This window comes from Methylomonas montana, assembly GCF_030490285.1.
Classification (GTDB): Bacteria; Pseudomonadota; Gammaproteobacteria; order Methylococcales; family Methylomonadaceae; genus Methylomonas; species Methylomonas montana.
Genome location: NZ_CP129884.1, coordinates 113,259 through 228,601, shown reverse-complemented (window position 1 = coordinate 228,601; position 115,343 = coordinate 113,259). Strand labels below are relative to the sequence as shown.

Annotated in this window: 106 protein-coding genes; 57 read left to right on the top strand and 49 right to left on the bottom strand. The window is 53.6% G+C overall.

What is annotated here, in order from left to right; all coding sequences use genetic code 11:
* Positions 1 to 219: 219 nt before the first annotated feature.
* Complete coding sequence (gene rep, locus QZJ86_RS01085) at positions 220 to 2,226, top strand: DNA helicase Rep (RefSeq protein ID WP_301935835.1); 2,007 nt, start codon at positions 220 to 222, stop codon at positions 2,224 to 2,226.
* A gap of 1 nt (position 2,227) precedes the next feature.
* Here the strand turns inward: rep and QZJ86_RS01080 are convergent, their stop codons facing one another.
* Positions 2,228 to 3,577, bottom strand: a complete 1,350-nt coding sequence (locus tag QZJ86_RS01080; protein WP_301935834.1) for a DegQ family serine endoprotease — start codon at positions 3,575 to 3,577, stop codon at positions 2,228 to 2,230.
* A gap of 143 nt (positions 3,578 to 3,720) precedes the next feature.
* Between QZJ86_RS01080 and QZJ86_RS01075 the strand changes: the two genes are divergently transcribed.
* Positions 3,721 to 5,052, top strand: coding sequence for a cyclic nucleotide-binding domain-containing protein (locus tag QZJ86_RS01075; protein WP_301935833.1), 1,332 nt, complete (start codon positions 3,721 to 3,723; stop codon positions 5,050 to 5,052).
* Between the two features lie 53 nt (positions 5,053 to 5,105).
* Here QZJ86_RS01075 and rpmG read toward each other — a convergent pair whose 3' ends face one another.
* Positions 5,106 to 5,261: a 50S ribosomal protein L33 gene (rpmG, locus tag QZJ86_RS01070; RefSeq protein ID WP_196434738.1), complete on the bottom strand. Its 156-nt coding sequence runs from the start codon at positions 5,259 to 5,261 to the stop codon at positions 5,106 to 5,108.
* Positions 5,262 to 5,272: 11 nt separating this feature from the next.
* The gene (rpmB, locus tag QZJ86_RS01065) at positions 5,273 to 5,509 is read right to left on the bottom strand and encodes a 50S ribosomal protein L28 (RefSeq protein ID WP_301939065.1); all 237 of its coding nucleotides are present in this window, start codon (positions 5,507 to 5,509) and stop codon (positions 5,273 to 5,275) included.
* A 139-nt stretch (positions 5,510 to 5,648) separates the two neighbouring features.
* Between rpmB and gshB the strand changes: the two genes are divergently transcribed.
* The 18 genes from gshB (at position 5,649) to QZJ86_RS00975 (ending at position 29,124) form a co-directional block, all read left to right on the top strand.
* Complete coding sequence (gene gshB / locus QZJ86_RS01060) at positions 5,649 to 6,599, top strand: glutathione synthase (protein ID WP_301935832.1); 951 nt, start codon at positions 5,649 to 5,651, stop codon at positions 6,597 to 6,599.
* A 1-nt stretch (position 6,600) separates the two neighbouring features.
* Positions 6,601 to 7,494, top strand: a complete 894-nt coding sequence (locus QZJ86_RS01055; RefSeq protein WP_301935831.1) for an energy transducer TonB — start codon at positions 6,601 to 6,603, stop codon at positions 7,492 to 7,494.
* A 16-nt stretch (positions 7,495 to 7,510) separates the two neighbouring features.
* Complete coding sequence (locus tag QZJ86_RS01050) at positions 7,511 to 8,077, top strand: YqgE/AlgH family protein (protein ID WP_301935830.1); 567 nt, start codon at positions 7,511 to 7,513, stop codon at positions 8,075 to 8,077.
* Positions 8,070 to 8,516: a Holliday junction resolvase RuvX gene (gene ruvX, locus QZJ86_RS01045; protein WP_301935829.1), complete on the top strand. Its 447-nt coding sequence runs from the start codon at positions 8,070 to 8,072 to the stop codon at positions 8,514 to 8,516. The genes QZJ86_RS01050 and ruvX overlap by 8 nt, the downstream gene beginning before the upstream one ends.
* A gap of 101 nt (positions 8,517 to 8,617) precedes the next feature.
* A complete protein-coding gene (gene pyrR / locus QZJ86_RS01040) occupies positions 8,618 to 9,139 on the top strand; it encodes a bifunctional pyr operon transcriptional regulator/uracil phosphoribosyltransferase PyrR (protein WP_301935828.1) in 522 nt (173 codons plus the stop codon).
* Positions 9,136 to 10,101 (top strand): aspartate carbamoyltransferase catalytic subunit, encoded by a 966-nt coding sequence (locus QZJ86_RS01035; RefSeq protein WP_301935827.1) that lies wholly within the window; start codon positions 9,136 to 9,138, stop codon positions 10,099 to 10,101. Before pyrR ends, QZJ86_RS01035 begins: the two co-directional genes overlap by 4 nt.
* 70 nt (positions 10,102 to 10,171) lie before the next feature.
* Complete coding sequence (locus tag QZJ86_RS01030) at positions 10,172 to 11,461, top strand: dihydroorotase (RefSeq protein ID WP_301935826.1); 1,290 nt, start codon at positions 10,172 to 10,174, stop codon at positions 11,459 to 11,461.
* A 67-nt stretch (positions 11,462 to 11,528) separates the two neighbouring features.
* The gene (locus QZJ86_RS01025; RefSeq protein WP_301935825.1) at positions 11,529 to 12,233 is read left to right on the top strand and encodes an LOG family protein; all 705 of its coding nucleotides are present in this window, start codon (positions 11,529 to 11,531) and stop codon (positions 12,231 to 12,233) included.
* 66 nt (positions 12,234 to 12,299) lie between these two features.
* Positions 12,300 to 13,286, top strand: a complete 987-nt coding sequence (locus QZJ86_RS01020) for an AAA family ATPase (RefSeq protein WP_301935824.1) — start codon at positions 12,300 to 12,302, stop codon at positions 13,284 to 13,286.
* A complete protein-coding gene (locus QZJ86_RS01015; RefSeq protein ID WP_301935823.1) occupies positions 13,286 to 14,203 on the top strand; it encodes a DUF58 domain-containing protein in 918 nt (305 codons plus the stop codon). The genes QZJ86_RS01020 and QZJ86_RS01015 overlap by 1 nt, the downstream gene beginning before the upstream one ends.
* An 18-nt stretch (positions 14,204 to 14,221) precedes the next feature.
* Positions 14,222 to 18,355, top strand: a complete 4,134-nt coding sequence (locus tag QZJ86_RS01010; protein WP_301935822.1) for an EAL domain-containing protein — start codon at positions 14,222 to 14,224, stop codon at positions 18,353 to 18,355.
* A gap of 27 nt (positions 18,356 to 18,382) precedes the next feature.
* Positions 18,383 to 18,850, top strand: a complete 468-nt coding sequence (locus tag QZJ86_RS01005; RefSeq protein WP_301935821.1) for a DUF4381 domain-containing protein — start codon at positions 18,383 to 18,385, stop codon at positions 18,848 to 18,850.
* The gene (locus QZJ86_RS01000) at positions 18,847 to 19,833 is read left to right on the top strand and encodes a vWA domain-containing protein (protein ID WP_301935820.1); all 987 of its coding nucleotides are present in this window, start codon (positions 18,847 to 18,849) and stop codon (positions 19,831 to 19,833) included. Before QZJ86_RS01005 ends, QZJ86_RS01000 begins: the two co-directional genes overlap by 4 nt.
* Positions 19,830 to 21,635 (top strand): vWA domain-containing protein, encoded by a 1,806-nt coding sequence (locus tag QZJ86_RS00995; RefSeq protein WP_301935819.1) that lies wholly within the window; start codon positions 19,830 to 19,832, stop codon positions 21,633 to 21,635. The genes QZJ86_RS01000 and QZJ86_RS00995 overlap by 4 nt, the downstream gene beginning before the upstream one ends.
* A gap of 92 nt (positions 21,636 to 21,727) precedes the next feature.
* A complete protein-coding gene (locus tag QZJ86_RS00990) occupies positions 21,728 to 23,026 on the top strand; it encodes a hemolysin family protein (RefSeq protein WP_301935818.1) in 1,299 nt (432 codons plus the stop codon).
* Positions 23,027 to 23,163: 137 nt separating this feature from the next.
* Positions 23,164 to 24,300: an efflux RND transporter periplasmic adaptor subunit gene (locus tag QZJ86_RS00985; RefSeq protein ID WP_301935817.1), complete on the top strand. Its 1,137-nt coding sequence runs from the start codon at positions 23,164 to 23,166 to the stop codon at positions 24,298 to 24,300.
* 3 nt (positions 24,301 to 24,303) lie between these two features.
* Positions 24,304 to 27,429, top strand: coding sequence for an efflux RND transporter permease subunit (locus QZJ86_RS00980; protein WP_301935816.1), 3,126 nt, complete (start codon positions 24,304 to 24,306; stop codon positions 27,427 to 27,429).
* 12 nt (positions 27,430 to 27,441) lie between these two features.
* A complete protein-coding gene (locus QZJ86_RS00975) occupies positions 27,442 to 29,124 on the top strand; it encodes a BatD family protein (RefSeq protein ID WP_301935815.1) in 1,683 nt (560 codons plus the stop codon).
* Between the two features lie 62 nt (positions 29,125 to 29,186).
* Here the strand turns inward: QZJ86_RS00975 and nudE are convergent, their stop codons facing one another.
* Both nudE and QZJ86_RS00965 read right to left on the bottom strand, forming a co-directional pair.
* Positions 29,187 to 29,738, bottom strand: a complete 552-nt coding sequence (gene nudE / locus QZJ86_RS00970; RefSeq protein WP_301935814.1) for an ADP compounds hydrolase NudE — start codon at positions 29,736 to 29,738, stop codon at positions 29,187 to 29,189.
* 94 nt (positions 29,739 to 29,832) lie between these two features.
* Entirely contained in the window at positions 29,833 to 31,344 is a 1,512-nt protein-coding gene (locus tag QZJ86_RS00965; RefSeq protein ID WP_301935813.1) for a methyl-accepting chemotaxis protein, read from the bottom strand.
* Between the two features lie 190 nt (positions 31,345 to 31,534).
* On the opposite strand from QZJ86_RS00965, the gene yrfG reads away from it, so the two are divergent.
* Entirely contained in the window at positions 31,535 to 32,191 is a 657-nt protein-coding gene (gene yrfG, locus QZJ86_RS00960; protein ID WP_301935812.1) for a GMP/IMP nucleotidase, read from the top strand.
* Here the strand turns inward: yrfG and rhlB are convergent.
* A complete protein-coding gene (gene rhlB / locus QZJ86_RS00955; RefSeq protein WP_301935811.1) occupies positions 32,130 to 33,470 on the bottom strand; it encodes an ATP-dependent RNA helicase RhlB in 1,341 nt (446 codons plus the stop codon). The genes yrfG and rhlB overlap by 62 nt on opposite strands.
* A 101-nt stretch (positions 33,471 to 33,571) precedes the next feature.
* On the opposite strand from rhlB, the gene trxA reads away from it, so the two are divergent.
* The 5 genes from trxA to QZJ86_RS00930 all read left to right on the top strand — a co-directional run bounded on the left by trxA (position 33,572) and on the right by QZJ86_RS00930 (position 38,774).
* Positions 33,572 to 33,898, top strand: coding sequence for a thioredoxin TrxA (gene trxA / locus QZJ86_RS00950; protein WP_320415835.1), 327 nt, complete (start codon positions 33,572 to 33,574; stop codon positions 33,896 to 33,898).
* 177 nt (positions 33,899 to 34,075) lie between these two features.
* The gene (rho, locus tag QZJ86_RS00945; RefSeq protein WP_301935809.1) at positions 34,076 to 35,332 is read left to right on the top strand and encodes a transcription termination factor Rho; all 1,257 of its coding nucleotides are present in this window, start codon (positions 34,076 to 34,078) and stop codon (positions 35,330 to 35,332) included.
* Positions 35,333 to 35,568: 236 nt separating this feature from the next.
* A complete protein-coding gene (locus QZJ86_RS00940) occupies positions 35,569 to 37,239 on the top strand; it encodes an ABC transporter ATP-binding protein/permease (protein WP_301939064.1) in 1,671 nt (556 codons plus the stop codon).
* A 22-nt stretch (positions 37,240 to 37,261) separates the two neighbouring features.
* On the top strand, positions 37,262 to 38,383 hold the full coding sequence (locus tag QZJ86_RS00935) for a glycoside hydrolase family 5 protein (protein ID WP_301935808.1): 1,122 nt from the start codon (positions 37,262 to 37,264) through the stop codon (positions 38,381 to 38,383).
* Positions 38,384 to 38,513: 130 nt separating this feature from the next.
* A complete protein-coding gene (locus tag QZJ86_RS00930; protein ID WP_301935807.1) occupies positions 38,514 to 38,774 on the top strand; it encodes a hypothetical protein in 261 nt (86 codons plus the stop codon).
* 4 nt (positions 38,775 to 38,778) lie between these two features.
* On the opposite strand, the gene QZJ86_RS00925 is transcribed toward QZJ86_RS00930, so the two are convergent.
* Complete coding sequence (locus QZJ86_RS00925) at positions 38,779 to 39,234, bottom strand: molybdenum cofactor biosynthesis protein MoaE (protein ID WP_301935806.1); 456 nt, start codon at positions 39,232 to 39,234, stop codon at positions 38,779 to 38,781.
* Position 39,235: 1 nt separating this feature from the next.
* Entirely contained in the window at positions 39,236 to 39,469 is a 234-nt protein-coding gene (locus QZJ86_RS00920) for a MoaD/ThiS family protein (protein ID WP_301935805.1), read from the bottom strand.
* A gap of 53 nt (positions 39,470 to 39,522) precedes the next feature.
* Here QZJ86_RS00920 and moaC point away from each other — a divergent pair, with 53 nt between their 5' ends.
* Complete coding sequence (gene moaC / locus QZJ86_RS00915) at positions 39,523 to 40,020, top strand: cyclic pyranopterin monophosphate synthase MoaC (protein WP_301935804.1); 498 nt, start codon at positions 39,523 to 39,525, stop codon at positions 40,018 to 40,020.
* A 122-nt stretch (positions 40,021 to 40,142) separates the two neighbouring features.
* Here moaC and bamC read toward each other — a convergent pair whose 3' ends face one another.
* The 8 genes from bamC to QZJ86_RS00875 form a co-directional block, all read right to left on the bottom strand.
* Complete coding sequence (gene bamC / locus QZJ86_RS00910; RefSeq protein ID WP_301935803.1) at positions 40,143 to 40,718, bottom strand: outer membrane protein assembly factor BamC; 576 nt, start codon at positions 40,716 to 40,718, stop codon at positions 40,143 to 40,145.
* Positions 40,719 to 40,723: 5 nt separating this feature from the next.
* Positions 40,724 to 41,542 carry a carbon-nitrogen hydrolase family protein gene (locus tag QZJ86_RS00905; protein ID WP_301935802.1) on the bottom strand — a complete coding sequence of 273 codons (819 nt, stop codon included), beginning with the start codon at positions 41,540 to 41,542 and terminating at the stop codon, positions 40,724 to 40,726.
* 97 nt (positions 41,543 to 41,639) lie between these two features.
* A complete protein-coding gene (locus QZJ86_RS00900; RefSeq protein WP_301935801.1) occupies positions 41,640 to 45,437 on the bottom strand; it encodes a YhdP family protein in 3,798 nt (1,265 codons plus the stop codon).
* Positions 45,438 to 45,446: 9 nt separating this feature from the next.
* On the bottom strand, positions 45,447 to 46,904 hold the full coding sequence (gene rng / locus QZJ86_RS00895; protein WP_301935800.1) for a ribonuclease G: 1,458 nt from the start codon (positions 46,902 to 46,904) through the stop codon (positions 45,447 to 45,449).
* Entirely contained in the window at positions 46,901 to 47,476 is a 576-nt protein-coding gene (locus QZJ86_RS00890) for a Maf family protein (protein ID WP_301935799.1), read from the bottom strand. The genes rng and QZJ86_RS00890 overlap by 4 nt, the downstream gene beginning before the upstream one ends.
* A gap of 4 nt (positions 47,477 to 47,480) precedes the next feature.
* Entirely contained in the window at positions 47,481 to 47,945 is a 465-nt protein-coding gene (gene rlmH, locus QZJ86_RS00885; protein WP_301935798.1) for a 23S rRNA (pseudouridine(1915)-N(3))-methyltransferase RlmH, read from the bottom strand.
* A gap of 6 nt (positions 47,946 to 47,951) precedes the next feature.
* Complete coding sequence (locus QZJ86_RS00880) at positions 47,952 to 50,102, bottom strand: putative bifunctional diguanylate cyclase/phosphodiesterase (RefSeq protein WP_301935797.1); 2,151 nt, start codon at positions 50,100 to 50,102, stop codon at positions 47,952 to 47,954.
* Positions 50,103 to 50,855 (bottom strand): oxygen-binding di-iron domain-containing protein, encoded by a 753-nt coding sequence (locus QZJ86_RS00875; protein ID WP_301935796.1) that lies wholly within the window; start codon positions 50,853 to 50,855, stop codon positions 50,103 to 50,105.
* A 201-nt stretch (positions 50,856 to 51,056) separates the two neighbouring features.
* Here QZJ86_RS00875 and QZJ86_RS00870 point away from each other — a divergent pair, with 201 nt between their 5' ends.
* The 9 genes from QZJ86_RS00870 to QZJ86_RS00830 all read left to right on the top strand — a co-directional run bounded on the left by QZJ86_RS00870 (position 51,057) and on the right by QZJ86_RS00830 (position 64,551).
* Entirely contained in the window at positions 51,057 to 52,529 is a 1,473-nt protein-coding gene (locus tag QZJ86_RS00870; RefSeq protein WP_301935795.1) for a complex I subunit 4 family protein, read from the top strand.
* Between the two features lie 325 nt (positions 52,530 to 52,854).
* The gene (locus QZJ86_RS00865) at positions 52,855 to 56,052 is read left to right on the top strand and encodes a DUF2309 domain-containing protein (RefSeq protein ID WP_301935794.1); all 3,198 of its coding nucleotides are present in this window, start codon (positions 52,855 to 52,857) and stop codon (positions 56,050 to 56,052) included.
* A gap of 1 nt (position 56,053) precedes the next feature.
* Positions 56,054 to 57,625, top strand: coding sequence for a proton-conducting transporter transmembrane domain-containing protein (locus QZJ86_RS00860; RefSeq protein WP_301935793.1), 1,572 nt, complete (start codon positions 56,054 to 56,056; stop codon positions 57,623 to 57,625).
* Positions 57,622 to 59,160: a complex I subunit 4 family protein gene (locus QZJ86_RS00855; protein ID WP_301935792.1), complete on the top strand. Its 1,539-nt coding sequence runs from the start codon at positions 57,622 to 57,624 to the stop codon at positions 59,158 to 59,160. Before QZJ86_RS00860 ends, QZJ86_RS00855 begins: the two co-directional genes overlap by 4 nt.
* The gene (locus tag QZJ86_RS00850; protein WP_301935791.1) at positions 59,153 to 60,724 is read left to right on the top strand and encodes a complex I subunit 4 family protein; all 1,572 of its coding nucleotides are present in this window, start codon (positions 59,153 to 59,155) and stop codon (positions 60,722 to 60,724) included. Before QZJ86_RS00855 ends, QZJ86_RS00850 begins: the two co-directional genes overlap by 8 nt.
* Positions 60,725 to 60,837: 113 nt before the next feature.
* Positions 60,838 to 61,470: a carbonate dehydratase gene (gene can, locus QZJ86_RS00845; RefSeq protein ID WP_301935790.1), complete on the top strand. Its 633-nt coding sequence runs from the start codon at positions 60,838 to 60,840 to the stop codon at positions 61,468 to 61,470.
* A gap of 32 nt (positions 61,471 to 61,502) precedes the next feature.
* Positions 61,503 to 63,062 carry a SulP family inorganic anion transporter gene (locus QZJ86_RS00840; protein WP_301935789.1) on the top strand — a complete coding sequence of 520 codons (1,560 nt, stop codon included), beginning with the start codon at positions 61,503 to 61,505 and terminating at the stop codon, positions 63,060 to 63,062.
* 268 nt (positions 63,063 to 63,330) lie between these two features.
* Complete coding sequence (locus QZJ86_RS00835; RefSeq protein WP_301935788.1) at positions 63,331 to 63,888, top strand: DUF2799 domain-containing protein; 558 nt, start codon at positions 63,331 to 63,333, stop codon at positions 63,886 to 63,888.
* Positions 63,889 to 64,011: 123 nt separating this feature from the next.
* Positions 64,012 to 64,551: a copper resistance protein NlpE gene (locus tag QZJ86_RS00830; RefSeq protein WP_301935787.1), complete on the top strand. Its 540-nt coding sequence runs from the start codon at positions 64,012 to 64,014 to the stop codon at positions 64,549 to 64,551.
* A 77-nt stretch (positions 64,552 to 64,628) separates the two neighbouring features.
* Here QZJ86_RS00830 and QZJ86_RS00825 read toward each other — a convergent pair whose 3' ends face one another.
* From QZJ86_RS00825 to QZJ86_RS00810, 4 genes are read right to left on the bottom strand one after another with little or no spacing between them, the layout of a single operon-like run.
* Entirely contained in the window at positions 64,629 to 65,690 is a 1,062-nt protein-coding gene (locus QZJ86_RS00825; RefSeq protein WP_301935786.1) for a phosphotransferase enzyme family protein, read from the bottom strand.
* On the bottom strand, positions 65,687 to 66,274 hold the full coding sequence (rdgB, locus tag QZJ86_RS00820) for an RdgB/HAM1 family non-canonical purine NTP pyrophosphatase (RefSeq protein ID WP_301935785.1): 588 nt from the start codon (positions 66,272 to 66,274) through the stop codon (positions 65,687 to 65,689). Before rdgB ends, QZJ86_RS00825 begins: the two co-directional genes overlap by 4 nt.
* A gap of 5 nt (positions 66,275 to 66,279) precedes the next feature.
* Positions 66,280 to 67,029: a ribonuclease PH gene (rph, locus tag QZJ86_RS00815; RefSeq protein WP_301935784.1), complete on the bottom strand. Its 750-nt coding sequence runs from the start codon at positions 67,027 to 67,029 to the stop codon at positions 66,280 to 66,282.
* A 60-nt stretch (positions 67,030 to 67,089) separates the two neighbouring features.
* Positions 67,090 to 68,001: a serine/threonine protein kinase gene (locus tag QZJ86_RS00810; RefSeq protein ID WP_301935783.1), complete on the bottom strand. Its 912-nt coding sequence runs from the start codon at positions 67,999 to 68,001 to the stop codon at positions 67,090 to 67,092.
* Positions 68,002 to 68,056: 55 nt separating this feature from the next.
* Between QZJ86_RS00810 and QZJ86_RS00805 the strand changes: the two genes are divergently transcribed.
* Positions 68,057 to 68,908: a YicC/YloC family endoribonuclease gene (locus QZJ86_RS00805; protein ID WP_301935782.1), complete on the top strand. Its 852-nt coding sequence runs from the start codon at positions 68,057 to 68,059 to the stop codon at positions 68,906 to 68,908.
* A 320-nt stretch (positions 68,909 to 69,228) separates the two neighbouring features.
* Here the strand turns inward: QZJ86_RS00805 and QZJ86_RS00800 are convergent, their stop codons facing one another.
* Positions 69,229 to 69,474, bottom strand: a complete 246-nt coding sequence (locus QZJ86_RS00800; RefSeq protein ID WP_301935781.1) for a hypothetical protein — start codon at positions 69,472 to 69,474, stop codon at positions 69,229 to 69,231.
* A 401-nt stretch (positions 69,475 to 69,875) separates the two neighbouring features.
* Here QZJ86_RS00800 and QZJ86_RS00795 point away from each other — a divergent pair, with 401 nt between their 5' ends.
* Positions 69,876 to 70,547: a zinc ribbon domain-containing protein gene (locus QZJ86_RS00795; protein ID WP_301935780.1), complete on the top strand. Its 672-nt coding sequence runs from the start codon at positions 69,876 to 69,878 to the stop codon at positions 70,545 to 70,547.
* An 85-nt stretch (positions 70,548 to 70,632) separates the two neighbouring features.
* Here the strand turns inward: QZJ86_RS00795 and QZJ86_RS00790 are convergent, their stop codons facing one another.
* Positions 70,633 to 71,163 carry a flavin reductase family protein gene (locus QZJ86_RS00790; protein WP_301935779.1) on the bottom strand — a complete coding sequence of 177 codons (531 nt, stop codon included), beginning with the start codon at positions 71,161 to 71,163 and terminating at the stop codon, positions 70,633 to 70,635.
* A gap of 120 nt (positions 71,164 to 71,283) precedes the next feature.
* A complete protein-coding gene (locus tag QZJ86_RS00785) occupies positions 71,284 to 71,550 on the bottom strand; it encodes a hypothetical protein (RefSeq protein WP_301935778.1) in 267 nt (88 codons plus the stop codon).
* Positions 71,551 to 71,805: 255 nt separating this feature from the next.
* On the opposite strand from QZJ86_RS00785, the gene QZJ86_RS00780 reads away from it, so the two are divergent.
* The 9 genes from QZJ86_RS00780 to QZJ86_RS00740 all read left to right on the top strand — a co-directional run bounded on the left by QZJ86_RS00780 (position 71,806) and on the right by QZJ86_RS00740 (position 79,740).
* Positions 71,806 to 73,692 carry an ATP-binding cassette domain-containing protein gene (locus tag QZJ86_RS00780; RefSeq protein WP_301935777.1) on the top strand — a complete coding sequence of 629 codons (1,887 nt, stop codon included), beginning with the start codon at positions 71,806 to 71,808 and terminating at the stop codon, positions 73,690 to 73,692.
* Between the two features lie 2 nt (positions 73,693 to 73,694).
* Positions 73,695 to 74,207, top strand: a complete 513-nt coding sequence (locus tag QZJ86_RS00775) for a hypothetical protein (RefSeq protein WP_301935776.1) — start codon at positions 73,695 to 73,697, stop codon at positions 74,205 to 74,207.
* A gap of 8 nt (positions 74,208 to 74,215) precedes the next feature.
* On the top strand, positions 74,216 to 74,659 hold the full coding sequence (locus QZJ86_RS00770; RefSeq protein WP_301935775.1) for a universal stress protein: 444 nt from the start codon (positions 74,216 to 74,218) through the stop codon (positions 74,657 to 74,659).
* On the top strand, positions 74,652 to 75,179 hold the full coding sequence (cobU, locus tag QZJ86_RS00765) for a bifunctional adenosylcobinamide kinase/adenosylcobinamide-phosphate guanylyltransferase (RefSeq protein WP_301935774.1): 528 nt from the start codon (positions 74,652 to 74,654) through the stop codon (positions 75,177 to 75,179). Before QZJ86_RS00770 ends, cobU begins: the two co-directional genes overlap by 8 nt.
* Positions 75,180 to 75,185: 6 nt before the next feature.
* Positions 75,186 to 76,226 carry a nicotinate-nucleotide--dimethylbenzimidazole phosphoribosyltransferase gene (gene cobT / locus QZJ86_RS00760; protein WP_301935773.1) on the top strand — a complete coding sequence of 347 codons (1,041 nt, stop codon included), beginning with the start codon at positions 75,186 to 75,188 and terminating at the stop codon, positions 76,224 to 76,226.
* Positions 76,227 to 76,402: 176 nt separating this feature from the next.
* Positions 76,403 to 76,816 carry a TM2 domain-containing protein gene (locus QZJ86_RS00755; protein ID WP_301935772.1) on the top strand — a complete coding sequence of 138 codons (414 nt, stop codon included), beginning with the start codon at positions 76,403 to 76,405 and terminating at the stop codon, positions 76,814 to 76,816.
* Positions 76,817 to 76,818: 2 nt separating this feature from the next.
* Positions 76,819 to 77,538 (top strand): adenosylcobinamide-GDP ribazoletransferase, encoded by a 720-nt coding sequence (locus tag QZJ86_RS00750; RefSeq protein ID WP_301935771.1) that lies wholly within the window; start codon positions 76,819 to 76,821, stop codon positions 77,536 to 77,538.
* Positions 77,538 to 78,239 (top strand): 5,6-dimethylbenzimidazole synthase, encoded by a 702-nt coding sequence (bluB, locus tag QZJ86_RS00745; RefSeq protein ID WP_301935770.1) that lies wholly within the window; start codon positions 77,538 to 77,540, stop codon positions 78,237 to 78,239. The genes QZJ86_RS00750 and bluB overlap by 1 nt, the downstream gene beginning before the upstream one ends.
* The gene (locus tag QZJ86_RS00740; protein ID WP_301935769.1) at positions 78,229 to 79,740 is read left to right on the top strand and encodes a cobyric acid synthase; all 1,512 of its coding nucleotides are present in this window, start codon (positions 78,229 to 78,231) and stop codon (positions 79,738 to 79,740) included. The genes bluB and QZJ86_RS00740 overlap by 11 nt, the downstream gene beginning before the upstream one ends.
* Here QZJ86_RS00740 and QZJ86_RS00735 read toward each other — a convergent pair.
* From QZJ86_RS00735 to QZJ86_RS00725, 3 genes are all read right to left on the bottom strand, one after another.
* Entirely contained in the window at positions 79,711 to 84,339 is a 4,629-nt protein-coding gene (locus QZJ86_RS00735; protein ID WP_301935768.1) for an EAL domain-containing protein, read from the bottom strand. The genes QZJ86_RS00740 and QZJ86_RS00735 overlap by 30 nt on opposite strands.
* Positions 84,340 to 84,405: 66 nt before the next feature.
* A complete protein-coding gene (locus QZJ86_RS00730) occupies positions 84,406 to 85,095 on the bottom strand; it encodes a tetratricopeptide repeat protein (RefSeq protein WP_301935767.1) in 690 nt (229 codons plus the stop codon).
* 230 nt (positions 85,096 to 85,325) lie between these two features.
* Positions 85,326 to 85,802, bottom strand: a complete 477-nt coding sequence (locus QZJ86_RS00725; protein WP_301935766.1) for a CYTH domain-containing protein — start codon at positions 85,800 to 85,802, stop codon at positions 85,326 to 85,328.
* Positions 85,803 to 85,926: 124 nt separating this feature from the next.
* Between QZJ86_RS00725 and sodB the strand changes: the two genes are divergently transcribed.
* Positions 85,927 to 86,508: a superoxide dismutase [Fe] gene (sodB, locus tag QZJ86_RS00720; RefSeq protein ID WP_301935765.1), complete on the top strand. Its 582-nt coding sequence runs from the start codon at positions 85,927 to 85,929 to the stop codon at positions 86,506 to 86,508.
* Positions 86,509 to 87,043: 535 nt separating this feature from the next.
* Here sodB and QZJ86_RS00715 read toward each other — a convergent pair.
* Positions 87,044 to 87,694 carry a glutathione S-transferase family protein gene (locus tag QZJ86_RS00715; protein WP_301935764.1) on the bottom strand — a complete coding sequence of 217 codons (651 nt, stop codon included), beginning with the start codon at positions 87,692 to 87,694 and terminating at the stop codon, positions 87,044 to 87,046.
* 113 nt (positions 87,695 to 87,807) lie between these two features.
* On the opposite strand from QZJ86_RS00715, the gene QZJ86_RS00710 reads away from it, so the two are divergent.
* Together QZJ86_RS00710 and QZJ86_RS00705 are read left to right on the top strand one after the other, a co-directional pair.
* On the top strand, positions 87,808 to 88,383 hold the full coding sequence (locus QZJ86_RS00710) for a TetR/AcrR family transcriptional regulator (protein ID WP_301935763.1): 576 nt from the start codon (positions 87,808 to 87,810) through the stop codon (positions 88,381 to 88,383).
* Positions 88,384 to 88,522: 139 nt separating this feature from the next.
* The gene (locus QZJ86_RS00705) at positions 88,523 to 90,001 is read left to right on the top strand and encodes an oligosaccharide flippase family protein (protein WP_301935762.1); all 1,479 of its coding nucleotides are present in this window, start codon (positions 88,523 to 88,525) and stop codon (positions 89,999 to 90,001) included.
* A 5-nt stretch (positions 90,002 to 90,006) separates the two neighbouring features.
* Here the strand turns inward: QZJ86_RS00705 and QZJ86_RS00700 are convergent, their stop codons facing one another.
* From QZJ86_RS00700 to QZJ86_RS00640, 13 genes are all read right to left on the bottom strand, one after another.
* Positions 90,007 to 90,237 (bottom strand): DUF1289 domain-containing protein, encoded by a 231-nt coding sequence (locus QZJ86_RS00700; RefSeq protein ID WP_301935761.1) that lies wholly within the window; start codon positions 90,235 to 90,237, stop codon positions 90,007 to 90,009.
* Positions 90,238 to 90,242: 5 nt separating this feature from the next.
* Positions 90,243 to 91,178 (bottom strand): bifunctional riboflavin kinase/FAD synthetase, encoded by a 936-nt coding sequence (ribF, locus tag QZJ86_RS00695; RefSeq protein WP_301935760.1) that lies wholly within the window; start codon positions 91,176 to 91,178, stop codon positions 90,243 to 90,245.
* A gap of 141 nt (positions 91,179 to 91,319) precedes the next feature.
* Entirely contained in the window at positions 91,320 to 91,592 is a 273-nt protein-coding gene (locus QZJ86_RS00690; protein WP_301935759.1) for an oxidative damage protection protein, read from the bottom strand.
* Positions 91,589 to 92,641 carry an A/G-specific adenine glycosylase gene (gene mutY, locus QZJ86_RS00685; protein WP_301935758.1) on the bottom strand — a complete coding sequence of 351 codons (1,053 nt, stop codon included), beginning with the start codon at positions 92,639 to 92,641 and terminating at the stop codon, positions 91,589 to 91,591. Before mutY ends, QZJ86_RS00690 begins: the two co-directional genes overlap by 4 nt.
* A 37-nt stretch (positions 92,642 to 92,678) precedes the next feature.
* On the bottom strand, positions 92,679 to 92,798 hold the full coding sequence (locus QZJ86_RS00680; RefSeq protein ID WP_301935757.1) for an addiction module protein: 120 nt from the start codon (positions 92,796 to 92,798) through the stop codon (positions 92,679 to 92,681).
* 8 nt (positions 92,799 to 92,806) lie between these two features.
* Complete coding sequence (locus QZJ86_RS00675) at positions 92,807 to 93,304, bottom strand: hypothetical protein (protein ID WP_301935756.1); 498 nt, start codon at positions 93,302 to 93,304, stop codon at positions 92,807 to 92,809.
* 59 nt (positions 93,305 to 93,363) lie between these two features.
* A complete protein-coding gene (locus tag QZJ86_RS00670) occupies positions 93,364 to 93,657 on the bottom strand; it encodes a hypothetical protein (protein ID WP_301935755.1) in 294 nt (97 codons plus the stop codon).
* A gap of 189 nt (positions 93,658 to 93,846) precedes the next feature.
* Positions 93,847 to 94,191, bottom strand: coding sequence for a hypothetical protein (locus QZJ86_RS00665; protein ID WP_301935754.1), 345 nt, complete (start codon positions 94,189 to 94,191; stop codon positions 93,847 to 93,849).
* 87 nt (positions 94,192 to 94,278) lie between these two features.
* Positions 94,279 to 95,862 (bottom strand): glutamine-hydrolyzing GMP synthase, encoded by a 1,584-nt coding sequence (guaA, locus tag QZJ86_RS00660; protein ID WP_301935753.1) that lies wholly within the window; start codon positions 95,860 to 95,862, stop codon positions 94,279 to 94,281.
* 70 nt (positions 95,863 to 95,932) lie between these two features.
* Positions 95,933 to 96,892 (bottom strand): class I SAM-dependent methyltransferase, encoded by a 960-nt coding sequence (locus QZJ86_RS00655; protein ID WP_301935752.1) that lies wholly within the window; start codon positions 96,890 to 96,892, stop codon positions 95,933 to 95,935.
* A 77-nt stretch (positions 96,893 to 96,969) separates the two neighbouring features.
* Complete coding sequence (gene guaB, locus QZJ86_RS00650; RefSeq protein WP_407081628.1) at positions 96,970 to 98,436, bottom strand: IMP dehydrogenase; 1,467 nt, start codon at positions 98,434 to 98,436, stop codon at positions 96,970 to 96,972.
* A gap of 95 nt (positions 98,437 to 98,531) precedes the next feature.
* Positions 98,532 to 98,999, bottom strand: a complete 468-nt coding sequence (locus QZJ86_RS00645; RefSeq protein ID WP_301935751.1) for a hypothetical protein — start codon at positions 98,997 to 98,999, stop codon at positions 98,532 to 98,534.
* The gene (locus tag QZJ86_RS00640) at positions 98,999 to 99,595 is read right to left on the bottom strand and encodes a CPBP family intramembrane glutamic endopeptidase (protein ID WP_301935750.1); all 597 of its coding nucleotides are present in this window, start codon (positions 99,593 to 99,595) and stop codon (positions 98,999 to 99,001) included. The genes QZJ86_RS00645 and QZJ86_RS00640 overlap by 1 nt, the downstream gene beginning before the upstream one ends.
* 89 nt (positions 99,596 to 99,684) lie before the next feature.
* Here QZJ86_RS00640 and QZJ86_RS00635 point away from each other — a divergent pair, with 89 nt between their 5' ends.
* The 6 genes from QZJ86_RS00635 to QZJ86_RS00610 all read left to right on the top strand — a co-directional run bounded on the left by QZJ86_RS00635 (position 99,685) and on the right by QZJ86_RS00610 (position 105,024).
* A complete protein-coding gene (locus tag QZJ86_RS00635) occupies positions 99,685 to 99,957 on the top strand; it encodes a YcgL domain-containing protein (protein ID WP_301935749.1) in 273 nt (90 codons plus the stop codon).
* 85 nt (positions 99,958 to 100,042) lie between these two features.
* On the top strand, positions 100,043 to 101,065 hold the full coding sequence (locus tag QZJ86_RS00630) for a DUF2333 family protein (protein ID WP_301935748.1): 1,023 nt from the start codon (positions 100,043 to 100,045) through the stop codon (positions 101,063 to 101,065).
* Between the two features lie 7 nt (positions 101,066 to 101,072).
* Positions 101,073 to 101,375: a DUF4389 domain-containing protein gene (locus QZJ86_RS00625; protein WP_301935747.1), complete on the top strand. Its 303-nt coding sequence runs from the start codon at positions 101,073 to 101,075 to the stop codon at positions 101,373 to 101,375.
* 6 nt (positions 101,376 to 101,381) lie between these two features.
* Positions 101,382 to 102,470, top strand: coding sequence for a DNA polymerase IV (dinB, locus tag QZJ86_RS00620; RefSeq protein ID WP_301935746.1), 1,089 nt, complete (start codon positions 101,382 to 101,384; stop codon positions 102,468 to 102,470).
* A gap of 319 nt (positions 102,471 to 102,789) precedes the next feature.
* A complete protein-coding gene (locus tag QZJ86_RS00615; RefSeq protein ID WP_301935745.1) occupies positions 102,790 to 103,860 on the top strand; it encodes a hypothetical protein in 1,071 nt (356 codons plus the stop codon).
* 606 nt (positions 103,861 to 104,466) lie between these two features.
* Complete coding sequence (locus QZJ86_RS00610; RefSeq protein WP_301935744.1) at positions 104,467 to 105,024, top strand: C40 family peptidase; 558 nt, start codon at positions 104,467 to 104,469, stop codon at positions 105,022 to 105,024.
* On the opposite strand, the gene QZJ86_RS00605 is transcribed toward QZJ86_RS00610, so the two are convergent.
* The 8 genes from QZJ86_RS00605 to QZJ86_RS00570 all read right to left on the bottom strand — a co-directional run bounded on the left by QZJ86_RS00605 (position 105,021) and on the right by QZJ86_RS00570 (position 113,695).
* On the bottom strand, positions 105,021 to 105,692 hold the full coding sequence (locus QZJ86_RS00605) for an NAD(P)H-dependent oxidoreductase (protein ID WP_301935743.1): 672 nt from the start codon (positions 105,690 to 105,692) through the stop codon (positions 105,021 to 105,023). The genes QZJ86_RS00610 and QZJ86_RS00605 overlap by 4 nt on opposite strands.
* A 4-nt stretch (positions 105,693 to 105,696) precedes the next feature.
* Positions 105,697 to 106,449: a DUF5765 domain-containing protein gene (locus tag QZJ86_RS00600; protein ID WP_301935742.1), complete on the bottom strand. Its 753-nt coding sequence runs from the start codon at positions 106,447 to 106,449 to the stop codon at positions 105,697 to 105,699.
* 174 nt (positions 106,450 to 106,623) lie between these two features.
* Positions 106,624 to 108,828 (bottom strand): primosomal protein N', encoded by a 2,205-nt coding sequence (locus QZJ86_RS00595; protein ID WP_301935741.1) that lies wholly within the window; start codon positions 108,826 to 108,828, stop codon positions 106,624 to 106,626.
* 383 nt (positions 108,829 to 109,211) lie between these two features.
* The gene (locus QZJ86_RS00590) at positions 109,212 to 109,709 is read right to left on the bottom strand and encodes a disulfide bond formation protein B (RefSeq protein WP_301935740.1); all 498 of its coding nucleotides are present in this window, start codon (positions 109,707 to 109,709) and stop codon (positions 109,212 to 109,214) included.
* A complete protein-coding gene (locus tag QZJ86_RS00585) occupies positions 109,690 to 110,394 on the bottom strand; it encodes a potassium channel family protein (RefSeq protein WP_301935739.1) in 705 nt (234 codons plus the stop codon). The genes QZJ86_RS00590 and QZJ86_RS00585 overlap by 20 nt, the downstream gene beginning before the upstream one ends.
* The gene (locus QZJ86_RS00580) at positions 110,391 to 111,995 is read right to left on the bottom strand and encodes an NAD-binding protein (protein WP_301935738.1); all 1,605 of its coding nucleotides are present in this window, start codon (positions 111,993 to 111,995) and stop codon (positions 110,391 to 110,393) included. The genes QZJ86_RS00585 and QZJ86_RS00580 overlap by 4 nt, the downstream gene beginning before the upstream one ends.
* 6 nt (positions 111,996 to 112,001) lie before the next feature.
* Positions 112,002 to 112,715: an SDR family oxidoreductase gene (locus tag QZJ86_RS00575; RefSeq protein WP_301935737.1), complete on the bottom strand. Its 714-nt coding sequence runs from the start codon at positions 112,713 to 112,715 to the stop codon at positions 112,002 to 112,004.
* The gene (locus QZJ86_RS00570) at positions 112,703 to 113,695 is read right to left on the bottom strand and encodes an SPL family radical SAM protein (RefSeq protein ID WP_301935736.1); all 993 of its coding nucleotides are present in this window, start codon (positions 113,693 to 113,695) and stop codon (positions 112,703 to 112,705) included. The genes QZJ86_RS00575 and QZJ86_RS00570 overlap by 13 nt, the downstream gene beginning before the upstream one ends.
* Positions 113,696 to 114,152: 457 nt before the next feature.
* Between QZJ86_RS00570 and QZJ86_RS00565 the strand changes: the two genes are divergently transcribed.
* Positions 114,153 to 114,749 carry a globin family protein gene (locus tag QZJ86_RS00565; protein ID WP_301935735.1) on the top strand — a complete coding sequence of 199 codons (597 nt, stop codon included), beginning with the start codon at positions 114,153 to 114,155 and terminating at the stop codon, positions 114,747 to 114,749.
* Positions 114,750 to 114,794: 45 nt separating this feature from the next.
* On the opposite strand, the gene QZJ86_RS00560 is transcribed toward QZJ86_RS00565, so the two are convergent.
* Positions 114,795 to 115,244 carry a hypothetical protein gene (locus tag QZJ86_RS00560; protein ID WP_301935734.1) on the bottom strand — a complete coding sequence of 150 codons (450 nt, stop codon included), beginning with the start codon at positions 115,242 to 115,244 and terminating at the stop codon, positions 114,795 to 114,797.
* Positions 115,245 to 115,343 lie beyond the last annotated feature (99 nt).

Here is a 115,343-nt window from a genome sequence, read left to right as displayed (position 1 = left end):
TTATTGTGCGGCAAAAGGGATTAGCTCTTACAAAATAACACTGGCTACCGATGGGCTACTGCTCAATGTGATTCCGATTCTACGGAAAAACTAAAATATAACGCAACTCCCTATTTTCGTTTTAACTGGTTTCTTAGAATGCCCCCAAATGGCCTCAGCATAAAACCCGTTAGCCTGAGATAATAAGCGCCTCGTTATTTGTGTTCAGCAGCCGTCATAGTGTCCACCAAACTCAATCCCCAACAACAAGCTGCCGTCAAAATCATCGATAGACCTTTGCTGGTACTCGCCGGTGCCGGCAGTGGCAAGACGCGGGTGATCACAGAGAAGATCGCCTATTTGGTACAGCAAGGCATCGCCGCACGTCATATCGCAGCGGTGACTTTTACCAATAAGGCGGCCCGGGAAATGAAGAGCCGGGTCGGGCGTTTGCTGGATGACAAGCAGGGGCGTGGCCTCAGGGTGTCCACCTTTCATTCCTTGGGTTTGGATATTTTGCGCGCCGAGCACAAGGCGCTGGGTTATAAGGCCGCGATAACCTTGTTCGACGAGCAGGACCGGTTGACCTTGCTGCGTAATTTAATCAGCCACGGCGTCGGCGGTTGTGATATCGATCAGGTCGAACAGTACAATTGGCAAATCGGCCAATGGAAAAACGCTTTTATCACACCACTGCAAGCGTTGAGCCAATCCGATGCCAACAGCTTGCCGGCTGCGCTGCTTTACGAGGCCTTTACCCGCAGCCTGAAGGCTTATAACGCGACCGATTTCGACGATCTGATTTTGTTGCCGGTGCTGCTGTTCCAGGAACACCCAGCTGTACTGGAAAAGTGGCAGAACAAGATTCGCTATCTGCTGGTGGACGAATACCAGGATACCAATATCACCCAGTATCAATTGGTCAAACTATTGGCCGGTAATCTCGGCCGTTTCACCGTGGTCGGCGACGACGACCAATCGATCTACGCCTGGCGCGGCGCGCAGCCGGAGAATCTCGGACAGCTGCAAAAAGATTACGGCCGTTTGCAGGTCATCAAGCTGGAACAGAATTACCGTTCCGCCGGGCGGATTTTGAAAGTGGCCAACCAATTGATCGCCAACAACCCCCATGCCTTCGAGAAAAAATTATGGAGCGAATTGGGCTATGGCGACCCGCTACGGGTGTTGAGTCATAAGAACGACGTTGCCGAAGCCAAGCAAGTCACCGCCGAGATAGTCCATCACCGCTTCAAAGTCGGCGGCAACTACGGCGATTATGCGATTTTGTATCGAGGCAACCATCAGTCGCGGCTGTTCGAGAAGGAATTGCGCGAGAACAATGTGCCCTATTTCATCAGCGGCAGCGCCTCGTTTTTTTCCTATGCCGAGATCAAGGACGTATTGGCCTATCTGCGCTTATTGGTTAATCGCGACGACGACGCAGCGTTTTTGCGGGTGATCAACACCCCGCGCCGCGAGATCGGCCCGACCACATTGGAAAAACTCGGCGCCTACGCCAACGAACGGCATATTAGTTTGTTTGCGGCCTGCAGCGAGTTGGGCCTGCAGCAGCGGCTGGCGGAAAAATCGGTGCAACGCTTAGCCAAGTTTTGCGACTGGTTGAAAGAGACGGCGATCAGAATAGAGCGCGAAGATACCTTTGTCGTGATCAACAAGATGATCGACGAAATTAATTATTCGGCTTGGTTGCAGGAGAACAGTAAAACCCCGGCCTCGGCCGAGCGCAAATTGAAAAACGTCTATGAGTTGATCGAATGGCTACAACGCATTGCCTCCAAGGATCAAGGCGAGGATAAGTCCTTAGCCGATGTGATCGCCAAGGTGATGCTGTTGGATATTTTGGATCGCAATCAAGAGCAGGAAGCCGGCGATCAGGTCAGCCTGATGACTTTGCATGCGGCCAAGGGTCTGGAGTTTCCGCATGTGTTTTTGATCGGCATGGAGGAAAACCTGCTGCCGCATCAAAACAGCATCGAGACCGATAATATCGAGGAAGAACGGCGGCTGGCTTATGTCGGCATCACTCGCGCCCAACAGACTTTGACCTTTAGCTATTGCACCCATCGCAAACGCTACGGTGATCTGGCCGAGTGCGAACCCAGCCGGTTTTTGAACGAATTGCCGGAAGAGGATCTGGAATGGGCCAACAAAAAGCAGTTGGCTCCGGAAGAAATCAAGCAGCGCGGCAAGGCCAGCCTTGCCGCGCTGAAAACCATGTTGAATTAGCTTATTGCAACACCACGAAAAACGCCTCGCCGCCGCGTTGCAGATTGACCAGCAACGGGGTATTCGGATTGACCACTTGCTTGATCTCGTCCAGGTTTCTGACGCGGTAGCGATTGGCGGTGACAATAACGTCGCCCGGCCGTAAGCCGGTTTTCCAGGCTTTGGAGTTCTGTTCGACTTTTTCGATCATGATGCCTTCCACCTGATCCTTGGGCGTGACGCCGAGCACGGCGCCGCTTAGCGTCGGATGCAGTTTGCCGCCGTCCAGTTGCGGCCTTTTCGGCTTGCCTATAGTAGCTTGCAAGGATTTACGTTCCTCACCGCGCATCACTTCCAGCGTGGCGGTATCGCCGATTTGCAACAAGCCGACCGCATTACGAATCTGGCTACTACCGCCTTTGACATCCTGACCGTTGATAGCCAGGATAATATCGCCCGGTTCCAGACCGGCTTTTTCGGCGGGCGAACCGGCTTCGACTCTACTCACGACCGCGCCGTGTTGGCTTTTCAAGGCAAAGGCTTTCACCAGTTCCGGCGTCAAATCCTGGGTAGTGACGCCGAGCAGGCCTCTACGGACTTCGCCGTGCTGCACCAAAGACTCCATCAGTCTGACCGCCATATTGGACGGAATCGCGAAACCAATACCGACGTTGCCGCCGCTCGGTGCCAAAATCGCGGTGTTCATGCCAATGAATTCGCCACGCAAATTGACCAATGCACCGCCGGAGTTGCCCGGATTGATCGAGGCATCGGTTTGGATGAAGTCTTCGTAGCCTTCTATGCCCAGTCCGGAGCGGCCCAAGGCGCTGACGATACCTGAGGTTACGGTTTGACCGAGGCCGAAAGGATTTCCGATCGCCACGACGAAATCGCCCACCTTAAGCTGGCCGGAATCGGCGATTTTCAGCGCGGTCAGGTTGTCGGCAGGGATTTGAATCACCGCCACGTCCGCCTCGGGATCGGTGCCCAACAGTTTAGCGTTGAGCTGGCGGCCGTCGGCCAGCGTTACAGTGATTTTGTCCGCCTTGTCGATCACATGATTATTGGTCAACACATAGCCTTGATCCTTATCGATAATCACCCCAGAACCAAGGCTATTGCGTTGTTGCTGCTTTGGGTTATTGGGAATGTTGAAAAAACGCCGGAATACCGGATCGTTCATCAACGGATTTTCCTGTACCCGCACATTGGTGGAGGTAGAAATATTGACGACCGCCGGCATGCTTTGCTCCAACATCGGCGCCAGGGACGGCAAGGGTGAACCGTCGACTTGTCCTGGCAATACCGCATTGACCTGCCAACTGCTCAGGCTAAACAAAATAATCAGGAATAGTTTGCTTATGTTCATCATGGTTTTGCATTCTAGGCAGTTAAGTTGCCAGCATGGACATGCTGGGTGACAAAATGTTTCACTGAGAGTTTACTTAATAATCGACTATCATAGATCAAGTTTTCTTGTTGGATTCCTTTCACTTTTTTATCTGCAACGAGTACGTGGCTGTCGACATCCATTCTGCTGAAGGCCGTGCCATCCGGCAATTAATTCCGTTATCCACTTTGCCTTTCAATAAATTTGAGGCGCTATGCGCGCAAATCAAGATTGAGGAAGCGGAAACAGGCCAATTTTTATTCAAGTGTGGCGACGAGCGCAATGATTTGGTTTATCTGATAGACGGTAGCGTAACCTTACAAACCGACGCGTTAAAAATCGAGACGATTAAATCCGATAGCCCTTCCGCGCGCTTTGCGCTGGCTCATCAAATCCCCAGAAAAGTGAACGCGGTCGCTAATAGCAGAATTCGTTTTTTGCGATTAAATGCTGATATGATGAAATTCGCTCAAGATGTTCCGTATGAAGAAACCGAGAGTTATATGGTAGTTGACGACGCAGAGGGCAATGACGATTGGATGACGACTTTATTGAAGTCGCCAGTATTTCGAGCGCTGCCTCCAGCCAATTTGCAAAAGATTTTGATCGGCATGGAAGAAGTTAGCGTGGATGCCGGCGAGATCATCGTTAACCAAGGCGATGCCGGCGACTTTTTTTACATCATCAAAAAAGGTCAATGCCTGGTTAGTAGAAAGCCGTCCGCTAATGCCAAGGAAATCAAGCTAGCACAATTGACGGATCAAGATACCTTTGGCGAGGATGCCTTGATCTCCGGGGAACCTCGGAATGTCTCTGTTACCGCTTTGACGGACATGACCTTGCTGCGTTTGGGTAGAGAGCAATTCCTGACGCTGATCAAAAAGCCAACCCTGAAATATATCAGCTATCAAGAAGCACAAGATCTGGTTGCCAAAGGCGCCGATTTAATCGATGTCAGAGAGCCTGACGAATATAAGCCCAGACACCTGCCGATGAGCATGAATCTGCCGTTTTTTTCGCTTCGGATGCAGATCAAAACCTTGAATCGCCAACATCCGATTGTGGTGGTTTGTCAGAATGGCAAAATCAGTGAAACAGCGGCATTTATCTTGATGCGGCATAAATTCAATGCGTTGATTTTGCAAGGCGGGATCAACGCCATTAGTCCCGACCAATTGAAAGCGCCTTCGTCGTTTCAGATCGATGACGGCATCGAAACCAGCAATTTTAGAGAAGTTATCAGCGAAACCGCTAGCACCCAAGTGTTGTCTGAACAACCTTCGGCCCAAGACGATTTAGAGCGTTTGCGTCGTTTTCTTCAGCAACTTAAAACCAAATACAATATTTTGGAAGCTGAAAAAAAGGCTTTGGAGATGAAGTATTTAGCGCTTGCCAAGTATACAGAGTCGCTAAAGGCGGAACTGGAAGCGATCAAGAAAGCCGATGGCAGCGGCTAGCCGGACAAATCCGCTAGCCCGCCAACGCCTTAAAGCAGATCAATAACGCAGAGTTATTTGATTTTGGCTTCTTTGTAGATTACATGTCTGCGAACCACGGGATCAAATTTTTTGATCTCCATTTTTTCAGGCATGGTTTTTTTGTTTTTGGTGGTGGTATAGAAATGGCCGGTGCCTTCGCTAGAAACCAGTTTGATTTTGTCACGCATTTTCAGTCTCCTTAAAATTGTTCGCCGCGTTTGCGCATATCGGCCAATACGGCATCGATGCCGTTTTTGTCGATGATACGCATGCCTTTAGACGATACTCTCAAACGAACCCAACGGTTTTCGCTTTCCACCCAAAATCTGTGGTGATGCAGATTAGGCGTAAAACGTCTTTTGGTTCTGTTCATCGCGTGTGAAACGTTGTGCCCGCTGATCGGGCGTTTACCTGTTACTTGGCATACTCTGGACATGACTACCTCAATGCGAGCTTTTAATTCAAAATAGCCGCGCTTTATATCAAAAAAACTTTTGTTGGTAAACAACAGCCTGGAAAATAAATTTGATAAAATCGCTTTTATTTCCACTTGCTTCGGATATTACAGGACTTTAATGGCTATCAAACTCGGCATGGTCATGGACCCCATCGACCAAATCAACATCAAAAAAGACACCAGTTTCGCGATGCTACTGGAAGCCCAGGCGCGCGGTTGGGAATTGCATTACATGGAACTGTCTGACCTGTTTATGCACAACGGCGGCGCTTACGCCCGCACGCGCTTGCTGGAAGTGCAACGCGACGAAAAGCAATGGCACCGTTTTCTCGGCGAGCAGCAAATTCCGCTGGCCGAGCTCGATGCGATCATCATGCGCAAGGACCCGCCTTTCAACCAGGAATATATTTACGCCACCTATATGCTGGAGCAGGCCGAGCGCCAAGGCGTTTACGTGGTCAATAAGCCGCAATCGCTGCGCGACGCCAACGAAAAAATGTTCACCGCCTGGTTTCCGCAATGCTGCACCGACACGCTGGTGGCCAGAGATCCGCAAAAAATCCGCGACTTTCTACAAGAACACAAGGAAATCATCCTCAAGCCGCTGGATGGCATGGGCGGCGCATCGATCTTTTACGTTCGCGAAAACGACCCCAACCTCAGCGTGATCCTGGAAACCATGACCCAGCACGGCACCAGCTTCATCATGGCACAGAAATATTTGCCAGCCGTGAAAGACGGCGACAAGCGCATCCTGGTGGTCAACGGCGAGCCAGTGCCTTATTGCCTGGCGCGGATTCCAGCCAGCGGCGAAAGCCGCGGCAATCTGGCCGCCGGCGGGCGCGGCGAAGGCCGCGAATTGAGCGAACGGGACCGCTGGATCGCCGAACAAGTCGGCCCGACCCTGCGCGAAAAAGGTTTGATATTCGTCGGCCTGGATGTGATCGGCGATTATCTTACCGAAGTTAACGTCACCAGCCCGACTTGCGTACAGGAACTGGATAAGCAGTTCGGTATTAATATCAGCGCCCAATTAATGGACCACATCGCCGCCAAGCTACACGCCTAATATGCATGCACCGGAATTGACACCTACTCCGCTATCGCAGGGCGATTCGTTGTTAACCGCTCTGTTCTTGGCTGCGGTCGTGCATGTGTTTATTTTGCTGGGTATCAACTTCACCGCGCCGCGGCCACCCAAGGCCAACCGTTCGATCGAGATCACCGTCGCCCACGCGCCAGTCAAAAAGGCGCCCAAAGAAGCGAAATATCTAGCCGCCGAACATCAGATCGGCGCCGGCGCGGAAACGCACAAACCGGAACCGCCCCAGCAAAAGCTGGCGAGCCAGGAGCAACAGCTCAGTCCGCCAGTAAAAAAAGTCGTGCCTCAGCCAGTCGCGGCGCAAGCCAAACCGGTCACCGAGAAAATTCTTACCCAAGCCAAGGCTCCCGTTAAAGTGGTGGCCGAACCCGAACAACCCGTAGAATTACAGGAAGCCGTTGAAGTTCAGGAATCCGCCCCCAAGTTATCGCCGGAAGCCCTGCAACAACAAATCTCCCAACTTGGCGAACGTATCCGCAATAGCCAACAAAGTTCGCAGGACACCAAGATCAAATTCGTCAACTCGATCAGCACCCATAAATATTTGGCGGCACAATACGTTAAGGATTGGGAGGACAAGGTTGAGCGGACCGGTAATCTGAACTATCCTGAGGCCGCGCGCAAAAAAGGCGTTTCGCAAGCCTTGACCCTGGACGTCGGCATCAACGCCGATGGCAGTATTTACAGCATGCGTATCGTCAAGTCCTCCGGCAATACCGCGTTGGACGAAGCCGCTAAACGTATTGTGAAGATGAGTGCGCCATTTGCCGCGCTACCCGATGACTTGTTGCGAGAAGTGAACGTTTTGGTGATTACCAGGGTCTGGAAATTCTCAGACGAAACCGGCATGACTGCCCGCTAGCCCTTACCGTACTCCAATGACAGACGTAACTTATTTAAATAACCAGTTTTTGATTGCGATGCCCGGCTTGGCAGACCCGCATTTCTTTCACACCGTTACTTATCTGTGCCAGCACAACGAAGAAGGTGCGCTCGGCATCGTCATCAACCGGCCGACCGGCATGAAACTGCGCGATATTTTCGAGCAAATGGGCATCAAAACCGAGCTGGAAAACGTGCTGGAAACCCCGGTATTCGCTGGCGGCCCGGTGCAGCAGGAACGCGGCTTCGTGATCCACGATCACTGCGAGCAGCGCTGGGACTCCAGCATCAGCACCGCCGACAATATCACGCTGACCAGTTCTCGCGACATTCTGGAGGCTATCGCCGAAGGCAAGGGCCCCAACCACTATTTGATCGCGCTCGGCTATGCCGGTTGGGGCAGCGGCCAACTGGAAAAGGAAATGGTCGAAAACGCCTGGCTTAACACGCCTTGCGGCGAAGCGATACTCTACGAGACACCGATCAGCCAGCGCTGGAACGCGGCAGCCGGCCAACTGGGTATCGACATCAATCGATTGACCACACCTGCGGGCCATGGTTAAGGCCGATCCGCTGGCGGCAAAATTCCGCGGCGATGCCTATCTGGGTTTCGATTTCGGCAACAAGAAAATCGGCGTCGCGGTCGGTTACGCCGATACCGGCATCGCCAGCCCGCTACAAACCATCCGCTCGCTGAACCAAACCCCCGACTGGCAAAAAATCGGCCAGCTAATCGACGAGTGGCGGCCCATCGGCTTGGTGGTCGGCATCTCTCGGCAAGACGACGGCTCCGACAATATTGTCACGCCCAGAATGCAAAAATTCTGCCGGCAACTGAATGGCCGATACAATCTGCCGGTGCATCAAGTCGACGAAACCCTAACCACGTTCGCCGCCAAACAAATGCTGTTCGACGACCTAAAAGTCAGCGCTGCTAAACTATGGGCCGTACAAGATCAACTTGCCGCCCAGTTAATTCTGCAAAGTTGGTTTGATAAATAAAAAGACGACAGATAGTTTAGGGCGATAATCCCTTCCTCTTGCCTGTTTCGCCTGGCCTCTGAACTTTATACCAAAAACAAGACTGCAAACTGTTACTCGACATGCCAACCGCCTCACTCAACATCGACATCCTGCTCGACAACCTGGAATCGGCGATTCGCCAGCAGATTGTCGATAGAAAATTACATAGCCCTTTACTGATCGGCATTCATAGCGGCGGCGCCTGGATCGCCCGCCATATGCACCAACGCCTGGGAATCACTGAAGCGTTGGGTTTACTGGACATCACTTTTTACCGAGACGATTTTTCGCAAATCGGCATGCATCCCAAGGTCAAGACCAGCGAACTGCCACCGCATCTGGAAGGCCGCGACATCATTCTGATCGATGACGTGTTTTACACCGGCCGCACCATTCGCGCCGCGCTCAACGAGATTTTCGACTACGGCCGCCCCAGCCAAGTGGTGCTGGCGGTATTGATTGAACGCAACGGCCGGCAAATTCCACTCCAACCCGACTGCCACGGCATCCGCATCGATTTGGCCGGCGACCAACGTATCAAACTCACCGGACCCGATCCTTTGGGCATCGAGATCCAATCTCCGCAAGTGGTGGCGGCATGACCCGGCATATTCAGCTGACCGAGCAAGGCAAGCTCAAGCATTTCCTGACTATCGAAGGTCTGGATAAAGAACTGCTCACCGAGATATTGGATACCGCCGAATCGTTTGCCGGCATGTCCGAACATCAGGTCAAGAAAGTGCCGCTGTTGCGCGGCAAGACCATCGTCAACCTGTTTTTCGAGAACAGCACCCGCACCCGCACCACCTTCGAACTGGCAGCCACCCGGCTGTCGGCAGACGTGCTTAGCATGAACATCGCCACTTCCGCCACCTCCAAAGGCGAAAGCCTATTGGATACCATCCATAATCTGGAAGCGATGCATGTCGATATGTTCGTGGTCAGGCATGCACTGAGCGGCGCCGCCCATTTCATTGCCCAGCATACCGCGCCGCACATCAGCGTGATCAATGCCGGCGACGGTCAGCATGCCCACCCGACCCAGGCCATGCTGGATATGTTCACGATCCGCCAGCATAAAAAACAATTCGAGAGTCTGAAAGTGGCCATCGTCGGCGACATCCTCCACTCGCGGGTGGCACGTTCGCAGATTTTAGCTTTAAACGCATTGGGCGTTGCCGAAGTGAGGGTGATCGCCCCGAAGACGCTGCTGCCGGCACAAGTGAAAACCATGGGCGTGACACCCCTACACGATATGGACGAAGGTTTAACCGATGTGGATGTGGTCATCATGCTGCGTTTGCAAAAAGAACGCATGAACTCGGCGTTTCTGCCCAGCGAGAGCGAGTTTTTCCGCTGCTTTGGCCTGACCGAAGCCAAGCTGAAACGCGCCAAGCCAGATGCCATCGTGATGCATCCTGGGCCGATCAACCGAGGCGTGGAAATCGCCTCCAGCGTCGCCGACGGCCCGCAATCGGTGATCCTGCAACAAGTCAGCAACGGCGTCGCGGTCAGGATGGCGATCATGTCGATGGCCATGCACAGCCAGGGAGGTGCGGCATGACAAAATTTCAGGACAGCAATTTTGCACCGCCAGCGGCGGCCCGTAAGGGTGACGCACACGGAGGTGCGTCATGAGCAAAATTTTGATTAAAAACGGCCGCGTCATCGATCCAGCCAACAACGTCGACGCCATCGGCACTGTCTGTATTGCCGACGGCAAGATCGTCTCGGTACTGGAGCAGGCGGCCGATTTCACGGCCGAGCAAATTATCGACGCCACCAACCAAATCGTTTGTCCCGGCTTCATCGATCTCAGCGTACGCTTGCGCGAGCCCGGCCATACCCAAAAAGGCAACATTCAATCGGAAACCCGCGCCGCACTCAGCGCCGGCGTCACCTCGCTGTGTCTGCCGCCCGACACCAAGCCCTGCATCGATAGCCCGGCGGTGGTCGAGTTCATCAAGGACAAGGCCGAAAAGGCCAATTACCCGCAAATCCACAGCATAGGCGCATTGACCCAACGTCTTGCCGGTAACGAACTCAGTGCGATGTTCGCGTTGAAGCAGGCTGGCTGCATTGCCGTCAGCAATGCCAGCGAACCGCTCGGCAACCTGTTGATTTTGCGGCGGGCAATGGAGTACGCCAGCAGCCATGATTTATTGCTGATGTTCCGCGCCAATGAAGCAGCCTTGTCCGGCAAGGGTTGCGCCCACGAAGGCGCAGTCGCCAGCCGTTACGGTTTGCCTGGGATACCGGAAGCCGCTGAATCGATTGCCTTGGCCCAATGCCTGGAACTGGCGGAATTGACCGGTTGCCGCGTACATATCAGTCAGGTCAGTTGCAAACAATCGGTCATTAAATTGCAGCAGGCCAAGAAATACGGTTTGAATGTCACGGCTGATGTTGCGATTCATCAGCTGCATTTGACCGAGAACGACATTACCCCGTTCGACAGCAACTACCACGTAATACCGCCGCTACGCAGCACCATCGACCGCCAGTATTTACGCGAAGGTCTGGTTAACGGCACCCTGGACGCGATTTGTTCCGATCACCAACCGCACGATCTGGACGCCAAACTCGGTGCGTTTCCGGAAACCGAGCCCGGCATAGCCTCATTGGAAACCTTACTCCCGCTCAGCTTGGCGCTCACTGAACAACATCGCATCGGACTGTCGCAAGTCATCGCGGCGCTGAGCTGTAAACCGGCGCAAATTCTGGGCCTGACCAGCGGGGCGTTGACGCCGGGTTTTAACGCCGATGTCTGCATTTTCGATCCTCGCGCCAACTGGCAAGTCAACCGCGCCACCTGGCACAGCGCCGGTTGCAACACGCCCTATTGGCAGCAAACCCTGACCGGTCGGGTGACCCATACCTTGCTGGCCGGCAACGTTGTTTATCGTTTGGCGGAGGCGTCGTGAACAAGTTTGGATTGCCCGCCATCAAGCTCTGTGCATAGAGCATCGCATGCTCGTTAAGGAATAAACCATGAGTTGTATCAAAAACCGCCGTGGCGACGGCTCGACTTCGTCCAGCATCATCGACGACCTGAAAGGCGACCAATCCTGGCGGATTTTTCGGATCATCAGCGAATTTACCGAAGGCTTCGACGAATTGTCCGGCTTGTGCGACGCCATCTCGATTTTCGGTTCGGCGCGTTTGCCGCCCGAGCATTTTTATTATCAAAAAACCGTGGAACTCGCGGAAATGCTCAGCAAGGAAGGTTTTGCGGTGATCAGCGGTGGCGGTCCGGGTGTGATGGAAGCCGCCAACAAAGGCGCCATCCTGCACGATCAACCGTCTATCGGTTTGAACATCGAATTGCCGATGGAACAAAAGCCCAATCCGTACCAGAATATTTCGCTGAATTTTCGCTATTTTTTCGTCCGTAAGGTGATGTTCGTGCGCTACTCGATCGGCTATGTCTGCATGCCCGGCGGTTTCGGCACACTGGACGAGTTCTTCGAAGCCTTGACGCTGATGCAAACTCACAAGATCTACCCGATTCCGCTGGTATTGTTCGGCACCGATTTCTGGAGCGGCCTGATGGGCTGGATGAAAACCAAGATGCTGGAATACGGCACAATTTCCGAGGAAGATTTAGCCTTGATCACCGTCACCGACGATCCGCAAAAAGTGGTCGACATCATGATTGCCCATCGCGAGTGGAAAGACCTGCAACGCAAAAATTAAGCGCCGCGCAACTTTCAAGGCCCAACTCAGTCACAGACCCTTCAAACATAAGGATTTTTTATACACATGACTGCGACAAGTCCCAGCCCCAGCCAAACCGCCCTGCAACCACTCAAAGACCACATCAACACCCAAATCATCGGCCAGGAAGTGCTGGTCGAACGGATGTTGATCGCCTTGCTGGCCGACGGCCACCTGCTGGTGGAAGGCGCGCCCGGTCTGGCGAAAACCAGGGCCATCAATGTACTTAGCCAGGGTATAGAAGCCGATTTTCATCGGGTGCAATTCACCCCGGACCTGTTGCCGGCCGATTTGACCGGCACCGAGATTTACCGGCCGCAGCAAGGCAGTTTCGAATTTCAAAAAGGCCCGCTGTTCCACAATCTGATCCTGGCCGACGAAATCAACCGCGCCCCGGCCAAGGTGCAGGCCGCGCTACTGGAGGCCATGGCGGAACGGCAGATCACGGTCGGCAAGGCCACTTATCCGCTGCCCCCTTTATTCATGGTGATGGCCACCCAGAACCCGATCGAGCAGGAAGGCACTTATCCGCTGCCGGAAGCGCAACTCGACCGTTTTTTGCTGCATGTCAAAATCGATTATCCCAATGCCGAGCATGAGCAGGCGATTCTGCATCTGGCCCGCGCCGAAGCCAAGGGCTCCTTGCTACACACCGGCAATGCTTTCCAGAAAATCAGCCAGCAAACCGTGTTTGCGGCGCGCGCCGAAGTGCTGGATTTATATCTGGCCGAAAGCCTGGAACAGTATTTACTGCAAATCGTGCTGGCCACCCGCAATCCGGCTGCTTACGGCGCCGACTTGGCCGGTTGGATCCAATACGGCGCCAGTCCGCGCGCCAGTATTGCACTGGATCGCTGCGCGCGCGCCAAGGCTTGGCTGCAACAGCGCGATTTCGTCGATCCCGGCGACATTCAGGATATGGCTTACGACGTATTGCGCCACCGCCTGATTTTGTCTTACGAGGCCGAAGCGGAAGGCATCACCCCTGATCACGTGATTAAAGAGTTGATCGCCAGAATTGCCGTACCGTAATGACTAAACCGCTAGCGGCCGACAACCCACGGGTTGCGGTTACCCTGAAAGCCCTGGTCGACCTGGCCAAACCGGCCGGCATGCTCAACCTGGGCCACGCCAATATCCGCGCGGCCCAGAGCGGCAATTATCTGTCGCATCTCAAGGGCCGCGGCATGGCTTTCGACGAAACCCGCCTCTATCAGCCTGGCGACGATGTGCGTCGAATCGACTGGCGAGTCACGGCCCGCACCGACAAACCGCACAGCAAGATTTTCAAGGAAGAACGGGAAAGGCCGTTGTTTATCGCGGTGGATTATCGTTCGACGATGGCATTTGCCACGCGTGGCGTATTCAAATCGGTACAGGCCGCCCGGCTGGCCGGTTTGCTGGCCTGGGCCGCCTTAAAGCAAGGCGACCGAATCGGCGGGCAAATTTTCAGCGACAACGGCTGCCAGGAGTTGAAACCGCAGACCGGCAAATCGGCCCTGTTGCGTTTCTTCAATGCGCTGGCCCATCCGCTCTTGAACGGCGAGCCGGTGACCGGACTCGATAAGCCACTGGCCAGATTGCTGCATCACGCCCATCCCGGCAGCCGAGTGTATATCCTTAGCGATTTTCGCGGCCTGAATCAACTCGCCGAAAACCATTTGGCCAATTTGGCCCGGCATTGCGAAGTGGTGTTGGTGCATATCGCCGACCCCTTGGAAAGCCAATTGCCTAACCACGGCCGTTATCGTTTCACCGACGGCTGGCGCGACGTATTGATTGACAGCGGCGACAAACAGCGCCTGCAAGCCTATCGCCAGCAATTTCAAGATCGGCGACTATATTTACAAAAACTCGCCAGCAAATTGCGTCTGCTGCTGATACCCTGCAGCACTCAACAAACCCCTCTGGAAACGTTAAACGGCACCCGCTCTGGTCCGGTTGCCTAACGTTTCATGACTCAGGCCATGCGCAACTCAAACTTAATCCACCCAGCAGACTTGTCACAAGCGCAAAGCACGGACCAGCCGTTCGCGCCGATTAGCTGGCCGGCCCTGTTAATCCGTATTGGCTTATTGGGTCTGGTGATGTTCGCTGGCGGCTGGTTGGGCATGGAAATGGCAATTCCGCCCGGTTATGCCAGTCCGCTGTGGCCCCCGGCCGGCATCGCGCTGGCCGCTCTGTTGCAGTGGGGACGTCAATTATGGCCGGGCGTATGGTTGGGTGCGATGCTCAGCAATTTTTTGGCGGCAATCGAGTTTTCCGGCCACTTAACGACTAGTGGCATGCTTTCGGCTTTTATTATTGGCGGCGGCAGTACCTTGCAAGTATTGGCCGCCCTGGGTTTATCCGGAAGATACCTACACCCTGGCTTACCCAAACTGGATAGTCCTGGTTCCATCCTGTTGTTCTTCGTATTGGTCGGGCCATTGGCTTGCTTGGTAGCACCCAGTGTCGGTATCGGCGCTTTGTGCTTGTTGGATATGATGACATCGAAGGAACTCTGGATTTCCTGGCGCAACTGGTGGATAGGCGACAGCTTGGGCGTGATTATCGTTTCGCCCTTGCTGTTTTGCTGTTTCGGCCGGCCGAGCGAACTTTGGCGAGCTCGGCGGCTGAGCGTGGCCCTGCCGCTGTTAGGTACGCTGCTGGCACTGGTATTGGTGTTTCTGCAAGTGTTTCAAGCCGAACGCGCTCGAATTCAGCAGACTTTCGATAGCCAGGCCGGGACAATCGATAGGCTGTTGGTGGAATATGCTGCCAACGCGATCGACAGCAGTCTGGCACTGAGAGATGTATTTCTGGCCTCTGACAAAGTGGATAGAAATGAATTCTCCGTATTCTCTCGGGGCATATTGCAACGTCATCCGGAAATCCAGGCGTTGGAATGGCTACCGCGCATAACCCGCGACAATTTACCCGCCTTCGAAAAAAAGATCCGTAGCCAAGGTTATCCGAATTTCCAGGTGACCGAGCGCGACAACCAGGGGCTTGCGGTTCCAGCCGCATCAAGGCCGGAGTATTTTCCTGTTACGTTCGTGGAGCCTATGGCCGGCAATGAAAGCGCCTTTGGTCTGGATTCCATCTCTAACCCGCTCAGCCGACAATCCAAGGAAATAGCCCGCCGCACCGGCAAACCCAGTGCTTCGCAAGGGCTACAACTCATGCAGCGCCCGGATTCACAGCCGGGCATTTTGGTTTCGATTCCGGTGTATAAAAACAGTACCGACACACCTGAACTTAGCGGTTTTGTCTCGACGGTCATTCTACCGGTCCGTATGGTGGAAATCGTCACCAGAGGCCTGAATACCCAAAGTCTGGGTATCGCCATCCGCGACCTCAGCGCTTCCAGTGATACCTCCTTATTATTTTCAAAACCGCTACGCAACACGCTCGCCCTCAATTACGGATTAAAAGAATGGCAACGCAGCTTCGCGTTTGCCGACCGCCACTGGCAAATCACCATTGCTGCGGATAGCCTTTTCGTCATCGAGCAAGGCTCTTCCCTACCCTGGATTACCTTGACCGGTGGCTTGTGTTTTACTAGTTTATTGAGCATTTTGCTGCTGACCATCAGCGGCCGGACCGCCTCGGTGGAAGCCCTGGTGGATGAACGTACCAAAGAGCTGGAAAAAGCGGTTGCCGAGCTGGAAACCTCGGCCAGTATCGCCCGAGAATCGGAATTGAAGCTGCGTACCGTCGTCGAATCCGAACCGGAATGTGTGAAACTACTGGCCCGCGATGGTAGCCTGTTGCAGATGAATCGTGCCGGATTGGAGATGATGGAAGCCGATTCTCTGGAACAGGCCCAACAAGGCCGGCTTGAGGACTTGATTGTGCCCAAGTATCTAACGGCATTCAAAAAGTTGACTAGACGGGTATTTGCCGGCGCCTCCGACACATTGGAATTTGAAATCGTCGGTTTGAAAGGCGGTCAGCATTGGCTGGATACCCATGCGGTACCGATGCGGGACGCGGAGGGCAATATCACCGCACTATTGGGCTTGACCCGTGATATTACCGTCCGCAAACAAGCCGAGGAACATCTCAAACTGGCGGCAAGGGTATTCAGCGAAGCGCACGAAGGCATTCTGATCACCGATGCTGCCGCGATCATCATCGATGTCAATCCGACCTTTTGCGAGATCACCGGCTACAGCCGCGAAGAAATCATCGGCAAAAACCCAAGAGTGTTGCAATCCGGCAAGTACGACTCGGCCTACTATGCCGACATGTGGCGGTCACTAAAGACCGATCAGCATTGGCTTGGCGAGTTGTGGAACCGGAAAAAAAATGGCGAACTGTACGCGGAGAGGCTGACGATTTCGGCGCTGTGCGATGGCGACGGCAACCTCACCCACTACATCGGTTTGTTTTCCGACGTCACCCACGCCAAACAACAGCAACAGTTATTGGAGCTGATCGCTCATTACGATCCGTTGACCCGCTTGCCGAACCGGATCTTGTTCGCCGACCGTTTGAATCATGCCATTGCCCACAGCAGGCGGGAAAAATCCCTGCTGGCAATCTGTTTTCTGGATCTGGACGGCTTCAAGCCGGTCAACGATCAATTCGGCCACGACGCCGGCGACCGGGTGCTGGTTGAAGTAGCCGAACGCATCAAAAATGCCATCCGCGAAGAAGACAGCGTGTCCCGGCACGGCGGTGATGAATTTGCGCTATTGCTGGGCGACATCGAGTCTATCGAGCACTGCGAACAAGCCATCATGCGCATCCATCTGGCGATCGCCCAGCCTTACTACATCGAAGGCCAGCCGGTCACGGTCGGCGCCAGTAGCGGTTACACGCTGTATCCCTTGGATGATGCCGACCCCGACGCGTTGTTGCGGCATGCCGATCATGCCATGTATCAGGCCAAACTGTCCGGCAAGAACCGTTGCCAGTTGTTCGACGCCAGCCAGGATCAGCAGATCATGCATCGCCACCAGCAATTGCGCAACATCGAAGAAGCGTTTTTGAACGAGCAGATGTGCTTGTACTACCAACCCAAGGTCAACATCAAAACCGGCCAGGTTAGCGGCGTCGAAGCCTTGATCCGCTGGCAGCACCCGCAACGCGGCATGGTGCCGCCCCTGGAGTATTTGCCAGCCATCGCCTCGACCGATTTGGAAATCCGCATCGGCAACTGGGTGATCTCTCAAGCCTGCCGGCAAATGGCGGCTTGGCAGGACCAGGGCTTGCAATTCGCGGTCAGCGTGAATATTTCCTCCTATCACCTGCTCTGGCCAGGCATTCAAGAATATATCGAAACTACGCTAAGCCAGTATCCCGAAATAGCCTCCCAGTATCTGCAATTGGAAATCCTGGAAAGTACCGCGCTGGACGATTTAACCGCAGTGAATGGCATCGTCAAAAGCTGCCGGGAACAACTCGGCATCAGCGTGGCGCTGGACGACTTCGGCACCGGCTATTCCTCGTTGACTCATCTGCGGCACTTGTCGGTGGATACCGTCAAAATCGACCAGACCTTTGTCCGCGACATGCTCGACGACCCCGACGACTATGCCATCATCGAAAGCGTCATCGATCTGAGCCAGGCATTCAATCGCGAGGTGGTGGCTGAAGGCGTGGAAAGCCAGGAACAAGGCATCGTGCTATTACTATTGGGTTGCCACTTGCTGCAAGGCTATGCCATCGCCCGGCCAATGCCGGCCGAAGCGATTGCCGCTTGGGTGCTAGCTTATCAACCTTTTGCCGATTGGCGCTTTTATGCCGATGCCGAATTATCGCCCGAGCAAGCCACTATTGCGATTCGACGCTTCGACACCCGCCGCTGGCTGCAACGCGTGCAAGCCTGTCTGTTTGCGGAACAGCATGACTACGCCAGAAACTGGCCCATCATGGATCAACGCCGTACCCATTTGGGCCGCTGGCTAAAGCAAGCCCAACACGACAGACAATATGCCCACGACTGGCTGGAAGGCATCGAACAGTTGCAACACCGGTTGCATGCGCTAGCCGAGGAGCTCAGGCAACAGTTCGATGCCGGTCAGATTGAAGCGGCACGGGTTGAATTCGCTAGTTTGCAAGCCATCCAGCAACAGATCGACGATCAACTGATTTTGTATACCCCACTCTAAGGTCTGTATGCGTAGAGAACACTAAGCATGGAAACACTGCCTTTAAAAGATATTCATCTGCCCAGCCCGATCAACTTCTGGCCACCGGCGCCCGGTTGGTGGTGCTTGGCGATATTGCTGCCGCTGCTGGCCGTTTTGCTTCGGACTGTTTATAAGCGCATCCGCCGACGCACAGCCGCCAAGACCGCCGCCAAGCTGCTATCCGAAATTCGCCGGGATAACCCGTCCGATATCAAACAGACCCTGGCGGCGTTGTCGGCGCTGTTGCGGCGGGTGGCGATCAGCACCGCGCCGCGCCAGGATGTGGCCAGTCTGCGCGGCGAGGCTTGGCTGGCTTATCTGGACCAGTCGCTAGCCGATGCGCCGTTCAGCCAAGGTCCTGGCCGCTGTTTGGCCGATGGCCATTATCGGCAAACGCCGCCGGCCGAAGCCGAGCTGGAGGCGTTGTTCGAACTGTGCGAACGCTGGCTCAAACAACAGGCGAAGAAACCATGATCGAACTGGAATGGCCCATATTGTTATGGTTGCTGCCGCTGCCGGCGCTGTTGCGTTGGTGGCTGCCGGCGCGGACCGTTGCCGAACAAGCGGCACTGAAAGTACCTTTTCTGGACGATTTCGGCAGCGGCGAAAGCCGGGTGGTCAGCCAGCCTCGCCGCTGGCCGCTATGGCTGGCCGCGTTGGCCTGGACCTGTCTGGTATTCGCCTCCGCCCGGCCGCAATGGCTAGGCGAACCCTTGGAGCAAGCGGTCAGCGGCCGCGACTTGATGCTGGCGGTGGACGTATCCGGCAGCATGCAGGAAGAAGACTTCATCCTCGACAAGCAACGGGTGGACCGTCTAACCGCCATCAAACAAGTGGCCGGCGAGTTTATTCAACGCCGAATCGGCGACCGGCTAGGCTTGATCCTGTTCGGCACTCAGGCTTATCTGCACGTACCGCTAACCTTCGACCGCAAGACCGTACAAACCCTGCTCAACGAAGCCTTTATCGGCATTACCGAGGACGAACCGAAAACCTCGATCGGCGATGCGATCGGCCTGGCAATCAAGCGCCTGCAAGATCAAAAAGACGCCAGCCGGGTCTTGATTCTGCTGACCGACGGCGCCAATACCGCCGGCGAATTAATGCCCTTGAAAGCCGCCGAACTGGCCGCCGAACATAAGCTCAAAATTTATACGATAGGCATAGGCGCCGACGAAATCCTGGTGCGCAGCCTGTTCGGCACCCGCCGGGTCAACCCGTCCGCCGACCTGGACGAAAAAACCCTGACGGCAATAGCCGATACCACCGGCGGCCATTACTTCCGCGCCCGCAATACCGAAGAACTGGACAAGATTTACCGGATGCTGGACCAATTGGAGCCGGTGGAAAAGGACAAACAATATTTCCGGCCGCGTAGCGAGCTGTTTCACTGGCCGCTGGCGCTGGCTTTGCTATTGACGGGCTGGTTGACGCTGGCCCGCTTGAGGTGGTCATGAGTTTTTCTGATTTTCATTTTCTGCGGCCCTGGTGGTTGCTGGCTTTACTGCCTGCCGCTCTGTTACTGGCCGCGCTGATCAGGCACCGGCAAGGACGCGGTAACTGGAGCGAAGTCTGCGACGCGGAATTGCTGCCTTTCATTTTGCAAGACAAGCCGCTGCAACAATCGCGCACTCATCTGTTCGGCGCCGGCCTCGCCGCCCTGCTGACGATAGTTGCATTGGCCGGCCCGACCTGGCAGCGTTTGCCCAGCCCGGCTTTTAGAAACGATGCGGCCTTGGTGATTGCTTTGGATTTATCCAAATCCATGGATGCCGCCGACATCAAACCCAGCCGCATCGCCAAGGCCCGCTACAAGATCGCCGACTTGCTGAAACAGCGCAAGGACGGCCAGACCGCATTGCTGGTCTACGGCGGCGATGCCTTTACCGTGACACCGTTGACCAACGATACCGCCACCATCGACAGCCAGCTGGTGGCGCTAACCACCGACATCATGCCCAGCCCCGGCAGCAACACCGGAGTGGCATTGGATAAAGCCGCGGCCTTGCTGCGCCAGGCCGGTCTGGCCAAGGGTCATATTTTGCTGGTCAGCGATGGCGTCGATGCCGACGTCGCCGAGCAAGCCGAACACTGGCTGGGCGATTACCGGCTCTCGGTGCTGGCGCTTGGCACGCCGGAGGGTGCACCGATACCCGTGCCGGGCGGCGGTTTCGTGAAAGACAACCATGGCGCTATCGTGGTCGCCAAGCTGGACGAATCGGCTCTGGCCACGCTGGCCGAGCATGGCCGGGGAATTTATCAGCCGGTGGCGGCCGACGACGAGGACGTCGAGAATCTCGGCCGTTTATTCAATGCCGCCGACACCGGCACCGAGAATCAAGACGGCAATTTATTGCTGCAACAATGGGACGAAAAAGGCCCGTGGCTGCTGTTGCTGGTGTTGCCGTGGGCGGCCTGGCAATTCAGAAAAGGCTTATTGTTGTGGGGATTGTTGTTTTTATGGCCCATCCCCCAAGACAGCTATGCGCTGGATTGGCAAAGCCTCTGGCAAACCCCCAATCAACGCGCCCAACAGGCCTTCAACCAGCAACAATACCAGCAAGCCGCCGATCAGTTCGATAACCCGGACTGGCGCGCCGCCGCGCAGTACAAGGCCGGCCAATACCAACAAGCCGCCGAAACCCTGAAAGACACCCAAAATGCAGAAGGCCATTACAATCGCGGTAATGCGCTAGCCCAGGCCGGCCAGTTGCAGGAAGCGCTACAAGCTTATCAGCAGGCACTGAAACTCGATCCCGGCCATCGGGATGCGCAATACAACAAGGATATCGTCGAGAGGAAACTGAAAGAGCAGGAACAACAGCAGCCGCCCAACAATCAGCAGCAGGACAATCAACCACAAGACCAGCAACAAAAAGATAAAACGCAATCGTCCGAACAACAGCAAAAACAACAGGATCAACAGCCCGGCCAGTCCGATGCCGACCAACAGCACGAGCAAAAGCCCGAAGACAGCCAGCCACCCCAAGCCCAGCAGGACGCCGAGCAAAGCAAAGCTGCCGAGGATAAACAGTCTTCGGAGGCGGAAGCCAAGCAGCCAGCGCAGCCGTCCAAGCCAGAAAAAGATGAGTCCGAGCCAACGAAAGCCGCCGAATCTGCCGAGAAAAACGAAACCGAACGCGCCAACGAACAATTGCTGAAACGCATTCCCGACGAGCCGACCGGACTGCTGAAGCGCAAATTCAAATATCAGTACAACCAGCGCAGACAACAATCACCGTCGGGCCCAACTTGGTAAGCAAATACGACAGCCGGGCTGATTTCGCGCCATCCTCGCGTTTCGTGCGGTTATGGCGCTCCCCCATTCAAGACAACTGAAACGATGACACGATGGATATTGGCCTGATACTGATTTTAATCCTGATCAACGGTGTGTTCGCCATGTCGGAAATGTCGCTGGTGTCTTCCCGGCTGGCCCGCCTGCAAAAGCTGGCCACCGAGAAACGCGCCGGCGCCCGATCGGCCTTGAAACTGCACAAAGATCCGTCCCGCTTCCTGTCCACCGTCCAGGTCGGCATCACCTCGGTGGGCATCCTCAGCGGCGCTTTGGGCGAGGAAACCTTGAAAGAGCCGCTGTATCGTCAATTACAGAACATCCCCTTGCTGGCACCCTATGCGGAGACCATCGCGCTGATTTCGACCGTGTTCCTGATTACCTATTTTTCGGTGGTGGTCGGTGAACTGGTGCCCAAACGCCTGGCGCTGCTGCATCCGGAAAATATCGCGGTGGTCATGGCCCGACCGATGAATACTCTTTCCCTGATCACCAGCCCGCTGGTCTGGCTGTTATCGTCTTCCAGCACGTTGCTCCTGCGCATCTTCGGCGCCCACCAACCGCCGCAGACGACGATCACTAACGAAGAAATCAAGCTCTTGATGGAAATCGGCGCTGAAATTGGCGTATTTCATGCTAGCGAAAGCCACTTAGTCTCCAATGTCTTGAGACTGGACGAACAACGGGTCGGCGCGGTGATGACGCCCAGACAGCAAATTTTTGCGATCGATCTGAGCAGCGACGAGGCTAAGGTACATACCGAAATCGCCGACTGTCCGTATGCGCGGGCGGTCATTTGCCGAGACGGTTTGGAAAACGTGGTGGGCATCTTGCAGCGCAGCGAATTGTTGAAACCGGCCATGTCCGGTGCGGCCATCGACATTATGCCTATCCTGCACGCGCCGCTGTATGTGCCGGAATCGATCACGCTGCCCCAATTGCTGGAATATTTTAAGGAAAAACGCACCGATCTGGCGCTGATCGTCAACGAATACGGCGACATCGAAGGTTTGGTGACGCTCAGTGATGTGTTGAAAGCCATCGTCGGCCATTTGCCGAGCGAAGGCAATCTGGATATCGATGTGATGCAGCGCGCCGATGGCTCCTGGCTAGTGGACGGCGGCCTGTCGATTCAGCGCATGAAGTCGGTGATCGGCATGGACGGCCAGTTACCCGGCGAAGCCGACAACGACTATCACACGGTCGGCGGCTTTATCCTGTTCTACTTGGAAAAAATTCCGCAAGTCGCCGATGCTTTCGAATACCGGCAATGGCGTTTCGAAATCGTCGATATCGACGGCATTCGCATCGATAAGGTGCTGATCAGCCAAAAACCGGCCGACGAGGCGGTGTAAGCCTTCTCGAGCGGCGACCCCCGGACCGGACGTCCGTCATCGTCCTTATGTTGGCTTAAACAGGAAACTATTCAGACTGTGGGAGACTCGATCACTGGATAGTTATGAAAAGATTACCGTTCATTATAGGAAATACCATGAAAGCGAAGCGCTTTACTCTCTGCCGCCCCAGGCTGTTTTCGAAAGGGCTGCTGTTACTGAGCTTTACACTGCCCGCCGCCGGCGCGGAAATGAAACCGTTGCTGGAGGCCTCACCGGCCTTGTTGAAGTTGCTCGACGTGGCGGAAGTGAAACCCAGCGAAGTCAGCGAGTCGTTGAATCTATCGGCCAGGGTGGAACTGGATCAACATAGGGTGGCACGGATCGGCGCGTCCGTGACCGGCCGGATTACCGAAATCAACGCGATGCTGGGTCAAAACGTCAAGAAAGGCGAACGTCTGGCCTTGTTGAACAGTACCGAACTGAGCCAGGCGCAATCAGATTATTTAAAAGCCACTTCGCAGGTCAATTTGCGGCGCATCACCGTCAAACGCGCCGAACGGCTATTGGAAAGCGGTGTGATTGCCGAAGCCGAATTGCAGGAACGCCAAGGCGTGTTGACCGAGGCCGAAGTCGATTTACGCGCCGCCAGCGACCGTTTGCGGGTGATGGGCATGAGCGAAACCGATTTGAAACGGCTGGACAAGCAACGCAGCATCCATTCCTTTTCGCCGGTCACTGCCAGCATCGACGGCGTGGTAATCGAGCGTAACGTCGCCATCGGTCAGGTAGTACAACCGGCCGACAGCCTCTATACGGTGGCCGATTTATCGCAGCTGTGGCTGGTCGCGGAAATTCCCGAACAGCAAGCGCATTGGGCGCGGCAAGGCGATAAGGCGCTAGCCGAGGTACCTGCATTGCCGGGCCAGGAAGTCAGCGGCAAGCTGATTTATGTCGCCGACCTAGTCGATGCGGACACCCGCACCGTCACGGTACGGATGGAACTGGCCAATCCGCAACGCTTGTTCAAACCGCAGATGCTGGCCACCTTGAAGATCAGCAAACCCGGCTCGCAAACCTTAACGGTGCCCAGCCAGGCGGTGGTACGCGATAACGACAAGGACTATGTGTTCGTGCAAACCGCACCGACCAATTTCGAACTGCGGCCGGTGCGGCTGGGACGCGAGGAAGCCCAAAAACGACCGCTGCTGGAAGGCTTGAAAGCCGGCGAGAAGATCGTGGTCAGCGGCGCGTTTCACTTGAATAACGAGCGCCTGCGCGGCACATTGGAGTAAACAATGATCAATGGACTGATCCAAGCGGCCCTGCAACAACGCATCCTGGTCGCGGTGCTGGCAGTAGCCATTACTTTATTCGGCGCCCGCGCCGTGCAGCAATTGTCGGTGGATGCGTTTCCGGACGTCACCAATATTCAGGTACAAATTGCCACCGAAGCCACCGGCCGCTCGCCGGACGAAGTCGAACGCCTGATCACCGTGCCGCTGGAAATCGCGATGGCCGGCCTGCCCGGTTTGGAAGAAATGCGCTCGATGAATAAAAACGGGCTGTCGTTGATCACGCTGATTTTCACCGACAGCACCGAAGTCTATTTCGCCCGCCAATTGGTGATGGAACGGCTGATCGAAGTCAAACAGCAGATGCCGGACGGCGTGAATCCGGTATTGGGTCCGGTATCGACCGGTTTGGGCGAGGTTTATCAATACACGCTGGATCGCGACGACGACGGCCAGAAGGCCTTGACCCAGGAAGAATTGCAACTGCGTCGCGAAGCTCAGGACTGGGTGGTACGGCCCCTGCTGCGCGGCATACCCGGTGTCGCCGAAATCAACTCCCAAGGCGGTTACGTCAAGCAATACCAAGTCTTGGTCAATCCCAACCGCCTGCATCATTACCGGATTTCCTTGAACGAGGTGTTCGAGGCTTTGGCTCACAATAACGCCAACAGCGGCGGCGGCGTGCTGCCGCATTATGCCGAGCAATATCTGATTCGCGGCGTCGGCTTGATCAACGACGTCAACGACATCGGCAATATCGTCTTGAAGGAAGAAAACGCCGTGCCGGTGCATATGCACGACGTTGCGGAAGTGAAGATCGGCCACGAAGTGCGAGTCGGCGCGGTGCTCAAGGACGGCTATACCGAATCGGTCGGCGGCGTGGTGATGATGCTGCGCGGCGGTAATGCCAAGGAAGTGGTGAGCCGGATCAAGGAGCGGGTGGCGGAAATCAACGACAAAGGCATGCTGCCAAATGGCTTGAAAATCGTTTCTTATTACGACCGCAGCGACCTGGTCGATGCCGCCTTGCATACCGTCACCAAGGTGTTGCTGGAAGGTATCGTGCTGGTGGTGATCGTGTTGTTCCTGTTTCTGGGCGATGTGCGCTCCAGTTTGATCGTGGTCAGCACCTTGATCGTCACGCCCTTGGTGACTTTTATCGCGATGAATCAGCTGGGTTTGTCGGCCAATTTGATGTCCTTGGGCGGCTTGGCGATTGCGATCGGCTTAATGGTGGATGGCTCCGTGGTGGTGGTGGAAAACGCCTTCCGCTTGTTGGGCGAACGCAAGGGCCGCGCCACCAGCCGAGTAAAAGTGGTGATGACCGCCGCCCAGGAAGTAGCGACACCGGTCCTGTTCGGGGTCGGCATCATCATCCTGGTGTTTTTGCCCTTAATGACCTTGCAAGGCATGGAAGGCAAGATGTTCGCGCCGCTGGCCTATACCATCGCCATTGCCTTGTTGATTTCGCTGGTGCTGTCCTTGACGCTGTCGCCAGTGCTATGCGCCTTCCTGCTGGAAGGCCACGACGGCGAACACGATACCCTGCTGATCGCCTTCATCAAACGCTATTATCTGCGCATGCTGGATTGGGCAATGGCCAATCGGCTCAAGGTCGTGGGCGGCGCGGTGGCGGTATTTGCCGCCACGCTGGCTTTGTTGCCCCTGCTGGGTACTTCGTTTATTCCGGAAATGAAGGAAGGCTCCATCGTGCCCGGCATTAACCGGATGCCGAATATTTCCTTGGAAGAAAGCATTCATGTGGAAATGCAGGCGATGAAAATGGTGATGGAGATTCCCGGCGTCAAAACCGTGGTCAGCGGCGTCGGCCGCGGCGAAAGTCCGGCCGACCCGCAAGCGCAAAACGAATCGACGCCCATCGTCACGTTGAAGCCGCGCGAAGAATGGCCGAAAGGCTGGAATCAGGACGATATCGCCGACGCGATGAGCGCCAAACTCACCGCGAACCTGCCGGGTATGCAAGTAGTGATGGCTCAACCGATTTCCGACCGGGTCGACGAAATGGTCACCGGCGTACGTTCCGACGTGGCCGTGAAAGTATTCGGCGACGATCTGGCGGAGCTGAAACGGCTGGCCGACGAGATTGCCGGCGTCGCCAACAACGTGAACGGCGCCCGCGACATTCGCGTCGAACGGCTGACCGGCCAGCAATATTTGAATATCACTGTCGATAGGCAAGCCATCGCCCGCCACGGCTTGAATGCCGCCGATATTCACGACGTGATCGAAACCGCGATAGCCGGCAAGGTGGCTACCGAGATTTATCAGGGCGAACGGCGCTTTTCGGCGGCGGTACGTCTGCCGGCGCAATTTCGCAATAATACCGGCGCCATCGAAGCTTTGATGCTGACTTCGGCAAACGGGGCGCGGGTGCCGTTGGGCGATGTCACCAAGATCAGCCTGAACGACGGCCCGGCCTTGATCAGCCGAGAAATGGGTAAGCGCCGCATCGTGGTAGGTATTAATGTTCGCGACCGGGATTTGGGCGGTTTCGTCGCCGAGTTGCAAAAAGCCGTGGCCGACAAGGTCAAATTGCCGGAAGGCTATTATCTGCAATGGGGCGGCCAGTTCCAGAACATGGAACGGGCCTTGGGTCACCTGAAAATGATCATTCCGGTCACCATCGCGGCGATTTTCTTTTTGTTGTTCATGCTGTTTAAATCGCTGCGCTTCGCCACCTTGATTATTCTGGTGCTGCCGTTCGCGTCGATAGGCGGCATTATCACGCTGTTTCTCAGCGGCGAATATCTGTCGGTACCGGCCTCGGTCGGTTTCATCGCCTTGTGGGGGATCGCAGTGCTGAACGGCGTCGTGCTGGTCTCGTATATCCGTTCGCAGCGCGAGAGCGGCTTGAGCCTGGAATATGCAATTCGGCGCGGCTGCGAACAGCGCTTTAGACCGGTGATGATGACCGCCACCGTAGCATTGCTGGGCCTGGTGCCGTTTTTGTTCGCCGTAGGTCCCGGCTCGGAAGTACAAAAACCGCTGGCCATCGTGGTAATTGGCGGCTTGGCTAGTTCGACGCTGTTGACGCTGTTGGTGTTGCCGGTGTTATACGGCTGGTTCGACAATCGTCATGACACCCATAAACCTTTTTCAATGAAGTAGATGATCAACTTTATGCATAGACATTATTGCTCGCGGATTCTGTTTAGCCTGTTAATGTTGTTGGCGAGCGCAATCGACGCGGCGGAAATTGAAGTGACGGTGGACCGCAATCCGGTCGGCCTCGGCGAATCGTTTCAGATCACCTTCACCGCCAGCGAGGAGCCGGACGGCAGCCCGGATTTTTCGCCCTTGCAGGACAATTTCGAGATCATCAATCAGCAGCGCAGCAGCAGTTCGTCGTGGGTCAACGGCAAAAGCAGCCGTAGCGAACAGTGGATCGTCAATGCGATGGCCAAGCAAGCCGGCGAGTTATTGATTCCGCCCATCGCTTTCGGCGCCGACAACAGTAAGCCCTTGAAACTGACCGTCAGCGAAAACACCGTGACGCCGCAGAGCAACGACGAGATATTTCTGGAAGTCAATGCCGCACCGGAAAAGCCTTATGTGCAGTCGCAAGTGCTATGCACGCTGAAGCTATTCCGTAAGGTGCAGATCACCCAGGCCAGCCTCAGCGAACCTGAGATCAAGGATGCGCTGGTCGAAAAGCTGGGCGAGGACAGTACTTACGCCACCCAAGTCAAGGGTGTCGATTATTGGGTGACCGAGCGCAAATATGCGATTTTTCCGCAGCAAAGCGGAGTGTTTACCATCGCACCCTTGATCCTGAACGCCGAATTTGTCAGTAACCAGCAGCAGCGGCGCTTCAACGGCTTTTTCAACCGCCCCAGCACCGAAAGCCGTCGCATAGCCTCGAAAGCGATTACATTGAACGTGCAGGCGGTACCGGCCGGCTTTAAAGGCCCGAATTGGCTGGCGGCCGAGGCCTTACAACTCAGCGAAACCTGGTCCGACACCAGTCTACAAGTCAAAGTCGGCGAACCCTTGACACGCACTTTGACACTAAGCGCCAAGGGTGCCACGGTTGGCCAGCTGCCGGAACTGTTGGGTAAAACCGCCATCGACGGCATCAAGACCTATCCCGATCAACCGCTGCTGAAAGAAGACAAGCAAATCGACGGTCTGACCGCGCTGCGCGAGGAGAAAATCGCCTTCATTCCGTCTAAGCCCGGCGACTACACCTTACCGGCACTGGAAATCGCCTGGTTCAATACCCAGACTCAAAAAACGGAAGTGGCCAGTTTGCCCAGCGTGAAGATCAAGGCTTTGGCCAGCGGCGCTGCAACCCATCCAGCGCCAGCAACGGCCACCGCGCCGGCCGAACCGGCGTCCGACAGCATCGCCAGTACGCCGATTACCGTGGCCTCCGACAGCGACACCCGCATTTGGCAGGCGGTATCGGCGACCTTGGCGGCCGGCTGGTTGCTGACCATTGTGCTGTTCTATCGGCGACCGGCGGCTAAACCATCAGGACCGAAGTCCGGCACGGCAGCATCGGAATCCTTGTTGGAAAGGACGCTGAAACGCGCGTGCTGGGAAAACAATCCGCAAGCCGCTAAGCAGGCTTTATTGCAATGGGGCAAGACCGAATTTGCAACCGGGAGCCTAGGCAGCCTGGCGGCGCGCTGTCCGGCTGCGCTAGGCGAGGAAATCCTGGCGCTGAATCGCTTGTTATATTCCGGACAACATCAGGACTGGCAAGGCCAAAATCTATGGCAGGCGTTTTCCGCTAAACCATTGGCGGAAAACGCCGACAGGAAAAGCGACGACGGTTTAGAGCCCTTGTTCAAGATTTAACAATCAAAAAGCTGTAGAGACGTAAAATCTTGCGTTTCCAGCGATGCGGTATAAGTGGCGCTTTAGTCGCGGCCGTTCAGATGCGCCAAAGCCATATACAACGCGGCAATCGAACGAGCCTCACTACATTCGCAGCTAGCCAGCAAGGTGTCTATGCGCCGCAACGGCCACGGCACCACTTGCAGCTCTTCCGGCTCGTCACCGACCAGTTTTTCCGGATAAAGCTCCTCAGCCAGAATGATGTCTATGGTGTGTTCCAAATAGGCCGGCGCCAACGAGACTCGATGCAAATGCCGCAACTTGGCGGCGCCGTAACCGATTTCCTCTTTCAGCTCCCGATTCGCGGCGGTCAACATATCTTCACCGGCATCGAGCTTGCCCTTCGGTAAGCCCAATTCGTAACGATGGATACCGGCCGCGTATTCCCTGACCAGCAATACCGTCTCCGGATCCAGCATCGGCACGATCAGCACCGCGCCGCTGGAAGCGTTGCGGGCCAAGCGCTCGTATTGACGGCGCTCGCCGTTGCTAAACTCTAAATCCAGCGCCTCGATGCGAAACTGGCGAGTTTGGGCGACGACGGTCTGTTTCAGAATTTTTGGTCTATTGGACATCGGCTGGCTCGACAATGCGGGTTATCGGATGAACACACTATAACCCAGCCACCAGCCAGTCTGGCAAGAAGTTGCTGGGCCTAACGCGGCCTGCTCAGCGTTTATCCAAGGTAAAAAAACCGACAACCTGTTGCAACTGTTCGGCTTGGCCGTTCAACTCTTCGGCGGTTGCCGCCATTTCCTCCGAGGCTGCGGCATTTTGTTGAGTCACCCTATCCAGCTGACGCATGGCTTCGCCGATTTGTTTGATGCCTTCAGCCTGCTCGTTGGAAGCGGCATTGATCTCTTGCACCAGATCGGCGGTTTTATCGATGCTAGGCAACACATTGCCGATCAATACCCCGGCTTTTTCGGCAATCGCCACGCTGTTGGAGGCCAGTTCGTTGATTTCCTCGGCGGTGGTGCGGCTGCTTTCCGCTAACTTGCGGACTTCGGCGGCCACCACCGCGAAGCCTTTGCCGTGTTCGCCAGCCGAAGCGGCTTCGATCGCCGCGTTCAGAGACAATAGATTGGTCTTGTAGGCAATGTCTTCGATTAGGCCAATTTTCTTGGCGATATGTTTCATCGCGCTGACGGTTTCCACCACCGCTTCGCCGCCTTGCTTGGCCTCGCCAGCCGATTTACCGGCGATCTTTTCGGTAATATGGGCATTTTCGGTATTTTGTTGTACAGAAGCGTTGAGTTGCTCGATGGCGCTAGTGGTTTCCTCAACGCTGGCCGCCTGCTGCGTGGTCGCCTGGCTGATCGATTGCGCGGTGGAACTGACTTCCTTGGACGCGGAACTTAATACATCAGCATTGCCCAACACTTGCTCGACCACATCGCTCAACTGGTCTCGCATCATTTTTAAGTCGTATAACAAACTGCTACTGTCACCCTCCCGCAGCTCGATATCAACGGAAAGATCGCCGCCGGCTATGGTTTTCACCGCTTCGGCCGCATAAGCCGGTTCGCCGCCCAGCTGCTTCATTAAGCCCTTGGTAATCAAATAGCCGGCCATCGCCCCGACCAGCACCGAGGTTATTGCCAGCATGCTAATGGTATTGACGATACTGCTGACCGTCAGCTTGGCCGCCTCTCCGGTTTGTTGCATCAATTTGACTTGATAGTCGATTAAAACGGTAACCGCATCGAAATAAGTGGTTTGCAGTTTCCGAACGCTGGTCAGCAAATATTCGGCCGCTTCCTGTTGTTTACCGGAGCCGGCCAGGGTGATGAATTGGTCTTGAGCGGCAACATACGGCGCCCTGGCATCCTGCACCGCTTTCAGTGCGGCCTTGCCTTCGACCGTGTTAATGGTCTCGTCGAGTTTATCCAGGTTTCCCTTAATAGTCTTGCGCGCATCCTGGATCCGGCCCAGTTCTTTTTCAATCGTCGCCTGGTCCTTAACGATCAGGGTGTTGCGCATCGAGCGGGCGATCACGTTGATATTATCGATGACGTTATTGGCCCAAACCGTTTTCGGAAATTTGTCGTTGACCATATTGTCGATATCGGCCAGCAGATTGCTCATCGCGTTGATGCTAATCCCGGCGATCATCACCAGTAACAGCAACACGCCGCCAAAACCCAAGCCCAAGCGGGTCCGTACTTTCATGGCACTCATGGTTACACTCCTATTGTCCGACCATATATTGATATTTTTAAGGGTTTTCCTCTCCGCCATCAAGCTTAGCCGAACTTCGAGATTTTCCGGTTAGAATAACAGCCTGGCGCGCTAAACACCGGCTGCGCTGCCTTGACAATCCGTCGACATCATCGGTGCGCCACGCCACGCTTTTTATGAGGGAAAAGGAATGCTCGATTGGAAACAAATCGATACCGTTTTACTGGACATGGACGGCACCTTGCTGGATCTGAATTTTGACAATCATTTCTGGCAAGAATTTGTACCCCTGCGCTTCGCCGAACTGCATGGTCTGTCGCTAGAGGAAGCCAAGCAGCAGCTGGCGCCACGTTTCAAAGCGATGGAAGGCAAACTGGAATGGTATTGCCTGGATTTTTGGAGCGCCGAGCTGGCGTTGAATATCGCCGGCTTGAAGCAGGAGCTGGCCGGACTGATCGCGGTGCACCCGCATGTCAGCGAGTTTCTGGACGCGGTGCGCGGCAGCGGCAAGCGCTTATTGCTGGTGACCAACGCTCACCGCGACAGCCTCAATCTGAAAATGGAAAAAACTTGTCTGCACCAGTTTTTCGACGCAATTATCTCGTCGCATGATTTCGGCTTTGCCAAGGAGCACCAAGACTTTTGGCAAACCCTGCAGGACAGACATGTTTTCGAAAAGCATAGAACCCTACTGGTTGACGACAGCCTGGCCGTGTTGCGCTCGGCCGAAACCTTCGGCATCGCTCACCTGGTCTCGATCAGCAAACCGGACAGCCAACGACCGGTCAGACTGATTGAGGAATTTCCGGCTGTGGAGGATTTTCGGGCGCTGATGCCTGGCTTGTAGCGGATGTGGGGCGCGGCGGCCTATGTTCTCTGGGTTTGTGCTCTGAACGTGGCGGGCGTTTGTCACGCTGCATGACCCGTTCGCGCGGCTCACGGCGCTCGGGTTTGGCCACGTCTTCCACCATCAATTCCGGCGTGATGGCTTGCACAGGCACTTTCTCGCCGATGTAATCCTCAATGTCCGGCATCGAATAAGCATATTCCTCGCAAATAAAACTGATAGCCTCGCCGCTGGCACCGAAACGGGCGGTACGACCGATGCGATGCACATAATCCTCGACATCCTGCGGCAGGTCGTAATTGAAGACATGCGAAACGTCCGGAATATGCAGCCCGCGCGCCGCCACGTCGGTGGCAATCAGCAATGTCACCCGGTTTTCCTGGAAATCGTTGAGCAGGCGCTGGCGTTTTTCCTGAGGCACGTCGCCGCTGAGCATCGCGGTCTTGTGGCCGTTGGCTTGCAGATAATCGTCCAGTTGTTCGGCGCAACGCTTGGTGTTGACGAAGACGATGCTGCGCTGCGGTTGATGCTGTTTCAGCAAGCCCAGCAACAGCGGGATTTTCTGCTCGTTGGCCGGGCAATAGGCCACCTGGTTGATAGCTTTTGAGGTGACTTCTTCTGACTCGATGCGGATCAGCACCGGGTTGTTCATGTGCTCGTAAGCCAGTTCGGTAACCTTGTAGGACAAGGTCGCGGAAAACAACAGATTCAGGCGTTTTTCCGGTGGCGGCATGCGGCGTAACAGAAAGCGAATATCCTTGATGAAGCCCAGATCGAACATGCGGTCGGCTTCGTCCATCACCGTGACCTGGATGTTATCCAGCGTGAAGGCGCCTTGCCGGTAGAAGTCGATGATTCGGCCTGGCGTACCGATGATAATGTCGACGTTGGTTTTGATTTTATCCAGCTGCTTTTGATAATCGGTGCCACCGTAAATCAGCGCGAATTTCAGATTCAGGTATTTGCCGAGCACCAGCGCATCCTTATGGATCTGGATCGCCAGTTCCCGGGTGGGCGCCAGAATCAACGCACGCGGATTTTTGATTTTTTCGCTTTCGTCGTTGAGCAGGCGCTGAAAAGTCGCCAACAAAAAACTGGCGGTCTTACCGGTACCGGTTTGGGCCTGGCCGGCGACATCTTTATCGCGTAACGCCAACGGCAGTGACTTATCCTGAATGGGTGTGCAGTTGATAAATCCTGCTTCTTTCAGACTTTTAATGATGGAGTCGGACAGCTCCAGATTGCTAAAACGCGTTTCCGTCAAATGTGTTTTTTTCATAGCGCGATAGAATAAACTAAAAAGCCGCACGGTTGAAATCGATTGACAATTAAAGCGCGGCGAAACTATAGTCTTGACTTTGTAAACTAATGGAGAATGGCGTGAGCGACCTAGTCCTTCATGTATCAGATGCTGATTTTAATGAAACTGTGTTGAAAGCCGGTACGCCGGTATTGGTCGATTATTGGGCGGAATGGTGTGGACCCTGCAAAATGATTGCCCCGGTTCTGGATGAGATTGCATCCGAATATAAAGGCAAACTGACCGTTGCCAAGTTGAATATCGACGAAAACCCCAAAACTCCTCAACACTATGGCGTGCGCGGCATCCCGACCTTGATGATCTTCAAGGGCGGCGAAGTGGAAGCGACCAAAGTCGGCGCGTTAACCAAATCCCAATTGGCTGCGTTCATCGATAGCAACCTCTAAGATTTAAGCTGAATCGACCGGATTTATTAAAAATGTTTTTGATAAGTCCGGTTATTGCGCTAGAATTTTCTGCGCTTGCACCTTCGCATCCTAATCGTCCTTAGTTTATCCAACAACCACCTTCCGCTGTAAACAGCTTTCTGCTGTTTTGCATTTCTTTCATTTCCCTTTATCAACATGAACCTTACCGAGTTAAAACTAAAACAAGCCACCGAAATTATCGCCATTGCCGAGTCCCTAGGACTGGAAAATATCGACAGAGCCAGAAAGCAGGAATTGATTTTCTCGATTCTGAAAAAGCAGGCGAAAAGCGGCGAAGACATTTTTGGCGACGGGGTTTTGGAGATACTGGCGGACGGATTCGGTTTTTTAAGGACACCCGGTTGTTCCTATCTCGCAGGGCCGGACGATATTTACGTATCGCCCAGCCAAATCAGACGCTTTGGCCTGCGCACGGGCGACACGGTCAGCGGCAAGATTCGGCCGCCCAAGGAAGGCGAACGTTACTTCGCGATGCTGAAAGTGGAAAGCATCAACTTCGAGTCCCCCGAGCAATCCAAAAACAAGATTTCCTTTTCCAACCTGACACCGCTGTTCGCCAACAAACGCTTCCGTCTGGAGCAAGGCAACGGCACCAGCGAAGACTTGACCGCCCGCATCATCGACCTGATCGCCCCCATCGGCAAGGGCCAGCGCGGCCTGATCGTCTCGCCGCCGAAAGCCGGTAAAACCATGATCATGCAGAGCATCGCCCATGCAATTGCCGAGAACAATCCCGAATGTTATCTGATCGTGTTGTTGATCGACGAACGCCCGGAAGAGGTCACCGAGATGGAACGTTGCGTGCGCGGCGAAGTGGTCTCCAGCACTTTCGACGAACCGGCTACCCGCCACGTTCAGGTGGCCGACATGGTCATCGAAAAAGCCCGACGCATGGTCGAGCATAAGCACGACGTGGTTATTTTGTTAGACTCGATTACTCGACTGGCCAGGGCTTACAACATGGTAGTGCCTTCTTCCGGCAAGCTGTTGTCGGGCGGTGTCGACGCCAACGCGCTGGAAAAACCCAAACGCTTTTTCGGCGCGGCCCGGAATATCGAAGAAGGCGGCAGCTTGACCATCATTGCCACTGCGCTGGTCGAAACCGGCTCGCGGATGGACGAGGTGATCTTTGAAGAGTTCAAGGGTACCGGTAATATGGAATTGCATCTGGAACGCAAAATCGCCGAGAAACGGGTGTATCCGGCCATCAACATCAACCGCTCCGGCACCCGCCGCGAAGAATATCTGGTCGATCCCGACGAACTGCAAAAAACCTGGATTTTGCGCAAAATTCTGCAACCGATGGACGAATTGGCGGCATCCGAATTTTTGCTGGGCAAACTAAAGGATTTCAAAACTAACGCGGCATTTTTCGATTCGATGAAGCGCTAAGTCCAATCTCGATCCGACGAGCGACACCATCTGGTCGCTCGTCGCTACCCTGCCAAACACTCCATACCCTCTCCCCCTTTCGATTTCCCAAGCAAACACAACAGCCTATTTCCATCCTAAGTCGCGACTGTAATCGATCCGACATATTTGATGGTTATGGATGCGTTTAATTTTGTTATATTGCCTGCCGACCTTAAACGAGGAGTATGGCCTTGCGAACAACCAGTCAATTTTTTATGCCGTTCGTCCGATTGGCGGGACCTTTTTGGTGCTCTGAAAATAAGACCACTATTCGAGGCCTATCGGCGGCTTTAGTGGCGTTAACGGTAGCGCAGATTGCGATATCGGTGATCATCACCGAATGGAGCGCCGCGTTATTCGATGCATTGGAACAGCGTTCGATGTCGAGACTGTTTACTCAAGTCGGACTAATCGTGTTGATTTTCCTCGCCAATATGGCGATTACCGCCACTCATCTGGTGATCAAGCGCCGATTGCAACTGGGTTGGCGCGGCTGGTTAACCGATCAACTGATCGGTCAATGGATGCGCGACGGTCGCCATTATCTGGTCACCCATATTCCAGGCCAGCACGACAATCCCGACGGCAGGATCGCTGAGGACATCCGGATTTCCACCGAATATGCCATTGATCTGTTGCATACTGTCTTTTATTGTCTGTTGCTATTGATCAGTTTTACCGAGATTTTGTGGACTTTATCCGGCACGGTCACTCTGAACCTGGGCTTGGTCGAAATCCCTATTCAAGGCCATCTGGTCTGGTTGGCGTTGATTTACGCCGCCAGCGCATCGACCTTGGGTTGGTGGATAGGCCGGCCTTTGACGACCGCTACCGACAACCGACAAACGGTGGAAGCCAATTTTCGCTTTGCCTTGGTCAAAGCCCGCGAAAACGCCCAAGCCATAGCGTTGATTCACGGCGAGCGCCACGAGAGCCCGCATTTTCATAGTTTGTTCGGCAATATCGTCGACGCCTGGGATCAACAAACCCAGGCCTGGAAACGGATTACCATGTTCAGCTCCGGTTACTCGATATTGTCAATGGCGTTTCCTATCCTGGTATCGGCGCCCCGCTACATTTTGGGCTCCATCAGCCTGGGCGCGCTGATGCAGTCGGCTCAAGCGTTCCAGCAAATGGTAGCCGCACTCTCCTGGCCGGTAGACAACATGGGCAAGGTGGCTGAGTGGCGCGCGTCCGTGGAACGGATCCTCGGACTGAGCAAAGCCCTGGAGCAACTCGAACGGGAAATCGCCAAGCCGGACCCTCATCGCATCCGCCTGGAAAAGACAGATCGATCAGTATTGGCTTTCCGCGATTTATGTATCACCCGACTGGATAGCATCGTCTGTGTGCCTTGTCTTAATGAAGAGATCAAAGCCGGTGAACAGGTGTTGATTGCCGGTAACGCATTTTCCGGTAACAAACTGTTTAAGGCGATTGCCGGCTTATGGCCCTGGGGCGAAGGCGTCATCGAGCTGCCGGACGACGAATCGATGTTCTTCATGCCGCCACGGCCTTATCTACCGACCGACACCTTGCGCGCATCCATTTGCTATCCATCCGACAGTGCCGCATTCGATCAGGCCATTCTGGAAAACACTATGGAGCTGGCTGGTGTTAAAGAACTTGTCGAGCAACTCGACGAAATCGGCGATTGGGAAAAAAATCTCGAACGCGAGCAAAAGCAGCGTCTGGGCCTGGTGCGGCTGCTATTGCACAAACCTAAATGGATATTGATGCAAGAAGCCTTCGATTCGCTAGACCCGGAAGGCGAAGTCGCCATGGTCAATCTGATCCATAAAAAATTGCCGGATTCGGCAATGTTGACTATCACCAAGCAACCGACCATACAAGCGTTGCACAAACGGCAAATTACACTCTGCTAACCCGACAGTAAGGACATCGCCCATGCCGCACGATTTCGCTAACAAATTCGGCAAAAAACTACGTGGCGTCAACCTGGGCGGTTGGCTGGTATTGGAAAAATGGATGACGCCCAGCCTGTTCGAAGACTTACAAGCCGAAGACGAAACCGGCTGGTGCGTGGAACTAGGCTGCGACGCCGAAACCCGCCTCAAGCAACATTGGAACAGTTTTATCACGGAAGACGATTTTAACTGGCTAGCCGCTCTCGGCATCAATGCAGTACGCATTCCGGTTGGCCATTGGCTGTTCGGCCCGGACTATCCCTACCACCGCAGCTACGGCGAAAATGCCTACCCCTATGTGAATGGTGGGGTCGAGGTGCTGGATCGGGCTTTCGATTGGGCCGAACGCTACGGCCTGCTTGTGCTACTGGACCTGCATGCGGCGCCAGGCTGCCAGAATGGTTTCGATAACGGCGGCATCAAGGATATTTGCGAATGGCATACCCGCGAGGACTATATCGATTATTCCTTGACGGTACTGGAACGCCTGGCCGAACGTTATGGCCAACGACCGGCCCTGCACGGCATAGAAGTATTGAACGAACCGCGCTGGGATCTGGATACCGTACTGCTTAAGCGTTATACCGCGGCGGCCTACCGGCGCATCCGCCAATATTGTCCGGCCGACCAGGTGGCGGTGGTGTTTCACGACGGCTTCCGCTCTTTCCGCGAATATGCTGGATTCCTGCAAAGGCCGGAACATAGCAATGTGATTTTCGATATTCATCGCTACCAGTGTTTCGTGGCCGAAGATGTCAATATGGACATTTATCGGCACATGCAAAAAGCGGCTATCAATTGGAAAACCGAGGCTGACGACATCATTAGCGAGTCAGGCCTTTGGAGCTATGTCGGAGAATGGAGCTTGGGTCTGGATTTAAAAATGGCCGAGCTGTGGGCAGAAGGTCCGTTCGATCACGACCAGCCGGCCATGGATAATTTTCAGTTCGATATCGCCTACCGCGGTTACGCGGCGGCGCAATTGGCGGTGTTCGAAAAATATCTGGGCTGGTTTTTCTGGAGCTATAAAACCGAAACCATGCCGCAATGGAGTTTTCGCGATTGCGTCGAACGCGGCTGGTTACCGAACCAATTCACCTGAACGGATACGCGCTTAAATTTTCATATTTTAAGTGTGGAATTTTAGTTCTGAAACGTCTTATCATTAGGAAATCATAACATTCATGCCCGAGCGGCATGATTTGGCCTAAAGCAATGATCTCAGGTGTATTATGAAAGCAAGACGATCCCGAACCAAATTGGACAAGATGTCGCCGGAAGCACTGGATGCCAGCTTCCCTTCCGCACGCTATTTTCAAGTGCATTTCGAATATCTGCACGAAACCATCAACGATTTGAAACAGCAGGTTAATCAAGCCAATCAGCAAATCGCCGAGCTGCAGCAACAACTGCAACCCGAGTCGTTGCGCGATATTGGCGTGGCAAGCTATGCTGTCGATACCCAGCCGGCCAGCAATTTGCGCCAGTCCTGACCACTCAGCATTGGCGTTTGTAGCCGTCGCTGTTCTTTTCGACCCAGCGCATTTGGCCGGACTCCAAGGTTTCCTGCTTCCAAAACGGCGCCTGGCTTTTGAGATTTTCCATGATGAAACGGCTGGCGTCGAAGGCATCGCCGCGATGCTCGGACCAGACCGCCACCAGCACCAGCGTATCGCTAGGCAATACCCGACCGATACGGTGGATAAGCAGTGTATCCAGCAGCTGCCAGCGGCTTTGCGCCTCTGCGACGATGCGCTGCAATTGTTTTTCGGTCATGCCCGGATAATGCTCCAGATACATGCTGCGCACATCGTCGCCTTGATTGAAATCGCGCATGCTGCCGACAAACACGCCGGTGGCGCCGTATTTGCCGGCCATCTCGCTGGCTTGGGCCTGATAATCGGCCAGTTCCTGCCACGGATCGAAGCTTTCGGCGCACAGTATGACAGTCATCTCAACCTCCGGTGACCGGTGGAAAAAACGCCACCTCGTCGCCATCGCTAACCGGCGCATCCAGACCGACATACTCCATATTCACGGCCGCCAACATCGTATCCGGCATTGGCCGGTCCGGATTGAGCCGTCGCCAAACTTCCCGCACCGGCAGCGGCGCCTCGACGCTTAATTCGTCGTCGCCCCGACCCACGCTGTCCTTCAAACTTGCAAAGTAAAGCACTTTAATCGACATCTTTATTCACCCGGTAATACAATGCTTGGCTGTTTTCACTTGTCCAGTATGCCATGTCCGAATCGCCTCTCACCCATTTTAATGCCGCAGGCGAAGCTCATATGGTCGATGTCGGCGACAAACCGTCGACTCAGCGGATTGCGGTATGCGAAGGCTGTATCGAAATGCAAGCCGAAACCTTGGCTCTAATCGTGGCCGGCCATCACAAAAAAGGCGATGTACTGGGCATTGCCAGGATCGCCGGCATCATGGCCAGCAAAAAAACCGCCGATCTGATTCCTTTGTGTCATCCCTTGCCGATCAGTCATGTCGAGCTCGACTTACTGCCGCAAACCGAGTTTAACCGGGTGTATTGCCGGACCACCGTAAAGACCACCGGCCAAACCGGTGTGGAAATGGAGGCACTAACCGCGACCCAGATCGCCTTGCTGACCGTCTACGACATGTGCAAGGCGGTCGATCGTGGCATGGTGATTCAGGGTGTACGGCTATTGGAAAAGCAAGGCGGCAAATCCGGCCACTGGCAAAGAGAAGACCCTACTGACGGCTGAGCTAATTTACTCTTGTTTTCGCAGCCGACAACCGCTGCAAACCCTGGGTTTACCCAAAAGCCGTCCGCCGCCTAGCTTGGCGGCATTAGCCGTCTGGTGCCAAGTTAAGCGACACCAGACGGTTATTCCTCGCCTTTCTTCTGCGGCGAACGATTGATGATTTTCTCGTCTATGGTTTTATGCAGCAGCCGGATCAATTCCGCCGAGCCATCCTCGGCCTCCACTCCCTCCGGCTTGTTCAACGACGCGTTGACAACCACGCCGGCGCTCTCTTCCTTCAGAGTAATCGTGTACTCGGCTTCGTCGTAGTGATTATTGAGCAATTCCCGCAACAAGCCGACATCTTTACCGCCGGTATCCGGGTCATAACGTACCTGGAATCGATTCTCCGCCTGATTTTTATCCAGCACCTCGATGTCGGTGAGTTTCAGCGCGGTCGCCACCATCTCCCAAGCCCGGTCGTAGCGGGTTTTCAAGGTCAATACCGGCTTGCCGCCAGCATCGGTAAACGCCATCAAGTTGGCCAAGGCCGACTTGGGCTTCAAGTCGTCGGCTTCGACCGCGGGCTGCGGATTGGTATGCTCTATCGGCAATACCGGCGGCAGTTCCAAATGGTGTGTGTCTCGATACTTGTCCGGCGCATCCGCGCACGCCGTCAACAATAAACAAGGCAAACCGTAAGTCAACTTTCTCAACATAAGGATCACTCGCAAAAAAAGCGTCTATGTTCCAGCACCGGGAAAGACAGCCGGGTTTTTTCCAAACGGCTTTTATCGATTTCGGCGCTGACAAAGCCCGGGCCAGTTTTATAACAATCCAGCACCACGCCCCAGGGATCGATCACCATGCTGTGCCCAAACGTCTGCCGGCCATTCATATGAAAACCGCCTTGGTTCGGGGCGATCACGTAGCAAAGATTTTCGATGGCGCGAGCCCGCAACAGCACTTCCCAATGCGCGGCGCCGGTCTTGGCGGTAAAAGCGGAAGGAATTACCAGGATGTCCAGCCCGTGACGGGTCATGGGCCGAAAATACTCCGGGAAACGCAAGTCGTAACAAACCGCAATCCCGACCCGTCCGAACGGGGTGTCGATCACGCAGGGAACATCGCCAGCCTCTACCGAATCGGATTCGCGATATTCCTCGGCGCTATCCGGCACGCTGACATCGAATAAATGTACCTTGTCGTAACGGGCCACGCGCTCGCCTTGCTCGTTGTAAACCAGGCAGGCCGCGCGCACCTTGTTAGGAACGGTCGCTTGCATCGGCATGGTGCCGCCGATTACCCAAACCCCATATTTTTTAGCAGTGGCCGCCAAAAAATCCTGAATCGGTCCTTGCCCATCCTGCTCGCTGACTTTGAGCTTGTCGTATTCGTTCATGCCCATGATGGCGAAGTTTTCCGGCAAGGCCACCAGTTTTGCGCCGGCTTTGACGGCTTCGGCGATCAGTTTTTCGGCTTCGAGCAAATTGGCGCCGACTTGCGGTCCGGAAGCCATTTGGATGGCTGCACATATTGTCATGAGTGGTCCCTGATTAATTGTTTTTGATAACTTATGCTGAGCGGGGTATTTTTGGCGATACGCCGATTATGCCGGCCATGTAGCCGGCGAAAGCCGATCAATTGCCGGTCAGCCAACCGAAACCGGTCAGGCTGCGCCAGGCTTTTTGCACCAAGCCATCCTGATCGTGCAGCGGCGTGACTTCGACATTTCCCCATGGCCCGGCCAGTTTGTATTGCGAGCCGAAAAAATAACCTTCTTTATAATCGTCCGTCACAACTTGAGTAATGATGGCGGCGACGCCTCCGACGATTGTACCAGCAATCGGCAACGCCCCGGAACTCTTGGGCACCACCGCCACCCGATGATCCATGGTCTTTTTCAGAAGATCGACGGTGCCGGCCACGCTGAGTTTGGCGGACACCGCGTCGATCAATAAATCGTCGGTATAGGCCAGGCCGTTACCGATGGTGAAATTGCCGGTAATCTGATCAAACGCCAAGCCTTGCCGGTATACGTCGCTGAAATCCAGGCTCAAGCGCTTGGCCCACTGTTCCATCGCGATCAAACCCAACAGACGCCCGAAACCCGGTTCGATGCTGGAGATGCGGCCGTCGCTGAGTTTGACCTGCATTTGACCGTTCAGATTAGCCAGCGAAAATTGCTGCGGCGCGCCGCGCCAACCGCCGTTAAAGCTGATTTCGGCATGCGTACCCCGGATATCGTCGGTATAACCCAATTGCGATAAAAACAAGCCGAAACCGTTCATGTTCAGCTTGCCGGTCAATTGCGTCGAGCTGCCGCCGACCAGTTTGACCCAATCCGCACTCAGGTCTATGGTGCCGGCGACGCTGGCCAGCTGCACATGCTTGAAATGAATGCCGTTGATCAGCCGCTCGGTATCCAGCTTCAGATTGCCTAAATCCACGCCGCGCCATAACAGTTGCTTACTGTCGATATCGATCAGCGGCAAGTCGGTGACCACTTCCTCGGCGGCGTCGAAATTCAAGCCATCCATCGCCGATAAATTCAGATAATCCATCCGCAACTTGATCGGGTTGGCACCGCTACGTTGATCCGGCACCGTCAGCCGGCCCCGCGCCATCGCGCTGTCTATCGTGCCCTGCCAGGCCTGGTTCAGATGCTGGAGTCGGCATTGCAATGCGCCGATATTCTGGCCTTGCCAGATCAGTTCGTCGGTATCCAGAATAACTTCTTGTAATGCCGGCAAGCGTTGCTGATTTTCGTTGTCGGCAAAAGCGGCGATGGCTTCGGATAATTTAAAGCGCGGCTGGCGGATTTCCAATTTCAGGCCGGCTTTGTCGAAAAAATCGGCGTCTTCGCGGCCGTAGATCACATGTCCCGAGTACAGCTTATTTTGCTTGCCGTCGATCAACAGCGCCGCGTTCAATTCCTTGCCGTAATGAAGCTGTAAAGGCAGGTAAGTGCTGTTATCGAATTGAAAGCGCAAACTCAGGGCTTGTTCTTGATCGGCCGATTTAGCCAACGCATCCTCGGTATTAATCGTCACCCCTCGCAAATCGCTACCGATATTGAGGATCGATGGCTTGGCCGCATCGTAAGGCAGCGTCAGCACCGTCTGGTAATTAAAACTACCGTCGGCAATTTGGTTTTTCAAAAAGCTGAATTGCTGCTCCAGCCGGTCAATATCGGTCACGCCATCTATCAGCAACTGGGTAGCCGCATGGTCGCTTTGCAGCAACGCATGGATCGGGTAGCCCAGCGTATGCGCTTCGATACGATTGCTGCTGACCCTATCCTCGGTAAAGCGCAGAACGCCGCTGATGCCGTCGATGGCCAGATCCACCGGCTTCACCATCAACCTGGCTTTGTCCAGATGCGCATCGACTTTAACGGTGGTGGGCAAGGTTTCGTAGTAGGCGATTTTCAAATCAAGATCGACCTGAGTTTGACCGTCCGGCGCCAATACTTTCGCCAGGGGATCGACCTTGACGCGCAACGGGGTTTTTTGCAGGAACTGCAAGCTGTGCGGCAATTTGCTCTGCACTTGCCCCAACACATAGACATAATCGCTATTGGCCAGATCGGGGATGGTAACCATCGCCTGTTTGATATCGACATTCTCGCTGCGGCCACTGTCGATCGCCACCTGCAAGTCCGCGCCGAGGAACTGCACGTCGGCATGCACATCACGCAAATGCGGCCAAAGTTCGTTGAACTGAATGTCGCCGTCGTCTATCGCAAACACCACTTCAAACCGGCCAGGACCGTTGCTGAAAGGAAAGTCCGCCAGTTTGCCGTTCAGCAGCATTTCGCCCTTGTCGATATGGCCGCCGACGAAGGCATCGTCCAACCAGGCGACCGCATCCTTGCCCATGATCTTGGCCGGCAGGTACTGCGGTACTTTACTGATGTCTTTGAAATTGCCGAAGCGGGTACGCATATCGATAACAGCACTGTCGTTATTCTTCGGGATGCTGAGTTGCAGACGAGTTTGAGTTTGGAAGGCGGCGCTGTCCAGCACCAGGTTTGCGCTGGAGATTTGCCAGTCGGTGTCGGTTTGCCGCCAGTCGATTTGACCTTGCAAGCGCGGGATGTCCAGGCTGCTTCTGAACATTTGCACGGCATTGAATTTGGCGTTTTCGCTGTCGACTATCAGTTGCCCGCCCTGATCGCTGGCACGAATTGAGCCGCTCAATTCCTGGATTTGCGGCACGTCGCCTTGCGCATCGTTGCCAAGCTGGCTGAAATGTCCGCTAACCGCATAACGTTGTCGGCTGCTGTCCGTGTAAAACGCCAGGTTTTGCAAATTGCCGCGCGGATTGAGTTGTAGCCATTTGCCGAAATCGCTTTGATCGGCTGGCAAAAACAGCGGCACCAAATGCATCAAGGCTTGCAAATTCAACTGCTTGATCACCCCGCTCAGATTGCCTTGCGCGTCCTGCTGCAGATACGCCTCACCGTCCCGCCAGCGCTGATGATTCGCCACGATATTGACATCGTAAGCGCTCCAGCGTTGCCAGCCATCTTGCTCGGTCCAGCCCAGATTGCCTTCGAAAGTATCCAATTGCAGGGTTTTGCCCTGCTGTTTGGCTATTTTAATCTGTTGACCTTGTAGATAACCGCTAAGCTGATAAGGCGTGGAATCTCGCCATTGGCTCCAGATACGGATATCGCCGGAGCCGGATTCCAAGTGCATACCCAGCGCCAAGTCCTCGATCAGCCAAGCCGGCCCTTGCAGATTGTTGCCCTCGATATAGAGCTGGCCGTTGATGGCGTTGGCTTGAAAGAGATTGCCATTAAGCCGCGCAGAAATCCGCAAGCTATCACCGTATTGCGCCGGCAAACTGCTAAGCAAATGAATCTCGTGACTTTGATCCGGATAATCGTTTTTGATCAGTAAATCGAATTGTTCGACAGTGACCGGCGGCCGATGCCGCTTCAGATCCTGCCAAGTCACCTGGCTTTGCAAAATCTCGTATTTGCCGCCCTGCAACAGCCACAAAGGTTGTTCGTCGCTACTTTGTAAGCCCTTGATGCTGATACTGCCGTCTTCGTTGCGCAGAATGTCCAGTTTGGCGCCCACCAAGGTCACCCAACTGGCGGCCATCGGATCCTGGGTCAGCAATAACTCCAGCAAATCGATGCCGATGCGCACTTCCTTGAGACGGATGGCAGGCTTGGCCTTGGCGTCGACACCCTCGATGGCAATTTCCCGCAGCAGCAATTCCGGACTGAAACCGCGCATATTGGCGCCCAGCCGACCGATGTGCAGCGGAATGCCGGTGGTTTGCCGAATTTTTTGTTCCAGCGCCGCGCGGTAAGTGCCGATATCGCTCAAAAAAATCCGCACCGCACTCAAGGCCAGAGCGGCCGCAATCAGGGACCAAAACAGCAGATGTCGCGTCGCCCGCGTAACGTGGTGAATGACCAAGACCCAACCCTATAACAACACCACGTCGTAGTGTTCCTGATTGTATTCGGCTTCGGCGCGGATTTTGATGCCGACTTTCAAGAACACTTCCAACTCGGCCAACATGTCGGCTTCTTCGTCCAGCAGCATTTCCACCACTTGCTCTGAAGCCAGCACCAAAATCTGTTGCACACTGTATTGGCGGACCACCCGAATGATCTCCCGAAAAATTTCCAGGCAAATCGATTCCGGAGTTTTCAATACGCCACGGCCGCCGCAGGTCGAGCACGGTTCGCAAAGAATGTGTTCCAGGCTCTCGCGGGTGCGCTTGCGGGTCATTTCCACCAGCCCCAGCGCCGAGACTTCGGTGATCTTGGTCTTGGCGTGATCCTTGTCCAGATTGCGCTGCAAGGCCTGCAACACCTGTTTCTTGTGGTCCTCGCTCTGCATATCGATGAAATCGATGATGATGATGCCGCCCAGATTGCGCAGCCGCAGCTGCCGGGAAATAGTCTGCGCCGCTTCCAGATTGGTCTTGAAGATGGTTTCTTCCAGATTGCGGCCGCCGACATAACCGCCGGTGTTGACGTCCACGGTGGTCATCGATTCGGTCTGGTCGAACACCAGATGGCCGCCGGACTTGAGCTTGACTTTGCGGTCCAGCGCCTTGCTGATTTCGTCTTCGACGTTATAAATGTCGAACACCGGCCGCTCGCCGGAATAATGCTCGATGACCGAAACGATTTCCGGCACGAAGGTTTCGGCAAACTCGACCAGCCTTAGAAAAGTTTCCTTGGAATCGACTCGGATTTTTTCGATACCGTCCTTGTACAAATCGCGCAGAGTACGGACGCTGAGCGGCAGGTCTTCGTGGATCAAGGACTTGATCTTGGCCTTTTTGCTTTTATCCAGGATCGATTCCCAGAGCTTGTGCAAAAAAGTCATGTCGGAATACAGGATCACCTCTTCCACGCATTCGGCGGCGGTGCGGGAGATAAAACCGCCCGGCACCGCATGTTTTTGCTGATAAGCTTCGATGCAGGCCCGCAAGCGGGTACGCTCGGCTTCGCATTCGATACGCTGCGACACCCCGGAATTGCCGGCGTAAGGCATGTAAACCTGATAACGCGACGGTATCGAAATATCGGTGGTCAGCCGCGCACCCTTATTACCGAGCGGGTCCTTGGTGACTTGCACCACCAGCTTTTGGCCTTCCTTCAGATAATGTTCGATGTTTTCCGAAGACTTTTCCGCCAGTTCCAGGCTGCTGAAATCGGATAAATGTAAAAACGCGGCTTTTTCCAAACCAATATCGACAAAAGCCGCCTGCATGCCCGGCAATACCCGACAGACCTCGCCTTTGTAAATATTGCCGACCAAACCTTTTTGCCGAACCCGCTCGATGATCAGTTCTTGCAGTACGCCGTTTTCGATCACCGCCACCCGGGTTTCCGGCGGCGTGACGTTAATTAATATTTCTTCGCTCATTGGATTATGTCTATGCCTGCTCGGCTTAATAATTGCGCGGTTTCGAACAGCGGCAAGCCCATCACCCCGGAAAAACTGCCGGACATCGCTTCGATGAAGACGCTGGCCAGACCCTGGATCGCGTAAGCACCGGCCTTATCGTGCGGTTCGCCGGTTTGCCAGTAAGCGACGATTTCCTGGTGGCTCAGTGGCCGAAAGCGCACCTCGCTGATGCTCAAGGCTTGCCAATGCTCGGCGCCACGCAGGGACACCGCGCTATATACCTGATGGCTGCGACCGGATAAGTGGCTCAACATTTCGATGGCATGCTGCAAATCGTCCGGTTTGCCGAGAATGCGGCCGTCGCAAATCACGCTGGTATCGGCCGCCAGCACCGGCAACGCCGCGCCGGTCATCGCCAGACAAAGCGCGGATTTTTCGGCGGCCACCCGCTCGACATAAGCGGCCGGCGCTTCGCTAGGCAGCGGCGTTTCGTCGATATCGACCGCCATGATACTGTGGCGGACGCCGATCTGCTTGAGCAATTCGCTGCGGCGCGGCGAGGCGGAAGCCAGGATGATTTGTGGACTCATTCGGTTAACGATGATAAGGGTGATTATTGAGCAGACTCCAAGCTCGATAGATTTGTTCAGCGACAATCACTCGGACCAAGGGATGCGGAAAGGTCAGCGGCGACAAACTCCAGGATTCCCGGGCCAGGTCTTTGACTTGCGGCGACAAACCTTCCGGGCCGCCTATCATCAAGGCCACCGGCTGGCCATTGCCCAGCCAACGTTGCAAAGCCTGCGCCAGATTCGGCGTCGTCCAGGGTTTACCGGGTATATCCAGCGTCACCACATGCGCCCTGGCCGGCAGCGCCGCTATCATGCGCTCGCCTTCGTCCTTGGTAATCCGGGCAATGTCGCCGCCACGGCGCTTGTCCGGCGCGATTTCCTTCAACAGCAACTCGCATTCGCGCGGCAACCGTTTGGCGTATTCATTATAGCCTTGCTGCACCCAGTCCGGCATCTTGTTGCCGACCGCGATCATATGTATTTGCATAAGTTGCTACAGGAAACGTTCTCTGGGCAGGCCCAGATGAAAGCCTTGGGCATAATCGACGCCGATCTCCCGCAACCTAGCCATGATTTCTTCGGATTCGACGAACTCCGCCAAAGTCTTCATCCCCAGCTGCTGACAAAGCCGGTTGAGATTTTCGATCAACACACTGTCGACCTTGGATTCCATGATATTGGAAATAAACGCACCGTCGATCTTGACGTATTCGAAATGCAGATCGCGCAGGTAATGAAAGGAATTATAGCCGCTACCGAAATCGTCCAACGCAAAGGCAAAGCCTTTCTCCCGCAAATTGCTGAGAAACTTGCGCATATTGGACAGATCGCCGATCGCTTCACGCTCGGTGACTTCGAATACCAGTTTTTCCGGCGGGATGCGCTGTTGCCGACAGAGATTTTCCGCATATTGCAGGATGTCGCGGCGTTGAATTTCCTGCGGCGTCAGATTGACGAATACGGTGGGCATTTGGCCGGTTTCGGCATACTGCTCGGCCATGAAGGCGGTAACTTTGCGCAGCATCACGTGATCCAGGTTCAAGCTGATACCATATTTATCGGCGGCGTCGATGAACACCCCGGCCGGAATGATTTCGCCGTCTTCGGTGGCTAATCGCGCCAGCGCTTCGTAGGCGTGCAACTCACCGCTGGCGCAAGCCATGATCGGTTGAAAATACGGCACGATACGCTCTTCCTTCAAGGCCTTTTTCAAGACTTCCGACAGGCCCAGCATTTTTTTGTTTTGAGCAATGCCGGTTTCCAGACTGCGTAGCGGGAAAACGAAATTTTTACCGGCGCTTTTGGCTTGGTACAAGGCCAAATCGACGCCAGCCAACAAATCGGCCACCACCGGCGCATCCTTCGGAAAGGTGGCGACACCGATCGAGGTCGTCAGGCTGATGTGCTCCCGATAAGGGCCATCGACCTCAAATTCGAAATCGTGCACCGCTTGCCGCAAGGATTCGGCGATGATCAGCGCGCTGTGATCGTCGGCGCCAGGCAGCAGCACGGCAAACTCGTCCCCACCCAAGCGCACCAGCACATCGCCCTTGCGCAATTGCTTTTTCAACAACTGCCCGAGATGGATCAGCACCTGATCGCCGACCATGTGCCCGAAACCGTCGTTGACGCCTTTAAAATTGTCCAGATCCATCGACAACAGTGCGAATTGATCATTGTGACGGCAGGCGCGGTCGAATTCGTATTCGAGGATTTCATTGAAATAGCGGCGATTATGCAGCCCGGTCAAGGGATCGTGTTCGGCGTAATAGGCCAGTTCTTGCAACGTGCGCGACAAGGTTTTGCTGGAACCGACCACCATCACCATCACCGACAGCAACGAACGGATGATGCTTTGTTCCTGGGTCGTCAAACGGTAACCGGACGAGTAACTGACCCCCAGAATGCCGCCGACACCGACTTTCTCGTCCGGCACACCGACTGTGATGGTTTCGATTTCCTCGAAATCGCGTTGCTGCTTGATGTCGGTGATGAAAAACTCTTCCAGTTCCACCAGCGTGTCGGCCGGAATTTTCAGTTCGGCCAGCAGATTATCGGCCAAACGCTTACGAACGAAGATTTTGGTCTGTTCGTCGTATTGCCCCAAATAATACAAATAAATGCTGATGCCGGACGCGCCGGTAAAAGCGATCGAGAAAAAATTGAACGGAAAAAAGCCGTGAAATTCCAGCAGGATTTCCTGCACGAACTCCTTCCATTGCGTGACTTTTTCGTGGGAGAGGATGATGTTTTCCAATACCGCCGATTGCCGCTCGAACAGGCTCTTATCGATCAGCGTCAATTCCATGCGCCGCAACAGCTCGTGGGTTTCCGTGATCAAGGAAGAAATCTTCCGGCAATTATTGTGTGCATCCTTGCCCTGTTGCTGATTGAGCAGCGTCAGACTGGCGGCGATGGTCTTGCAGCGTCGGGCGTACCCGGCCACTTCTGCTTTCGCGGCATGGTTGTCGGCCAATATCGGCAGGCGCTCGGCGAGCTTGCCGACTTCGCGTATCGCCAGGTCAATAATGCCGCGTTCGAAAGTCTGGGTGCGGTTTTGCGCTTCCAGCAACTCGGTCAAGGTGCGGATGCTGTGAATATGCAGCGATTTTAGCTGCGAGGGCCTTTTAGTCGGGAAATCCATTTATTCGACATCCAGCAAATCGCTGCCGCACTGCAAATCGTACAGCCAGTTCAAAAAGTCCTCTTTGGCTTGGCCGCGATACAAAGGCCCGTGTTGCGGCGCGATGATCTCTACGTCCAGCTTTCTGACTTGTTGCACCCAGTAACGCAAAGCGCGGTTGGAGGCCATATAGCGTTTATGAAAACCGTCCGCGAACGGCAGATGTTGCTGGAAGTCGCTGACGAAAACTTCGCAATTGTCGTTCGGCACCATCGAAGCGCCGACATCGCCGGAAAACAGGATTTTCGAAATCGGATCGTACACATTGATCTGGCCGGGCGAATGCAGAAAATGCGCCGGGACGAATTGCAGCTGCAAGCCGGAATGTAAGGTAACCGACTCGCCTTGGTCGGCGATGCCGACAAAACGGCGCATCCCGGAAATACCGTAATGTGGCAGAAAGCGCAGCCAAATGCGCGAGGCATAGATGCGGGCCGGCGTCAGTTTCATCCAGCTGCTTAAGCCGCCGACGATGTCCGGATCCTGATGAGACAGCGTAATGGCTTCGATATCGTCCGGATTCAGATATTGCAGCATTTCGTTAAGCACTTGAGGCATCACCCCGAAACCGCCCGGATCCATCAAGGTGCCCTTGCCGTTGTGGACAATCAGATATTGGTTGGACGGAATGCCGTCTTCCTCGCCAGGCTCGCTTTCGTTCAATAAAATATAGCGATGATGGTCGCTGTTAAATAGCGTAACGTTGTTGCGCATGTGACGGATTCCCCCTCAAATCCTATTGATTTATGCCGCGTAGGGTACACGAAGCCGCCGGCTTTGCGAAATCGGCTCCGCCGGCTGGGGCGCAACCCGACCGAGCCAAATTGGTTTATTTAAACCGTTTTTTCCAAAATTGGCTTTTTTCAACCAAATGTCGTTAGAATGCCGGTCTGTATTGGACTTACAACGATAACAATGGTGATGTTAAGCGCGCTGCTATGGACCCCGGCGCTGGGGGCAATCCTGCTGGTATTGGTTTCGGGCCATAACAGCCGGTTGATTAGAACCATAGCCAACCTCTTCAGTTTACTGGCCTTTTTATTGGCCTGCCGGGTATTGGCCGATTTCGATGCCGCCAATACCGCATTGCAATTCAGTGAGTTTTATCCGCTCAATCCCAAGCTCGGCAGCGCCTATGCCTTGGGCGTGGATGGACTTTCAATGCCGATGCTGGTGCTAGCCACGCTACTGACCGCCATTTCCCTGTTGGCGTCGTTCTCGCTGTCCGACGGCATCAAGGGTTATCACATCTCCATTCTGCTGCTGGAATTCGGCATGCTCGGCGTGTTCATGGCGCAAGACTGGGCACTGTTTTACATCTTCTGGGAAGTCACGCTGATCCCGCTGTTCTTCCTGATCGACCGCTGGGGCGGTAAACGCCGCCACGCCGCCAGCTTGAATTTCGTGCTGTACACCATGGGCGGCTCGGTGTTCATGCTGCTCAGTTTACTGGCGATCAGCCAGTACGATCTGGAACATCAAGGCTCTTTGATGGCATCGATGGGTCAAGCCGCGCAAAGCATGCCGGTGGTCGAACAGGTATTGGTGCTGCTGGGCTTTCTGATCGGTTTCGGGGTCAAGATGCCGATCTTCCCGTTGCACGGCTGGTTGCCGCTGGCTCACGTCGAAGCGCCCAGCCCAATCAGCATCCTGCTATCCGGCATTCTGTTGAAAATGGGTGCCTACGGTTTGCTGCGTTCGGTGGTGATGTTGCCGGTGGCCGCCAAGCTGATTCAACCTTTGTTGGTGTTCCTGGCCTTGTTCGGCATGATCTACGGTGGCCTGTTAGCCTGGCGGCAGCGCGACCTGAAAGCGATGGTGGCCTATTCGTCGCTGAGTCATATGGGCGTAGTGTTGCTCGGCATTGCTGCGCTGAACCAGACCGGCTTCACCGGCGCGATATTGCAAATGACCGCCCACGGCCTGATCGCCGGCGCATTATTCCTGCTGGTGGGCCTGCTTTACGAGCGCACCCACACCCGCAACATCCAGGATTACAGCTCGCTGGTGCAAGTGATGCCGCGCTTCGCGGCCTTTACCACCTTGACGCTACTCGCGGCGATGGGCTTGCCCGGTTCGGTGGGTTTCATCGCCGAGTTGCACACCATCATCGGCGGCTTTCAACAATGGGGCGGTTTGATGGTGTTTTTCAGCCTGAGCATCCTGATCAGCGCCGCCTACGCGATGCGCACCATCGGTTTGCTGTTCACCGGTCCGGTGAAACCGCAGATGCGCGACATCGCCGACCTGAAACCGGTGGAACTGATGGCTTCCGGGGTGTTGGTAGGCGGCATCGTGTTATTCGGCCTATTACCGGCCCCTTTGATCGAGTTGTCTACCGCGACGGTGGGGAAGATGTTGGCGGTGATGGGGGAGAGGTTGCCGTGAGTCCATTGAATAAAAAACTCACCCTTACCATTGGAAGGGCCCCATTCCCGTATGCCGCGCCGAGCACCGAAGCATTTGGCGAGAACAGCCCGCTAGGGGAGCGGCATGGATGCCGCTCGTTTTCGGAGGGGCTGGGAAGCCCCTTCCGAAAACCCTCGACAAATGCTTTGGCGCGCTGGATCGAAGCGGCATTCGGGTCGCCTTTTCTTTGGATACTTTCTTTTGGCGACGCAAAAGAAAGTATCTCGGCTGTCGGTCCGAGAACCGACTTTAAAACATCCGTCGCGGTCGCGACACTGTTTTTCAAGCTCAGAGGCTCACGGCAATGACGGCATTCTCTGCAAGCACTCTGTCCCCACGACAAATTATCATAGACGCGATCCATCACCTGGATCATGTGCTGCCGGGACAGGCGCCGATACACGACTTCGTGCATCACAACACCTTGCACGGCTTTCAACATCTGCCGTTCGAACAGGCCTTGGCGGAATTCAGCGCACTGACCGGCATAAGCTGTTATCTAACCGCCGAACAATTCCGCGAGCTTTATCGGCAAGACCGGATAACCGATAGCGACCTCGACGCGGTACTGGGGCAACAGTTTGGGGCTTTGTTACAAACCGCGCTTGGCGACGTCGGCGACAAAACTGTCACCCATCTACAACTCTACCGGCTAGCCTTGCTATGTGACTTGCAGATACTGACGCCTGCCCAATTCGATTGGCAAGTGAACGAGCTAGGTACTTTGAATGACGCGGCGTCGCGCACGATGTGGCATACCCTGCTGAACAAGCTGGAATTAGCCATGCCCGAACTGCATCCGGAAGATTTGCTGGATTTGTCCGGCGAGCAAATCCAACAATGGTTGCCGCATCAAGCCGATGCCAGCGCCGAGCTGCCGATGCGGTTACACGCCGCCGAGAATCTAGCCATGCTGTTTTCGCAAGTTGGCGAGAGCCTGAGCTTGCGCGGTTTGCTGCTGGCCTTGACCGGTAAGGACGTTTTGGACGCGGTGCGCCCGCAATTGATCCGGCTGTGCGCGTCCCTGCTCGACGAAGGGCTGGCGGCCTGGCGTTTGCCGCAGCGGCAGGAGTTGGGTTTGTACCACTCCTGGCGGCACAGCTTGAGCTTCGATGCCCAACCGTTTTTCCAGGAACTGAGCGATTGGCAAACCATCACCGATGCGCTGCCCGAGGACTCTGTCGACGCCATCGCCCAACAACTCGACGCGCTGGCGATTCCGCAACTACAGTGGCCAGGCTATCTGCAAAGACTGGCCTTGGAACTGCCCGGCTGGTCCGGCCTGATTAACTGGCGGCAAACTCATCCCGGCTATCAAGCCGACGACGAAACCAAACCGCTATTGGCGGATTATCTGGCGATACGCTTGACGCTGGACCGGCTTTACGCGGAACAACTCTGCCGCCGGCAATGGCATTGCCAGGCGCATCTGGACAAGCTGCAAAGCTATTTTTCAAAAAATTTAGCCGAATTTTCGGTCAGACAGGCCTTGTTTCAAGGTTGTTTGCCGGAGTATCTGGCCCTCGCCGGTCAATCTTTATTAAATGAAGCTTCGCGCGATAAATCAGCCTGGCAAACGCTGGCCGAACGCATTTGGATCTGGCAACACAGCCCTTTGGCAACCGACGCGACAGCCGCCGTTTTAAGCGTATACAACCACGGCTGGCGGCTGTTCCGCGTCTGCCAGCAGTTGGAATTGAGCGCGACTGCCTTGCAACATCTCGATAAATCCCAATTGCTGGCCTGGCTGGATGTGATCGACAGCCTCGGCGCAGTCCAGCTAAGCAATATCTGGCTGAATGCTTACGAACGCCATTATCAGCAAGAGCTGCTGCAAGCCCTGCATGCCAATCATGGCCGGGGGCGCTGGGCAAAACGCGACAGTCGCCCGGAGGCGCAAATCGTGTTTTGCATGGACGACCGCGAGGAAGGTATCCGCCGCCACCTGGAAGAACTAAACCCCGCCGTCGAAACGCTGGGCGCCGCCGGCTTCTTCGGTGTGCCTATGAATTATCAAGGGCTGGACGATACCAGGCTGACGCCGCTGTGCCCGGTGGTGGTGGTACCTGCCCATAACGTTCAGGAATGTGGCTTGCCCGGCCAGGAAAATGTAGTCGCCCACCACCGCCACGGCCGGACCTTGAGACAAGCTATCGCCAATTTGCTCCATCACGGTCTGCGCCGCAATGCCTTGCTGGCATTTCCGTTGATCAACACCATCGCGCCGGTGGCCTTGCTGGGCTTGCTGGCTAAAAGCTTCTTTCCGAAAACCCAGCAACAATTGCTAGCAGCGAGTGCCGAAAAGATCGCACCCGAAGTAGATACACACTTGCATTTTACTGCGACCGACAACGCCGCCCCGGCCACGCCCCAGCAGCCGCGCCTGGGTTTTACCGATCAGGAGCAAGCCGAGCGTGTCGCCGGCTTTCTGCGCAATACCGGCCTGAGCTACGGCTTTGCCGAATTGGTAGTGTTGATGGGCCATGGCTCGATGAGTCAGAACAACCCGCATTTGTCGGCTTACGATTGCGGCGCCTGTAGCGGCCGTCACGGCGGGCCGAACGCCAGGTTGTTCGCGGCGATGGCGAATCGTCCCGAGGTGCGCAAATTGTTAGCAGAACGGAATATCGTTATCCCGGACGACACTTGGTTTATCGGCGCCGAACACAATACCTGCGACGAAGAGATTATTTGGTATGACCACGCCGAGGTACCGGCGGCTCGCCAACCGGCATTGGACCGGTTTGTCGAGCAAATGCGCCATGCCCAACTTATGTCGGCGCACGAGCGCTGCCGGCGGCTGGCGTCGGCACCTCGGCGGCCGTCGCCGAAACAGGCTTTGCGGCATTTTCAGGGCCGCTCGGCCGATTTCTCGCAAGCCCGCCCGGAGCTGGGCCACGCCACCAATGCCTCCGCGCTGGTGGGCAGACGTTCGCTGACGCAAGGCGCGTTTTTCGACCGCCGCTTGTTCTTGATTTCCTACGATCCCAGCCAGGACCCGGACGGTACGGTGCTGGAAGGCATCTTGTTGGCGGTCGGCCCGGTCGGCGCCGGCATCAATCTAGAATATTATTTCTCCACCGTCAATAACGAGCGGCTGGGTTGCGGTTCAAAAGTGCCGCACAACCTGACCGGCTTTTTCGCGGTGATGGAAGGCGCCGGCAGCGATCTGCGCACCGGCCTGCCCCGACAGATGATCGAAATCCACGAGGCAATGCGCTTGCAGATCGTCGTCGAGGCCAAGACTGCGGTGCTGGAACAAATTTACGACCGGCAAGAAAGCTTGCGGGAATTGATCGGCGGCGGCTGGGTGCATCTCAGTGCCAAGGACCCGGACAGCGGCGAGATATTTGTGTTTCAGCGCGGTATCGGTTTTACGCCCTGGCAAGCGCAAACCGTAGATTTACCATTGCGCGACAGTTCGCCGGATTGTTATCGAAACGATACTCAGCCGGTCGCACCGATGTTGATTAAGCAAGCCGATTTTGCAGGAGTCTTGTGATATGGCTGTCTGGGCGTTTCTAATTCCGCTGTTGCCGTTGCTGGCCGCCGTATTGATTGGCGGCCTAAATTTTTTCCGGATTGTCGGCGGCGAAGCCGGCGAGAAAACCAGCGCGCGCCTCGCCGTTACGGCTATCGCTCTGTCGGTACTGACAGCATTGGCCTTATTAACGGCCGATTTATCCGGCCAGCTCGCCGATTCGGTCACTTACGGCACCTGGCTGAGCAGCGGCAAGCTGACAATCGCCTTCAAACTGACGACCGGCGGTTTCAATCTGGCGCTAGCCAGCGTGTTCTCATTGCTACTATTAATCGCGATGCGTTTCTCGGTGAATTACATGCACCGCGAGGCCGGTTTCCACCGCTTTTTTTTCATCCTTAGTCTGTTCGCGGCGGCGATGCTGCTATTGGTGTTGTCCGGCAACGCGGTGTTCACCTTTATTGCCTGGGAAATCGCCGGGGTCTGCTCCTATTGGCTGATCGCCTACGCCTACGACAGGCCGATCGCCGCGCATAACGCCACCCGCGTGTTTGTCACCAACCGCGTCGGCGATTGCGGTTTTATCCTGGCGATATGCCTGTCCTTGGCTTGGCTGGAAAGCGCCGACTGGCAATTCATCAATCTCAGCGCCAACGATCTCGATCCGGGCGACGCCACGCTGCTGGCGTTGAGCTTTGCCTTGGCGGCATTTGCTAAATCCGCGCAGATTCCGTTTACGCCTTGGCTGGCCCGAGCGATGGAAGGCCCGACACCGTCCAGCGCGATTTTTTACGGCGGCACGATAATCCATGCCGGAGTGTTTTTGGTGATTCAATTACAGCCATTGTTTATGCAGGCGCCGCTGGCGATGCTGCTGCTGGCGGTGGTTGGCGGTCTGACGGCAATCTACAGCTATTGGGTGGGCTTGAGCCAAACCGACATTAAAAGCTCGCAGATTTTCGCGACCTCCGCACAGTTAGGCTTGATGTTCGTCGAATGCGGCCTGGGATTTTGGGACTTGGCGGCCTGGCATCTGGGCGCCCATGCCGTGGTGCGCTGTTATCTGCTGCTGACCGCGCCGTCCATCCTGCACAACACCCATGGCCAACCGATAGCGCCTGTCGCGCCTATCCTGGCGAATTGCCGCTGGGCGTTTGTCGCCTCCTTGCAGCGCGGCTGGCTGGAGCCGGCGATGGATTGGTTGCTGGTCAAGCCGGTGTTGAGACTGGCCAAGGATGTGCGTTATATCGACGAGTACATCGTCGATCCCGCTCTGGGCGCGCCGGCACCGGCGATCAAGGCCGTGTCCTCGCTGGCAGAATGGGAAGAACAAAAAATGGGCGCCAACCTGGATAGCGCCGAGGACAGCTTCGCGCAAGGCAGCGGCCTGGCCGGCAAACTGGCGCAGTGGACGGCCGCCTTACTGAACTGGTTTGAATATCACTTCATTTTGCGCGGCATCGGCCGCGATTCGATTCGGATCGGCCGCCGGCTGGGTCAGGCCGCCAACCGCTTCGAGCAGTTATTGTTGCAGCCGCGCTATCTGGCGCTGTTTGTCTTGATTACCCTGATGGTGGCGCTGGGATACCGATGAATACCGATATTGTTTTCTGGTCCGCGGTGGCCGCCGTGCCCTTGCTCACCGTTTTGACGCTGGTACCGCTGCTGACCATGCTGGCGGTAGTACTCGCCAAGCCGATTTACAGCGTGCGACTAGCCTTCGGTGGCGCGCTGTTGAACGTGCTGCTCAGCATCTATCTGTTGCTGATCTTCGACTCCCGGGCACCGGGCATCCATCTTGCCGAGCATCTTCAATGGTTCGGCATGAATTACCGGGTCGGCGTCGACGGCACCAATATTTTATTCATTCCGCTGACCGCGATTCTGGGATTGCTGGCGCTGGTCTATACCTTGATCACCCGCCATCACCAAGACCGTTTGTTCATGGCCTGTCTATTGGCTTATCAAGGCATTCTGATCGGCGCATTCGCGGCGCTGAATACGCTGCAATTCTGGTTCTGGTGCTTGCTGGAACTGGTACCGGTGGTGTTATTGACGATCTCCGCCGGTACCGGCAAGCAACGCAACCGGGTGGTGAAAGCGGTGTTGCAATACTGGCTGTCCGGCTTGGCGATGAGTCTGGCGGGGTTTGTCTTGCTGAGTTTCGGCTTGGCGCAAAGCGGCATGGACCTGAGTTTCGACTGGCTAATCTTGAAGCATCACAACCTGGCTATCCCGAACGAAACCCTGATTTTCATCCTGCTGTTCTTCGGCTTTGCGGTGCGTACGCCGCTGTTTCCGTTTCACGCCTGGCTGCCTTTGTTGGCCGAACACGGCACCGCTGCCAGCGTGGCAATATTTCTGACCGGTTTGAAACTGGGCGTTTACGCGATGATTCGTTTCATCCTGCCGCTAGTACCGGGCGCCGCCGAGCAATGGGTACATTTTGTGGTCGACCTGGGGCTGATCGGTATTTTTTACGGCGCCTTGCTGGCGTTGATGCAGATCAATATGCGCCGGCTGCTGGCATTCGCGGTGATCAGCCATACCGGCATGCTGGTCATCGGCGTGTTTTCGTTCAACGATTTTGCGCTGGAAGGCAGCATTCTGTTGTCGATTGCCTACGGCCTGGCCACGGCGGGCATGCTGTTCAGCATCGGTTTGATTTACGAACGCACCCGCACCTCGTTTCTACCGCGTCTGGGCGGATTGTTCGAAACCAATTCGACGATCGCCTTGCTATTTTTGATTTCGGCGTTGAGCACGATGGTGATGCCCGGCACGCCGGGCTTCGATGCGGCGCATTTGCTGATCGAAGGCACTATCGAGGAACACGGTTGGTATATTGCGATTGCGATCTTGCTGGGCAACGTGTTGGGGGCGGCGTTTTTGCTCTGGGCGTTCCAGCGGCTGTTCATCGCCCACCCCAGACGCTTCGTGCAGCCTTACGGCAGCATTCACCACCCGGTAGTCAAGGAACGTATCATTGCCGTGACGATATGCGGCCTGCTGATCGGCACCGGTTTTTACACCACACCCTGGTTGAAATATATCGATCAGGAAGCCAAGGAAATCGGCGAACATTATCCTGAACATCGCCACCATATGAACGGCCCAGATCATGATTGACAGCTTCCCCTTGCTCTCCTTATGTCTGGCCTGGCCCTTATTGGGCGCGTTGTCGCTGGCATTTATCAAGGACAGCCGCCGGGCCAAGCGCGGCGCGCTGCTGGTTGCCATCGTGGAATTGCTGCTCACCCTGGCAGCGGTCCATCGTTTCAATCCCGAACACGGCGGCTTTCAATTGCAGGAAGACTATCCGTGGATACCCGGCCTGAATATCCATTACCAACTCGGTGTGGACGGCATCTCGATACTGTTTTTGCCGATGACGGCCCTACTGAGTCTGATGGCCTTGTTGGCGAGCTGGAACAGCGTACAGCATTTAAACCGCTTTCAACTGGCGCTGATGCTGGTGTTGGAAAGCGTCACCATCGGCGTGTTTACCGCGCTGGATCTGGCCTTGTTTTTCTTGTTCTGGGAATTGACGCTGCCGCCTATTTTCTTTTTGGTCGGCTTATGGGGCATCGGCGCGGAGCGTCGGCACGCGGCGATGAAATATACGCTGTACATGCTGTTCGGCGGCGTGCCGCTACTGTTTGCGATCATCATGCTGGCCATCAATCATGCCCAACACAGCGGCGGCGCGATTCCGGAAGACTTAGGCTTCAGCTTGCCGATCTTGCTGAATACGCCGATAGAAGCGTCGATGCAGAGCGCAATCTTCCTGCTGCTAATCGTCGGTTTTGCGGTGAAAGCTCCGCTATTGCCGTTTCACACCTGGCTGCCGACCGTCGCGATGGAAGCGCCGGCTTTTCTAAGCGCCTTGCTGGTTGGTCTGAAGTTGGGCGTCTACGGTATCGTCCGCTTCGCGATTCCGCTGACCCCGCAAGCAGCCTTGGAACATCGCTGGCCACTGGCGATAGCCGGCGCCATCACGCTGATTTACGGCGCCTTGATCGCCTTGCAACAAACCAATCTGCGCCGTTTGCTGGCCTATGCCAGTATCAGCCATGTCGGCCTGGTAATCGTCGGCATCGCTGCGTTCAATCTGCAAGGCTTGCAAGGCGCGGTGATGCAATTGCTGAATTTCGGCATCGTCGCCGGCAGCTTGATGTTGATCGCCGGCATGCTGCAACAGCGCTTGGGCAGCACCGATCTGACTCATCTCGGCGGACTAGCGAAGCCGCTGCCGAGGCTGACGACCTTGTTTTTTCTGTTTGCCTTATCCAGTCTCGGCCTGCCCGGCACCAATGGCTTTCCGGCCGAGTTAATGATGATACTTGGCGCCTTGCAAGCTTATCCGGCGCTGGCGGTCGTGGCACTGTTCGGTGCGATATTGGGCGCGGCCTATCTATTAGGCTTTGTCAGACGAGCCTTTTTCGGACCGATTGTCCACGAGGCGGTCGCCAGAACCGAGGACTTACGCGCCCGCGAGCTGTGTTTGCTGGCGGCGGCAGCTTTGCTGGTGTTAATCGTGGGGGTATACCCACAATGGCTTTTAGCTTGGCAAGAAACCAGTTTGCAGGCCTGGTTACAACGCTTGCATAGCCCGACACAGTTGATCGCTGAATCGAAACAAAGTCTGCATGCCACAGTTTTAGCCTTGCAGAGCGAAGGAACCGTAAAATGATTGCCATATAGTTTCGATTCGATATAGTATTGCTTTTAACGATTCGCGCTTTGAACAATCACGGCCGAATTGACTCTACGACACCTTGAATCATTGAATACAGGACGACAAAAATGCATACCCCTGCGAAATTGCTGCTCGAAAACAAAGCCTGGTCTGAAGAGATCAGCCGAAAAGACCCTTCTTTTTTTACACAACTGGCGAAGGAACAAAAACCCGATTTTTTGTGGATAGGTTGCGCGGATAGCCGGGTGCCGGCGGAAACCGTGGTCAACGCCCAACCCGGCGAGATCTTTGTGCATCGCAATATCGCCAATCAAGTCATCACGACTGACTTCAATTGCCTGAGCGTTTTGCAATACGCGATTTCGGCATTAAAGGTTAAACACGTCATCGTCTGCGGGCATTACGGCTGCGGCGGCGTTAAAGCCGCCTTACAGCCGCAAAGATCCGATTTGGTGATCGCCAATAAATGGCTGTTGCATATTAAGGACGTCTATCGCCTGCATCAGGAAGAGCTGGAAGCGATCGATCCGGCGAAAAAAACCGATCGTTTAATCGAACTCAACATCATCGAACAGGTTTACCGCCTGGCTCATACCTCTATCATCCAATCGGCCTGGAAACATGGCCACAAACCCACGTTGCACGGCTGGGTCTACGGTCTGAATGACGGTTTAATCGCCGAATTGATCAAACTGGACCACAACACCCAGATCAATCCGATTTATCGATACGCCGATTAGCATTTCGGTTTTCGTAACTACTGAGTAAGCCAATGACAACTCATTCAAATGATTATTTGAAACATCTGCACCAGGATCTGCCCGCCAGTATCGTGGTCTTCCTGGTCGCCTTGCCATTATGCCTGGGAGTAGCGTTAGCTTCCGGCGCGCCGCTGTTTTCGGGGATTATTGCCGGGCTGGTCGGCGGCTTGCTGGTTTCCTGGGCCAGCGGCTCGCAATTGAGCGTCTCCGGGCCGGCGGCGGGTCTGACGGTCATTGTATTTGAAGCCATCGAAACCTTGGGTGGCTTCGGCGGGTTTTTACTGAGCCTGGTGATTGCTGGCGGTATACAAATCATACTGGGGTTTCTAAAAGCCGGCGTAATTGGCGCCTTCTTTCCGGCTTCGGTGATCAAAGGCATGCTGGCCGCGATCGGTTTGATCCTGATCATCAAACAAATCCCACACGCCACCGGTTACGACACCAGCTTCGAGGGCGACGAAAGCTACATGCAGGAGACTGCCGAATCGAGCTTCTTTGAACTGACGCAGGCGCTGGAAGGGATTACCCCCGGCGTGACCATCGTCAGCGTCGTGGCATTATTGATTCTGATCATTTGGGAAACCGGCTTTATCAAACAGTTCAAATTGTTAAAGCTGATTCCGGGTCCGCTGCTGGCGGTGATTTGGGGGATCAGTTTCAACTCGCTTGCCCTGCATTTTGCGCCTGAATGGATCATCACCGAAAAACATCTGGTCTCGCTGCCGGAGCTGGGCAGCACCGCTAATTTTATCAACCAGTTGCGCCTGCCGGATTTTAGTTATTTTACCAATCCTAAGATTTACAGCGTTGCGGTGACCATTGCGATTATCGCCAGCCTGGAAACGCTACTCAGTATAGAAGCGGTCGATAAACTGGATCCGCATAAACGCATCGCGCCGACCAACCGCGAGCTTAAAGCGCAAGGATTGGGCAATATGATCAGCGGTTTGGTGGGCGGTCTGCCGATCACTGCGGTGATCGTCCGCAGTTCCGCCAACATCAATGCCGGCGGTCAGACCAAAATATCAAGCTTTTTCCACGGCGTGTTGTTGATGGTGAGCGTGCTGTTCTTTGCCAAATATCTGAACATGATCCCGTTGGCCTGCCTGGCGGCAATTTTGCTGCAAACCGGCTATAAACTAGCCAAGCCGGCATTATTCGTGGAGTTTTACCGCAAAGGCTGGAATCAGTTTCTGCCGTTTGCGATCTCCATCGTCGCCATTTTAGCCACCGACTTATTGGAAGGCATTGCCGTCGGCATGGCCTGCGGCTTCTTCTTCGTGTTGCGTGCCAATTTCCATGCCGCGATCACCTTGACCCAGCATGGCCCGCATTATCTGTTGCGGCTGCATAAAGACGTGTCGTTCCTGAACAAGGCTTTGTTGCGTAAATATCTGGGCGAAGTACCCGATGACAGCGATTTACGGATCGACGGCGCCAAGGCTCAATTTATCGATCTGGATATTCTGGAAACCATTGCCGATTTCCTATTGGCTGCGCCGGATCGCGGTATCAGCGTCGAAATCCAGGGATTTAGCGTCGAAGGCGTCGCGCCTTCATCCGGGCATTAAGCGTTGAAAGAAAACTCGGGGGCTTTGGAAATCTATTTTCATTCCCCCGATGACGCTCTGCAGTGAATCTTGATTGTCCCACCTCCGGGCCAACTCGGCTTATACCCAATGCCCGATTGGTCAATGACCGGGAATTGCTTTAGCCTATCGCTCTCTACCGTATCCGGGCAATCGGTTGAAATTGACGCACAAGGTAGGCCTTTATGTTTATTTTTCGAGCCACTCGAACTAACATGAACAATCCTTAACTCAACCGAGTAGAAATCCTTTGCGTCGTATCACCGCGCTGTTGAGTCTCATCGTTTTAAGCGGCTGCGCCACGCTCAGCCAGGAAGATTGCATGCGTGGCGATTGGTTTGGTGTGGGCGTCAAAGACGGTCTTGCCGGGGAAACCACCAGCCGCCTGTCCGATCATGCCAAGGCTTGTTATGAATATGGCATTGCGGTTCGCAATGACGCTTATTTGGCCGGTCGCGAACAAGGGCTGCGGGATTATTGCCGGCTGGACAATGCCTTCAACGTTGGCTTGAATGGCTACCCGTATCATCATGTCTGCCCACCGGCCATCGATGGCTTGTTTGGACATTACCATGCCGCCGCCTATGCCGTGCATGGCGTTCGTACTGAACTCGATAGGATCGATAGCGACCTGTCCAGTAAAGAAAGCCTGCTGCGAGACAAGAAATTGAGCGATAGGGAACGTGCGCGAATTCGCGACGACATTCGTGATTTGGACCGCAAACACGATAGGCTGCGAGACGACCTTTACTACCGCGAGCGGCAACTCGATGATTTGCGCCGCGAAGCCCAGGCTTATCGTCGATAGACGCCGGGCTACATTAGGAGATAAGCTTCGCTATGGTATCCTGCCCCATGCAAGGGTAATCCCAACCAGTATGGAGACGCTTTAAACCCGACCAGTTTATTCACAAAAACAGAAAAATCTTATATGCAAACATTCACTAGAAAAATTAAAAAAAATGTGACTTTGATTTTTTTCGGCGCCTTGCTACCGGCGCTGAATGTCGCGTGGGCGGAGTCCGATAAGCAACTCCAGGAAAAAACCCTCAAGGCGCGGGAAATGATTCATCAACAATCCATGGATCATTCTGCTCACACCAATCTGGCAGATAAAACCGAAGGCTTTCGCGGCGTTTTTTATGGCTATTTGCCTTGCAAGGAAAAAGATTGCGACGGTTTCAAAATGACGCTGTCTTTGAAACAAAAGAACAATTACTTACTGGTTACCCAGTATGCCAAAGCCTCCTCCAGGGAATATTACGACAAAGGCAAATACGACTGGGACGATAAGACCCACACCCTTTCGTTAACATCCAACAAGAACGACCTCAAACGTCAATTCAGCATCAAAGACGAAGGCACCCTCGTTCAACTCAACAGCGACGGCACGCCGATACCCGGTGACCAGGACGACTATACCCTGGAAAGAAGCGATAAAACTAAATCTCGGGAAGTGCATATTCACTAAATATGCAATTTTGCACGCGGGGGCGCGCCGCTGTCTATCCCAACACGCGGTTTCATTTGCTGCGTCTCGGCCCGCCCCTATTGATAGCCCAAGCCGGCTATCCATTGCTGCAACACGCCTTTTTGTCGGTCTATGCTGTCGCATAAAGCAAACTGAGCAAGCGCCCGGTTTAAGTTTTGCCGCGGCGCGGCGACTTTGAAATATTGATCGCCATTCAAATAATCGCTGAAAAATCTCAGCCCTAACTCAAACGGGATCAGCCAGATGGCGGGGTATAAATAGTCGTAATCGTTCGCGCTGAAAAAATCGGCGGCTTCTTGCAGGTAGTTTTCCAGAATGATCTGGCAACGCGGCAGATCGAATTGATTGGTTTGCGGAATGTGGCAACAGGAACGCAGGCAATCGCCGATGTCGTAATGTACCAACCCCGGTTTGACGGTATCCAGATCGATCAGGCTGACGATGCGATTGCTACCCGGCTCGAACAGAAAATTATTCAGCTTCGGGTCGCCGTGGATGACCCGCTCCCGCAACTCGCCGCGTTGCTTGGCTTGTTCCAATACCGAAATTCGATCTTGGACGCGTTCGATAAAGCCTTGGCACTGCCGAAATTCCGCATCCACTGGCACTTGCAGCGGCAGCTCCAGCAATGTCAGATAATTTTGATGATAAGTCGGCGTGATATGAAAACCCGGCAGCGTGTCATGCAACGCCTCTGGAGATAATGTGCCGCACAGACGATGAAAATGCGCTAATGCAAAGCCGACTTGAGCAGCTTCCTCGCTATTACCAAGTTGTTCGCGGCTCTCGGCCGGTTCGATCAATTGTAGCGCTCGCCAGATTTGCCCGTCTTCGTCCCGATAATAAGCCTGACCGGCGTCGGCCGACAGCAGCGCCGGAATCCTTAAACACACGCTTGCCGACGCTTGCTGGGCGATGTGGCGATTGAGCTGCTGGAGATTGGCAACCACTTGTTCCGGTTCCGGAAACACCCGGCCATTGATGCCTTGCAGCACAAATTGCACATCGCCGGCCTTTACCAGGAAGGTGTCATTGATCAGGCCGTTGCCGAGCGGTATGACGTCGTTGACGGCTTGTCCACCGGCAAAATACCCGGCAACCCGATACAGCCTGTTCACTGCCCGGCAAGTTGTCGGCTCAGCGCCCGTAAAGCTTGGCCGCGATGACTGAGAGCGTTTTTCAGCTCCGGCGCCAATTGCGCCGAAGAACACTGATATTCGTCCACCCAGAAAACCGGGTCGTAGCCAAAACCGTTTTCGCCTACCGCGTGATGCAGAATCCGGCCTTCCCAAACGCCCTGGGCAACGATAGGCGTCGGGTCCAGCGCATGGCGCAGATAAACCATCACGCAAATGAAGCGGGCCGTGCGTTCAGCGTCCGGCACGTCGCGCATTTCTTCCAGCAACTTGTCCAGATTGGCTTGGTCCGAGGCGCCGACACCGGCATAACGTGCCGAAATGACGCCGGGCGCGCCATCTAACGCATCCACCACCAGGCCGGAGTCATCGGCTATAGCCGGCAAATTGCAATGCGCGGCAGCGTTGCGAGCCTTGATGATGGCGTTTTCGATAAAGGTCTCGCCGGTTTCTTCCGGCTCGGCCACGTTAAACTGCGATTGCGGCAGGATTTTATCGTTTTGCAGGATGGCTTGAATCTCGCGGATTTTGCCGCGATTGCCGCTGGCTAAAACAATCGAACTCATCCCGATTACAGCACGACGCGAAGTGGGGCCGGCTTTTTGGCTTCTTGTAATGCTGCCTGTTGTTTTTCCAAAAGTTGGTTGATACCGAATTCGGCCAATTCCAACATGGCGTTGAGTTCGTCTTTTCTAAAGGCGTGGCCTTCGGCTGTGCCTTGCACTTCGATAAAGTGGCCGGCGTCATTCATCACCACGTTCATATCGGTTTCGGCTTGATGATCTTCGGCATAATCCAGATCCAGCACCGGCACGCCGCTATATATACCCACCGACACCGAAGCCACTTGGCCGTGCAACGGGTTTTTCTTGATCTTGTGGGTTTTTAATAGATGCTCGATGGCAATCGACAGCGCGACGAAACCGCCGGTGATCGAGGCGGTACGGGTGCCACCGTCGGCCTGGATCACGTCGCAATCGATGGTGATGGTGTTTTCGCCCAGCGCTTTAAGGTCTATCGCGGCCCGTAATGAGCGACCGATAAGACGTTGGATTTCCAAGGTGCGGCCGCCTTGTTTACCGCGCCCCGCCTCGCGGTCCATCCGGCTGTGAGTGGAGCGCGGGAGCATGCCGTATTCAGCGGTAACCCAGCCCTCGCCCTTGCCTTTCAGAAAGCGCGGAACGCCATTGTCGACGCTGGCGGTGCACAAAACCCGTGTATCGCCAAACTCCACTAACACCGAGCCTTCGGCATGCTTGGTGTAATTACAGGTAAAGCGTATTTCGCGTAATTGATCGGGATTGCGTCCGCTTGGTCTCATGATGATCTCGCCAGTCTGAAAATGCCGGCATTATACTGGCTTTACTCGGCCGAATTTTAACTATTGCGCCGGGTCGCCAGGGCTCAAGGCTTGCTGTAATTCAGCGACACTTTGCGGCCGGTTTTCCGGAAGAACCGCCATCGACCAATCTATGGCCTTGAGCAGATATTCCGGAAAACGACGCTTATACACTTTGGCAGCGAGCGGCAAATCGTCCTGTTTGAGCCGTTCCGGCGACGGTATCGGAATCTTATAATCCAGACAGGCACGCATGCTGGCCCCCACCGCATAAATATCCGACCACGGCCCGAGATTGCCATCATTGTCGTATTGCTCGATCGGTGAGTAACCGTTGGTCAGCACCTTGGCGCGATTACGTTGCGGATCCAGCGTGATTTTGCGAATCGCACCGAAATCCAGCAGCAAGGGGTCGTTTTCGCCACGAATCAGAATATTGGCAGGCTTGATGTCCAGATGCACCAGGCCTTTTTGATGCACGACTTCGATACCGGTCAGCAACAGCCTGAACACGGTCAACAAAAAATCCTCGTTAATTGGCAAGCTTTTTTTATGCAGGATTTTGTCGAGGGTGATGCCGTAATCGTAAGTCATCACCATATAGACGGTATCATTGGCCTGGAAGAAATTGATCACATCGACGATATTGTGATGCTTGAGCATCGCCAAGACCTTGGCTTCCTCAAAGAACAAAGCTCGGCCACGCATGAACAAGACTCTGGCCTCGTCACTATTGGGCACCACCAAGTTATTCCAGGTACGATGCGCCAACTTTCTAGGCAAATATTCCTTGATGGCAACCTGAATCTGATCGGCCAGCTGTCGGGCCAGGTACACCGAGCTGAAGCCACCATGCGCTAATTCCCGCTCAATCATGTACTGATCTATAATGGTTCCCGATTGCAGGTAATTCCATTCCTTAGGATAAGTTTCTGGATCGTAGTATTCGGCCATGAGTAAAGATGCGCGGGTTAAGCATAACGATTATAGGTGAAAAATGATAAGAAGCATGACCGCTTTTGCGGATGGCGAAATGTGCGCCGACAACCTAACCATCCTTTGCGAATTACGCTCGGTCAACCACCGCTATAGCGATGTCAGCGTCAAGCTACCCGAGCGATTGCGTTTTGCCGAAGCCGATGTGCGCAGGCTGGTTGCCGAAAAATTGAAACGCGGCAAAATCGAATGTTCGTTGAGCTACAAAAAACAAACTAGCGAGAACGGCTTTAATATCAACAGTGAGATCGTGCAGAAATTGCTTGCCGCTACTGCCGGCATCGAAGCCATGATGAATAGTCCGCAGCCGTTTTCCGCGTTGGACGTCCTGGCATTTCCGGGGGTGCAGCAGGAAACCGAAACCGACAAGGAAGCCCTCCGCGAAAAAATTATCCAGCTGCTCAATGCAACGCTGGACAAAATGCTGGAAACGCGGGCTCGCGAAGGCGCACAACTGGCCCAACTCTTGGAAGACCGCTGCCAGAAAGTCAACCAACTGGTCGTGGCCGCCCATAAACGCATGCCGGAAGTGCTAAGCAATCTGCGTAGCAAATTGACCAGCCGAGTATTGGAAATGGTTGCCGAACCCAATTTCGACCGGCTGGAGCAGGAACTGGTCTTGCTGGCGCAAAAACTCGATGTGGCCGAGGAACTGGACCGCCTGGAAACCCACGTTGCCGAAGTACAGCGCACCCTGAAACAACCCGAGCCCACCGGTCGCCGCCTGGATTTTTTAATGCAGGAAATGAACCGCGAAGCCAACACTCTAGGGTCGAAATCCGCAGACCGGGAAATGACCCAGATTTCGATCGATCTAAAGGTGCTGATAGAGCAGATGCGCGAGCAGATTCAGAATATTGAATAAAGTTTCAGGCTGTCCCGACCAATCCCATGAGCTAATCGAAGCCCGGTAAATCGGGGCTTTTTTGTGCCTAAGCATTCCCAATCAATCCGAAAAGCGCAGACGAAAAAACTAAGCATCAACCAATTGTAATTGGTCTGAATGACTGAGGGCAGATTACATCTCCGGCCCGAATCAATACTACTGAGGTGTTAGGTTCGAGAAGCCTAACCTTCGTGGCTTATGGTTTTGTGGTTATCAAGAACGTGGCAGATGTGTCATCTGCTCAGATGCAAAGAGGAGAGGAGTCCCTCAAACAAACAAAGCCGCTAGCACGCGGCTTTTTACTCTTTACGTTTGAATGCAAATTCGCGCATCGGAACAAGGCTTAGTTTTACATTTTTAACACCAGCTTTGCGCCCGCCATCGTCACCGTTCTTAATACAGTTTTTAATGAACGCGTTAAGCTCTTCAGTGGATTTTTCTTTGTTACTAAAAGGCCCAAAAATGCCTTCCCGTGCAAAAAAGAACCATTCCATTAATCCCGTTTGAGGATTGCGCTGGCTAAAAACCCTTTCAACATCAAACATTGTGTGCCCACCTGCCAAATTTTACTGCCTTCATGATAACTCATGGTTGACAAAACATGCACGGCAGGAACAAACAAACCGGGAATTCTCAGACAATTTATGCTCTCTGATAGACCGCTTGCTGGGCCAATAATCGCGGCGAACAGCCGTGCGATTATTGGGAGGAATTGCATGCCAAGCAATAAATCAAAGCCCAGTATCGATCGAAAAATGATCTCCAAAAGTCGCCTGCAAACATACCGTTAGCCGGATGCCACGGGTATTTTGTATGTTATTCTCCTCTCTGACCGACAGCATTCGTAAAAACAGATTGAATTTGATTGATAGAAATCAATCTGTTGAACCGTTAATATGCGTTCAAACCCGATACTATTCCCTGTAAAGAGGGGATTGGAGTTCTTATGTTTGCCTCATTAAATAATGCATGCCACCGTGCGGCGCAGCTTTTTATCACTATTTTGACAATACTGATAATCGGTAAATTAATTACGCTGGTGCCGGTCATGCATCAGTTGGAAGTAGCTAATACTTTCAAGGCTGCAGATATTATCTGGTTTCTGGCTAGACTAGCCGCACTCTTGGTATTTTATTTTTTTACGCGATATTTGATAGAAGCCATCCCGAGCAATGGTGGCGCGTTGTCCTTTGTGAAAGGCATTGCGGAACCATTGGCTGCGCTATTGATTGTCATTGCAATGCAGGCACTGTTTTGGGAATTATTGGCGCCTTTTGCCAATGCGCTAGGCAGGACGATTTACCATAGCTCAGCCATCATCTTGATCGCTTGCGTCAGTGTTTGGTTGGTTTTAAGGGCTTATCGCTACTCGGCTTACTTAGTTGATACAGTCAACAACGTGAGCGACACGCTATCTCGATTCATCCCCCAGCAAAAACGGGTCTGCGCCCAATGTCATACGGAAATCTCCGCCAACGCCCATTTTTGTAATCAATGCGGGCATAAAACCCGGGAATCCCTATCTTGTACTGAATGCGGGGAGGCTATTTTGGAAGGACAGAAATATTGCCAGAACTGCGGATCAACGCTTGGCAACGCGACTGGCTCAAACGAATAACCGATTCCCTTGAATTTCTATGCCGGTGTGAATCAGAAAAAAGTCCGGGTAGCGAACCAGCAGTAATGATCACCCTTTATGTTGGTCAACGCATCCTTGATTGTAATTCGATGATCTCGCCATCGATCACAAATCGGCCGTACCCCTGATGATGGATGGTCTTGGGATTTTGTTGCGCCGGATCAATCCAAGCTTTGACAACCTCTAGGACGAACAGATTGTATTTATTCACTAGCTGGCTATCAACTACCCTGCATTCCAGGTTGGCGAAACATTCGGCGATTAACGGTGCGGCGACATGTTGAGCCGGCAGTTGCGTCAAACCAAGCACCGAAAACTTATCGACAGTCCGGCCGGATAGATTGCCAGCCTCTACCACCTTGGTAGCCAATTCCACTGCCGGCACGGCGATCACGCATTCCCGATTGGCACGTAGCGCAGCAAAACTGTAATCGTCACTACTGACCACACAGGCCAGCAAGGGCGGCTCAAATTCCACCATCATGTGCCAGGATAAAGTCATCAGATTGAGCCCGCCCTGATTAGCAGTGGTCAGTAAAACCACCGGCCCCGGCTCCAATAACCGATAGACTTCTGCTAACGGTAACTCTTGCATCGTAGACACCGTCTTACACACCTGCTTCCGTTAAATTAGTTCAGAACGATCATAGATGCGGTAAAGCAAACGGGGTATTCCTTTGATATTACCGCTTTTGATCGAGGCTACGAGTCAGAATTACTCGGATAGACGCTTGGCGACGCGTTGATACGCCTCCTTAAGTTCTTCGCCGACAATTTTGGCCTTGGCGATATATTCCTCGGAAGTTTCTACCGAGTCGTCGGCAATTTCAGACGCTTTGCTTTTGATCAACTGCCACTGTTTTTCAGCTTCCTCGAATTCATCCTTGGCTTCCATCGACGCCAGATGCAGCTTTAATCGAAGTTCCTCGCGAACCGCTTCCAAATTGCCCAGTAAACTTTCAAACTCGTTCTTTAACGACATGACGCACCTCTTTGCTTGATTAAATGCTGTTAATAACACGGCAGACCATTTCGACCCATTAAAGTTTAGTTCGAGTAACCGATCAGGCAATCCATCTGCACAAAAAGCCGCTCTTGAAACCGATCCCAGCCAGACATTACCTACAGACCGAACCGATGCAGATCGCCGACAATAAACTGCAAAAGACGCCATGCCCTCTCGCGCGTTAAAATTCCCCTGTTGTGCGTCGATGCACCCAGCCAATTTTTCACCGCCATGCTTAATTTCAAAAACATCGCCATCCGTCGCGGCAGCCGTTTGCTGTTTAGCGGGGCCTCATTCACCATTCATAAAGGTCAAAAAATCGGCTTGACCGGGGCCAACGGCGCCGGCAAATCCAGCTTGTTTGCATTGCTGCGCGGCGAGTTGCATGCCGACGAGGGGGAGTTTTCGATGCCGCCCAATCTGGAGGTGGCGCATGTGGCCCAGGAAACGCCCGCCTTGGAATGCTCGGCGATCGATTATGTGTTGGACGGCGACCGCGAATTACGCGATCTGCAGCGCCGCTTACAAGCCGCCGAACAAGCTCACGACGGTTTGAAACTGGCCGAGCTGCATGCCGCGCTGGATCATGTCGGCGGCTACACCGCGCAAGCCCGCGCCTCGCGCTTGCTGAACGGCCTGGGATTCAGCACCGTGCAGGAAAGCCGGCCGGTCAGTTCCTTTTCCGGCGGCTGGCGGATGCGTTTGAATCTGGCCCAAGCGCTGATGTGCCGTTCCGACGTGCTGCTGCTCGACGAACCTACCAACCACCTGGATTTGGATGCGGTGATCTATTTGCAAGATTGGCTGTGCAAATATCCGGGCACCCTGCTACTGATTTCCCACGACCGGGATTTTCTGGATACCATCACCGACCACATCGTCCACATCGAGCAAAGCCGGGCCGAGATTTACACCGGCAATTACTCGGATTTCGAACGGATGCGCGCCGAAAAGCTGGCCCAGCAACAAACGGCCTACGAGAAGCAGCAACGTGAGATGGCCCATATCCAGAGTTTTGTGGACAGGTTCAAGGCCCAAGCCACCAAGGCCAGACAAGCGCAAAGCCGGATCAAGGCCTTGGAACGGATGGAGCTGATCGCCCAGGCTCATGTCGATTCGCCGTTCGGTTTCAGTTTTCCGCCGCCGAAGAAAATGCCCAATCCGCTGCTGAAAATCGAGGCAGCCGACATCGGCTATGAAGACAAGATCGTCATCAAAAACGCCAATTTGTCGATTTCGCCGGGCGACCGCATCGGCTTGCTGGGACCTAACGGCGCCGGCAAATCCAGTCTGATCAAGGTGCTGGCCGGCCAGATGCCGGCACTGAGCGGCAAACTACAAACCGCGCAGGATCTGAATATCGGCTATTTCGCCCAGCATCAACTGGAATTGCTGCGGCTGGAGGAAAGCCCGCTCTGGCACCTGCAGAAGCTGGACAAGCAAGCGACCGAGAAAGATTTACGCAATTTTCTGGGCGGTTTCGATTTTCGCGGCGACAAGGTCAACGATGCGGTCGGCCCGTTTTCCGGCGGCGAGAAAGCCCGGCTGGTGCTGGCCCTGCTGGTCTACCAAAATCCCAATTTACTGCTGCTGGACGAGCCAACCAACCATCTGGACTTGGAAATGCGCCATGCGCTGAGCGTAGCCTTGCAGGAATACCAAGGCGCCATCGTGGTGGTGTCGCATGATAGACATTTGCTGCGCTCCGTGACCGATCAACTACTGTTGGTCGCCGGCGGCAAGGTGCAGCCCTTCGACGGCGACCTGGACGATTACAAACAATGGCTGGCCGAACAAAAGAAAGCCGGCGACGAGCCGGCACTAACCGATAATACCGGCGGCGTGTCGCGCAAGGATCAGCGTAAACTGGACGCCGAACGCCGCCAGCGTCTAAAACCTTGGCTGGACGCAGTGAAAAAAGCCGAGGCGGCGGTGGAGAAATTTCATCAGCAACAACGCGATTTGGAAGAGCAATTGGCCGATCCGGCCATTTACGCCGAAGAGCATAAGGAACAATTGAAACAATTGCTGAGTCGGAAAAACCAAATCGATAGTGCGCTGGAGCAGGCCGAAATGGATTGGCTGGCGGCCGAGGAAAACCTACAACAAGCGGAGTAAGCATGTACCAACTGATCGTATTGTTTTTCGAGATTAGCATTCTACGCAAAGGGCCGCAGGATGTGCCCACGTCGCCGTGGTTGTTGCGGCTGATGTTCGTGCCGTATCTGCTGATCAATTTGTTGATTTTGTTATTGGATGGCAGTCTCTTGCATGCCTTGATGCAGATCGCCGTCGAAACCGCGTTGATGGTTGGCTTCAGCTATCCGTTGCTGTATTTTTCCGGCAAAACCGCCCGCTTTCCGCAAACCTTGACGGCTCTATTGGGGACCGACGCGGTGATCAGTCTGTGCGCGATTCCGGCCGTCGCCAGCCTTGGCACCCAGATCGGCGACGTGGCGTTTATTGCGATGATGGTATTGATGGGCTGGCATTGGCTGGTCAACGGCCATATTTTCCGGCATGCGCTGGACCGGCCATTGCTTTTCGGTTTGGCGCTGGCTTTTTTATATATACTGATTTCCTCGCAGGTAATGAGCTTGTTGTTCACCGTAGTAACGCCCGCTAGCAACTAGGAGGATTTATGACTATTTATCAACATGTTTTATTGGCCGCCGATTTTTTCGAACATGGCGATCAGGTCGCGGAAAAAGCCCGCCAAATCGCCGCACAAAGCAACGCTCAACTGAGTCTGGTGCATGTCGTCGATAATTTGCCAATCACCGACCCGGCTTACGGCCCCATTATCCCGTTCGATGTCGATTTGACCCAGGAACTGCTGGACGCCACCAAAAAACGTCTACGCGAGCTGGGCGAGAAATTGAACGTGCCCGAGGAACGGCAATGGCTGGAAATGGGCAGTCCGAAACTGGAAATCGTCCGGGTAGCCGAAGAAAATCGTGTCGATCTGATCGTGGTCGGCTCGCATGGCCGCCACGGTTTTGCGCTGTTGCTGGGTTCCACCGCCAACGGCGTGCTGCATCACGCCAAATGCGATGTACTGGCGGTGCGTCTGGCCGATGATTGAGCTGGTGTTGGGCGGCGCCCGTTCCGGTAAAAGCCGCTACGCGGAACAACAAGCGCTGGCGTCCGGTCTGCCGGTGGTGTATATCGCCACCGCCGAAGCCGGCGACGACGAAATGCAAGTCCGCATCCAGCATCACCGGCAACGCCGTCCGGATCATTGGTTCACAGTCGAAGAACCCATCCTACTGGCCCAGGTCATCAGTGATTACGCTGGCAAACAACATTGCCTGTTGGTGGACTGCCTGACTCTATGGTTGTGCAATACGCTGTTCGATAAACAAGGTCATCTGCAAGCCCAACGCTACCAGCAACAATCCGAAGCCTTATGCACGGCACTGGCGACCGGCCAGCACCATCTGATCATGGTCAGCAACGAAGTCGGTTCCGGCGTGGTCGCCGCCGACGCGATGACCCGCCGCTTCGTCGACGAAGCCGGCTTTTTACATCAAAAGCTCGCCCAACTCAGCGACAAGGTGGTATTAGTCACCGCCGGCTTGCCGCAAACCCTCAAAAACCTTTAAACATCGATGCACAATTTATTCGAGCCGATAGCCGAGCCAGACGCCAGCTATTGCCAACACGCATTGGACAGACAAGCGCAATTGACCAAACCGCCCGGCTCGCTGGGCTTGCTGGAAGAATGCGCCGTCCGACTAGCGGCGATGCAGCATAGCGAACAACCGCGCCTGGAAAAAGTTCATGTCAGCGTATTTGCCGCCGATCACGGTATTGCCGAGGAAGGTGTGTCGGCGTTTCCGCAAGTCGTAACGATGGAAATGGTGAAAAACTTCGCGGTCGGCGGCGCAGCGGTCAACGTGTTGGCCCGCCATATCGATGCCTATTTTGAAGTCGTCGATGTCGGTCTGCTGCAAGCCCTGGATTTACCCAATGTCGTCAATCATCGGGCCGGCCCCGGCACCGCCAATTTCAAACACACGGCGGCGATGAGCGCCGAACAACTCAATATCGCGCTGGCCGCCGGCCAAGCCGCCGTCGACCGGGCTAGCGCTAACGGCGCCGACATTTTCATCGGCGGCGAAATGGGCATCGCCAACACCACCAGCGCCAGCGCGTTGGCCGCAGCCTGGTTGCGGATGCCGGCTGCCGACATCACCGGCGCCGGCACCGGCTTGAATGCCGGACAAATTGATTACAAAGCTCAGGTGATAGCCGAAGCCTTGCTGCGCCATCGATCCAGATTAAACTCGCCGTTGGAGATTCTGCAAACGCTGGGCGGTTTCGAGATCGCCGCGCTGACGGCCGCCTATGTTGCCGGAGCCCGACGCGGCTTGCCGGTATTGGTCGACGGTTTTATCAGCAGCGTCGCGGCCTTGTTGGCGATCGGCATTAATCCGGGCTGCGCCGATTGGTTTTTCTACGGCCACTGTTCGGCGGAAAAAGGTCATGCCCAAGTCTTGCAAGCCTTGAATGCCCGACCCTTGCTGAATCTCGATATGCGCCTTGGCGAAGGCAGCGGCGCGGTGTTGGCCGTGCCGATATTACAAATGGCTTGCCGGCTACATAACGAAATGGCGACCTTTAGTCAGGCCCAAGTTTCAACATCGTAAGTTCCGGCTATCGCAACCAGGATCAATGGCGAGTCGGCGTGGTTTCCCGTATCATGGGCGGCGAAAAATAACCGGTGGCGTTTAGGCGACACCGGTTTTTTATTCACTGCGAGCAGCGGCCTGACTAACGGCCCCAATAATAATAAAAAGCATACAACGATGATTTGGTAAACAACATGCTAGGACATATAGAAAGTTACGATGATAGGTGCCAGACCGGCGTGATCAAACACGAAGGTCAATTCTACGAATTCCATCTCGATCAATGGACATCGGAAGCGCCACCCAAACCTGGCGACGATGTGGATTTCGATCATGAAGACAACAAGGTGACCGACGTCAGCCTGGTGGGCGCCTATCTGATGGAAGCCAAACCGGTCAAAAGCAAGATGGTGGCGGCCTTGCTGGGCATCGCTTTAGGAGCGATCGGTTTACATCGTATTTATCTGGGCTTTTATTTCCTCGGTTTCACCCAGGCCGTGGTGACCCTGGTTACCGGCGGCTTCGGCGTGATGTGGGGCTTTATCGAAGGCGTATTGATCGCCACCGGCCATATCTACAAGGATGCCAAGGGCCGTCATTTAAAATAATCGTGGATTCGTTTTTAATCGCGCTGCAATTTTTAACCCGCATTCCCGTCGACTATCGCGGCCTCCCCAGCGATAAGCAATTGGGCCGTTCGGTGTTGTTTTATCCGGCGGTTGGCCTGTTGCTGGGAATATTGCTGGCGGCGCTGGCAAGCTTGCTGCCCGGCAATTCGGCGCTATTGCAAGCAGCGCTAGTGCTGACTGCCTGGGTATTGTCGACCGGCGGCCTGCATCTGGATGGCTTGGCCGACTGCGCCGACGCCTGGGTAGGCGGCTACGGCGACCGCGAGCGCAGCCTGCACATCATGAAAGATCCGGCATCCGGGCCGATCGCGGTCAGCGTATTGGTGTTGGTCTTGCTGTTGAAATTCGCCGCCCTCACGGCGTTGCTGGCGCAAAGTCGATTCGCGCCGCTATTGATTGCACCGTTACTCGGCCGTAGCGCCATTTTAGTGCTGATGTTAAGCACCGACTATGTTCGCCCACAAGGCTTGGCGGAAACGCTCTTGCAACATTTGCCGGTATCTACAGCACGCCTGCTAGTAGGCGCTTGTGTGCTGCTGGCTTTAGCGATTGCCGGATTACCGGCTTTAGCGGCGGCCGGTTTGCTGTTGCTGTGGCTACGTCATGCCGCGATAGCGCGCTTAGGCGGCGCCACCGGCGACGTTTACGGCGCGGCCGTGGAATTGGTGGAAACCGCCGTGCTGGTTACGGTCGCACTTTAATGCATCGAAACTCCACTCCCGATCAATCCGAAGACAACGTCTTCGAAACAGACACCGCACACCGTTTCCCCGAACAGCAAATCGCCGGCGTTTATCGAGCCATTGCCGAACGCCGCGACATGCGGCATTTCCTGCCAGAGCCGGTCGATACCGAGACCTTGACCCGTCTGCTGCAAGCCGCCCATCAAGCCGGCAGCGTCGGCTTGATGCAGCCCTGGCGCTTCATCCGCATCACCGATCGCGGCCTGCGCATCAGCATTTACGATCTGGTCGAACAGGAGCGCCGCTTGACTGCCGAAGCGCTCGCCGAACGCCACGACGAATTCATGAAACTGAAAGTGGAAGGCATCCTCGATTGCGGCGAATTGCTGATCGTGGCGTTGCCCGACCAACGCGAGCGCCACATTTTCGGCCGCCGCACCCTGCCGGAAATGGACTTGGCCTCGGCGGCCTGTGCCATCCAAAACCTGTGGCTGGCGGCGCGCGCCGAGGGACTGGGGCTGGGCTGGGTCTCGCTGTTCGATCCCGAGGCGCTGGCGCAATTATTGAAAATGCCGGCCGGCAGCCGGCCGATTGCGGTCCTCTGCCTGGGCCATGTCGCCGAGTTTTATCCCAAACCGATGTTGGAATTGGAGAACTGGGCGACGCCGCAACCCTTATCGGCTTTTATTTACGAAAACGGCTGGCCCGATGAATCCTAAGCCGCCGTTTCAAGCGCTAATGGTACAAGGCACCACCTCCGATGCCGGCAAAAGTACCCTGGTGACGGCATTGTGCCGCTATTACTACCGCCAAGGTATCGCGGTGGCACCGTTCAAACCGCAAAACATGGCATTGAACAGTGCGGTGACCGTCGACGGCGGCGAGATCGGCCGCGCCCAAGCCGCGCAAGCGGTAGCCTGCGGTTTGCCGCCGCACAGCGATATGAATCCGGTGCTACTCAAGCCCAATACCGACACCACCGCGCAGGTGATCATTCACGGCAAGGTGCTGCAAAACCAATCGGCTACGCAATATCACGATTATAAAAAAGTCGCAAAACAAGCTGTGCTGGCGTCCTGGCAACGCTTGAGCAATCAATACCAGATGCTGATCGTGGAAGGCGCCGGCAGCCCGGCCGAGATCAATTTACGTGCCGGCGACATTGCCAATATGGGCTTCGCCGAAGCGGTGGATTGCCCGGTGATTTTGGTCGCCGACATCGACCGCGGCGGCGTGTTTGCGCACCTGGTCGGCACGCTGGAATTGCTTTCCGAAAGCGAGCAACAACGGGTAGTCGGATTTGTCATTAACCGCTTCCGCGGTGACATCGCGCTGTTAAAACCCGGCTTGGATTGGCTGGAAGCGAAAACCGGCAAGCCGGTGCTGGCGGTACTGCCGTATTTACACGATTTGTATTTGGAAGCGGAGGACGCCTTGTCCACCCGGCATGCGCAGCAGGGTCAAATCGAAGCCTTTCATATCGTGGTGCCACATCTGCCCAGCTTCAGCAACCATACCGATTTCGATCCGCTGCAATTGCACCCTGGCATTCGCGTCAGTTTTGCAAAGCATCCGGATCAAGTCTCCGGCGCCGATTTGATCGTGCTGCCCGGCAGTAAATCGGTACGTAGCGATCTGAAGAGGCTTAGAGAGCAAGGCTGGGACGTGTTTATCCGCCGCCATCTGCGTTACGGCGGCAAGCTGCTGGGGATTTGCGGCGGATTTCAAATGCTCGGCAACGGCATAGACGACCCATTAGGTTTGGAAGGCCAAGCAGGCCGCGCCGAAGGTTTAGGTTTGCTGAACATGGAAACGGTTTTACAAGCGCAAAAATGTTTAAGACAAACCAGTGGCAGCTTTTACCGACAGGCTACCCCGGTAGCGGGCTACGAAATACACCTGGGCGTCAGCAGCGGCCCGGCCTTGTCTCACCCTTTGTTCACGCTGGCGGAAGGCGACGACGGGGCGATTTCCGAGGACGGTTTGGTGGCCGGCACTTATCTGCACGGTCTATTCGATCTGCCGGAAGCCGGCGACGCCTTGCTGCATTGGGCCGGCTTCCGGCAAACTCAAACGGTCGATTTCAATGCGCTGCGCGAAGCCGGTATCGAGCGCTTAGCCGATTGCCTGGCGGCGCATTGCGATTTCGAATTGCTGGAAGCCCGATTACACGATTTTTACAAACACCGCTCAAACAACCAGTTCGACCTGTTCCAATAATTGCACAATCTCCAGGTTAACCTCCAACAACTTTTTGAAATCGCCATTATTAATGCCATTTTGATGGCTGTTCAGCAATTGCCGAGCCAGTTGATATTGACGAATCTGCGCTTGCTCCAATTGGTTCAGCAGGCGCGGATCGGTGTTTTGCTCGCTTCTGAGCCGCTCCAGCCATTTACCCAGATGCGATTTATTCGAATTCAAAATCGGCCAGCGCAGCTTGCTATCGGCGTTGGCTTGCAGGCATTGTTCGATACGCCGCAACCAATATTGCTGTTGCAGTTTCAGCAATTCCAACTGATTTTGCCAGTTGCTCAGCGAGCGTTTGGCGCAATTGGTCCAAGCCGGATGGTTATGATAATTTCTTACCCAGCCCGCTACCGCATCGGCCGGCATCGGCCGGGCGATACCGTAGCCTTGGGCGATGTTGCAGCCCAGCGCAATCAGAAATACGCCGTGCTCGATATCTTCCACGCCTTCGGCGACGACTTCTCGCTTGAAAGCCCTGGCCAAAGCAATCACACCCTCGACGATAGCCATATCGTTGGGATCGTCTATCATGTTGCGCACAAAACTTTGGTCGATTTTGACGGTATGGATGGTCAAATGCCGCAAGTGAGCCAAAGACGAATAGCCCGTGCCGAAATCGTCCAGCGCGCAAGGCACACCCAACTCGTGATAACACTGCTGGAGAATCTCGCCGACCGAAATTAAATCATCCAGCACGCTACTTTCCAACACTTCCAGTTCCAACTGCCGCGAGGATATTTGCGGATGTTCGGCCAACAGCGCTTCCAAATTTTTAACAAAATCCGGCCATTGCAAATGGCGTGGCGAGATGTTGACACTGACTTGCAATCGCAAGCCCAGGTCTTGCCAGATTTGCAACTGCTTAAATGCCTGACGCAACATCCAATTGTTGACATCGATTTCCAGCGCGGTGTTTTCTATAATCGGCAAGAATTCGGCGGGTGATAGCAGGCCACGCTCGGGATGCTGCCAGCGAATCAAGGCTTCCATACCGACGATTTCACCGGTTTTAATATTGACTCTGGGCTGGTAATGCAAGCGGAATTGGCTCTGGACCAAGCTTTGGCCCACTTCGGCCAAAGCTTGGTCCAGACGGCTAGGACGATGATTAATGCTCTCGGCTTGATTGGCCAAATGTTCGTAAATCCGGTAACAATTGCGGCCATCCAATTTAGCCTGATACATGGCCTGATCGGCATGGCGTAGCAAAATATCGGGATCTTCGCGATCCAATGGATAAATAGTCACCCCACTGCTGGCGGCAATCCTGATCTGATGCGTTTGGAGCTGGAACGGTTCGGCCATGGCATGATGGATACGACTTAAGGCATCTTCGCACTGCTGCACGGATTGCAGGTTTTCAAACAATAGCGCAAATTCGTCGCCGCCCAGTCGGCATACCGTATCGCCTTCGCGTAGATTCTGTCTGATCCGTTTGGCCACTTCCACTAACAACTGGTCGCCGGTTTCGTGGCCGAAATTGTCGTTGACTTGCTTAAAACCGTCCAAATCCATATAGCATATCGCCAATAGCAATTCCGCGCGCTTGCTGTGAGCAATAGCCTGCGCAAAACGGTCGGCAAACAACGCCCGGTTGGGCAACTGAGTAAGCGGATCGAAATGCGCCAACACTTCCAGGGCTTGCTGGTGCTGTTTGCTTTCGGTGATGTCCGAGAACAAACCCAGGTAATTGATAACGTTGCCGGCCTCGTCGCGCAATGCCGAAATAGCCAGTAGTTCGGCATACAAATCGTCGTTTTTACGGCGATTCCATATCTCGCCCTGCCAATGCCCGGTTTCGTTTAATGTTTGCCACATCGCTTGGTAGAACTCAGCCGAATGTCGGTCAGATTTTAGGAAACGCGGATTCCGGCCTATCGCTTCTTCCCGGCTGTAACCGGTAATCTCGGTAAACGCCGCGTTGACATCGATAACCAAGGCGTTGACATCGGTGATGATGATGCCTTCGTGCGCATCCGAAAATACCCGTGCCGACAAGCGCAGTTTTTCTTCGGCTTTTTTACGTTCGCTGACATCTTGGATGATACCCCGCATTCGCACCGGCTTGCCGATACTATCGCGTTCGACTTGGCCGACCGAGCGCATCCAGCGCTTTTCACCTTGTTCGGTTCGAATCCGGTATTCGACATCGTATTTGGCACCGGACTCGATATGCCGGCGAGAGGCCTCCATGATCACCGGCCTGTCCTCGGGGCAAACTACCGCCAGAAAATGATCCCAGGTAAAAAGATCGGTATTGGGGAAGCCCAAATCGGTAGTGACAATGTCCGACCAGTATTGGCGATCATTAATCAGATCGTATTCCCAAATGCCGACGCCGCCGTAGACTTGACCGATACGGAAGCGCTCCTCGCTTTGCTTTAGCGCCAACTCGGTTTCCTTGCGTTCGGTAATATCCTGGACCAGGACCACAAAACGGTCGGGACCGGCTTTATAACTGTCGATCGCATACCACCGACCGAGTTGCACCACGTGATTCTCTAAGTGCTTGGGTTCACCGCTAGTATCCAGACTATCGAAACTGCTGATCCAGGCAGCCTCGGTATTGGGCAGCACTTGCCTGACCGTTTTTCCTATCCAGTTATTGCGAGCGATCCCGGTCATTTTCTCGAAAGCCGGATTAATATCCAGATAGCGGTAATCGACGATTTTGCCGCTGTGATCGCGAATCACTTGATGCAGCGCAAAGCCCAGCGACATATTGGTGTAAAGCCTGGCCAAATCGGTTTCGCTGGCTTTACGCGCGCGTATCTCCCTGCGCATACGAAACACCCAATAGCCAAAAAACAGCAATATCAATAATGCGGCGATCGCCGGCCTCAACAAGGTTTCCAGGCGAATGCCTTGCTCGACTTTCAAGGCCATCCAGCGGTTAACGATGGCATCGTGTTCGCGTTGACCGATCCCGGACAACGCCTTGTCAAGCAGGCTGAGCAATTCCGGATGAGTCTTGACTGCCGCCATCCGGCTCTCGCTCAGATAATTGGTCTGCCCTTTGATGCGCAGATGCAACAAGCCCTGCTGTTTGATCACATAACTGGCCGAGGCGGCGTCGCCGACATAGGCATCGACCTTGCCTTCCGCCAACAGGTTTAATGCCTGATGTACCGACGAAGCAGCCACCAGTTGCAGTTCCGGGTAATCCCTACTCAACAGTTCCTGAAGAAAATAACCTTGTTCCACCGCCACCCGATGTCCGGCCAGCAATCTTAATGTATTGATATAACCGCTATTTTCATCGCCAATGATGACGGCCGGCGTGCTGATATACGGCTGGGTAAAGTTTAAATATTGCTCGCGATCCGGCGTTTTCACCGCTGCGGCTATCATGTCCAGTTCGCCGCGCTGGGCCATATCCAGGGTTTCCTGCCAGGATTTGTTCTTAATCGGCACGAATTTAACGCCTAACCGCTGTCCGATCAGTTGCAAATGTTCGGCAACCATGCCGACATAATTGCCGTTTTCGTCCAGAGATTCGTAAGGCAGAAAATCACGGTCTATGCCGACCCGTATTTCCGGGTGTTCCACTAGCCATTGCCGCTCGGCTTCGGTCAACTGCAACTCGATGGGCTGGCTGCCACTATGAACGAAGTCGTTGAGTCGGCTGTCGCTCAACGGCTTGGCCAATTTCAGGTTGGCATAAATACCTGCTACCCGCCTGAGTCTGTCCGCCTGGATTTGACCCAGCGGAATGCTACCCGGCATGATCAGCTTACGGGTTTCCTCAGCCTCAAAGCGCAACTGTTCCACGCTCAGTTTGCTTTGATACTTGTTGAGGATCAGTTGGACGATTTCTTCGGGATGGTCGAGCGCGTATTGCCAGCCTTTCAGGCTGGCGCGGCGAAAGCGCTCGCTACGGCCGGCGTGTTGTTGCAACTCGTTACGGCTGGTAAACAGTATGTCCCCGTAAAAGTCGATGCCGTAATTTTGCGGATTAATAATGTTGAATGGGATGCCAGCGGCGCGGAAGATAAATGGCCGGTCGGTAATATAACCGGACATTACATCGACTTTATCGGCGATGAAATCGTCGTGGTTAAAAGTCTCGGCAATTTTTTGATAGCGGGTTTCGTCGAGGTTGGCTTCGGCCAACAAAGCACGCACCTGGGCGTTATTCTCTCCGCCCACATCGTACATGATACGTTTGCCAGCCATTTCGTAAGGACTGATGACGCCGGAAGATTGTTTGCTGAACAACACCAAAGCATCGTGTTGAAAAATGGCCGCCAGGGCCACGATAGGCCGGCCGTTGGCGTACTGGGCGATGATACCCGAGTCGCCGATGCCGTATTCGGCTTGCCCGGACGCAACTTGTTCAATGTAATCTTGGGCTGGGTCACGCTCGCGTATCGTGACTTGCAAGCCTTCCTCGGCATAGTAGCCGTGCTCGACAGCCGCGTAATAACCGGCGAACTGGAATTGATGAAACCATTTCAATTGCAACGCCACTGTTTCCAATGGCTGATCCGCCGAGGAATTGACGGCAACGCTGACTGCACTAAACAGTAGAAAAAAGACCGTTGTCAGCCCAAAAATGGTTTTTTTCATAAACGCCAAACGGCCTATTGTGAAGTAGCGATATTCTACATCGAAAGGCCATTATGCCAGCCAGATTTAGTCGGCTGTTGCGGAAGTGAACAGCGATTGAAATTTGTTTTTGCCGGCGTTGGATTTGCGTTGCTGGGTATTGGCCAATGCCAGTCTGGCTTCGTTTTGCAATTGGCTGTCGGCGAACACTTGCTGCTTACGCAGCGGCGCCTGAATGGCTTTGTGCAAATATTCCTCGGCTTCGGCACTACGGTCTTGTTGTAGCAAGTAGTCGGCATAGAAGTAGTTAGCATCGATACCGTTGGGATTGATTTTCAGGCTGGCTTTCAACATTTGTTCGGCCAGTTGATTATCGCCAAACGACACCGGCCAACCCGGCACCATGTAATACAGCGTACCCAGCGTCACATACGCGGCACCATCCAATGCGCTAGGATTTTGGGCAATGGCGGCTTCCAGCAAGGCCTTGGCCGCTTCCAGGCTCGATAGGGCGCTCAATGACGATTGAAACGCGGCATTGGTGGCGATAATGGTGGCTTGCCAGATTTTCGGTTCGGCGGCATTGGGATAGCGCTCGGTCAATTCGGCGGCTTTTTCCAGCAACAGCGGATAAGTCTGTCTTTGCCGGGTTTCGTCGCTTTGATAATACGCGCTAGCCCAATCGCTCTCCAGATCGGCGATAGCCTTAGTCAGCTCCGATGCGAACAGCGGCGCGGAAAATAGTATCAAAAAAACAACAATAGTGGCTTTACTCATACACGAAATATAGAGCATTGCAGCCTACATTTCAATATGTACTGTAAATTATTGTTTTATAGCTTTATTACTGACCTAAAAGTTGGGTCAAATTTGTTGCCGCTTCAACCTATTGACGACGAATATTTGTAATTTCGTTGTTATTCAACGCACACGCTGTGTAACTTTTGCAACAAAATGCACCAAAAGAAAACAAAACGGAAGGCTTTAGCGTTATTAGTGGGTCAGCCTTAACTGTCTTTCCAATCCTTAAACGGATATTTGCACAGATTATTGTTGTAATAGCGCAAGTCTTCCGTAACTTCAGCGCCCAGCCAAGCCGGTTTGGCGAAGGACTCGCCGACTTCCGATAATTCGATTTCGGCGACGATCAAACCCTGGTTGTCACCCATGAATTCGTCGATTTCCCAGACGTGCTGGCCGCGATAAACAAAATGCCGCATCTTCTCGATCAAGGGTTTGTGGCACAGATCGTCGAGAATGCTATTGGCGTCCGCCAACGGGATTTCGTATTCGAATTCCTGCCTATGGGTACCGATAGTCGCGCTTTTGATGTTGAGCCAGGCATGGCTGTCGGATATCCGCACCCGAATCGAACTGAGCGGGCTGCTACTGAGATAACCCTGCTTGTAATGCACGGAATGATCGATTTCGGCGCGCCAATCGCCGCTGGTCAGCAAAAATTTATGTTCAACTTCAAGCGCCATGGCTGTTTTCCTTAGATTAGTTAGTGTTATGGAATAATTCTTTATTATAATGCTGGGTAATTAGGTTTGGGCCGTTAGTCCATCCCTAATAGCTGCTGCTGTTCAATCAATCTGGAGAATGAAGATGAGTTTTGAATTACCCGCATTACCGTACGCAAAAGACGCATTGGCACCTCACATTTCCGAGGAAACACTCGAGTACCACTACGGCAAACATCACCAAACCTATGTCACCAACCTGAACAATCTGGTCCCTGGCACCGAGTTTGAAAGCCTGTCTCTGGAAGAGATCGTCAAAAAATCTTCCGGCGGTATTTTCAACAACGCGGCACAAGTCTGGAACCATACATTTTACTGGAACAGCTTGTCACCTAACGGCGGCGGCGAACCGACCGGCGGCTTGGCTAACGCTATCGAAAGAACTTTCGGCTCTTTCGAAAAATTCAAGGAAGAATTCACCAAAACCGCAGTCACCACTTTCGGCTCAGGCTGGGCATGGCTGGTTAAAAATGATAAAGGCGGCCTGGAACTGGTCAGCACCAGCAATGCTGGTTGCCCATTGACCGCCGGTCAAACTCCCATTTTGACTTGCGATGTCTGGGAACACGCGTATTACATCGACTTCCGCAATCTGCGCCCCAAATACCTGGAAGCTTTCTGGGCATTGGTTAACTGGGAATTCGCCAGCGCCAATTACGAAGCTTAAGGCTTGAAATGGTGCAGGCCGGTGTCCTCACAGGCCCGCCTGCACTCTCCAGACTTTTTCCGCCCGCCGCATGATGACTTTGCAAGCCACCTATTGCAAAGCTTACATTCTCCATATTGATAGGCCCCCGCTCATTTTTGGATAAAAATCTGTTGTAAACCCGTGCTAAGAAGTCATCCGGCCGCAATACCTTGCGTGTCAAAAACAGGATACTTTTCTCTACCAACTGGATGTCGACAAAAGGGCAAACGCAACGGTAAATGAAGTAGATAAATTCGGTACAACTAAAGCTTTTGTGGGTTTCAAAACCAAAATCATAAGCGAAACCAAGATGGGCCAAGGCCAGTTTTTTGACTGGTTCGATCGCATCGACGCTATTTACCTGGGCGCCACTTTTCAGAGATTGATAAATTGCCCCGCTAGCGATGCAATAAGCTCAAAGACGGAAATCGAGAGCAATCGTAGTCCCTGCTCTCGAGATCCTAGCCGGGCGTTTGGCAACTCAAAAACCGCCTAACCCCCGAACCACGCCAGTTTACTTTTTTGCAAAAAACGCCGCCAAGGCAGCCGCCCGGTCGTTGCCTACTTGTTTGGCGTAAGGCCGGCTTTCGATCAGGGCAATATATGCCTCTATTCCAGGTATGTGTTCCACGACCAGATTTTGGCCGTAAATTTTCTGGGTCGCGAAGCCGACCAATTGCAGATGCGGCCAAGCCACGACATCGGCGGCGCTGAATTGGCTGCCCAAGGCATAGGGCGACAGCTTCATCAATTTGGCTAAGCCGGTCAGACCGGCCTCGACTTTTTGCCTGACTTCGTCTTTGGTTTCCTGCAATACACTGCCGCCGAAAAGCGCTTCCGAGTATAAGCGGCGGGCGATCAGCTCGACATTGAGTTCGATATGTTGAATGAATTCCCGACATTTACCGCGTTCGAATGGGTCGGCCGGATACAACGGGTTTTCCGGAAATGCGTCTTCCAAATACTCCAATATCGCTTGCGATTCCGACAAATAGCCTTCGTTGGTTTTGATAAAAGGCACTTTCCCCAACGGTGAACGCTTCAAAACCGCCTCGTTTTGACTAGGTACCACCAATTCTTCAATGAAAGCGATTTCCTTCTCCATCAACGCCCATTTGATCTTGTTGTAATAGTTGCTGATCGCAACACCGTATAAAGTAATCATCGAATTGCCTCCTGTAGTTGAACAACGACTGCAGCCGAACAGACCGGTCAGTCTGTTGAAATAATACATACCGGTCTGTATAGTTGCAAATTATTTTTCGGCTCTTCCAAATTATGGCTCGCAATCTCCAAGACCACATTCTGCAAACCGCTTCCGGGCTGTTTTACAGCCAGGGCATCAAAGCCACCGGCGTCGACGCCATCGTCAAGGCCGCAGGCACCACCAAGATGAGCCTATACAAATACTTTCCGTCGAAAGACGATCTCGTGCTGGCCCACCTGCGCAAAAGCCGGGAAGCAATAATGACCCGCATCCTCACCGGCGTCGAGGCTCGCGCCGACCAGCCGCGGCAAAAATTGCTGGCGGTATTCGCCGTGTTCGATGAATTGCTGTCCAGCCCGGAATTTCGCGGCTGCCCGTTTATCAACGCCTCTGCCGAGTTTGCCGAGCAAGCCAACCCGGTACAACTGGCCGCCGCCGAATTTTCGGACGAATTCCGCCAACTATTGACCGACCTGGCCGAACAGGCCGGCGCGGCCCATCCGGACGAACTGTCCAAACAACTGGCCATGCTGATTTCCGGCGCAATCGTCAGCGAGCAGATGCGGCGGGAATCCGGCGCGATGCGCACCGCCTCGGCGGCAGCGGAAATATTGATCGAAAATAGCTTGGCCGCGACCAAGGCCTAAACGCCGCCTCCCACCCAAGCTAACCGTCAAATCGCCGAATCGGCTTACAATAGCGGTTAAATCCCGTCCCGCGCGCCAGACTGGAACAGCCGAAATCGCGCCGACGGGTCATTGCTTTTCAACCCACGGAACCCCGCCTTTGAGCTCATTACGCCAACTCGTTTCCCAAACCGCCATCTACGGCCTCAGCAGCATCGTCGGCCGCTTTCTGAATTATCTGTTGGTGCCGCTGTACACCTACACCTTCAGCGCCGGCGAGTACGGGGTCGTCTCAGAATTTTACGCTTATGCCGGCTTTTTTGCGGTGCTGTTGGTGCTGGGCTTGGAGACAGGCTATTTCCGCTTTCGGCAAAAGCCGGAGTTTAGCGGCGACGAGGTTTACCGTAGCGCATTGGGGTTTTTGTTAATTGCCAATCTCGGCTTTATCGCCGCTATCAGTTATTGGCAACAGCCCTTGGCCGATTGGTTGCAATATCCGCAACATCCCGAATATTTACTGTGGTTCGGCTGGATTCTGGCCTTGGATGCCTTGTCGGCGCTACCGTTTGCCAAGCTGCGCGCCGAGAATCGGGCTTGGCGCTTCGCCGGCATCAAAATGACCGAGATTTTCATCGCCATAGCCTTAAATCTATTGTTTTTGCTAGCGTGGCCGAAATTACAGACTGTCTGGCCGACTAGCGAATTGGCGACTTATTACGATCCGCAGTTAGGCGTCGGTTATATCTTCTTAGCCAATCTGGCGGCCAGCGTCAGCAAACTGCTGCTGCTGTTGCCGCAGTTCCGGGCGGTACGCTTTCAGCTCGATCCGCGTGTGTTGGTGCCGATACTGCGCTATTCCCTGCCAATGGTCATCATCGGTTTTGCCGGGATGGTCAACGAAATGCTGGACCGGGCGATTCTGAAAGTCTTGTTGCCTTACGATCTGACCACCAATCTGAAAATGCTGGGCATTTACGGCGCCTGCTACAAGCTGTCGATCTTAATGAGCTTGTTCGTGCAAGCGTTTCGTTATGCCGGCGAGCCGTTTTTCTTTTCTTACGCAGGCCGCGCCGACGCCAAACGGGCTTACGCGCTGGTCATGCAGTACTTCGTGATTGCCGGGGTATTCATCTTTTTATTGGTGATGTTGTTCATCGATCTGTTCAAGTATTTCATCGGCGAGGAGTTCCGCGCCGGACTGGACGTGGTACCAATTTTACTGATGGCCAATCTGCTGCTGGGGATTTACGTCAATCTGTCGGTTTGGTACAAACTCAGCGACCGTACCGGCCTGGGCGCCTGGGTATCGCTAACCGGCGCGGGTGTGACGACAGCTTTGAATATACTGTGGATTCCGCAATGGGGTTATCTGGGCTCGGCCTGGGCGACGCTGGCCTGCTACTTTTTGATGGTGGTTTTATCTTGGCTATTGGGCCGCCGCTATTACCCGGTGACTTATCCTATCGGCAAAATCATCGGCTATTTCGGGCTGGGTTTGGCCTTGTATTTTGCCAACCGTTATTGCTTGGCAACGTATCAATGGAATGTCTGGCTCAGCGGCAGCTTGGGTTTGGCAATTTATATCGGCATTGCCGCTTGGCTGGATGTCAGACCGATCTTACAAAAGCGGTCCGGCTGAACCCATCAACTATCCGACAGCTTTTCAAAACACATCGCCTCAGGGCGAATAGCTTTGCCCATGTTGCCGCGTCGCTCGGCGGCACGTTTTAAAAACAGCGCGCGAAGCGAGTCGTCGGCATTCGACCACAGACGGATTTCATCCAGAGAACGATAGCAGCCCAGGCACACATCGTCATCGTTCAGGCAACAGTTTCTAACACAAGGCGACTCGATGCTGTCATTGCTATTGGCCATCTCTGTTACCTGCTAAGGCTTAAAAACTGCCGGGCTTGTTCGACATCCCGGCTGATTTGTAGTTTCAACTCGTCGAGCGACGCAAAGCGGATTTCGTCGCGCAGCTTCTTCTTAAAATGCACTTCGACATAATGGCCGTAAATGTCTTGATTGAAGTCGAACAAATGGGTTTCCAGCACCACCTTGGCGCCGCCGTCGACGGTAGGCCGGGTGCCGACATTCGCCACGCCCCGGTATTCCTTGCCGTCCACGCCGGTCATCGTCACCGCGAATACGCCGACGATAGGGGTATTTTTCCGAAACATCCGCACATTGGCGGTCGGGAAACCCAATTCCCGGCCGCGCTTGTCGCCGTGTGCCACCCGGCCGCACACCGAATAATCGCGGCCCAGCATCAACCTGGCTTGATCCAGCTCGCCTTCGCCCAAGGCATCGCGGATCAGCGTGCTGCTGACCCGCAACCCTTCCAGTTCGAACGAAGGGCTATCTTCAACCGCAAAACCGTATTCCTGGCCGCGATGCTGCAATAATGCAAAATTGCCGCGCCGAGCCTTGCCGAAGTGAAAATCGTCGCCTATCGTCAGATGCTTGACACGCAGTTGGCCGACCAGAATATCGCGGATGAAATCCTCGGCATCGCAATCGGCCAAAGTCCGATTGAACGGTATGACCAGCAATTCGTCGATCGGCAGCTTGGCAAATTGAATGGCTTTTTCCCGCAAGCGGGTCAATCGGGATGGGGCGTGATCGCCGAGAAAATACTCCAGCGGCTGAGGCTCGAACACCATCGCCACGGTCGGTAAGTTTAAACGCTTGCCGTGTTCGGCCAGTTTTTCGATGACGAGTCGATGGCCGAGATGCAGGCCGTCGAAATTACCGATGGTCAACACGCAGCCGTCGCGTAGCGGCTCAAGATGATTCAGACCCCGAATTAAGCGCATGATGGGCAGTTTGCGAAAAAGGATGATTCTATCAGCAACAACTAGGCGAGGCCTATCGCCCTACTAAATCGCCCTCTCGTCACTTAGGAAAAGACCGACTTCTCAGATAAATATTCTGCGGGCTGCTATGCATGAAGCCATTTAATCCTTTTTAGGCACGTAGCCATCCGGCATCTCGAAACCACCGGCAAACAGAAATTTCTCACGCTCGGCTTCTAACACTTTCTTTGCCGCCGGATCGAAACTGGCCAGGCGACGTTCGTTGATGATCATGGTTTGCATCGCCAGCCATTCTTTCCAGGCTTGTTTGGAAATGTGATCGAAAATGCGTTGGCCGTTGACGCCCGGAAACGGCGGCGAATCCAGTCCTTCCGCTTCCACGCCCAGTTTTACGCATTTAACCATTCTCGTCATAGTGAACCTCTGTGTAATGTTGTGAGCAGACGCTTGATCGGCGCCGGCAGTCCTAAAGTATCGATCTCGCCGGTTTTATACCAAACCGCCCGCTCGCCTTCCATCACATTGTTTATGGGGTTTTCCAATTTCGCCAATAGCGGCGTGTAGTCCAGGTGATAATGGGAAAAACTGTGACGCTGACTGGGCAAGGTTTGTGAAATATCGATACGGTAATCGCCTTGCCGGCACCAATCCTGAAAAGCCTGTAGATCGGCAAATTCCGGCAAGCTCCATAAGCCGCCCCAGATACCGACCGGTGGCCGCTTCTCCAGCAATATCCGGTTTTCGCCGTCCCTTAGCAACAAAAAATACAGTTGTTTGACCGGTAAATCCTTGCGGGGCTTGGATTCGGGCAATTGTTTCACCAAGCCTTGTTGCTTGGCCTGACAGCCGGTGGCGACCGGACAAATTTCGCAAAGCGGCTTGCTGCGCGTACAGAGCGTCGCCCCCAGATCCATCATCGCCTGCGTGTAGTCGCCGGTCCGTTGTGTCGGTGTGTATTTCTCGGCGATTTGCCAAAGTTCGGCGGCAACCTTGTTGTCGCCAGGCCAGCCGTACATGGCGTGGAATCGCGCCAAAACCCGTTTGACGTTACCGTCCAATATCGGCTGACTCTGGCCGCAAGCGATGCTGAGTATCGCCCCGGCGGTAGAGCGGCCGATGCCGGGCAAGCCGCTGAGTTCTTCCACGGTTTGCGGAAACCGGCCTTGGTTGGCGGCGACGATTTGCGCGGTTTTGTGCAGATTGCGGGCGCGGGCGTAATAGCCTAAACCAGCCCAATGTTGCAACACCTCGTCCAGCTCGGCTTCGGCCAAATCTTGTATGCTCGGGAAGCGGGACATGAACTTATAGAAATAGCCGATCACGCTGGCAACTTGAGTCTGTTGCAACATGATCTCCGATACCCAGACCCGGTAGGGATTGATGTCCTGTTGCCAGGGCAAGTCTTTCCTGCCGTACAGATCAAACCAGGCTAGGAGTTGCTGTTGGAATTGTTCGGGGGGCATGTAGAAATCAGGTGAAAGGGGTAAGGCGAAAGGGCTTTTATGATTCTTCGAATATTTCCTCCATTGGCACAACTTCCAAACGCCCTTCACGATAGGCCCTGAGCCTATTTTCGGCTTCTGCCACCCAAATCTCATCGATAGTTTCTTGGCTGTCCATGTGTGTTTTTAGCTACTGGAGTGTGAATGCAATGCAAAGTCCAATTCCTGCTGAGCTTGTCGAAGCTCTTGTGTGATATCTCGACTACTGGGTAAGCACGACGACATGGAGAAGCTAACTTTTTCAGAGGTACGCTCAATTTCGGGCCAAACATCGTCATAGTGAACTAGGCAGGCTCCTACAATTGAGAAGTCAATATTCAGAACAACATGCGCTAGCCATTCAAAACTGTTCTTTTTGCTTTTGAATCCAACTGCTCGGTTCTCCTCCCTGACTGATCCGTTCTGCAACAGTTCGAACTTACGTGTTTTTACTTCAATGCGTTTGAGTTCAGGGTGCTCAATATCAAAGCCCTGATTTACTGGATTTTTACGCGTGCCGCCTAATGCTTTGTGAACTAATAACTCTCCATAGTCACCAACCAAATCTTTGATACCATTTAAGGCAAGAAATCTATTTATCTCGGCCTGTGCGGATATCGCTTCTCTCAGGGTTGATATAAGCATGATTGTCCGTTGGTATCTAATTATTGATTATTCATCGTTCCACGCTTCAGGGAGCGATATCATTTCTTTGCTGCTTCTTCCGCGAGAATGGCTTCGATCTTTGCCTTGGCTTCATCGGATAAATTGGGAGGAAGGACGGTGCCGGTCACTTTCTGGCGCTTGGCCACGTGATCAAAAGCCAAAGGCTCCAAGACCGATAGTGGCGCGTTGGCGCACATCTCCAAAAAATCAGCCATGCTGAACATGCGATGCTTGCCTTTGAGATGCTTGACGTGCTTTTTCAAGTTCGTGATGCCATTTTTCGAAAGCTTGACGGTTACACTGCCTGATAGATTGACTTGCTTTTCCGACATGATGATATTTTTCAATATAAAAAACAATATTTTATCATGCTTTTTTTTAAAACACTGTAATTAAAATCTTTGCCTGCCGGCAGAATGTTCTCGCTAAAGTCTTCGGTGTTCTCAACGATGTAGCGGCGCTCCCTCGCATGATCGCGGGTATGTGAAAGCAAGCTATAGAAAGAAAAGGCCCTTTGGACCTTATTTTTGGATATTTCGTTCTTTCGCAAATTCCAAAATCTCTTTTACATCGATCATCTGATGCCAGAAGAAAGGCTCCGTGCCGTCTCTTGGAGTAACTAGCATGTAATCCTTTTCTTCGTCTTCTGGGTGTGGATGAAAGGTAGCCACTCCCACGCTTACCGTTGTGTCTTTAATTGGAACGGGCATTTCTCTATTTAGCTCAGCCTTACGCTCTTCAACTTTAGCCAGATCCTCGCTTTCTTCAATAAAGATTAAAATTCTCTTTCCATCTACATCATCTTTAAATTGAGAGAATAAAACATAGCTGGAGAACTCACCGCTACTGGTATTTTGTTGTGGCATAGATTGTTTTTTCAGTTTGAAGAGTAGTCGTTACCACGCGGAGCGTGGTAACGATGGGGTATTAGTCTTGCGTCTTTTGCCTGATTTCTATTCCCACTCAATCGTAGCCGGCGGCTTGCCGGATATGTCGTAAGTTACCCGGGAAATACCAGCCACTTCGTTGATGATGCGTCTTGAGATCAAGTCCAGGAAATCATAAGGCAGATGTGCCCAGCGCGCGGTCATGAAATCGATGGTTTCCACCGCGCGGATCGCGACGACGTAGTCGTATTTTCGGCCGTCACCCATCACGCCGACCGATTTAACCGGCAGGAACACGGCAAAGGCCTGGCTGACTTTATCGTAGAGATCATGGCGGTACAATTCCTCGATGAATATCGCGTCGGCTTGGCGCAATAAGTCGGCGTATTGTTTTTTGACTTCGCCAAGGATGCGTACACCCAGGCCCGGCCCGGGAAAAGGGTGGCGGAAGATCATGTCGGCCGGCAGGCCCAGCTCCAAACCTAGCTTGCGGACTTCGTCCTTGAACAGTTCGCGTAACGGCTCTACCAATTTCAGCGTCATGTTCTCCGGCAGGCCGCCGACATTGTGATGCGACTTGATCAGATGGGCCTTGCCGCTCTTAGCGCCGGCCGATTCGATCACGTCCGGGTAGATGGTGCCTTGCGCCAGCCATTTGGCATCGGTCAGTTTGCCAGCTTCTTCGTCAAAGATTTCCACGAACAGTCCGCCGATGATTTTACGTTTGGCTTCAGGATCGTTGACGCCGGCTAGCGCTCCCAAGTATCGGGCTTCAGCATCGACACGAATCACCTTGATGCCCATGTGCTGGGCAAACATTGCCATCACTTGGTCGCCTTCATGCAAGCGCAGCAGACCGGTGTCGACAAACACGCAAGTTAATTGCTCGCCGATGGCTTTGTGCAATAGCGCCGCAACCACCGAGGAATCGACCCCGCCGGACAAACCCAAAATGACTTGGTCGCTGCCGACTTTTTCGCGGACGGCCTTGATGCTGTCTTCGATGATATTGCTGGCGTTCCACAATGCCTGACAATCGCAGATTTCCAACACAAAACGGCTCAAAATTCGGCCGCCCTGTTTGGTGTGGGTCACTTCCGGATGGAATTGCAGCGCATAGAAATTTTTGTCTTCGTCAGCGATGCCGGCGATTGGCGCGCCGTCGGAACTGGCAATCAGTTTAAAACCGGTCGGCAGTTCGACGACGCGGTCGCCGTGGCTCATCCAGACGTCCAGCAAGCCGTAACCTTCTGGAGAAGTATGGTCTTCGATGTTCAACAACAGTTTGGAATGGCTGCGGGCGCGAATCTGCGCATAGCCGAATTCTCGGTGATCGGAAGATTCCACCTTGCCGCCCAATTGCTCGGCCATGGTTTGCATGCCGTAGCAAATACCCAATACCGGAATGCCCAGTTCGAAAACGATTTGCGGCGCACGCGGGGTGTCACTGCTGGTCACGGTTTCCGGGCCGCCGGACAGGATAATACCTTTTGGGGCGAAGTTTTTGATTTCGTCGCTGCTGCAATCGCAGGAATAGATTTCGCAATAAACGCCAATTTCGCGGATGCGGCGGGCAATTAATTGCGTGTATTGCGAGCCGAAGTCGAGAATCAGGATTTTGTCGGAATGGATATTGGTGGGGGATGACATGGCGGGAAAACCTTTCAAAAATGTGGGGTGGGCGGGACAGCCCACCGAAAAATCGATTATTCAGCTTAGTTTACAATCCCCGGTACAGTTGATCGAGCAAGCTTTTGTTGTTATCGAAACCTTTCACGGTCCGGTTTTCGAACAGCGAGCGCGACATGCGTTTCAGGAAACGTAAATATGGCGCGGCCCGCATGTAATGGCGCAAATTGGTATGACCACGCACGATAGAAGAAATCCGCTCGGCGTTGCCGGCTATCGCCCAATTGTCGGCAGCTTGGCTCGACGCGTCGGTTTTTTTGAAAAACAAGGTCACGTTACCGCCATCTTCGGAAAACAGGTGCCGCTCTTCGACCAATCCGGCTTTTTCACCCATTCTGCGCAGTGTGGCCAGATTGAAATTGTATAAATGCGCCTCGTGAAAAGTGCTGATAGGCGATTGGCAAATGGCTTCGATATTTGGCACTTCCACCACCAACACGCCGTCCGTTTTCAGCAAGCTACGCAATTTGTTCAGCACCAAAAACGGATCTTCGGTATGTTCCAGCACATGCCAGATGGTAATCACATCGAAGCTGTTCTCGTCGAACTGGGCGTCTTGGATAAAACCGAATTGCAAATTCAAATTGTACTGCGCCGCCGAATATTGGCCATAGCCCTTGTTCGGCTCGATGCCGTGCAAGTCGTGGCCCAATGATTTCAACAGATAGGCAAACTCGCCGCCGCCAGTTCCGACATCCAACATGGTTTGCGGTTTGTGCAGCAAATGCTTGATTTTTTCATGTCGGGTCAAGGCGACACGGCCGGCACGTAGCACATGCTTGGCCTTGGGGGCGTAAGTGTTTTTGTACACCAATCGATAGTCTTCCTCGTAGAACTGGCGAGGATCATGCGGAAACGGGTCGCTCCATACCAATCCGCAATGTTCGCAGATCACGGTGCGCAGTTCCGTGCCGCTCCGGCTACGATTCGATAAAACGGTGACATTATGGCTTCCGCAAAGATTGCAGGGCGTTGAGGAGGTTTCGGACATTGCGTTTGGGTTATGGTTGGTTTACTTAAAGCGGGCCTGCCAAGATGCGCAGGCCCGGCGAATCAAGCCAGGATGGCTTAATTCATATGATAATTCGGCGCTTCCTTGGTAATCGTCACATCGTGGACGTGGCTTTCCCGCATGCCGGCACTAGTAACACGGACGAACTGGGCGTTTTCGTGCATCAACGCGATGGTGCTGTTGCCTGTGTATCCCATGCTGGAGCGAATGCCGCCCAGCAATTGGTGAATAATCGCCAGCACACTGCCTTTGTAAGGCACCCGGCCTTCGATGCCTTCCGGCACCAGTTTTTCGACCTGTTCGGTATCTTCCTGAAAATAACGGTCGCTGGAACCTTGTTGTTGCGACATCGCGCCCAGCGAACCCATGCCGCGATAGGATTTGTAGGAGCGGCCCTGGAATAATTCCACTTCGCCCGGCGCTTCCTCGGTGCCGGCGAACAAACCGCCCAACATCACCGCATGGGCGCCGGCCGCCAAGGCTTTGGCGACATCGCCGGAATAACGGATACCGCCGTCGGCGATCAGCGGTACGCCGGTGCCTCTCAGAGCATCAGCGACATTGCTGACTGCGGTGATCTGCGGTACGCCGACGCCGGCAACGATGCGGGTAGTGCAAATCGAGCCGGGGCCGATACCGACCTTGACGCCGTCGGCGCCGGCTTCGACCAGCGCTTTCGCGGCGGCAGCGGTGGCGATATTGCCGCCGATGACTTGGACGCGTGGAAAATTCTGTTTCACCCAACGCACTTTATCCAATACGCCTTGGGAATGGCCGTGGGCGGTATCGACGATAATCACATCGACGCCGGCTTCCACCAAAGCGGCAACCCGTTCAGCGGTGTCGGTTCCGGTGCCGACTGCCGCGCCGACGATCAGTCTTTCCTGTTCGTCCTTGCAGGCTTGCGGGTTGTCCTTGGCTTTTTGGATGTCCTTGACGGTGATCATGCCGCGCAAATGGAAAGCGTCGTTCACCACCAGCACTTTTTCGATGCGGTGCTTGTGCAGTAAATCGATGACTTCCCTATGTTTGAACGATTCGTGGACGGTAACCAGTTTTTCCTTCGGTGTCATGATCGAACGAATCGATTCGTCCAGGCGGGTTTCGAAGCGCAAGTCGCGGCTGGTGACGATACCAACCAGCTCTTCGCCGTCGACGACCGGCACGCCGGAGATATTCTTGGCGCGGGTCAGTTCCATCACTTCGCGAACCGTGGCGCTGGGCGAGACGGTGATCGGATCTTTGATCACGCCGCTTTCGTATTTTTTAACGCGTCTGACTTCGGCGGCTTGTTGCTCGATAGTCATGTTTTTATGAATGATACCGATACCGCCTTCCTGGGCAATCGCAATCGCCAGTCGAGCTTCAGTCACGGTATCCATCGCTGCCGATACCAGCGGAATGTTCAGCGTGATTTTGCGGGTCAATTGGGTTTTTAATTCTACTTCGCGCGGCAATACGCACGAATGGGCGGGTACTAATAAAACATCATCAAAGGTGAGAGCTTCTTGAATGATTTGCATAATCACACCTGGGGGCTAATCGTAAATAAGCCAGCCATTGTACAACCTAACCTGTATTCCTAAAAATCGGAAATAGTCAACGGGATTTGTGTCGCCTAACTAATTTCGTTGGAGAGCGCCGACTCTATCGCTAAATATTCGTTTAACTTGGGCTTATGCAGGAAGATGCCCAGTAGATGCATGGTGCTAAAGATATATAAGGTATTAAAACCGTCGCCGAGCATGAACATCGTTAAACCGAACAGGCCGACCGGCTCGATCAGGCTTTGAGTCACGACTATCGACAGCAGATAACGTTGGCTAGCGGTTTTGGAGCCTGGCATGGTTTGATTCAGCCGCAACAGAATATGCCGAAGCAGATTGACGAACGGGAACAACACGATGGCGACGCCATACAAGATGCTTCTGATCAGCACGCGCTGTTGCTCATCCCATTCCAGTTGCAGCTCGCCGCCCCACAGGTGACAAACGAGGTTATAGCCGACCAAGGACAATAAAGTAGCGGCGCAGACAAACCAGTGCGGCCGAAGCTTGGCGGCTGATAGCTCGGGCGGTAAAGACATTAAAAACTCCTGTTAAGACGGATACGATAATCGCGAAGGATAACAACAAAAGCCACAAAATCGTAAACCGCATGAATCACCATCGGCACCAGCAAATTGCGTTCGCCGCCGTAATCCAGCATGACCCCCATGTACAAGCCCATCAACATCGCCAATAGCGTATATAGCGGCGTGACCGCATGCACCAGCGCGAACAACACATTGCTTAACAACAAGCCAACCAGCGCGCCCCAATGGTTTTCCAACCATGGTTGCAAGAAACCGCGGAACAAAGCTTCTTCGGCAAACCCGGCAATGCCCGCCAACACCAATATATCGGTCCAATGACGAAATGCCAGACCGGCACCCAAGGTTTCCAGTAACAAGTCGCGAATTTTTTGTATCGGCGGATAGCTCAATTGTTGCATCGCAAAAAACAGCAACACCAAGGGCAAGGTAGCCAGTAAGCCACCGGCCAAGCCATCTTCCGAAAAATACAGATTTTCGAAGGGATAGACATTCGCCAACCAACCCAGCGCCAAGGCCACCAAAGCCAATGAACCTTCGAAGTAACAGGCAATCTTAAAAAATTGTTCTGAAGCGGGGCGATTTTCCATGACAAAGGGCTGGGCGCGGCAAACTTGAACTAAAAATTCTAAACAAAAACCGTTAGAATTGGCAGTATTAGTGACTGGGAGCGGCTTACATGCATTGCTTTATCTATAAAAGTCTTAAAAAAGACGAACTGTACCTGTATCTGGATAAAAAAGACGATTTTTCCGCGCTACCGGAGGCTTTATTTAAAAGCTTCGGCCGTTTGGAATTCGTCATGGAGCTGCACTTAACGCCGCAGCGTAAACTCGCCAGAGAGGACGCCGGCAAAATCATCGCCAGCATCCGGAACAAAGGGTTTTTTGTGCAAATGCCGCCATCGCTCATGCCGTTGCCGCTAGCGGCAAGCAGCCGACAGCTACACTGAAAGCGAGCCCAGTACAATAATCCGTGCTAACATGGGCAGCATTCAGCCGATTCGTCCTTTTTATTCACACCTGGATAAGTAACACATGTCAGACAATTCATTCGCACTTGAAGACGACGCAAAGTCGAAGGGCATTCTCTGGGGCTTTGGTACGCTGATAGGCATCGTCGTCGTGGTCATGCTGGTACTGGGAGAATGGTGGAGCCGCGAACCAGAACAATTCAGCGTTCAGGATGAAGCAATCGAGCGCATGAACGTCACCCATACCGATCAAATGCCGATCGGCTATGTATATGCCAACACCCTGGCACATATCGCCGACGTGATACTGTTCAAATCCGGCGGCTATCTGTCCAATGACGTGGCCCCCCCCGGACTGTTCTGCGATAACATTCAAAACTTCGAGTACGGCGCACTAGTGATGCTACGCGACGGCACCACCGCCTTGCGGAACCACTTCGCCCGCGACCAGTCGCAATCCGCGGAAGATCCGGATTTGGCAAAAGCCGAGCCTTATTTTTACTACGAACGTAATTCGTGGGCACTACCGTCCACCGAGTCGGAATATGTCAAAGGCATCGAGTCGCTGCATGATTACATGACGCGCCTGCAAAACCCGTCTTCCACCTCCAAAGCGGCACAGTTTCACTCCAGGGCAGACAACCTGTGGCAATACACCGAGGTCGTGATTAAACGGCTGGGCGGTCTCTCCACGCGTTTGGCGGCCAGTACCGACAAGTTTTCTGGCGCCACTCACGGCGACCCCTCCAATCCGATCGACATCAACATGCCGACCATCGGCCAGACGCCTTGGATGGAGATCGATAACGTATTTTACGAAGCGCGCGGCTCCTGTTGGGCGCTTTTGCATATTCTGAAAGCCATCAAGCACGACTTTTCCGACATTTTGCTGGATAAGCGGGCGATGAACACCTTGGACAATATGATCCAGGCGCTGGAAAACGCCTTGTCGCCAACCCTTAGCCCGGTGGTTCTAAACGGCGACGGTTTCGGCATATTCGCTAACTACTCGCTGGCCATGGCTAACTATATTGCCCGCGCCAACGCCGCGGCGCTGGACTTGCGGGACGTGATGAACAGAGGTTAATACCGTCATGCAGGAACAAATCAACGAAAACCTGAAAAAAATCGAGACCTGGAAGCGCATCATCTTCATGCTGATCTTCGCCGCCATCGACAGCCTGGTTAAGCTGTTGTTATGGCTGGTCATTCTGTTGCAGGTCGGTTCGGTGCTATTCACCGGCGACGCTAACGCCAACATCCTTAATTTTGGCCGCAGCCTGTCGACCTACCATTACCATATCTTGTTATTCTTGACCTTCAATACCGAACAACTGCCATTTCCGTTCTCCGATTGGAACGAAACCGCCAAATTGGAATTGCTCGACAAGCAGTAAACCTTTATGGAGCCGGCGCCGCGTAAAATCATCCACATCGACATGGATGCATTTTATGCCGCGGTCGAACAGCGCGACCATCCCCAATACCGTCATAAGCCCATTATCGTCGGCGGCAAACCCGATTCCCGCGGCGTCGTTGCTACTTGCAGCTACGAAGCTCGCCAGTTCGGCATACACTCGGCCATGCCTTCTTCTCATGCCTATCGGCTATGCCCGCAAGCCATTTTCGTCAAGCCGCGTTTTGAGATTTACAAGGAAGCGTCGGAGATGATCCGTGGTATTTTTGCCCGTTATTGCCAGCATTTCGAACCCTTGTCGCTGGACGAAGCTTATCTCGACGTCAGCGATAACGAGCTTTACCAAGGCTCCGCGACTTTGCTGGCCAAGCACATCAAACTAGAGATACGCCGGCAAACCCAGTTAGTTGCATCCGCCGGCATTTCCTACAATAAATTTCTGGCCAAAATCGCCTCCGACCTCGGCAAGCCGGACGGCTTGTATCTGATTCCCCCCGAGCAAGGCGCAGAATTCGTCGAAAAGCTGGCTATCGGTAAATTTCACGGCATCGGCCGCGCAACCGAGCAGAAAATGCACGATTTGGGCATCACGACCGGCAAGGATTTAAAACAGATGCCGCTAGCAGAGTTGCAAAGGCATTTCGGCAAAGCCGCGCAACACTATTACGATATCGCACGGGGTATCGACCAACGTCCAGTCAATTCGGATCGGGCACGCAAATCGGTGGGCATCGAGACCACTTTCGACAACGACATCGCTGACTTGCCGACAATACTTCGCCACTTGCAAGATTTGTTGCAAAAAGCCCTGCTCAGACTGGCCGAGAAGCAGATGACGGCTTATACGCTCACCATCAAAATCAAATACCAAAATTTTGTGCAGATTACCCGTGGCCGTACCCTGGCGGAACCTATCGGCGACAGTCCGACCACTAGACTGTTACTGGCCGAACTGCTGAAAAACACCGGAGTCGGCGCCAGTAAAGTTCGACTGCTGGGCGTGACACTGTCCGGCCTGAAGCGCAGCGACACCGTGACACGCTATCGGCAATTGGATTTATTCTCGTCGCTTTGACGAGAAAACAAACGATGTTGGCGTGTAACGGCCTATCGACTGGTCGGTATTAGCCGTTCCGGCTCGGCTTGTCGATTGATGCCTTGCTGATGATTTGATTCACATACAAAAACAGCCAGATTTTGAACGCCTTGGTGCGGCCAATTTCTGTCGGTCGCGACTGACTGCTTCAAAAATCAATTAATATGTGAAAATTATCATCCATGAGTGAAAAGGATAGTACTACTTACCCGCTGCTCTCTCGAAAGTTGCGAATTATTCGTAGTTGGAAAAATTAAAGTTTGCAGAACTCCATCTTGTAATAAGGAAATATTTAAAAATGACCAATATGTCAGAAAAAGAAAACTTCATAAGCGGAGCAACTCCCAAAAAAACACTTTCTATACCTGGCGCTCCCCCGCCTTTTACTTTAAAGACTGAAAATTTAGGTATCTTGAAAATAAAAACTGGGTATCTGTCAGTAGGGGTCCTAACCAAAATATCACCAAATCTAGAAATCAGTGATAACGAATTAGTCAAATCTCTATTGCTTGCGGTAGCAACAGATTCAACAATTGATGGTAAACAACCAGACACGTCTTTAAATGCTATTGAAGGGAATAAACTTACCGAAAGAGATATTCAATTATTTGCGAAGACTTTTTTAGAAAACGATAAACAAGAAATCAGCACTGATGACAATAATAATCCACTAGATCCTACAGCCAAGCTTGCTAGTATAATCCGGATACAAATCGCTGAAAATAGAGATTTTACAAAAAAAATAATAGATAAATTGGGAGGGGATATTTCAGAATACACAAAAGGACTTTTTATAAAGAATGCGGATACTACCAAACGACTACAAGCAATGGTCGCGGGCAACTTGTCGATCAGCGGTCCTTCTATTTCAATGCCTAAGATCGATTATGCAAATATGCCAATTAAAAAGGTATTAACGGCAGTAATTGAGCAAACCAAAAGAGTTGATTCACTTAATGAAACGACAAACACAATGGCTACTTTGATTGGAGGCATCAACGATGCTGTAACAAGTGCTTTAATCGACATTAGATTAAAACAAAAACAGGATGAAAAAAGCCAGGAAAAAAATATTCACATAGCTATGTGGACATTGGCATTATCAGTAATAGTCGGTGTTTTATCATTAGGGGTAAGCGCTTACTCTCTATATCATTCAATTGAAGAGTCCAAACAGTCCGAAAAGTCAAATAGCTTATCGCTCAATCAAAAAGAAAATGATAGTAAGATCGCGGCAGAGCAAACTCAGATATTAAAAGAACTACTAATTACTCAGCAGCAGCAAAACATTCTCGTAAATAAAATAAATCAAGCTAAACCCGCCCAATCATCCCGCCGACCCCGTGCGGAAAGCGGCGTAGGTCGGTAAAATCAGAGGTTACCATTCAAATGACCGCTATTGGGATGTTTAAATCTATATCCGAATGTCTCAAAGGGGTCGACACCCGCCGGTCCAGCACTAACGCTTCGATAGCGGATGATAGTTTATTTCCCGTTTCGCCTTACTTGGACTCTCAAATAATCGGCCTGATAGTACCTAGCATTGGCTTGATACTTAAAAAACTCGACCTGGATTAGCGGAAGATCGACTTGGAACCTAAAAAGGTCGGCGTGGATGAACAAAAGATCGACCGGGTACTTACGAATATCGCCGGGGTACTTCGGAAACTCGACGAGGTCGCCCGGAAGGTCTAAGGGGTACTTCGGAAGTATCCCGCCGATCTTCCGAAGTGCCCCTTCGATGCCGAGTAAGCCTTCGGGGCGACGGCGAAAGCCGCCCAGGCATAAGCGTTATGCCAAGTTAGGCGGTCGGGTCGACTGCACAATTCGCCATTTTCAATAGCCGTCGTTCACCCCTAGCTTAATCGTATCGGAATGGAGGACCGGTTTGGAGTGGGATATGCAATAAACAGCGCGCGCGACAAATAGGCTGTCTATAATATGCAAACTGATGATTTTGTTGTCGATAACACCGATGTCCATTTTTCGCACTCACTGCCGAACTTTTTTACTGCTGAGTCAGTTGTTGGCGGCTGTGTTAATTAGCCAGCTTACCGGCTGCGCCAGTAACGAAAAAACACCTATTACAGCCTTACCCGCAGCCGAGGGCGGCAACCAGATTGCCGCTAGCGAAGCGCTGCAATTGCAGGGTAAACCTTATGTGTACGGCGGGGAATCGCCCAGCCAGGGCTTCGATTGCAGCGGTTTAGTGTACTACGTCTATAACCGCCAGGGGGTGCGTTTACCGCGAGACACTCAGTCCTTAGCCAGGCAATTGCCGGCGGTGCAACCCGAGCAGCGCCAACCCGGCGACCTGTTGTTTTTCACTACCGACCGGCCGTTTTCGCATGTCGGTATTTATGTCGGCGACGAACATTTCGTGCATGCTCCCAGCGCTCACACCGGCCGGGTGATGGTGTCGGATTTAAGGCAGCCCTATTGGCGGGAGCGCTTCATTGGCGTCCGCCGCCCACAAGCACGATATTCGCTATCCCTGAACGATATCGACAAGACCAGCTGCCGGCTGAACTAATCCAGCCAGCGCACCACCGCGTCACGTTCCTGCCGGGTTTTCGGCCGCGCTGGCGGATTCTTCCGGTAGCCAAAGGCAAGCAGATAGGCGACCGACCAGTGTTCCAGATTGACATCGGCTGCTTCCGCTAACACCCGCTCCAAATCTGTGCGCTCGAAACCTTCTATAGGGCAAGAATCGATGCCTATCATCGCCGCAGCGGTCATCATATTGGCCAGCGGCAGATAAGTCTGCCGAGTCGCCCAGTCGGTGATCGCTCGCTCCGATTCCAGCAAATTAAAATCGCTACGCTGAAACTTCTCTATCACTGCGGTACGGGTTTTTGCCTGATCTTCGGGAAACTTTTGTACTTCGCGCATCAGGCGATACAGATACTCGCTGTCGTAACGCATGAAATAGCTCTTGCGGACCAACGTCAGCACGACATGGCTGGCGGTGGGCAGTTGCTTTTGCCCACCCCAGGTGTATTGACGCAGTTTCTCGCGCAAGTCCGGATTCTGCACCACCAGAAACTGCCAAGGCTCCAGACCGAAGGAACTGGGCGATAAGCGCGCTATTTCCAGAATAAACTCGAAATCGTCGGCGTCGATTTTGCGCTCGGCGTCGAATTCCTTGCAAGCGTGGCGAAACCCAAAAGCGTCGAGAATTTCTTGTTTATTGATAGTCATAAGCTTACAGGCTGTCGCCCACTTCGCGTTGATAGAATGGCCATTTCTTGACGTGCAAATGCTTTCTGATCGGGGTCTTAATCACCGATACACACAGCGCGATCGAGAACAGGCACCAAACCGCGCAATATTCATTTGGATCGTCGGTGGTGACGTCGGAAATCCAAGGCCCGATCAAATAGTGAAACGCCACGAAACGCCAGGAACCGTACATCAGAGGCAAATAAAACGCCGCCAAAATATAAGCGAAGGCATGTAAACCCCAGTTAAAACCAAACAACCAAGTCACAGGCTGAGACATCAAACCGTTCAAAGGCATTTGCCAGGCTATGTGCCAAGCGCCGGACACCGAACAGGTTTGCGCGCCGCAGAAACCCTCAGTGCCGGGCACGCACTCGCCGGCCCAAGCGAACGGATACATCTTGATCAACATCGCCAGCGAGCTGATCGCGCACAAGGTATAAACGGTAGTTCTGATTTTGAGTTTGACGCTTTCCGGGATGAAATACATCGCCACCATATTCACGAAAAACGGTTGAAATGCGATATGTAGATAACCAAGCAAAGTCAGTACCTGATTATTGGGGTTATCACATAAATTGATATACACATAAGTTGCCGCTTGCAGCAGCTCCATCAAGGCAAAATAGGTTAATGGAATCCATAGCTCCTTGGATTCGCCCTTGTACGCAACATAAACGGCGGTCGTTAAACCGGCGGCAGCCAAAACGCCTGACGCTTCTCCACTCCAACACATTGAAATATACCTGCTTTATTTTAGTTATAGGCATAGGCACCTAATTTGCAACCGTGCAATTCTACTGCTCAGGGTTACCGATTCAGATGTCTATGGGGTTAGCTGCGATCCTTCGCAAAAGGCGGGAATTATTACATAAACCGAACGAAATTAGCCGGATTTCGGCGAACTTGGCTAGTACAAATCCAGCGGATCGACATCCAGCGACCAGCGCACCTTTTTGGATTCTTTCAACGCATAAATCGCAGGTAGCAGCCGATCCAGCAAATGGTGCAATTCCTTGCGCTGCGGACTCTGCAACAGCAACTGGAAACGGAACAAACCCGCGCGTCTGGCCATCGGCGCCGTCACCGGGCCCAATACCTGAACTTTACCCGGATTCAACTCGACGATCATCTGGCAAACAGCCTGTAAAAATTGTTGCGGCACTTCGGCCTTGCCGGCTTGCACCCTGAGCAATGCTTGATGGCTGAAAGGCGGCAAGCCGGCCTGGCACCGCTCGTCGAGCGCAGTTTGCGCGAAAGCCCGATAACCTTGGCTTAATAAGGTGTCGAGCAAAGGATGTTGTGGGTGCCGGGTTTGCAATATTACTTTACCAGGCTGATCGGCGCGGCCGGCCCGACCTGCCACCTGAACAATCAATTGCGCCAGCCTTTCGCTGCCGTGATAGTCGATGCTGAACAGTCCGCTATCGATATCCAAAATTGCCACCAGCGTTACCGCCGGGAAATGGTGGCCCTTGGCCAGCATTTGCGTGCCCAGAATAATATCGGCCCGGCCTTCGTGAATTTGCTCAAGATAAGTTTCCAAGGAGCCTTTGCGCTGAGTGGTGTCCCGGTCCAGGCGCACGATAACCTTGTCCGGAAACAAAGCTTCCAGAGTCTGTTCGATGCGTTCGGTGCCCAGACCCAGCGCTTGCAACTCCCCAGTCTTGCAGGCCGGACATTGCTTGGGCAAGGGCTGTTCGCTACCGCAATGATGGCAACGCAGCAGGCGTTCGGCGGCGTGAATCACCAGATTGGCGTCGCAGCGCCGGCAGCGCGATACCCAGCCGCAGCCATGGCAAATCTGTACCGGCGCATAGCCGCGCCGATTCAGGAAGATCAGCGCTTGTTGATTTTTAGCCAACGTGGTTTGGATTTCGGCGAGCAGCGGCTCCGATAAGCCGGCTTGCATGCGTTTGTTGCGGATATCCAGCAACTGGAAGCTCGGCGCCGAGGCGTTGCCGGCCCGATTGGGTAAATGCAGCAATTGATAACGGCCCTGGCTACCATTCGCCATGCTCTCCAGCGACGGCGTCGCCGAGCCCAGCAGCACCGGAATGCCCAAACCCTTGGCTCGGGTTATCGCCACATCGCGTGCGGAAAAGCGGAAGCCCTCCTGTTGCTTGAAGGAAGCGTCGTGCTCTTCGTCGAGAATAATCAGGCCGGGCCGTTTTAACGGTGTGAACAAGGCCGAGCGAGTGCCGAGCATGATCGCCGCCTGCCCCTGTTGCATGCTTAGCCAGGCTTGCAAACGCTGCTTGTCGGTCAATTTGGAATGGGTGGACACCATGTTCACAGCAAAACGCTGTTGAAAGCGTTGCTCCAATTGCGGTGTCAGGCTGATTTCCGGGAGTAATACCAATACCTGCTTGCCTTGCTCCAGCACCTTGGCGATGACTTGCATATACACTTCGGTCTTACCGCTGCCGGTCACGCCCTCCAGCAATGACACCGCAAACCGACCCAGATTGGCAACCACCGCGTCTATCGCCACTTGTTGCTCCGGATTGGCAGGCAAGGCAGTCGAAGCGACATAGCGTGTGGCTGGCGCGGATTCTTGTTCTATCACCAGGCCTTTTTCCAGCAAGGCCTTCAATGCCGGCTTATGCTCGATCAGCGCGGCGCTGGGAATAGCGCTGCCCGCAGCTTGCAGTAAAGCCAATAAGGCTTGCTGTTTGATCGAGCGCCGTAACTGTTCCGGTAAGGTTTGCAGACCTTGCGGGGTGAGGCCGAAAAATCGCTGCCGTTGCAACAGTGCCGGCCGGCCTTGGCGAAGCGCTACCGGAAACGCCGCCGCCAGCACTTCGCCGAGCGGATGGTGATAATAACGGCTAGCCCAATGCAACAGGCGTAAATCCCGTTCCGATAACAGTGGTTTCTCATCCAGAATTTCGATGGCTTGTTTCAGGCGCTCGCTATCGACTGCCGAACTGTCCTCGATAGCCAATAACACGCCCACTTGCGTGCGTTTGCCGAATGGCACCAATATCCTGATTCCCGGCTGTAATCCGGCCGGATGACAGCCAGTTGGCGCAAGATAATCGAACAGCCTATCCAGCGGAACAGGCACCGCAATTTTAAAAATCAATTTGCGGGAGGCTTCACAATTAGGCATGTATGATGATGTTTTTTTGATATTGCGCCGCTAAGTCTTTAACTAGATTGAGGAATCCAAGTTACCCACAAAAGCTGTGGATAACTCTGTGGATTGCGTTTTGAAGGCTATGCTTAGTATCGGTTTTTATTGCAAATTTGTTAAATTGCGTAAATTTCAGCCAAATCATTGAACCTTTAAAAATCAATGACTTATGAACAAAATTAATCTGTGTTAATTATTGCTGGCACCGATTGACAAGTCGAAAATGTCTTGCCCCGTTTTTGTGCATAACCTGTTGCCGGACTGTATCGATCCGATGCAGTGGCTGTCGGATAGCTGCACCGATTTAGGCATCTCGGCCCATTTCCAAGCCCGGCACCTTTGGTGAGCGGCTTGCCCGACTAACGACTGTCAGTCTTGTAAAAAAATTGCAACATGCCCCAACCCGCCAACAACACAAACGCGAACAAGGTCCAGGCTGGAATACTCAATCCCAGCAAAGTCCAATCGACCTTGGCGCATTCGCCGGTGCCAGTCAGCATTAATTTGACGGTGTCGGCCAGGGGAAAATGTTGAAACACATATTCCAGACCGGGACTGCATTCCGGTACTTCCTCGGGCGGCAAATGTTGCAGCCAGACATGACGCGCCGAAATACTGGCACCAATCAACGCAATAAGTGCACTCAAAACTGCATAGACTTTACGCCCTCGGTTATGCAGCGCGGCCAGCAAAAACACCACGCCGGTGGCCAGGATGGCTAGTCGCTGCGAAATGCACAGCGGGCAAGGCTCCAGTTCTTCGACAAACTGTAAATACGCGCCGGTCGCCAGCAAGGATGCGCAAGCGGCAAAGCCCAGAAAAAAACAGATACGCGGACTAAATTTTACAAAATTCATTTTCGACGTCTTTTTTGAAAGCTCTAATTTCCCGTGAGGGGCCTAAAATGACCAGAATATCGCCGACGCTCAAGCGGCGGTCGAATTCCTCGGTCACGAAATGCAGTTGCTCGTTGATCTGTTTGTTGACGATGCCGATCAGCAGTAAATTGTACCGCGAACTCAATTGCAGCTGGTTGACATGAGCGTCCTCCAGATAGCTGTTTTCCGGAATCGTCACCTCGGCCAGATGCAGGTCGTGCCTGCCGAATACAGTATGATCAAAAATATCGTTGATGTCCGGCCTTTTCAGCATGTCGTGAATCTTGCGACCACAGATTTCATAAGGGTCGATGATCTTGTTGGCGCCGGCCGCCAATAGCTTTTCGGCCGATTCCGGACTATCGACGATGGCGACAATGTTCAGTTCCTTATCCAGGGCGCGTGCCGACAAAGTCAGAAACACGTTGTCGGAATCCGTATCGAAAAAGCAAAACAGCGTATCGATATGCGCGCCGATGCCGACCAACTTTAAATCGTCGTCGCTGCGGAAATCGATATTGGCAGTTTCGAAGCCATTTTCGCGGGCCAGCGCGGCCTTGGTCGGATCGTGATCGATCACGGTGATTTGATAGAGTTCTTTATCCAGGCGGCTGATCGCCTCGAACGACAGCCGGTTATAACCGAACACGGCGATATTTTTCATGCAGGCTTCCTGCTAAATAAGCGGCGCTGTTCCACTTGGTCGCGAAAATGATCGATGCCGTATTTACGGCCCAGCAATACCAGCATGTCGCCGTGGCGCAGGATGAATTGCGCTTCCGGATTGAAATAAAAGTGTTGTTGTTTGACCTGGTATTTATTCTTGTGCTTCAAATGGATAGGGTTATCGCTGATCACGCCGAGTAGGGTCAGCTTGCGTTGCTGCAAGTCCAGTTGGCCGATCTGTTGATCGTCGAGCGCCGATTTTTCGCTGACCAATACCGATTCCATCACGATTTCGGTCTGATTGTGCAGGATGCCGGAGATGGCCTCGAAGGCCACGGGCTGGCCGACGAATTCCGCCGCCAACAAACCGGCAATCTCGAAGGGCCTGATCACATTATCCGCGCCGGCCTGATACAGTTTGTTGACATTGTCGTGGCGGTTGGCGCGGGAAATGATACGCAAACCTTTATTCAAATGGCGACTGGTCAAGGTAATGTAAACGTTGATCACGTCGTCGCCGGTAATACAGAGAATGGCGCTGGCGCCCCGGCAAATACCGGCATTGATCAATACTTCATTGTTGCTGGCGTCGCTTTCGATCGCCAGATATCCGCGCTTCTTGGCCAAGGCTATCCTGGCCGGAACCCTGTCGATCACCACGAACTTTTGCCGATCATTATGCAAATGCCGGGCGATTTCCTGACCAACCCGGCCGAAACCGCAAATGATGATGAAGTTGTCGTAACGTTCCAACTCGGCATATACCCTGCCTTCGCGTACCGACAGCATTTTTTCGCTGAACGCGGTGATCAGGATGGAGGTGAAGAACGACAACACACCCAGGCTGGCCAGTATCAGGAAAATGGTCACCCAGCGGCCGCCGGTGGTTTGGGGCGTAATGTCGCCATAGCCCACGGTAGCCAGCGTAACGATGGTCCAATAAAAGGCGTCGAACAGGTTGTGGATGCCGCTACGGACCGCTTGATATTCGAACATGTAAATCGACACACTGGCGATAAACACCAGAAAACAGGTAAATACCAGCAGCGTGACCAACTCGTAGCGTTTGCTGGCTAGCGCGTCGGCAAACAATTTGGCGCTATCGGAATAACGGAATAATTTAAACAGCCGGAAGATGATGAAGATGCGCAAGATGTCCAGTGGCCGGTAGCTGGGCAATATGGCCAGGATGTCGATAATCGCGAACGGCGAGGAGATATATTCGATATCCCGGACAACGGCTTTTTTAAAGACGCCGGCTAGATTGAAATCCAGATTCAAATACAGCGCTTTTTCGTATTCCTCAATGATTACTTTATAAGAGTCGGAATAAATCCAACCCCTGATTAAATATTCGACAATGAACACCATTAGTATCGCCAGCTCGAAATAGCCGCCCATCTTGCTGTCTGCGTGTTCGATGTCGTAAATCAGAAAAATCACGCTCAAAATCAGCAAGCCGATCATCGTCGCGTCGAAATATTTCTTTTTGCGGCTATGGCTATTTTCGAGCAGGTCGTAGAAAAACAGCTTAGCTCTGCGATACCAATCGGCGGATTTCAAGTAGTAAGCGCAATAAACGATGAGTTTGGCTAGCATCTGGGTTTATTTCTTAAATTCGATGACTTTGCTGGGCGGATTCAGATTGATTTCGTCGATTGCACAATGCGGGCCGGCTTGCAGGATATAGGCAACGGCATCGGCAACGTCGCCGGCCGATAACGCTTGGCCGGGCTGCTTGCCAGGGGCGAACGACAATGTATCAAAAAATGCGGTATCGACCATGCCCGGATTCACCAAGGACACCCGCACCGCGCTTTTACCGCATTCGTCGCGCAAAGCCTGGGTAAAACCGCGCAACGCGAATTTGCTGGCGCAATAGATGCTGCCGTTGCGGCTGCCTTTTAAGGCCGCTTCCGAGCCGATATAGACCAGGCTGGCGTGAGTTTTTTGCTTTAATTTCGGCAATAGCGCCCGCGTCAGAAAGGCCTGGGCAGTGAAATTGACAGTCATCAGATTTTCGATCTGCTCGAACGAAAACTGTTCCAGACCGCCGAATTGGCCGTAACCGGCCGCAAACACCACCGCATCCAGTTCCGGGAAGTTGTTTTGGATTTGCTTGGCGAATGCCGGAATCTCGGCCAATTTTGCCAGGTCCAGCGCCATGCCGACGAAATTCGGATCGGGACGGCCGAAGCGGCCGCTGTCTCTGGCGGTGCCTATCACTCGATGGCCGTCAGCTAATAACAGCCGGGCAATCGCCCGGCCGATGCCGGAACTGGCGCCCGTTACCAGCACCGTGCGCTTTACAGTGTGCATGGAAAAAATTTGGCTGGCGGAATGTATTCCAACAACATCGCCGAACATTCCGCCGTCATTGCTTGCTCCAGATCGGCGCGATAAGACACCATGCCCGACGCAGTTTGCAGCGGGCTGGCGAACAATTTTTCGTCCGGATACAGCTTATGGATTTTTTTGAAATATTGTTCCGGCAAACGAAACACGCCCAGGCTGACCGAATGCAAAGTTTGTGCGTCGATAGCTGCGAACACCTGTTCGAACAAGGCCCGGTATTGCCGGCGGTTATCGTGCTGGTAAATCAAGGGATCAAAACGCAAGCCGATTTGCCAACCTTGCTGCTGCAACTTGGCGGCGGCTTCGATGCGTTTGGCCACGTTTGGCGCCTTGGCCTCCACCTTGTCGGCCACCGCGTCCGGCGATAGGCTAAAAGCCACCACGCAGCGCGGCACCACCTCGCGATTCAACAAACTTCTGATCTGCGTGCTCTTGGTACGCAATTCCAGCCAGGCATTGGATAGGTCGGCGAACACCGGCAAAAACTGCTCGGCAAAACCGGTGACCGGCTCGAAGGCCAGGCTGTCGCAATCGTAACCCGAGAAAAAGTAAACATCTTGCTCCGGCGTTTCCAGGCAGGTTTGGCGGATTTGCTGCTGAAAATCCTCATAATTCACGAACAATACATAATTGGCCGACTGATACATGCCCTGCAAAAAGCAGTACCGGCAGTCGTACAAACAATTGAGCATGTGCGAGAAATAATAATTCCTTTGGCCGCCGATGCCGTAGCCGTCCGGCGCCGCCAATACGAATTTTTGATACTTCTCGGCCAATATCAAGGCCGGATGCTGTTTTTGCAGTCGAAAATTTTGCGCTTTGGGATTGAACACCTCGCCGTAACGCTCGCAAACGATCGTCCGCGCATCGGGAAAACGCCGGCGAATCGCCGCCACGCGCGGATGCTGCTCGATAGCGGCTTCGATGTACAGGGTATCGATCATGGATGAAACTGGCGGCAAATAGGCATCCGGCCATTATAAATGATTGATTTCAGCCGCGAGCGATGCGTCTTGGATTTGGAAAAAGACTCTGTGCTTTCAAGTATTGCCGCAAGCAATGCTGGAGACTTTTTCGGCTTGGTATCTATGCAATTGTTGCTCGCGCTATTAGTGGATACGACTTTGAAATCTGAACTCTATAGGGGTAGTGACGTCCATGTATGCAATATCCATTTCAATCATACATTAACAACACCAGAACATCATAAATATCAAAATAAAAACAACAACTTACCACAATCAAATTGTTAGCCATGGCGTTTTGCAAATTTTGTGTTAATAATCTTTCGATGACATGCCGTCACGCCGTTCCTAATGCAGGGATTTTGTATTATCTCCAGAAATTGATAGCTCGACTATAACAATTACCATATTTCAATATAGTACATGGAGAATTAAAATGACCGAAAATAAAACTGCCACCCAAAAATTAGAGTTTAATCGCAGCGATTTATCTGATGAAAACCTAATTTCCAATATCATCGATATTTTTTACCAAAATCTACTGGATGACTACCGAGTTAATCGATATTTTTACACTAGACCTATCGTTGAGCAAACCGGGCCTTTGAAATCACTGATAAACGCATTGGTCAATATAAATGGCGTTAACCTAAAACACGTTTCAGAATTAGCGGATAAATTTTTCACGGCAGCATTCGCGAGAGGTAATGCTCATCCAAGTTTGGTGAATAATCGGGATTTTGCTTTCCTTGAGATGTTCGTTACTGGGGATATTATTGGTGGCGAGCAAAAGTCTGATCTTGTTTTACTTTGTCCTGCGCACTCGCATCTACTTAGATTACAACCGGACGATGATAACTATGATGTCGTTATAGAAACCCTGGCAAATGCGCTAAAACAACTGAAAATTGCTGATAAATTGGCCTCGCATATATTGGCTTTCGCTGAAACTGGCCGTGACAATATACTAGGCCGAGGCAAGGCAATATATAACGAAGAGGGTGTATCAACGCAATTTCGAACTCATGGTTAAGCTACTTTATCTGCAACTCTTCTAAAAGCGGCTAATACATTACGATTAATGGTTGCCACCATTGATATTGTGTTGATACTCTATAGATTCAGTTAAATTATAGCCTTTATCATTAAATAGATCGCCGGTAAAAAACAAACGCAGATCTATAATCCAAGCAATTTGTTTTTGCTTATTGTTTTCTATAATAATAGTAGAGAGTTTCTGATTGTTATCAATAATCTGATTTACAATTGTTTTTGGATTATTAGGATCTTCTTTTAGCGCGCCAGACACTATGCGCTGGGCAGATTCCATTGTCAGCACTGTGCGTGCAATAGGCATTGCAGCGTTTTTATCATTTATAAGTGACTGGGCCTTAAAATAACCAATATCATAGGCAAGTTTAAAAATCAGACCAATTACAATCGCTACACCCCAAACAGAGAGGCCAATTTTTAATCGTCTTCTAACACGAGGATTTGATAGCTTTTTTACTAAAACACTAAATTTCATTTTATTGCGGCACTAGGGCTTTTTACCATTATTTAACATCAAAGGTCGGCACTGTTAAGCATCTCTATATTGTTAGTTGAATTTTTACAGGCCCACGCA

Bases quoted from the DNA above. Each gene is read 5' to 3' on its own strand.
- QZJ86_RS00635 (WP_301935749.1), top strand. From the start codon at position 99,685: ATGCATTGCTTTATCTATAAAAGTCTTAAAAAAGACGAACTGTACCTG.
- cobT (WP_301935773.1), top strand. From the start codon at position 75,186: ATGCACAATTTATTCGAGCCGATAGCCGAGCCAGACGCCAGCTATTGC.
- QZJ86_RS00995 (WP_301935819.1), top strand. From the start codon at position 19,830: ATGAGTTTTTCTGATTTTCATTTTCTGCGGCCCTGGTGGTTGCTGGCT.
- QZJ86_RS00905 (WP_301935802.1), bottom strand. From the start codon at position 41,542: ATGACAATATGTGCAGCCATCCAAATGGCTTCCGGACCGCAAGTCGGC.
- rng (WP_301935800.1), bottom strand. From the start codon at position 46,904: ATGAGCGAAGAAATATTAATTAACGTCACGCCGCCGGAAACCCGGGTG.
- QZJ86_RS00735 (WP_301935768.1), bottom strand. From the start codon at position 84,339: ATGAAAAAAACCATTTTTGGGCTGACAACGGTCTTTTTTCTACTGTTT.
- yrfG (WP_301935812.1), top strand. From the start codon at position 31,535: ATGCTCGATTGGAAACAAATCGATACCGTTTTACTGGACATGGACGGC.
- QZJ86_RS00880 (WP_301935797.1), bottom strand. From the start codon at position 50,102: ATGGATTTCCCGACTAAAAGGCCCTCGCAGCTAAAATCGCTGCATATT.
- QZJ86_RS01000 (WP_301935820.1), top strand. From the start codon at position 18,847: ATGATCGAACTGGAATGGCCCATATTGTTATGGTTGCTGCCGCTGCCG.
- QZJ86_RS00595 (WP_301935741.1), bottom strand. From the start codon at position 108,828: ATGCCTAATTGTGAAGCCTCCCGCAAATTGATTTTTAAAATTGCGGTG.
- QZJ86_RS00670 (WP_301935755.1), bottom strand. From the start codon at position 93,657: ATGTCGGAAAAGCAAGTCAATCTATCAGGCAGTGTAACCGTCAAGCTT.
- QZJ86_RS00935 (WP_301935808.1), top strand. From the start codon at position 37,262: ATGCCGCACGATTTCGCTAACAAATTCGGCAAAAAACTACGTGGCGTC.
- rhlB (WP_301935811.1), bottom strand. From the start codon at position 33,470: ATGAAAAAAACACATTTGACGGAAACGCGTTTTAGCAATCTGGAGCTG.
- mutY (WP_301935758.1), bottom strand. From the start codon at position 92,641: ATGCCCCCCGAACAATTCCAACAGCAACTCCTAGCCTGGTTTGATCTG.
- QZJ86_RS00875 (WP_301935796.1), bottom strand. From the start codon at position 50,855: ATGCGCAACAACGTTACGCTATTTAACAGCGACCATCATCGCTATATT.
- QZJ86_RS00580 (WP_301935738.1), bottom strand. From the start codon at position 111,995: ATGCTAGCCAAACTCATCGTTTATTGCGCTTACTACTTGAAATCCGCC.
- QZJ86_RS00830 (WP_301935787.1), top strand. From the start codon at position 64,012: ATGCAAACATTCACTAGAAAAATTAAAAAAAATGTGACTTTGATTTTT.
- QZJ86_RS01020 (WP_301935824.1), top strand. From the start codon at position 12,300: ATGACTGCGACAAGTCCCAGCCCCAGCCAAACCGCCCTGCAACCACTC.
- rpmB (WP_301939065.1), bottom strand. From the start codon at position 5,509: ATGTCCAGAGTATGCCAAGTAACAGGTAAACGCCCGATCAGCGGGCAC.
- QZJ86_RS00570 (WP_301935736.1), bottom strand. From the start codon at position 113,695: ATGATCGATACCCTGTACATCGAAGCCGCTATCGAGCAGCATCCGCGC.
- QZJ86_RS00630 (WP_301935748.1), top strand. From the start codon at position 100,043: ATGTCAGACAATTCATTCGCACTTGAAGACGACGCAAAGTCGAAGGGC.
- QZJ86_RS00785 (WP_301935778.1), bottom strand. From the start codon at position 71,550: ATGTCGTTAAAGAACGAGTTTGAAAGTTTACTGGGCAATTTGGAAGCG.
- QZJ86_RS00920 (WP_301935805.1), bottom strand. From the start codon at position 39,469: ATGTCGATTAAAGTGCTTTACTTTGCAAGTTTGAAGGACAGCGTGGGT.
- QZJ86_RS00740 (WP_301935769.1), top strand. From the start codon at position 78,229: ATGAATCCTAAGCCGCCGTTTCAAGCGCTAATGGTACAAGGCACCACC.
- QZJ86_RS00855 (WP_301935792.1), top strand. From the start codon at position 57,622: ATGAATACCGATATTGTTTTCTGGTCCGCGGTGGCCGCCGTGCCCTTG.
- QZJ86_RS00575 (WP_301935737.1), bottom strand. From the start codon at position 112,715: ATGCACACTGTAAAGCGCACGGTGCTGGTAACGGGCGCCAGTTCCGGC.
- QZJ86_RS00965 (WP_301935813.1), bottom strand. From the start codon at position 31,344: ATGAGTGCCATGAAAGTACGGACCCGCTTGGGCTTGGGTTTTGGCGGC.
- QZJ86_RS01010 (WP_301935822.1), top strand. From the start codon at position 14,222: ATGCGCAACTCAAACTTAATCCACCCAGCAGACTTGTCACAAGCGCAA.
- QZJ86_RS00675 (WP_301935756.1), bottom strand. From the start codon at position 93,304: ATGCTTATATCAACCCTGAGAGAAGCGATATCCGCACAGGCCGAGATA.
- QZJ86_RS00990 (WP_301935818.1), top strand. From the start codon at position 21,728: ATGGATATTGGCCTGATACTGATTTTAATCCTGATCAACGGTGTGTTC.
- QZJ86_RS00980 (WP_301935816.1), top strand. From the start codon at position 24,304: ATGATCAATGGACTGATCCAAGCGGCCCTGCAACAACGCATCCTGGTC.
- QZJ86_RS01035 (WP_301935827.1), top strand. From the start codon at position 9,136: ATGACCCGGCATATTCAGCTGACCGAGCAAGGCAAGCTCAAGCATTTC.
- QZJ86_RS00850 (WP_301935791.1), top strand. From the start codon at position 59,153: ATGATTGACAGCTTCCCCTTGCTCTCCTTATGTCTGGCCTGGCCCTTA.
- QZJ86_RS00625 (WP_301935747.1), top strand. From the start codon at position 101,073: ATGCAGGAACAAATCAACGAAAACCTGAAAAAAATCGAGACCTGGAAG.
- pyrR (WP_301935828.1), top strand. From the start codon at position 8,618: ATGCCAACCGCCTCACTCAACATCGACATCCTGCTCGACAACCTGGAA.
- QZJ86_RS00605 (WP_301935743.1), bottom strand. From the start codon at position 105,692: ATGACTATCAATAAACAAGAAATTCTCGACGCTTTTGGGTTTCGCCAC.
- QZJ86_RS01005 (WP_301935821.1), top strand. From the start codon at position 18,383: ATGGAAACACTGCCTTTAAAAGATATTCATCTGCCCAGCCCGATCAAC.
- QZJ86_RS00930 (WP_301935807.1), top strand. From the start codon at position 38,514: ATGAAAGCAAGACGATCCCGAACCAAATTGGACAAGATGTCGCCGGAA.
- bluB (WP_301935770.1), top strand. From the start codon at position 77,538: ATGCATCGAAACTCCACTCCCGATCAATCCGAAGACAACGTCTTCGAA.
- QZJ86_RS00700 (WP_301935761.1), bottom strand. From the start codon at position 90,237: ATGGCCAATAGCAATGACAGCATCGAGTCGCCTTGTGTTAGAAACTGT.
- QZJ86_RS00810 (WP_301935783.1), bottom strand. From the start codon at position 68,001: ATGGCCGAATACTACGATCCAGAAACTTATCCTAAGGAATGGAATTAC.
- QZJ86_RS00600 (WP_301935742.1), bottom strand. From the start codon at position 106,449: ATGTGTTGGAGTGGAGAAGCGTCAGGCGTTTTGGCTGCCGCCGGTTTA.
- rdgB (WP_301935785.1), bottom strand. From the start codon at position 66,274: ATGAGTTCGATTGTTTTAGCCAGCGGCAATCGCGGCAAAATCCGCGAG.
- QZJ86_RS00775 (WP_301935776.1), top strand. From the start codon at position 73,695: ATGTACCAACTGATCGTATTGTTTTTCGAGATTAGCATTCTACGCAAA.
- can (WP_301935790.1), top strand. From the start codon at position 60,838: ATGCATACCCCTGCGAAATTGCTGCTCGAAAACAAAGCCTGGTCTGAA.
- QZJ86_RS00560 (WP_301935734.1), bottom strand. From the start codon at position 115,244: ATGAAATTTAGTGTTTTAGTAAAAAAGCTATCAAATCCTCGTGTTAGA.
- QZJ86_RS00615 (WP_301935745.1), top strand. From the start codon at position 102,790: ATGACCAATATGTCAGAAAAAGAAAACTTCATAAGCGGAGCAACTCCC.
- QZJ86_RS00715 (WP_301935764.1), bottom strand. From the start codon at position 87,694: ATGATTACTTTATACGGTGTTGCGATCAGCAACTATTACAACAAGATC.
- QZJ86_RS00870 (WP_301935795.1), top strand. From the start codon at position 51,057: ATGGTGATGTTAAGCGCGCTGCTATGGACCCCGGCGCTGGGGGCAATC.
- QZJ86_RS01015 (WP_301935823.1), top strand. From the start codon at position 13,286: ATGACTAAACCGCTAGCGGCCGACAACCCACGGGTTGCGGTTACCCTG.
- rph (WP_301935784.1), bottom strand. From the start codon at position 67,029: ATGAGACCAAGCGGACGCAATCCCGATCAATTACGCGAAATACGCTTT.
- QZJ86_RS00975 (WP_301935815.1), top strand. From the start codon at position 27,442: ATGCATAGACATTATTGCTCGCGGATTCTGTTTAGCCTGTTAATGTTG.
- QZJ86_RS00780 (WP_301935777.1), top strand. From the start codon at position 71,806: ATGCTTAATTTCAAAAACATCGCCATCCGTCGCGGCAGCCGTTTGCTG.
- QZJ86_RS00795 (WP_301935780.1), top strand. From the start codon at position 69,876: ATGTTTGCCTCATTAAATAATGCATGCCACCGTGCGGCGCAGCTTTTT.
- QZJ86_RS00860 (WP_301935793.1), top strand. From the start codon at position 56,054: ATGGCTGTCTGGGCGTTTCTAATTCCGCTGTTGCCGTTGCTGGCCGCC.
- QZJ86_RS00645 (WP_301935751.1), bottom strand. From the start codon at position 98,999: ATGTCTTTACCGCCCGAGCTATCAGCCGCCAAGCTTCGGCCGCACTGG.
- QZJ86_RS01055 (WP_301935831.1), top strand. From the start codon at position 6,601: ATGCATGCACCGGAATTGACACCTACTCCGCTATCGCAGGGCGATTCG.
- QZJ86_RS00925 (WP_301935806.1), bottom strand. From the start codon at position 39,234: ATGACTGTCATACTGTGCGCCGAAAGCTTCGATCCGTGGCAGGAACTG.
- QZJ86_RS00710 (WP_301935763.1), top strand. From the start codon at position 87,808: ATGGCTCGCAATCTCCAAGACCACATTCTGCAAACCGCTTCCGGGCTG.
- ribF (WP_301935760.1), bottom strand. From the start codon at position 91,178: ATGCGCTTAATTCGGGGTCTGAATCATCTTGAGCCGCTACGCGACGGC.
- QZJ86_RS01025 (WP_301935825.1), top strand. From the start codon at position 11,529: ATGAGTTGTATCAAAAACCGCCGTGGCGACGGCTCGACTTCGTCCAGC.
- QZJ86_RS00610 (WP_301935744.1), top strand. From the start codon at position 104,467: ATGTCCATTTTTCGCACTCACTGCCGAACTTTTTTACTGCTGAGTCAG.
- cobU (WP_301935774.1), top strand. From the start codon at position 74,652: ATGATTGAGCTGGTGTTGGGCGGCGCCCGTTCCGGTAAAAGCCGCTAC.
- QZJ86_RS01080 (WP_301935834.1), bottom strand. From the start codon at position 3,577: ATGATGAACATAAGCAAACTATTCCTGATTATTTTGTTTAGCCTGAGC.
- QZJ86_RS00800 (WP_301935781.1), bottom strand. From the start codon at position 69,474: ATGTTTGATGTTGAAAGGGTTTTTAGCCAGCGCAATCCTCAAACGGGA.
- QZJ86_RS00690 (WP_301935759.1), bottom strand. From the start codon at position 91,592: ATGACGAGAATGGTTAAATGCGTAAAACTGGGCGTGGAAGCGGAAGGA.
- QZJ86_RS00725 (WP_301935766.1), bottom strand. From the start codon at position 85,802: ATGGCGCTTGAAGTTGAACATAAATTTTTGCTGACCAGCGGCGATTGG.
- gshB (WP_301935832.1), top strand. From the start codon at position 5,649: ATGGCTATCAAACTCGGCATGGTCATGGACCCCATCGACCAAATCAAC.
- QZJ86_RS00940 (WP_301939064.1), top strand. From the start codon at position 35,569: ATGCCGTTCGTCCGATTGGCGGGACCTTTTTGGTGCTCTGAAAATAAG.
- QZJ86_RS00840 (WP_301935789.1), top strand. From the start codon at position 61,503: ATGACAACTCATTCAAATGATTATTTGAAACATCTGCACCAGGATCTG.
- guaB (WP_407081628.1), bottom strand. From the start codon at position 98,436: ATGCAAATCATTCAAGAAGCTCTCACCTTTGATGATGTTTTATTAGTA.
- QZJ86_RS00805 (WP_301935782.1), top strand. From the start codon at position 68,057: ATGACCGCTTTTGCGGATGGCGAAATGTGCGCCGACAACCTAACCATC.
- QZJ86_RS01030 (WP_301935826.1), top strand. From the start codon at position 10,172: ATGAGCAAAATTTTGATTAAAAACGGCCGCGTCATCGATCCAGCCAAC.
- ruvX (WP_301935829.1), top strand. From the start codon at position 8,070: ATGGTTAAGGCCGATCCGCTGGCGGCAAAATTCCGCGGCGATGCCTAT.
- bamC (WP_301935803.1), bottom strand. From the start codon at position 40,718: ATGTTGAGAAAGTTGACTTACGGTTTGCCTTGTTTATTGTTGACGGCG.
- nudE (WP_301935814.1), bottom strand. From the start codon at position 29,738: ATGTCCAATAGACCAAAAATTCTGAAACAGACCGTCGTCGCCCAAACT.
- QZJ86_RS00770 (WP_301935775.1), top strand. From the start codon at position 74,216: ATGACTATTTATCAACATGTTTTATTGGCCGCCGATTTTTTCGAACAT.
- moaC (WP_301935804.1), top strand. From the start codon at position 39,523: ATGTCCGAATCGCCTCTCACCCATTTTAATGCCGCAGGCGAAGCTCAT.
- QZJ86_RS00890 (WP_301935799.1), bottom strand. From the start codon at position 47,476: ATGAGTCCACAAATCATCCTGGCTTCCGCCTCGCCGCGCCGCAGCGAA.
- QZJ86_RS00565 (WP_301935735.1), top strand. From the start codon at position 114,153: ATGACCGAAAATAAAACTGCCACCCAAAAATTAGAGTTTAATCGCAGC.
- QZJ86_RS00590 (WP_301935740.1), bottom strand. From the start codon at position 109,709: ATGAATTTTGTAAAATTTAGTCCGCGTATCTGTTTTTTTCTGGGCTTT.
- QZJ86_RS00680 (WP_301935757.1), bottom strand. From the start codon at position 92,798: ATGGACAGCCAAGAAACTATCGATGAGATTTGGGTGGCAGAAGCCGAA.
- QZJ86_RS00585 (WP_301935739.1), bottom strand. From the start codon at position 110,394: ATGAAAAATATCGCCGTGTTCGGTTATAACCGGCTGTCGTTCGAGGCG.
- QZJ86_RS00655 (WP_301935752.1), bottom strand. From the start codon at position 96,892: ATGTCCGAAACCTCCTCAACGCCCTGCAATCTTTGCGGAAGCCATAAT.
- QZJ86_RS01050 (WP_301935830.1), top strand. From the start codon at position 7,511: ATGACAGACGTAACTTATTTAAATAACCAGTTTTTGATTGCGATGCCC.
- QZJ86_RS00640 (WP_301935750.1), bottom strand. From the start codon at position 99,595: ATGGAAAATCGCCCCGCTTCAGAACAATTTTTTAAGATTGCCTGTTAC.
- QZJ86_RS00865 (WP_301935794.1), top strand. From the start codon at position 52,855: ATGACGGCATTCTCTGCAAGCACTCTGTCCCCACGACAAATTATCATA.
- QZJ86_RS00985 (WP_301935817.1), top strand. From the start codon at position 23,164: ATGAAAGCGAAGCGCTTTACTCTCTGCCGCCCCAGGCTGTTTTCGAAA.
- rpmG (WP_196434738.1), bottom strand. From the start codon at position 5,261: ATGCGTGACAAAATCAAACTGGTTTCTAGCGAAGGCACCGGCCATTTC.
- dinB (WP_301935746.1), top strand. From the start codon at position 101,382: ATGGAGCCGGCGCCGCGTAAAATCATCCACATCGACATGGATGCATTT.
- QZJ86_RS00755 (WP_301935772.1), top strand. From the start codon at position 76,403: ATGCTAGGACATATAGAAAGTTACGATGATAGGTGCCAGACCGGCGTG.
- QZJ86_RS00790 (WP_301935779.1), bottom strand. From the start codon at position 71,163: ATGCAAGAGTTACCGTTAGCAGAAGTCTATCGGTTATTGGAGCCGGGG.
- QZJ86_RS00665 (WP_301935754.1), bottom strand. From the start codon at position 94,191: ATGCCACAACAAAATACCAGTAGCGGTGAGTTCTCCAGCTATGTTTTA.
- rho (WP_301935809.1), top strand. From the start codon at position 34,076: ATGAACCTTACCGAGTTAAAACTAAAACAAGCCACCGAAATTATCGCC.
- sodB (WP_301935765.1), top strand. From the start codon at position 85,927: ATGAGTTTTGAATTACCCGCATTACCGTACGCAAAAGACGCATTGGCA.
- QZJ86_RS00730 (WP_301935767.1), bottom strand. From the start codon at position 85,095: ATGAGTAAAGCCACTATTGTTGTTTTTTTGATACTATTTTCCGCGCCG.
- guaA (WP_301935753.1), bottom strand. From the start codon at position 95,862: ATGTCATCCCCCACCAATATCCATTCCGACAAAATCCTGATTCTCGAC.
- rlmH (WP_301935798.1), bottom strand. From the start codon at position 47,945: ATGCAAATACATATGATCGCGGTCGGCAACAAGATGCCGGACTGGGTG.